Consider the following 113,327-nt stretch of genomic DNA (forward strand, 5'->3'; position numbering starts at 1 on the left):
GGCCGGGTTCCGGCCACGGCAAGACCTCGACGAGAGGCCAGAATGGCCAGAAGTCCAGGTCCGGTGCCCATATACATCCGGAATTCGAAGGCGGCCAGATGCCTTTGATAAGAAGGATCCCGAAGAGGGGCTTCACCAACAGGTTCAAGAAAAAATTCCTGATAGTGAACCTTTCGGACCTTAGTTCTTTCAAGGAGAATTCTATCGTAACTCCCGAAGAGCTGCTCAAGGAGGGCATCATCAAAAATACGAAGATCCCGGTAAAGATATTGGGCGGCGGAGAGATATCGAAGCCCCTGACCGTAAAAGCGAATTCGTTTTCGGCGGGCGCGGCCGAGAAGATACAAAAAGCTGGCGGAAAAGCAGAGATCGTTAAATAATGATCAAAGCGTTCGGCAATATATTAAAGATACCTGAGTTAAAAAAGAAGCTCCTCGTCACTGTGGCGCTTCTCGCCGTCTATTGCCTCGGCAGGTATATACCGACTCCGGGCATCGACGGGCACGCTCTTTCTCAATTTATAGAGCAGGAATCCAAGAGGTCGGGCGGGTCGCTGTTCGACATAATGGATCTTTTCACCGGGAACGCCATGTCCCAGATGACGATCTTCGCGTTCGGCATCATGCCTTATATATCGAGTTCCATCATAATGCAGCTTTTGACGTTCGCTTTCCCTTATTTTGAGAAACTCGCCAAGGAAGGCGGGGAGCACGGCCGAAGGATGATAACCCAGTATACGCGTTACGGGACTCTCGTGATCGGCGCCATACAGGCGTTGTTCACCAGTTTCTGGCTCGAGAACCTACATAACACTATCGGTATCCAGATAGTCCAGAACCCGGGCTGGGGTTTCCGCCTGGTGACCATCCTGACCCTGGTCAGCGGCACCGCTTTCATCATGTGGCTCGGCGAACAGATAACCGAATACGGCATCGGCAACGGCATGTCCATAATAATAACTGCGTCCATAATTTCGAGGATACCGACGGCGATGCATAACCTCACCACCCTCGTTGCCGCCGGCCAGTTGAGCGTATTTACCCTGATCCTCATGGCGGTGATGATCTTCGCGGTCATCATCGCGGTCATCATGATAACCCAGGCCCAGAGAAGGATCCCGGTGCAATACGCGAAACGGATAGTAGGAAGAAGGGTGATGGGCGGCCAGAGCACATATCTCCCGTTGAGGGTGAACCAGGCCGGTGTCATCCCGATAATCTTCGCCCAGTCGATCCTGCTGTTTCCCGCGACGATAGCGCAGTTTATACCCAACCAGACGATAAAGAGCATGCTGGCGTTTTTGCAGCACGGCGGTGTCGTCTACACGACATTCTACGCGGCATTGATCATATTCTTCACTTATTTTTACACGGCGGTAACGCTTAACCCGCGCGACCTGGCGGATAATATGAAAAAATACGGCGGTTTCGTACCGGGAGTAAGGCCGGGCAGGCCGACAGAGGATTATTTTAATTTTATTTTAAACCGCGTCACGTTGCCCGGAGCTATTTTCCTGGCGATAATAGCCGTAATCCCTGATTTCATCGGGAAATGGCTCCAGATACCGTACCTGGTGGCGAGCTTCTTCGGCGGCACCGCGCTCCTTATCATAGTCGGTGTTATGCTCGATACGATGAAGCAGATCGAGTCGTTCCTTTTGATGCGGCACTATGACGGTTTCATGAAGTCGGGCAGGTTGAAGTCGAGGGGCCGTTGAGACTCGTTCTCCTGGGCCCGCCCGGCGCCGGAAAAGGGACGCAGGCAAAGGTTCTTTCTAAGGAATATAAGATCCCGCATATCTCTACCGGGGATATCTTGCGCGAAGCCGTAAAGACTAAGACGCCGATAGGCTTGAAGGCGAAGGTCTATATGGACAAGGGAGAGCTCGTCCCCGACGATGTCGTGATAGAGATGGTCGCCCAGCGCGTCGCGAAACCGGATTGCGAGAAAGGTTTCATGCTCGATGGTTTCCCGAGGACAGCGGCGCAGGCAAAGGCCCTCGACGCCACGCTGGCGGAACTCAAACGGCCGGTCGACCTGGTCCTTTATTTCAAGACGTCGGTCGAAACGATAATACAGCGGCTCTCCGGAAGGAGGGTCTGCAGGATCTGCGGCGAGAATTACCACGTAAAGAATATACCCCCGAAGGTAGCCGGCAAATGCGATAAGGACGGCGGCGAGCTTTACCAGAGGGATGACGATAAGGAAGATACGATCTTAAACAGGATAAAGGTCTACGAAAACACCGTTCCTGAGATAATAGCTTATTATGAGAGCAAGAAGATACTAAGGACGGTATCCGGGGATTTCGACGTAGATGAAGCGCACGATTACCTGTCTAAGCTCTTTGTCAAAGAGAATCTAACATAGGGCAGGGCGGCAGATGATAATGCTAAGGTCCAGGGCCGAGGTCGAGAAGATCGAAGCGGCCTGCAGGATCGTCGCAGATACCCTGGAACATCTCGGTTCGAAGATAAAACCGGGTATGGCGACGGCAGAATTGGACATCCTTGCCGAAGAATATATTAAGGCGAGAGGGGCTGTTTCCGCCTTTAAGGGATATAAAGGATTTCCGGCGAATATATGCACGTCGGTGAATGAGACCGTGGTCCACGGCATCCCGGGGAAACAGACCTTGAAAGAAGGCGATATAATCGCCTTGGATATAGGCGTCAAATTAAACGGTTATTTCGGCGATGCCGCGATGACGTTCCCGGTAGGCGGGATCTCCGAAGAGGCGAGTAAACTCATCACCGTGACGGAAGAGTCCCTTTATAAGGGGATAGAGAATGCCCGTCCGGACAAAAGGCTCTGTGATATATCGAGCGCGGTCCAGGAACATGTCGAGAATAACGGGTTCTCGGTTGTGCGCGAATTCGTAGGGCACGGCATCGGCACGAAGATGCACGAGGATCCGCAGATCCCAAATTACGGCGCGCCGGGCACAGGGCCGAGGCTAAAGGCGGGGATGGTACTCGCGATAGAGCCGATGGTCAACACCGGGACACACAGGGTAGAGATATTGGAGGACGGGTGGACAGCCGTGACGAAAGACAGGAAGCTGTCGGCCCATTTTGAACACACGGTTTATATAGGCGATAACGGGCCGGAGATATTGACGGAATGGCGAAAGAAGAAGCTATAGAAGTAGAGGGCGTGGTGCTTGAGGCGCTGCCGAACGCGATGTTCCGCGTGGAGCTCGACAACGGCCACAAGGTGTTATCCCACGTCTCCGGCAAGATGAGGATGAACTTCATCCGCATCCTTCCGGGCGACAGGGTAAAGCTCGAGCTTTCGCCGTATGACTTAACCAGGGGCAGGATAACTTTCAGGGTGAAATAATATGAAAGTCCGTTCAAGCATAAAGAAGATATGCGAGAAGTGCAAGATAGTAAAAAGAAGGGGAATAATCTACGTGATCTGCGCTAACCCGAAACACAAGCAGCGCCAGGGTTAGGCCGATAATTTAGGAGGACGTAATGCCGAGGATTTTAGGTATCGATCTGCCGAAGGAAAAAAAGATAGAGTTCTCTCTCTGTTACCTCTACGGGATAGGCAGGGCGCTCTCGAGGAAGATCCTCAAGGAGGCGAACATCAATCCCGATGTGCGCGCCAAGGACCTTACCGACGAAGAGGTGTCGCGCATAACGACGATCCTGCAGAAGGAATATAAGGTCGAGGGAGACCTGAGGAGAGAGATCGCGCAGAATATAAAGAGGTTGATGGACATCGGCTCGTACAGGGGGATCAGGCACAAGAGGGGCCTGCCGACGCGCGGCCAAAGGACAAAGACTAACGCAAGGACAAGGAAAGGCCCGCGCAGGATGGCGGTCACCTTAAAGAAGAAAGAGACCAAGCCGGGAGCATAATATGGTAGAAGAGAAGAAGGAAGAAGAGCATAAGCCTAAGAAGAAAAAAACAAAGAAGAAGGTCGCCAAGAACATACCGAACGCGATAGCGCATATCCAGGCGACTTTCAATAATACGATCGTCACGATCTCCGATAAGTCGGGAAATACCATCTGCTGGGCGTCAAGCGGCGGAAGCGGCTTCGCGGGATCGAAGAAGTCGACGCCGTTCGCCGCGCAGGTGGCTGCGGAAGTTGCCGCAAAGAAAGCCATGGAACACGGCGTAAAGGAAGTCGAAGTCTACGTAAAAGGCCCCGGCGCCGGACGAGAATCCGCGATACGCGCGCTGCAAGCGACCGGCCTGGCGATATCGTTAATAAAAGATGTCACGCCTATTCCACACAACGGCTGCAGGCCGCCGAAGAGAAGGAGAGTATAGTAAATGGCGAAATACAAGGATGCCGTATGCAGGCTATGCAGGAGGGAGGGCTCCAAGCTTTTCCTCAAAGGCACGCGCTGCTATACGCCGAAATGCGGGATCTCCCGCCGCGAGTACGCGCCGGGCCAGCACGGCCAGGGCAGGATCAAGCTGTCCGATTACGGCCTTCAGCTGAGGGAGAAGCAGAAGCTCAAGAGGATCTACGGAGTCCTTGAGAAGCAGTTCAGGAATTACTTCAAGACGGCGAATAAATCTAAGGGCGTCACCGGTGAGATCCTGCTGCAATTACTTGAGAGAAGGTTCGATAACGCATTGTTCCGTTCAGGCCTCGCTAATTCCACCGCCGACGCGCGCCAAGTCATCGCGCACGGCCATGTGAAGATAAACGGCCGCAGGACCGACATACCTTCGTATTCGGTAAAGGTCGGAGATACAGTAAAGATAGAGAGCAAGGAAGGTATCGTAAAACATATAAAGAGCAACATCGAGCTTACGAAGGACAGGGGCATCCCTAAGTGGATGACGGTCGACGCAAACGGCCTTGAGGTAAAGATCGTCAAGCTCCCGTCCAGAGAAGATATCGGGTTCCCCATCCAAGAACAATTAATAGTCGAGTTGTATTCGAAGTAAGAGGAGAAAATAATATGGGTATTGCCTGGAAAGATTTTGAAATGCCAAAGAAGTTGGCTTGCGATGACGCGAGCTATTCGGATACCTACGGAAAGTTCACCGCAGAGCCCTTTGAGCGCGGCTACGGCACTACGCTCGGCAACGCTTTAAGGAGGGTGCTGCTTTCCTCGATAGAGGGAAGCGCGGTGACCTCTGTCAAGATAGATTCCGTCCACCACGAGTTTTCCAGCGTGCCCGGCGTCTCGGAAGATATACCGGAGATAATCCTGAATATAAAGAAACTCGTCCTGCGCTCCCATTCAAGGCAGCCCAAGGTCATCGAGATCAAGGCCGACAGCAAGGGCGACGTGAAGGCGAAGGACATAATCCATGACGAGACGATAGAGATACTTAATCCCGAACTGCATATCGCCACGCTGACGAAGAACGCCAAGTTCCACGTCGAGATGGAAGTAGGCAGGGGAAGGGGTTATTATCCGGCCGAGAAGAACAAGAGGGAAGGCCAGCCGATCGGGGTAATACCGGTCGACTCGATATTTACCCCTATCGTGAAGGTCAACTTTGAGGTGGAAAATACCCGCGTTGGCCAGATAACCGATTACGACAAGCTCATATTGGAGATATGGACCAACGGAAGCGTGACGCCGAAAGACGCGTTGCTATATTCGGCCCACATACTCGAGAAACACCTCGAGATATTCCTCGATTACGGGAAACTTCCGGAAGAGGAAGTCGAGGAAGAGATCAAGGTCGACGAAGAGCTCTATACGAAGCTCAGGATGCCTGTCTCGGAGCTCGAGCTTTCTGTGAGGAGCGCCAACTGCCTCAAGGAAGCGAAGATAAAGACGATCGGAGAACTCGTCCAGAAGAATGAGGCGGAGATGCTCAAGTACAGGAATTTCGGCAAGAAATCCCTGGCGGAGATAAAAGAGATCATAACCGGGATGGGTTTGGGCCTCGGCATGAAAGTCGATAAAAAGTTACTGAAGAAGGAATAACGGGTATACAACCATGCGCCATAAAAAACTGAACAAGAAATTCGACAGGAACAAGCCCGAAAGAGATTCGATGATGAATAATCTCGTGAAGGGGCTTTTCATCTACCAGAGCATCACAACCACGACCCAAAAGGCGAAAGAGGCGAGAAGGTTCGCCGAGAAGCTCATAACGACCGCCAAAAAGGACGATCTCAGCTCCCGGAGAAGGGCTTTCTCTGTTTTGAGGGACGAAACCCTTGTCGGGAAGCTATTTAAGGAGATCGCGCCGCTTTTTAAGGACAGGAAAGGCGGATATACCCGGATAATCCACCTTGGGAAGCGGAAGGGCGACAATGCCGAGCTTTCGATACTTGAATTGACGGAGAAGAAAGTCGTCGCTCCTAAGGTAAAGCATAAGAAAGAGAAACCGGCCGAGGCCAAACCGTCCGCGGCGGAAAAGACTCCCGCAAAAGGAACCGGTCCCCACGCTCCGGAAAAGCCTAAAGAAGCGGCGCACGAAAAGAATATCCCGCCTAAGAAAGAGGAGAAGGAGATACATAAAACGCCGACCCATAAGGCGCCGGCCGGCGGTTTTGTCGGGACTCTCCGCAAGTTCTTCAGGGGCAGGACCAAGTAATCCGCTAAGGCGGGTATATATTAAGAGGGGATAACCTTGAAGATCTCAAGACGTATTGAGAAAGTCAAAGAATCTCCTACGCTCGCCATCACCGCCAAAGCCAAGGAGATGAAGTTTAAGGGCGAAGACGTCGTAAGCTTCGGCGCCGGCGAACCGGATTTTGATACACCCTCCCATATCAAAGCCTCCGCGATAAAGGCCATCGAGGGCGGTTTCACTAAATATACCGCGTCTTCGGGGATCCCCGAGCTAAAAAAAGCTATCTGCGAGAAATTCCTGAACGACAGCGGCCTCTCCTATGAACCTTCCCAGATCGTAGTCTCGTGCGGCGCAAAACACTCTCTCTATAATATATTCCAGGCGATCTGCGACGAGGGGGATGAAGTGATCATCCCTTCGCCGTATTGGGTGAGCTATACCGAGATGGTAAAACTTGCCGGCGGGAGGCCTGTCATCCTGGACACGAAACAGAGCGACGGGTTTAAAGTTAAGCCCGACGCCCTGAAGAAGTCTATCACGAAAAAGACGGCCGCATTCGTCCTCAACAGCCCGTCCAATCCCACCGGATGCGTCTATAACAGGTCCGACGCCGAAGGCATAGCGGATATCCTGATCAATAATAAAATAACAGTGATCTCGGACGAGATATACGAGAAATTGATATACGACGGCGAGAAACATATCTCGTTCGCCTCTCTTAGTAAAGAAGCGTATGGCATCACTTTCACGGTGAACGGTATGTCCAAGTCTTATTCGATGACCGGCTGGCGCATCGGTTACCTGGCCGCGCCGACGAAAGAATTGTCGGCGGCCGTAGGCCGCCTTCAAGACCACTCGACCTCAAATCCCGTTTCGTTCGCGCAGAAGGCGGCGCTCGAGGCGTTAAAGGGCGACCAGAAGTGCGTCGCGGAGATGGTCGAGGAATTCAAAAAGAGGCGCGATTATATGGTCGACAGGATCAACCGGATGAAGAATATCAGCTGCGTAAAGCCTAAAGGCGCATTTTATGTCTTCTGCGACATATCGAAGACGAAGATGGGCTCTCTCGATTTCTCGAAAACGCTCCTCGAAGAGGCAAAGGTGGCGGTCATCCCGGGCGAGCCGTTCGGATGGGATACCCACATAAGGCTGAGTTTCGCGACCGGCCTCGACGATATCAAGAATGGCCTCGACAGGCTGGATAACTGGCTTAAGGCCAGGGAATAAAGGAGATATCTTGGGACACAAGATCACTTTCATACCCGGCGACGGCGTAGGGCCGGAACTCTCGGATGCGGCAAAGCGCTGCATAGAAGCGACCGGCGTCGATATCGAATGGGAGGCATTCGACGCGGGTATAGGCGTCATGGAGAAATACGGCACGCCGCTTCCCGAGCACGTCCTTGCTTCCATCAGGAAGAATAAGGTTGCCATCAAAGGGCCGATCACGACGCCTGTCGGCACCGGAATACGCAGCGTAAACGTTGAGCTCAGGAAAGCCCTGGAATTATACGCCTGCCTGCGACCGTGCAAATCATATAAAGGGGTAAGGAGCCGTTACGAAAAAGTCGATATAACCATAGTCCGTGAAAATACCGAGGACCTTTACGCGGGCGTGGAATTCGAACAGAAAACGCCTGACTGCAAAAAGATCATAGATGACATCAACTCCCTGTCGAAGAAGAAGATAAGGGAGGATTCCGCGATAAGCATAAAACCGATATCGAAGTTCGCCTCGGAACGGATAGTGAAATACGCTTTTGAATACGCGGTAAAGAACGGCAGGAAGAAGGTCACCTGCATACATAAAGCTAATATCATGAAGGCGACCGACGGGTTGTTCCTCGCGACAGCGAGGGAAGTCGCCGCTAAATACGCGGGAAAAGTGGAATTCGAGGACAGGATCGTCGATAACATCTGCATGCAGCTCGTCCAGAGGCCGGAGGAATATGATATTCTTGTCCTTCCCAACCTGTACGGCGACATAATATCGGACCTTTGCGCAGGGCTTGTCGGCGGGCTGGGTCTGGCCCCGGGCGCGAACATCGGCGATAATTGCGCGGTCTTTGAGGCGACGCACGGCAGCGCGCCTAAATATAAAGGCATGAACAAGGTTAATCCCACCGCTATGATCCTTTCCGGAGTGTTGATGCTGCGCCATATAGGCGAGAAGAATGCCGCCGAACGGCTGGAGAACGCCGTGAAGAAGGTGATCTCCGACGGAAAATTCGTCACTTACGACCTGAAGGCGGAACGCGGCGACCCGACCGCGGTCGGCACACGGCAGATGGCAGACGCGATAATAAAGGCGCTCTAACCCGCCGGAATATCTTCCCATGAAAAACTACGATATATGTATCATCGGCGCAGGGCCCGGCGGCACGGCCGCGGCGCTCGAGGCCTCATCCCTGGGAGCGGCGGTTGCGCTCATCGAAAGGGATGAGATCGGAGGCGTATGCCTGAACAGGGGCTGTATCCCGACAAAGGCCCGTTTAAAGTCCGTTTTTCTTTACGATGAATTCAAGCGTTCAGCCGAATTCGGAATAACGTCAAAAAATTTTGACTTCGACCTTTCTTCCATACGCCACCGCTCCTCCGATATAGTGGCCCGCCTGAAGGACCAGCTCGACCAATCGCTAAAGGCCAGGAGGGTGGATATAATAAAAGGCGAGGCGGTTTTTGAGGATAAAGGGACGGTAACGGCCGGCGGAGAAAAGATATCCGCGAGCACTTTTATTATAGCGACCGGATCCGCGCCGAAAGCGCTCAGGACGGCCAAGTCGGACAAAAAAAGGGTGTTCTATTCCGAAGAGATACTCGGCCTCGATAAGATGCCTGAGGATATCACGATAATCGGCGGCGGCGCCATAGGATGCGAATTCGCGTCTTTCTTCTCGGCCCTTGGCTCCAAAGTTACCATTATAGAGATGATGGAGCGGATATTGCCGAGGGAAGATAAGGACCTTTCGAACAGGCTTGAAGGCATATTTAAGAAAAAAGGCATAGAGGTGATAACCGGCGTTGCTTCGCCGGATATCGGAAAAATTTCCTCTAAAATTATTTTGATCTCAGTGGGCCGTTCGCCGAATACGGGCGGAATGGGATTGGAAAAATCCGGAATTGCCGTAAAAGACGGCCGCATAACCGTCGACAAATATTTAAGGACGACGGCGCATGATATTTTCGCCGTCGGCGATTGCATCGGAAGATATAACCTCGCGCACGCCGCGACGGCCGAGGGAAAGGCCGCCGCGCGAAACGCACTCGGGAAAGAGGCGGCGATGGATTACGGAATAATGCCCGTTTGCGTCTATTCGTTCCCGGAGGCCGCGAGCGTAGGCCTGAACCCAGATGAGGCGGGGAATAAAGGATATGAGGCGGTAACCGGCCGCGCTTTCTTCGCGGGATCGGGAAGGGCCCTTGCCCAGAGGGAAACGGAAGGTTTTGTAAAGTTGACGGCCGACAAAAAGACAGGCAAGATACTAGGGGCGCAGATTTTGGGCTATAACGCGTCGGAACTCATTGGCATAATAAGCGTCGCCATAAAGGGCGGGCTATCCCTAAGAGACCTGGCCGATGTCGTCCAACCGCATCCGGCTTTCTCCGAGGCGGTCCAGGAGGCTGCAGCAAATATATTGAGGCAGCCGAAATGATAGCCAAGCCCCGCTGGCTTAGAAGGGATATCGTATCCTCGCCGAAGATAGAAGAGACAAGAAAATTGCTCAGGGATTCTTCGGTCAACACCGTCTGCGAAAGCGCCAAATGCCCTAATTTATGCGAATGCTTCGGCAGGGGCACGGCGACTTTTATAATTCTCGGCGATACCTGCACGAGAGGGTGCAGATTCTGCGCGGTAAATGATGGGATCCCTTCTGCGCCTGACCCGGAAGAGCCTTCGAAAGTTTACGAGGCCGCCAGGAAATTAAACCTTAACTATATCGTCGTCACATCGGTCACAAGGGATGACCTCCCGGACGGGGGAGCGGCGCATTATGCCGCGACTGTCGGATACCTGCGCGAAAGATTAAGCGGCGTAAAGATAGAGGTCCTTGTCCCGGATTTCAAGGGGCGGGCGGAGCATATCGATAAGGTATGCGGAGCGGGGATAGATGTCTTCGCGCATAATCTCGATACGGTCAGGAGGCTCCATAAAGCCGTCAAGCCGAAAAGCGATTACGATCTTTCGCTTACCGTATTGGGGAAAGCCAGGGATATATCGCGCGGCGGCATACCTACCAAGAGCGGCCTCATGCTCGGCCTCGGCGAGACAGAGGATGAAGTGGTCTCAGCGATGAAGGACCTGCGATGGGCAGGGTGTGATATTATCACTCTCGGGCAATACCTGAAGCCGTCCCCGGGCAAGACAGAGGAACGTGAATTTATATCTCCAAAAATGTTTGAAAAATACGAGGAAATAGCGTATAATTTAGGCTTTACAAGGGTGAGCTCAGGACCGTTTGTCAGGAGTTCCTATCATTCAACCTGTTAAGTCAATTTTGGGTCAAGGAGGAGGATATGGCAAAAGTCATATTGCCTGAAGTCGGAGAAGGGGCCCGGGAAGCCACCATATCTTACTGGCATTTCGAGGAAGGAGACAGGATAGAGGAAGGCGAAGACCTTGTGGAGATCGCCACGGACAAGTCCGCTATCAACGTGCCGGCTCCGTGCTCCGGGGTACTGACCGAAGTCTATTTTGAAGAGGGTGATATTGTCGAGGTCGGAGAAGTGCTCGCCAATATCGAAGAGGAAGAAGCGCTTTTTGAAGAGGAGGAATAAGGTAAATTAGATGCACGAAGCTAACAGGCTTAAAAGATTACCGCTGTATCTTTTCACTATCCTTGACGAGCTGAAAGAGAAGGCTAAGGCCCAGGGTACCGAGGTCATTGACCTCGGCATGGGCAGTCCCGACCTGCCGCCGGCCCGCCATATAGTGGATGAATTATGCGAGCAGACCAAGCACGTCATCAACCACCGCTATTCGAGGCCTACAGGAGACGTCGAAAATGCCTTCAAGAAAGCGATAGCGGATTGGTACAAGAAAAAGTTCAACGTCGACCTCGACCCGAGGACGGAAGTCCTGCCGCTTATAGGGTCTAAGGAAGGCATCGCGAACTTATGCCTCACGTTCCTCAACAACGACGATATAGCTATAGTGCCGAGCCCGGGATATACCGTGCATTTCAACGGGCCGATCATGGCCGGCGGCATATTATACAGCTTGCCGATAAGCAAGGAGAACGGGTACAAGCCGGACTTAAAGAGCCTCGGCCGGGAGATAACCAGGATGGCCAAGATACTTTTCCTGAGCTATCCGCATAATCCCACCACAGCTGTCGCCGACCTGGCTTATCTTGAAAGCGTCGTCGATTGGGCCAAAGACAAGGATATAATAATAGCTTACGACAACGCCTATTCTGACTTTGTCTTTGAGGGGCCGCCTGCCCCGAGCATACTCCAGGTAAAAGGGGCTAAAGATAAATGCGTGGAGTTCCACACGCTGTCCAAGTCGTATAACATGGCGGGGTGGAGGATAGGCACGGTCGTCGGAAACTCCAATATCATACGCTCCCTTGAAAAGACAAAGAGCTACATAGACTTCGGCCTTTTCCGGCCGATACAATACGCCGCTATAAAGGCGTTGACCGGCCCTCAGGACTGCGTAAAGGAACTCGTTGCGACATATAAGAAGAGAAGGGATGTCTTTGTCGACGGGCTTAACAAGGCCGGCTGGGAGATCGACAAGCCGCAAGGGACTTTTTATGTCTGGGCCCACATCCCTCCCAAGTACAACGCTCTTACATCTATGGAATTTTGCGCGCTTCTGGTAGAGGAAGCGGGCGTCGTATCTTCCCCGGGGACGGGCTTCGGAGAATTCGGAGAAGGTTTCGTGAGGTTCGCCCTCGTGGAACCCGAAGACAAACTTAAGATAGCCGTCGACAGGATAAAGAAACTCCTGGAGAAGAAAGACTAAACGCATTCTTTAAGTTGCCATACGATACGCCCGCCAGGATAACGGCGGGCGTATTTCATTGGAGGCCTATGTCGGCGAAGAAAAGGGTCCTGTTGCTTTATATCTCGGTCAACTCCGGCCACCAGAGGGCCGCGCTGGCCATCGAGAAGGCGCTGCGGCTCCTGGCTCCCGAAGCGGAGATCCTTGCCGTAAACTCCTTCAATTACACGAACCCGCTCGTCGAGAAAGTCATAAACAGGACCTACCTGGGAGTGATAAAGAACAAGCCTGAAGTCTGGGAATACCTCTACGACAACCCGAAAGTCTTCCGGAGCCTGGGGAGATTGCGCGATTCCATACATAAGTTCAATTCCGGGAAACTGAAGATCCTCCTCGATGAGTTCAAGCCGGACGTCATCGCCTGCACCCAGGCGTTCCCTTGCGGGATGATCGCGGATTATAAGACGTCATTCGGGTTGAAAGTGCCGCTTATCGGCGTGCTCACCGACTGCTACCCGCATTCCTACTGGTTCTTCGATTCGGTCGATCATTATATCGTCAATTCCGAGGCGGCGACAAAAAGACTGATTGAACACGGCATCCCCAGGGAAAAGATAAAGGATTACGGCATCCCGATAGACCCGAAGTTTACCGAGAATGTCGATGACGAGGTCGTAAGGAAGAAACTCGGGCTTAATCCGGGATTGCCGACGGTCTTGATAATGGGCGGCAACCAGGGGCTCGGACCGCTCGCGGAACTCGTGAACGAGCTGAACAGGATCTCGTGCCCCCTCCAGCTGATCGTCGTGGCCGGAAGCAATAAGCGGCTTTTCGACTGGCTGGAGAGGAAGAAACGGTTGCTAAGGTTCAAGATGGTTGTCTACGGTTTCACCTCCGAAGTCACCGAGCTGATGTCGGTCTCGACTCTTATAGTGACGAAACCGGGCGGGCTTACGATATCCGAAGCCCTTTCGAAGGAACTGCCGATAATAATATTGAACCCGATACCGGGACAGGAGGCCAAGAATACCGAGTATCTGACAAGCGAGGGCGCCGCCGTTAAGGCGGACAGCGCCGCGGACGCGGCCCTTCTTACGGAGATGCTCCTGGTCAATAAGTCGAAGCTCGAACATATGCGCGGAAACGCCCGGCGGATAGCGAAACCGCGGTCATCAACCGACATAGCGAGGCTGATACTCGAATGCGCGAATTCCTGATATACAGGCTGGGGCAATTCCTGGCAATGGCCCTGCCGCTCAAGGCCGCATACTTCGTCGCGGCCTTTTTTGCCAGGCTGCAGTATGCCCTCTCGCGGAAAGACCGCCTTATAGTATACGGCAACCTGCGCGCCATATTCCCGGACGAGGAAGAGAAGGAGATCGCGCGGCTCGCGAAGGAAGTTTTCGTTAATTTCGCCAAATACCTGGCAGATTTTTTCCGGTTCGAGAAGGTCGATAAAAGATTCCTGGCCGAGAAGGTAAAGGTTATGGGCAGGGAGAACCTCGACGGAGCCCTTAAAATGGGCAAGGGCGTCATAGCGCTATCGGCCCATATCGGGAACTACGAATTGGGCGGCGCGGTGATATCCCTTTTAGGTTACCGGTTGAATGTCGTGGCGCTTGACCACGATAACAAGTTGATAAATGATTTTTTCATAGGGCAAAGGGCGCGTACGGGAGTACAAGTCATATCTGTCAAGTCGGTCCTGAGGAATTGTTTTGAAGCCCTGAAGAAGGGGGAGGTGCTGGCTTTGCTGGGAGACAGGGATTTTTCAAAACACGGCATCATAACCGGTTTCTTCGGGAAGAAGACATTGATCCCGAAGGGCCCGGCGGCTTTTTCCGTTAAAACAGGCGCCCCCATAGTGCCGGGTTTTTTATTCAGGATGCCGGATGATACCTTCGAGCTGAGATTTGATAAACCCATATCATACCGCGCCACGGGGGACCGCGAAGCGGATGAGAAGGAAGTCACCGGCCTTTGCGTAAAGGTCATCGAGGATTACATAAGAAGATACCCGTCCCAGTGGTATATGTTCAGGAGGTTCTGGCTGTGAGAGGTGAAATCCCGCCGCTGCGGGGCTGCGTAATAATTCCCGCGTTTAATGAGGAGATGCGTATCGGCCATATCGCGGGAGAGGTCAAGGCCAAGGGCCTCGATTGCATAGTGGTAGACGACGGCTCGGCCGATAAGACCAAGGAAGAGGCAAAGGAAGCAGGCGCCGATGTCATCTGCCATCCGAAGAACCTCGGCAAGGGCGTATCGCTGAGGGATGGTTTCAAGAAAGCCCTGGAAAAAGGCTGCGATTTTGTTATAACGATGGACGGCGACGGACAACACCACCCGGGCGAGCTGGAAGGTTTCGTCAGGGCAGCCGAAAAAAGCGGCGCGGCCGTTATCCTCGGGAACAGGATGGGAGATCCTAAAGGCATGCCGCTCAAGAGAAAGGTCACCAATTGGGTGATGTCGAGTTTCATTTCCCTGATCGCGGGCCAGAGAATGCCGGATACGCAGTGCGGCTACAGGCTCATAAAGGCGGAAGTCCTGAAAGCTGTGCCTCTTACTACAGATAAATACGAGATAGAGTCGGAGCTCCTGATAGGCGCCTCGAAGGCGGGGTTCAGGATCGCATCCATTCCCATAAAGTCCATCTATGGGGGAGAGAAGAGCCAGATACACCCGTTCGTAGATACCCTCCGTTTCTTATCCTTCATAATAAAAACGGCCTTCAAAAAATGAAAGAGCAGGACGACGACTTAATCTTCAGGAATGAAATGGTTGAAAGCCAGCTGATACCGCGCGGGATAATAGATGCGGCGGTCTTGGCTGCCATGAGGAAAGTTCCGCGCCACCTCTTTACATCCGGTAAAAGCCTCGAAAACTCCTATGCCGATTATCCTCTGCCTGTAGGCGAGGGCCAGACGATCTCCCAGCCCTATATGGTTGCCCTGATGACGCAATGCCTCGAGCTTAAAGACGGGGGAAAAGTGCTTGAGATAGGTACCGGCTCGGGTTACCAGGCGGCGATATTGCGTGAGATAGCCGCGGAAGTCTATTCGGTCGAGCGGTATGACACATTGGCGCAAAAGGCGCGGGAACTCCTGGACGGGCTCGGTTATAAGGATATAAAGATAAAAGTAGGCGACGGCACCGAAGGGTGGGACGAATTTGCCCCCTATGACGGGATAATCGTTACCGCCGGCGCGCCGTCGGTCCCCGCGCCTCTCGTAGAGCAGTTAGCCGAGGGAGGGATAATGGTGATCCCGGTCGGCGGGGCGTTCAGCCAGGAACTCTTGCTCATCAGGAAGAACCAGGGCGAGACCACGCAGGAAAGTATCTGCGGATGCACCTTCGTGCCGCTTGTGGGCAAATACGGGTGGCAGGAAGATTAAATTACTGTGACTCCCGGTCAATCGGCTCGCTCGGACCAAGGAAGCCCTGCTCAACCCACAAAACCTCCGCGCCGTATATTAAGCTCAAAACACACAAGCCGCTTCAAACTGTGGAAGCTGGCGGTGGTTTTTGTGCTTGAAGTAGGCGATTTGGGCGTTATAATGATACCAGAGTAGGACAGGAACCTATTAATCACGAATTCGTATATTATGTGTTCTCAAGAAAGGAATACGAAGATGAAAAAAAATTACGGTGACAGTATACTTAATTATCATCACACAAAAAGGGGGAGGGGAAATTTATAGTTGATATGACGACCAGGCAATCTGGCGAGCGAAGAGGCGGTTTATGCCGCAGTCCCGCCGTTGCGGGACGAGGAATAAAGAAAGCCCGAGCGAGCCGATTGACTGGTCGTCAGGTAGCTGGAGAATGAAACGTCCCATATACAGACAAATGGAGGGAAAAATGAAAAGTGTAATAATGGCGGTGTTAACGGTAATAGGCTGTTTGTTGTCGGGTAGCCTACTGGCAGGCGAGGTCTCTGCCGTAGCATCGGTCGATCTAAATCAGATACAGAATGAAGTCGGATACCAACGACTCGTATTTATGAACGCGAACGATGAGGTTAAGGCCGAGATGCTAAAGCTGCGGAAAACACTCGATCAAGCACTCATTGAGTGCGTAAGGGAAAATGACGATAGCAAGTTAGCGATCCTTCAAACTAAGATCCAGTCCATAAATAACAAGCTCAACGCAATACGAAATGCGATGAGCTACAGGAGCTCTGATCACAGGAGGGCACTGACAAGGTTTATTAAGAATCGATATTCCGGAAAATACGCGCTGGTCATCGACGCTCAAATGGGTAGAAATAACAGCCAGGTGATCATTTGGGATGCTCCAAGGATGACCGATCTAACCGATGAGATCATCCAAGAGCTGGATCGAGAATTACCCTAAAATAATTCTTGCATTTATAATTAGTTAGTGGTATTTTAGTGATGCTTTAAGCGCGGGAAGCCCGTGAAATACGGGCACGGCCCCGCCACTGTAACCCCGCACCTTACTGATAAGTAAGGTAGCGCCTTAGACTACCGGAAGAAGATTCTTTCGGAAAAGACCACTGTTAAAAACGGGAAGGTTTAGTTTAAGGTGCGGGGGAGTCAGGATATCGCGCTTAGGGTGGCCCAAAAAACGGGCTCAAATTCCTTCGAGGGTGAGGAGAATTTTTTTATTACCTCATTTCATCAAAAGGAATGAGGTTTTTTTATTTGCGAAGCAAACATCCCGGCAGATATTCCGCCGGGAAGATCGAGGGATCAAAAATGTCTGAATTGGTATTGGTCACCGGAGGCGTCCGGTCCGGCAAGTCTTCTTACGCGCAAACTATCGCCGCGGCATCAGGCGCGAAGGTCTTCTATATTGCGACAGCCGAAGCGCTGGATGCCGATATGAAGAAGAGGATAAACTCCCACAAAAGGTCCCGCTCCAAGTCCTGGGCCACCATAGAAGAGCCCATCCGTCTCGTTAAAGCGATCAATTCACTGCCCGCGGAGAATATTACAGTAATCCTTGATTGCCTGACCCTTTTCATATCAAATCTCATCCACAAAGGCCTGACTGACGCGAAGATATATTCTGAAATAAAGAAAATAATAATTGCCCTGCGGAAGAAGGCCGGGCTTTCCATAATAGTCACTAACGAAGTCGGAAGCGGCATCGTCCCCGAGAATAGGTTGTCCCGCAGGTTTAGGGACCTGCAGGGGCGAGTAAACCAGATAACTGCCAAGGAGGCGGACAGGGTATGTCTATTGGTGTCAGGAATACCGTTACAGATAAAGTAAAGATCGATGAGGTCGTAAAGGCGATCGAATCGGTAGATGCCGCCTTTTACGCCAAGGCGCAGGTGCGCCTTGATAACCTGACTAAACCGAAAGGCAGCCTTGGCCGGCTCGAGGAGATAGCCGCGCGCGTCGTCGCGATAACCGGGAACCTGAAACCCTCGGTAAAGAATAAAGTGATATTCACGATGGCCGGTGACCACGGGATATGCGAGGAAGGCGTCAGCGCCTATCCGCAGGAGGTCACCCCGCAGATGGTCTACAATTTCCTGAGGGGCGGCGCCGGGATAAATGTCCTTGCCAGGGACGCCGGGGCTGAAGTCATCGTCGTAGATATGGGAGTGAAGGGGAAGATAAAAGCGGATAAAGCGCCTAATTTTAAGGATAAAAAAGTAAACCACGGGACGAAGAATTTTGCCAAAGTCCCCGCGATGACAAGGGAAGAGGCCCTGAAGTCGATAACCGGCGGGATAGAAGCGTTCAATGAGGCCTATGCCGAAGAAAAGATCGAGCTCGCCGGCGTCGGGGATATGGGGATAGGGAACACCACTTCGTCGAGTGCGATAGTCGCCGCAGTCACAGGCGAAGATATCGCCCTGGTGACAGGCAGAGGGACAGGCATAGACGACACCTCTTACGCCCGTAAGATCGATGCCATAAAAAAGGGCCTGTTTTTGCATAAGCCCGACCCGAAAGACCCCATAGACATCCTTTCCAAGGTGGGCGGATTCGAGATAGGCGGGATAGCGGGCGTGATATTAGCCGCCGCATCGAAGAAGGTGCCTGTCGCGGTTGATGGGTTTATTGCTTCCTGCGGCGCCCTGATAGCGTTTGAGATCTGTCCGGCCGTAAAAGATTATATCTTCTTCGCGCACCAATCTGTTGAGGCGGGGCAGTTGGCCATTTTAAGGCGCATCGGCCAGAAGCCGTTACTGAACCTCGATATGCGGCTCGGAGAGGGGACAGGCGCGGCGCTCGCAATGGGCATAATCGAGGCGTCAGTGAAGGTATTGAACGAAATGGCGACATTCGGCGAAGCGGGAGTTTCGGAGGAGAAGTGAAACGATTCCTGGTTGCGGTGCAATTTTTAACGTCTATACCCGTAAAGGTAAAAGGCGAGATAACCGATAAAGACCTTGCCGGCTCGATGGCATATTTCCCGCTGGTCGGGCTTTTAGCAGGCGCCCTTCTCGCGCTGTCATATAATATCCTGATCCCGTTCTTGCCGCATGCGGCCGTATGCGCTTTCGTAATGATAATAAACGTCGTTATATCCGGCGGGCTCCACATAGACGGTTTCATAGATACTTTCGACGCGATAGCCAGCGGCGCCGGCAGGAAGAGGATGCTGGAGATAATGAAAGAAGGCAGGCCCGGAGCGGTCGGGCTCGCCTCTGTCGTACTTTTGTTTATCGCGGAATACTCGCTTCTTATCTCGCTTCCTGAGGGGGTGATCGAGGGGGCATTGATAGCGATGGCGGTTTTAAGCAGGACATCGTTCGTCGCTTCAAGCGCGCTCTATCCTTACGCGAGAGATACGGACGGCCTGGGAAAGAAATTCGCCGGGCGCCTGGAGAAGAGGAATATCGCGGTTGCGTTTCTCGCCGCGGCAATAGTCTTCTTCCTTATATTCAGGTTAAAAGCGTTCGTCTTTATACCCTCGGCCTGCTGCGTCATTTTGGCGTTTGACATTTATTTTTTCAGGAAATTCGGAGGGATAACAGGGGACACGATGGGCGCGCTGGGGGAGATAATGGAGATAACGGCTCTCGCGCTTGCCGTAGCATTGATATGAGAAAGATCATTATTGTGGCGTTTATGCTTCTTTTTATCTGCCGGCATGCCGCAGCGGGACAGGTTAGGATCATATCTATCGCGCCTGCCACTACTGAGATCGCCTGCGCCCTGGGCCTGGAGGATGATCTCGTCGCGGTCTCCACTTATTGCGATTATCCGCCGGAGGTTAAGAGCAAGGAGAAGATAGGCTCTTTCAGCGAACCTAATATAGAGAAGATACTCATCCTTAAGCCCGATATCATCCTCGCCACAGGCCTGGAACAGGCGCAGGCCGTAGGGAAATTGAAAACATTAGGGCTCCGGGTAATGGTATCAGACCCGAAGAATTTCCGGGAGTTGTATGATTCTATCCTCGCGATAGGCAAAGCGTGCGGGAAAGACACTGAGGCGGTTTCATTGATGAATAAAATGAAGAAGACCGTATCGGCCGTCTCTGCAAAAGTCGCCCCGGTAGAGCCGGATAAACGGCCGAAGGTGTATTTCGAGATATGGTACGACCCGATCATGACCGCGGGCAAAGGGTCCTTTATAGACGAGATGATAACGGTCGCCGGCGGGGTCAATATAACTTACGACGCGCCGAGGCCGTTCTCGCAGTTCAGTCCCGAATTGATCGTCAAACGCGACCCGGACGTGATAATACTGGGCTATATGGTAAAGGGAGAAGGCGCGGCAGAGTCTCTTTCGAAGAGGTTCGGCTGGGACAAGATAACGGCAGTAAGAAAGGGCAGGGTTTATGATGATATCGAGCCGGATATCCTGTTCAGGCCAGGGCCGCGGCTTGCGGATGCCGTCGTCCGATTGAACGAAAGGTTCTACAAGTAACCCATGGAAGTGCGCCAGGAGTCACAGACATCAAGAAAAAGGGGGCATAGGGCCTTTATTATCGCGGCCGCAATATTGGTCGCGGCCGCCGCGGTCTCGGTCTATTTCGGCGCGGCAAAGGTCGGTTTCCTCTCCGCGCTTACCGATATGGACAAGCGCATACTTGGCCTCAGGGCCGGAAGGATATTGCTCGCGTTGACCGTCGGCGGCGGGCTCTCGGTGGCAGGCGTGATATTGCAGGGGCTTATGCGCAATCCTTTATGCGAGCCGTATGTCCTCGGCATCTCGAGCGGCGCGGCGCTTGGCGCGGTAATCTCGACTATCTTATTGGGCATGCAGCATTTCCTGGGCTTAAGCGCCCTTCCTGTCTGGGCTTTCATGGGAGCGGTTGCCGCGTTCTTTATTGTATACAGGATATCAGAGGTCAACGGGAGGATACCGGTACAGAACCTCTTGTTGACCGGCGTCATAGTCGGAGCCGTGTTTTCGTCTGTCGTGATCTTCCTCGTATCGTTCTCGGAGAAGGAGTACCTGCACAGCGTAATATGGTGGCTGCTCGGCAATCTCCAGATATTCGATATGAACCTGCTTTTGTCGGTGATGATAATAGTTATCACGGCGGTCATCCTCGCGGCGCTTAATTCGAGGGAGCTTAACGCCATTTCGCTCGGGGAAGAGGAAGCTGCGCACCTCGGGGTCGATATCGAGAAGACGAAAAAACGATTGTTCATCATAGCGTCGGTCATAACCGGCGCCGCGGTATCCGCGGCAGGCATGATAGGTTTCGTCGGGCTGATAGTGCCCCATTTTGTCAGGTTAGTGATAGGCGCCAATCACAGGGCTGTCATACCCGTATCGTTCGTCGCCGGAGGCGCGTTCCTTATCTTCTGCGATCTTATCGCCAGGATGGTGATGCTCCCGGCCGAGGTGCCGGTAGGAGTAATAACGGCTTTATGCGGCGGGCCGTTCTTTTTGTACTTATTGAGGAAGAGGTCGAGGGCCAGATGACGATTCTTAAGGCCGAGTCGGTGACAGGCGGTTATGGCAGAGAGCCGGTTATAAAAGATATTTCCTTCTCAACCACAAGCGGCAGTTTCATCGGCATTATCGGCCCGAACGGCGCTGGGAAGACGACATTTTTGAGGATGTTAAGCCGCGTCCTGCATCCGGCAGCCGGCACGATAACCATCGACGGGAAAGACATATACAGGATGCCGATGAAGGAATTCGCGGCGTCTGTGGCGTTCGTCTCCTCAGAATCCGGCGTAATATTCCCGTTTACGTGCCTTGAAATAGTGATGATGGGCAGGTTCCCGTATCTCCATCCGCTAAAGGGCGAATCGGATAAAGACCTTGAGGCGGTCCGGCGCGCGATAGAGATGACCGACTGCTCCGGGCTCATATCCCGCCAGATAGACCAGATCAGCGCAGGAGAGAGGCAGAGGATATTCATCGCCAGGGCTCTTGCCCAGGAACCGCGCATGATATTTCTCGATGAGCCGACATCGCATCTCGACATATCGCACCAGGTCCAGATACTCGACCTGATAAAGGACTTGAGCGAGCGCGGGGGTATCACCATCGTCGCGGTCTTCCACGACCTCAACCTGGCGTCGGAATATTGCGACACGCTGATGCTTATGGACGGCGGACGCGTCGCCGCGATCGGCGAGCCGAAAGAAGTCATCAGTTATGAATTGATAGAGAAAGTATACAAGACAGTTGTTGTAGTTAGAGATAATCCCGTCAGCGGCAAGCCGTATGTCCTGCTCGCGCCGAGGATTAAAAGAAAGGGGGCCTGATCCAAGTATTGCATTGGGATTTATCGCACGCAGGCGCTTTGACTTAATAGGGAAGCCGAAAAAGGCGCGGTGCCTGCCGCTGTAGTCACGCCCTTTTCGTAAAAGAAAAGGAGATCCTTTTGGCAGTTTATTCCACTGTTCCGAGGCTTCGGAATGGGAAGGGGGCCAAAAGGGCGGGATAGCCAGAAGACCTACCGGCGTGCGCTGTCAAGTTCTTAGACTACCTCAGGGAGTTGAACGAGGTATTATTTAAAAGGAGTTTAAGATGGTGTATTTTTCAAGGATTATTTTGGTCGTATTGTCCACGTTTATGTTGATCCCGTCAGCCCGCTGCGAGGAAACAGCGAACGTCGAACTTGAAAAGATAGTGGTCACGCCGCTCGGCACAGAGCAGAGTTACGGCACGGTTTCCCGGAGCATGGATATCATAGATAAACACGACCTTTCAACGGTCCGTTATGAGAACGTCTCAGAGCCGGTCGGCAGGCTCACTTCGTCCCAATCCATAGATTACGGGTCGGAAGGCGCCCTCAAAACGATAAGGCTGCGCGGTTCCAGCGCCGAACAGGTGCTGATCATGATAGATTCCAGGCCGATCACCGACTCGAGGACAGGCCAGGCCGAACTCCACGCTATCCCGATCGATTCGGTCGAGAAGATAGAGGTCATTAAGGGGCCGGCCTCCGCGGTATACGGCTCGAGCGCGATAGGAGGCGTGGTCAATATAATAACAAAAAAGCCCTCTAAAAAGCCCAAAACCGTCATAGAATCGAGTTTCGGCAATAACCAGACCCTCCATGATTCGCTCTCGACATCCGCGACGATAAATGATTTCGGCTATTATTTTAATTATTCATACGATTCGACGCACGGCAGCAGGGACAATTCGGAATACCGCTCGCATAACTGGACGGCAAGGCTCGATTATAAGGCCGGGGAGGATAACAGGATATTTTTCAATACCGGTTATTTCCAGGATAAGGGCGGGGCGCCTGGTTCAATCTTCTTTCCGACGCTTGACAATTTCCAGCTCAATTACAAGAATTATTACGACCTAGGCTGGACGGCGAAATTATTCGAGGAGAGCGAGATAAGCCTTAGGGCCTACCAGAACAACGACAAACTCGTCTTCATAAATTCCACAAACCCGTTCTCCAGCGACGCCGCCAGCGCCCGCACGAGGGGCATGCTTGTCCAATATTCGCAGAAATTCTTCGATTGTTACAAGGTGATCGCGGGTTTCGACGGGAAGATGAACCGGGTGGACGCTACTCTCGTCGGGAAACACAAGAACATCGTCCGTTCGCCGTTCGTGCAGAACGAGTTCTCTATCGGGAAGGATCTCGAGGTGAATTTCGGTTTCAGGGATGACGATTATTCGAATTTCAAGGGGACGGTCTCGCCCAGCGCCGGCGCCGCGTATAAAATAGGCGAATACTCGAAGCTTAGGGTCAATTACGCGAAAGGGTTCCGCGCGCCGACTTTCAACGACCTCTATTGGCCGTTCGACGGGTTCACTCAGGGGAACCCCAACCTCAGGCCCGAGAAATCCTGGTCGTGGGAAGGGGGATTCGACCTCGGCTATAAGAGCGGCCTCCAATTGAGCGCGACATATTTCACCAATAAGTTGAAAGACCTGATAGACTGGGCGCCGGGCGACGATTTTGTCTGGAGGCCTTCCAATATCTCCTCGGCGAAGATAGATGGGGTCGAATTTAAGACCGTGGTACCTTTAACCAAGAGCCTGAAATTCGACTTCGGTTACAGTTACCTGAACGCGATGGACGTTGACCTCGACAGGTACCTTATATACAGGGCGAAGAACAAATTCGACATGGGCCTGATTCTGGAATACGACAAATGGGACGTGAGGTTTTACGGCGAGTCGCTCGGCAGGAGATATACCGATACCGCGAACACCGCTTTCCTGAAGAAGAATTTCGTCGCATACCTCGATGCCTCCTACAAGATAAACAATAATTTGACTACTTTCGTTTCTATTGATAATATATTCAACAGGAGTTACCAGTTGGCGCTTGGTTACCCGATGCCGGGTTTCGCGATAAACGGGGGTATAAGGGGTGAATTTTGATTACGCGGCGGAGAAGGACAACAAACTTTTAATAGCGCTGATATTCTCCGTCGTCATCCACATATTGTTATTGAGTAATTGGCCCTTCTACCGGAATTTCTTTACGGATAGGATGCGTTCCGGCGACGTCGAGGTGACATATGTTAAATCCAGGGAACAGCCGCCGGCCAAGCAACAGGAAGCGCCGTCAAGGAGGTCAGAGTCCCTGCCCGAGGTGTCGCCGCCGCAAAAACTAGTTTCCGCGGAGCTCCCGAAAGCGGCCCCGGAAGCGAAGAAGAGCGAAGCCAAGGTATTAAAAGGAGAACTTCCTGCCGCGCCCCCGAAAAAAAGCCCGGGGGCAGAGCAGTCCTCCAGGATCGTCATAAAACAACCGCTCGTGCCGAAGATCGAGACGACCACTTCTGTCGACGCTTCTGTTGAGGCGCGCGGGCTTAGCTTTATACCGCCTTCTTACTCGCAGGTCGTCAGGGACAGGATAATAGATAATATCGATACCAGGAAGACGGGAGGGGAGGGCGACGTATATGTGCGTTTTGTCATCACTTCTTCCGGAATGTTAAAAGAGATCGGCATAATCGATGAAAAATCCAGCGACGACGGGATCCTGAGAGCGGCCGCTTTCCAGGCGGTCAAGGATTCCTCGCCTTTTCCCGTTTTCCCGGAAAAGGTCCGGCTCTCGGAGGTGGTTTTCACCTGCCAGATAAGTTTTGCCCGCAAGTAACCCAATTTTTCTTGACAACATTATAACCGTCTGTTATATTGGAACTAACGAAAATCCACAAGAAAGGGATGATAACTAATGCCTATGGTAGAAGTCGGCCAAAATGAGCCTTTGGAAAAGGCCCTGAGGCGGCTTAAAAAGAAGATCGAAAGAGAAGGGATCTTAAAAGCTATAAGGGCGCGCAAACATTACGAGAAGCCAAGCGTCAAGAAGAAGAGAAAGCAGATGGAGGCGCTCAAGAATAAGAGAAAGAGATTCAGTTTTTAGGCTCTTTTAAGAGCGTGACATCATGAGAATTTTATATCTTTTCATACTGCTGTGTCTTATAGCCACAGCAGTTTTTATATTCCACCCGGGCGTCACTCCTCGGTACCAATACGAAGACTCGGTCCATAGTCATACCCTTGATAATGGGTTGACTGTCATAACCAAGAGCGCCCATAAGGTCCCTCTCGCCGCGGTCCGTCTTATCATAAAAGCCGGCTCGGCGACCGAAGGCAAATTTTCCGGGAGCGGAATATCCCATTTCGTCGAGCATATGCTCTTCAAGGGGACCGCCGGCCTGCCGGTCGGCGAGATAGAAAGACGCATAAAATCCTACGGCGGATATATAAACGCCCAGACCTCCCACGATACCACCGAAGTCCACCTCATCGTCAAGAGCGAATACCTGGATAAAGCGCTTTCGCTCCTGTCTGATTTCGTATTCAACGCTTCTTTCGACGAATCGGAGTTCGTAAAGGAGAAGGACGTGATCCTGAACGAGATAAGGATGGGCCGTGATGAACCGTCAAGAAGGGCCTCATACCTGTTATGGGAGTCCGCTTATCTCGTCCATCCATACAGGTATCCGGTCATCGGCTATGAGGACCTCTTAAGGCAGATAAGCAGGCAAGGCCTCGTTGAGTACCACGCGTCGAAATATACCCCGGACAATTGCGTCCTTTCCGTCGTCGGAGATATAGATGAAGCCGCCGCCCTCCGGGCGTGCGAAAATACTTTAGGTAGACTTCCGCGCAGGGCCGGCGTCGTACCGCTAAAGCCGGCCGAGCCCCTGCAGATGTCGGTCAGGAGGGCCGATGCGCAGGTAGAAGGGCTTAAGCTCTCCTACCTCCTGATAGCTTTTCACACCACAAGCCTCGCTGATAAAGACTTATATCCCATGGACCTTTTGGCCGCCGCTCTGGGGCAGGGGGAAAGCTCAAGGTTATATAACATTCTTGTCAAAGAGAAGAAACTGGCATACGCGGTGTCGTCGTCTAATTATACGCCTTTCGACCCGGGGCTGTTCGTAGTTTCCATGAGGCTTGAGGAGGGAAATATAGACGCCGCTTTGAAAGAGGTGCGCGCCGAAATAAAAAGGATAAAGGCTCATTCCCTGCGCGGCAGGGAACTGGAAAAGGTCAAAAGGTCGGTCCTGGCCGATTATATATACGGCAAGGAATCCATCGGGGCGCAAGCGAATGATTACGCCTCGGGTTACGCCTCTACCGGGGACTATAATTTTTCACGGAAATATATAGACGGCCTGGGCGCAGTGAAGCCGGCCGGGATCTCGAAGGCGGCGGCGAAATATTTGAATGATGAGAATATGACTGTTGTCACTCTCGTCCCGAAGAAGGGCGCGCCTGTCTTGGAACCGGCGGCGGGGACGCCGAAGAAAGAATTCGATGTCCGTAAAGTCGTGCTGCAAAACGGCGCGGTCGTGCTTTTTGACGTCGACCGTTCACTTCCTGTCGTTTCGATGAGCGTCGTTTTTAAGGGCGGCGTGAGGGCCGAAGACGAGAAGACGAACGGGATATCGCGCCTATTCTCCGACGTCCTGGTGAAAGGCACGTCGTCGCGTTCGGCCGAATGGCTCTCCGAGACGACCGAGTCGCGCGGAATTCTGTTCGGGGGTTTCAGCGGCAAGAATTCATTCGGCATATCGTTGAAATGCCTTAAAGAAGATTTCGGCCTTTCCCTTGGTATCGTCTCGGATATCCTGAAGAACGCGGCTTTCCCGGAAAAAGAGCTGAAGATATCGAAAGAGCAGCAACTCGCCGCTATAAGGTCGCGGGAGGACGATATCTTCGCCGTGGCCTCAAAGGAATTGATCAAGACGATATTCATATCCCATCCCTACGGGATGCCTGACTTGGGTGAAAAGGGACCGGTCTCGGCCCTGACCAGGGCAGACCTCATGGATTATTACAAACGTTATGTCGTTCCCGGGAACATGGTCGTTTCCGTATTCGGGGACATAGACGCGGCTACGCAGAAGAGGGTAGAAGAGGCATTTGGAAGCCTTAAAAAAACCGCCTTTAAGGATATAGTGACGATAAACGAGCAGGAACAGTTGGCGCCGCGCAAGGACGTAAAAGAGATGAATAAAGAGCAGGCGGTCCTCATGCTCGGCTACCCCGGCGTTGACGTCAAGAACCCGGACAGGTATGCCCTGGACGTGATAAATTCGATACTCAGCCGCGAAGGCGGAAGGCTTTATAGGGACATAAGGGAGAAGCTCGGACTCTCGTATACACTGGGTTCTTTCTCCGTATTCGGGCTCGATCCGGGTTACAACGCGTTTTATGTGGCGACCACCCCTAAAAATATCCCGGACGCCAGAAACATAATATTAGGCCATATCAGGTCCCTGAAGGCCGAGGGGCCGACCCAGGAGGAGATGGAGCTCGCGAAGAGCGACCTCCTTGGCGGGTATTTCCGGGGGATCGAGGTCAATTCCGACGTCGCCTTTAAGGCCGCGCTGGATGAGCTTTACGGCATAGGTTACGACGACATTTTCAAATATCCCGAAATGATAAAAGCGGTGGACGCGCAGGAAGTCATGCAGGTCGCGAAACGGTATTTTATCGATTCCAGGCTCAATGAAGTGATGATCCTGCCCGCAGCCGGACCGGCGAAAGCAAAAAGCCAGCCGTTAAGCGGGGCCGGAGGTAAGATAAGATGACCAGAAATCCTGCCGTAGCCGGTCAGTTCTACCCGGGCACAAAGGCGGGCCTCAGCGAAGAGATAGAAAAATACATAATCAGGGACGCCGGAAAGATAAAGGCGATCGGCGTCGTCTCTCCCCACGCGGGATATATGTATTCGGGAGCGGTTGCCGGGGCGACATTATCCTCTGTGGAATTGGCCGGGACGTGTGTTGTGATGGGCCCTAACCATACCGGCAGAGGAAGGCCTTTTTCTATAATGACCGAAGGCGTATGGAAGCTGCCTTCCGGGGATTGCGAGATAGATGAAATTCTCGCCAAGGCCATCCTGTCGAATTCAAGGCATCTGGAAGAAGATGAGGATGCCCACAGGGACGAGCATTCGGTAGAGGTCCAGATACCGTTTTTGCAGGCCCTTAAAGAGGATGTGAAGATAGTCCCTCTTGTGCTGGCCGATGCCGGGCTTGAGGTCTACAGGGATATCGGCAGGGCCGTCGCGGTATCGATAAAGAAGAGCGGCCGTCCGGCGACGGTCATCGCGAGCTCGGACATGACCCATTACGAGCCGCTCGAGGCCGCAAAAGAGAAAGACGGCAAGGCGATCGAGGCGATCATCGCCCTCGACGAAGAGGCGCTCGTCGGAGCGATAAGGAGATACCGCATCTCAATGTGCGGTTACGCCCCGGTCTGCGTCATGCTCGTGGCCGCGAAGGAGTTGGGCGCGAAGAAGGCCAAGCTCATCAAATACCAGACCAGCGGGGAAGCCTCCGGTGATTATGAAGCCGTCGTAGGCTACGGCGGGATAATCGTCTATTAACCGTTGAAGAGCGTTTAAAATAGGAGTAATATAGGCCGTTATGGAATCCCAGAACAAGATGGGCAGCGCAGGATCCGGATACGAACCGAGCTTCAGCATATTCCTGACCAGTCTCGGGATGCAAGCGATGATATTCCTCGGCGAGATGCCCAACCCGGTCAATAATGAGACCAAGGTAGAGCTCGAGCGGGCGAAATATATGATAGACACCATCGCGATGATAAAAGAAAAGACTCAGGGCAACCTCTCCGCCGAGGAGCAGAAACTTATAGACGATATACTCTACGGGTTAAGGCTTAAATACGCGGAGAAGAACAAGTGACGCTGACGGTCCTTATAATAATATTTTCGGCGATCGCTTTGGCGTCTATGGTGATATCCTTATATCTTTTTACGAAACTGCGCCATCTCCCCAAAGATATATCCGCCGGCGTGACCGGCGCGATGCAGGCCACTACCGGCGCGATAGGAGATATGAACAGGAGCCTTGGTGAGATCAAGACGAGAGGAGAACGGCTCGAGGAGTTCGGTAAGGCGATAAACGAAATAGGCAGCCTGCTCAAGCCGCCGCAGATGCGCGGTATGACCGGCGAGGTGCTCCTGGAGAAGATGCTCTCGGACATGCTTCCGTCCGGGAATTACCAGATGAAGTATTCATTCCGGTCCGGAGACCAGGTCGACGCGATCATAAAATTCCGCGAGTTCATCCTTCCAATCGATTCGAAGTTCCCGCTGGACAGCTTCAGGCGGATGCTCGAATGCGAATCCGAGGATGATAAGCGCAGGTGTTTCAGGGAATTCGTCCAGGCCGTCAAGAAGCAGGTGGATAATATAGCGAAAAAATATATTGCGCCGAATGAAAAGACATTCGAGTTCGCGCTCATGTATGTCCCGTCGGAGAGTGTCTATTATGAGGCGATAGTGCGGGACAAGCAATTCGGGGAAGAGACGTCGCTTCTCTCGTACGCGACCAAGAACAGGGTATATATAGTCTCGCCGTCAACTCTCTATCCGTATATCTCGACGATAGTCCACGGCCTGAAGGCGTTCAAGATAGAGGAGAACGCCAAGCAGATCCTCGAGAGGATAGGCTCGCTCAGGAAGGATTTCGAGGATTTTAAGACGGTATTCGATATAGTAGGCGCGCATTTGAGCGACGCCCATAAGAAGTATATGTCTGACGCGGCGCACAAATTAGCCAAGGTCGAAGCGGACCTCTCGTCGCTCGAGCTGAGGCATAATGATGAAAAATAAGTTATCCATCCTCCTCAGGGCGTCCGTAAGCCTGGTCCTGGTCGGTGTCCTGGTCTGGGTCTTCAGGAAAGATATACCCGGCATAGCGGCAGTTTTAAAGAGCGTGAACCCTTATTATTACCTGGCGGCGGTATTATTCAATATAGCCGCCGTGGTGGTGGTCTCGGAAAGGCTTCGCATAATCCTCGGCGTGCAAAAGCTCAAACTCAGCCTGGGAGAGGCGGTATATCTTAGTTTTATAGGGAACTTTTTCAACAATTTCCTTCCCACGTCGATAGGCGGGGACCTCGTCAAGGCCTATTACGCCACAAAGAAGAGCGATAGGAAGCTCGAATCTTTTTCCGCAGTCTTCTTCGACAGGTTCTTCGGCTTCTTGTCGATCGGGCTGCTGGCTTTTCTCGGCGTCCTGCTCATGAACGGACGCATCAAGGACCCCCAGGTATTCTGGGGCTGCCTGGTCTTTTCAGTGGTCGTGCTGGTGACGTTCGTCCTGTTCCTCAACAAGACTATAACCAAGGCCATATTCTCGAGGCTGCTGCATCTTCCCGCCTTCCAGAAAGATTCGAAATTGCGCAAATTATACAACGCCCTCAATGCCTATAAGGAGCATAAGTTCATAATCGCGAAAGTCATCCTGATATCCCTGGCGGCGCAAGTCCTCTCCGTGGTATTATTATATTGCATAGTCAGGGGAATCTCCCAGGACATAGCCTTCCTTAACCTTCTATTGGTGATGCCGCTCGTTTCGGTCGCCTCGATGATACCTTCGATAAACGGTCTGGGGGTAAGGGAAGGCGCCTTTGTCATCTTTTTGGGCGAGTTCATAAGCAAGGAGAGCGCGGCGGCGGTTTCAATATTGTTTTTAGGGATCATTCTGATAACGAGTTTTATAGGAGGGGTACTCTACCTTTTTTCAGGGAAGCTTTATAAAGTACCGATAAAGATAAAGGAGTTTGTTTGATGGACGAAAAACTTATTAAGATCCTCGCGTGCCCTAAGTGTAAGTCCGGCGTGGAATTCATGAATGATAAGATAATTTGCAAAAATCCCGAATGTGGGTTAAAATATCCTGTGAAAGACGGGATCCCTGTGATGCTGATCGAGGAGGCCGAAAAGCAAAGATGAAGAAAATACTCGTAATACATGGTCCTAACCTTGACCTGCTCGGACAACGCGAGCCCGGAGTATACGGGAAGGTCACGCTCAAGCAGATAGACGCGGAATTGCGGAAGATCGCGAAAGCCGAAAAGATTGCCCTCGAGGCGTTCCAGTCCAACCACGAAGGCGAGATAGTAGAGAAGATAGGGAAGGCGAAGGGTAAATTCGACTGCATACTCATAAATCCCGCCGCTTACACCCATACCTCGGTCGCGATAAGGGACGCGATCTCCGCGGTCTCGATACCTGTGGTGGAAGTCCACCTTTCGAACATCTACGCCCGGGAAGAGTTCCGGCATACCTCGCTTATATCCCCAGTCGCCGTAGGCCAGGTCAGCGGTTTCGGCCTCGACAGCTACAGGCTCGGCCTTAAAGCCGCGATAGAGATAGCCAAAAAAAAGAAATAGCAAGGACTCGACTTGACCCCATATCATAAGCGCCAAAAAAAGTTGTCCGCCATTTTGCGCCGACAGGGCATAGACTCGTTTTTTGTCAGCAAGCCGGAGAATGTCCGCTACATGAGCGGATACGGCGGCGACGATGCCTACCTTTTATTCGCAAAGTCCAAAAAGTACTTCATTACCGATTCGCGATACTATTTGCAGGCAAAAAAGGACGTGAAAAGTTTTAAGATAATCATCGCTAAAGTGCCGGTCTCCCGGCTCCTGGCGGAGATCTTGGCAAAGTCAAAGGCCGGGAAGACGGCTTTTGAAGCGGGGCAACTGCCTTATGCGGCCTATAAACGTATAGCCGGGAAACTGGCGGAGAAGGGTATAAGATTCCTGCCGCTCGAAGGCGCGGTAGAGGGATTAAGGCAGGTGAAAGACGCGCCGGAGATAGCCCTTATCAGGGATTCGATAGCCATACTTGAGAACGCGGTCCTGTATTTCGAGTCTATCCTGAAGCCGGGCCTAAGCGAGAATGACCTCGCTTCCAAGACAGAGTATTTCATCAGGGCCGCTAGCGGGGAATGGGCCTCTTTTGAGATAATAGTCGCCTCGGGCAAGAACAGCGCGTTCCCCCACGCCAGGCCGGGCGACCGTATAATAAAGCCTAACGATATGGTTTTATTGGACTTAGGTGTGAGCTACGAAGGCTACAAATCCGACTTGACACGGGTATTCTTTTTGGGTAAAATTAATACAAAGCAGAAGAAGATTTACGGCATAGTAAAAGAGGCGCAGAGACGCTCAGTCAAGGCTATCAAGCCCGGCGCGAAGATATCTGAGATAGATGGAATTGCGCGGGGCTTTATTAACGCTAAGGGATTCGGAAGCGGATTCGGCCATGCCCTTGGCCACGGCATAGGGCTTGAGGTCCACGAGAGCCCGTCCGTCTCCAGCAGGAACCACGCAAAGATCAAACCGGGAATGGTATTCACAATAGAGCCAGCCATCTACCTGCCCGATTGGGGCGGTATCCGGATAGAGGATATGGTACTGGTCACAAAGAAAGGGTGCGAGGTATTGACAGATGATATCGACAAGTGATATTAAAAACGGCTTAACGGTCAAAATAGACGGAGAACTTTTTCAAGTCATAGAGTTCCAGCACGTGAAACCCGGCAAGGGCGGAGCTTTTGTAAAAACGAAGCTGCGCAGCTTGTCTTCCGGAAATGTCCTGCCCAGGACGTTCCGTTCGGGTGATAAGCTCGAGGACGCGTTCATCGAATATAAAAAACTCCAGTTCAGCTACGTCGCCGGCGATGAGTACCACTTCATGGAAGAAAAGACCTTTGAGCAGTTCCAGATGACCTCCAAGCAGCTGGGCGACGTCACCCATTACCTGAAAGAGAACATGGTGGTCAACGCCTCTTTCTACGAAGGTAAGTTGATGAGCGTAGAAGCCCCCATGTTCGTCGAGCTGGCCGTAGTGGAAGCCGATCCCGGCCTCAAGGGCGATACGGCCAAGAGCGGCACAAAAGCGGTAAAACTCGAGACCGGATATTCCATACAAGTCCCGTTATTCGTAAATACAGGCGACATCCTTAAGATAGATACCCGCACAGGCGATTACGTCGAGAGAGCCAAATAAAAGCCCAAAGGGGGATAAGATGAACGTAAAAGAACTCAAAGAGATGATAGCCCTGATGAACGAGAACGGCCTGACCGAAATAGAGATCGAGAGGGAAGGCCAGAGGATCAGGCTGAAGAAAGGATTCTCCGGGGCGCCCGAAGTGACCCAGGAGGGAGTATTTATCCAGCCCCAGCAGGGCCCTATCCTGGCCGTGCCGCATAAAGAACCGGAACCTGTGAAATCAAACCTTATAGAGATAAAAGCTCCTATGGTCGGGACCTTCTACAGGGCGCCCGCGCCTGACGCGCCCGCGTTCGTCGAGGAAGGCAGCATGATAGAGCCCGGCCAGGTGATATGCATCGTCGAAGCGATGAAGCTCATGAATGAGATAAAGTCGGAAGTCAAAGGCAAGGTCGTCAATATCCTTGTCGAGAACGCGCAACCCGTTGAATTCGGCCACGTGCTCTTCCTTATCGAGCCCGCATAAAAAATGTTCTCAAAAATATTGATAGCCAACCGCGGAGAAGTCGCCCTGAGGATCATAAGGGCGTGCAAGGACATGGGGATAAAGTCCGTCGCCGTATATTCCGAGGCGGATAAAGACTCCCTCCATGTGAAATTTGCCGACGAGGCCATCTGCATAGGCGCCGCGGCGCCGGCAGGCAGCTACCTTAACATACCCAGCATTATAAGCGCCGCCGAGATATCCGATGTCGAGGCGATACATCCCGGATACGGGTTCCTTGCCGAGAACGCCCATTTCGCCGAAGTCTGCGAATCGTGCAATATTAAATTTATAGGCCCTACGCCTGAAGCCATGCGCCTCATGGGCGACAAGATGGCGGCAAAAGATACCATGAGGAAGGCCGGGCTTCCTATCATACCCGGCAGTTTGTCGGTAGTAAAAGAGAAGGAAGAGGCCCTCAGGGTCGCGCATAAATTGCAGTACCCGGTCATCGTAAAGGCGGCCGCAGGCGGCGGCGGGCGCGGGATGCGTATCGCGCACAACGACGTCAGGCTTGTCAGCGTCCTGATGACCTGCCAGACCGAGGCCGAGGCCGCGTTCGGTAATCCGGCGGTATATATCGAGAAGTATGTTCCCAACCCGAGGCACGTGGAGTTCCAGATAGTCGCGGACAAGTACGGCCACGTCGTACATCTCGGCGAGAGGGACTGCACGATACAAAGGCGCCACCAGAAACTGCTGGAGGAATCCCCTTCACCGGCGGTCGATCCCAAACTTAGGAAGAAGATGGGAGATGCCGCGGTAAAAGGCGCGAAGGCGGGGAATTACACGAATGTCGGCACGATAGAGTTCCTCCTGGATGAAAACGATAATTATTATTTCATGGAGATGAATACGAGGATCCAGGTCGAGCATCCGGTCACCGAGATGGTCACCGGAATAGACCTCGTAAAGGAGCAGATAAAGATCGCGGCCGGAGAGAGGCTGTCCTACAGCCAGGATGACATCAAATTCAGCGGCCACGCTATCGAATGCCGCATAAACGCAGAGGACGCGGACAATAACTTCATGCCATGCCCGGGTAAAGTCACGTTCTTCCATGCGCCGGGCGGGCCGGGCGTGCGCGTAGATTCGCACGTCTACCAGGGATATACGATACCGCCTTTTTACGATTCGATGATAGCCAAGCTTATAACTTACGGCAAGAACAGGTCCGAGGCTATACAGGTGATGCAGAGGGCCCTCTCGGAATTCACCATCGAGCCCATCAAGACGACGATAGATTTCCACAAGCGCCTCACCGCAGATCCCGCGTTCCTTCGCGGTGAGGTCACGACCGAATTCATAGAAAAGAAGATGTCAGAAAAGGAGGCCGCACAATGAAAATATTGAACAGGTTAACGATGATGTTTTTCCTAATAGTCTTTATCACGATCGGTCTCTTCCTTATTGCCGTATCCATAAGGTCTGTGGAGAGCGAACCGATAATGAACGCACTCGACTCGATCAACGCCTCTACGACTTTGCGGATCGGGGTGGGAGCGGTCGGTTTTCTTCTCATCGTGATATCATGGGCGAGCTACCAGTTTACGGTCGCGCGCATCCAGAGGCAGAAGAACATAGCGTTCAACAATCCCGACGGCCAGGTTTCCATCTCGCTTTCGGCGATAGAGGAGTTCATAAGGAAGATAGGTTCGTCCCTTCCCGAGGTCAAGGAGATGAAGTCGGATTGCATAGCGACCAAGAAGGGCATCGATATATCCACCAAGGTCATATTCTGGGCCGACGCGAACATCCCCGAGTCCACGGAAAAGATACAGGGCCTCGTGAAGGCGAAGATACAGGAGATGCTCGGCATAGACGAGCCGATCATAATAAAGATACACGTCACAAAGATAGCGACCCGTCCCGACGCCAAACCCGCGGCAAAAAAGGGCAAGGACAAGGATGATGTGAGCATTCCGTTCGGCGGGTTCGATTACAGGAACGAATAAAAAAGACAAAAGGAGGAAGCACCGGATGAAAAGGTTGGGAATACTTACCGGCGGCGGGGACTGTCCGGGTTTGAACCCCGTCATCAGGGCGGCGGTCAAGAAGGCTTATGCGGAAGGATATGAAGTCATAGGTTTTAAGAACGGCTGGAAAGGCCTCATAGAAGGGGATGTGATACCTCTGGACCTGCGTTCGGTATCCGGGATCCTCCCGAAAGGCGGCACGATATTAGGCACTTCAAGGACCAACCCCTACAAGCAGGAAGGAGCTGTCCAGAAAGTAAAAGATAATTTCAAAAAGTTCGAGCTCGACGCCCTGATAGCCATAGGCGGCGAGGACACTCTCGGCGTCGCAAATAAACTTGTGAAAGAAGGCCTGAAGGCTGTGGGCGTAGCGAAGACTATAGATAATGACCTCAACGAGACCGATTTTACGTTCGGTTTCGATACCGCGGTGAATATAGTAATGGAATGCATCGACAGGCTGCACACTACGGCGGAGAGCCACAACAGGATCATGATTGCTGAAGTCATGGGCCGCCATGCCGGCTGGATCGCGATGTACGCGGGTATCGCCGGGGGCGCGGACGTGATATTGATCCCTGAGATCCCGATCAATATCGACGATGTATGCGCTATAATCAAGAAACGCCACGAGCGCGGCAAGAATTTCTCGATCGTCGTAGTCGCGGAAGGCGCAAAGTTCGGGGATGAGGAGATACTCCAGACCGAGAAGCTCGATGAGTTCGGGCATGTAAGGCTGGGAGGGATCGGCCAGCGCCTCGGCGAATTAATAGAGAAGAAGACGGGTTTTGAGACGAGGGTTACCGTGCTCGGGCACATCCAGCGCGGCGGTTCTCCTACGGCGTTTGACAGGGTCCTGGGCACCAGGTTTGGCGTCAAGGCCGTTGAACTTATCATGCAGGGAAAATTCGGTTATATGGCCAGCCTCCAGGGAAACAAAATAAAGGAAGTCCCGATCGATAAAGCCGTCGGCACCTTAAAGACGGTCGACAAGGATTTCTACGATATGGCAAAGACATTCTTCGGTTGAAAATGAAAAAAAAGATAGAAAGCATACTGGAAGAGAGCATCTCCGTAAAGAAAGACCTCCTGGTGTCGCAGGCCGGCGCTATCGAAAAAGCCGCCGACGCTGTCATCAAGTCGCTGAAGTCCGGCGGCAAGGTCATAATCTTCGGCAACGGCGGAAGCGCCGCGGACAGCCAGCATATGGCGGCTGAACTCGTCGGGAAATTCCTGAAGGAGAGGAAGGGGGTCCCGGCGGTAGCCCTGACCACCAACACCTCGATAATTACGGCGATAGCCAACGACTATTCTTATGATGAGGTGTTTTCGCGCCAACTCGACGCGATCGCGGGAAACAACGATGTGGCGGTCGGGATCTCAACGAGCGGGAACGCGAAGAACGTCATCAAGGCGGTAGAACTCGCAAATAAAAAGGGCCTGGTTACGGTCGCGCTCACGGGACGCGACGGAGGCGGTCTGGCCAGGATAGCGAATATCCCAATAATAGTCCCTTCCGGGTCTACTCCGAGGATCCAGGAAGCCCACGTCACGGTTGTCCATATCCTCTGCCAGTTGGCAGAAGAGGCGTTGTTCTAATTTACCGGCGGGGTCCCATAATGACGGAAAAAAAGATAACCTCCTTTTCGAAGTTAAAGGCTCTTGCATCAAGACTTCGCGCAAAAGGCAAAAGGATCGTCTTTACGAACGGGTGTTTCGACATCCTGCACGCAGGGCACGTGAAATACCTTGAGAAGGCCAGGTCCCTCGGGGATGTCCTGGTCCTGGGGCTCAACAGTGATCGTTCGGTAAAAAAGATAAAAGGCCCGTCGCGCCCCATAATCCCCCAAAAAGACAGGGCCGCGGTCGTTGCTTCCCTCGGCTTTGTTGACTATGTGGTAATATTCGGCGATGCCACGCCCCTGAAACTCATAAAGGCGGTAAGGCCCTACGTGCTCGTTAAGGGAGCGGACTGGAAAGTAGGCAAGATCGTCGGCGCCGACCTCGTGAAGTCCTACGGAGGGAAAGTCGTCGCTATACCGCTGGTGAAGGGCAGGTCCACTACCGGGCTTATCCGCAGGATATTAAACACTGCGGATATCCGCGGTGCAAGAAGATCTTAATGAAAGAGAAGCTTTACAGGATAATTGACGCGAACCTCAACAGGTCGAGGGAAGGCTTAAGGGTCTGTGAGGAGATCGCGAGATTCGTGCTGGACGACGCGTCCCTCATGAGGGATCTCAAAGGCCTGCGCCACGGCATTTCAGGCTGCATCAAACTCTACCCGGTCAGACTGCGCGGAATTATATCGGCGCGCGATACCGATGGCGATGTAGGGCGGGGCAGGCAGGCGATCGAGAGGAAGAGAACCGGATGGAAGGAGATCTCGATAGCCAATATGGAGCGCGTCAAGGAATCCCTCCGCGTCCTGGAAGAATTCTCAAAGCTCATAGACGGAAAGATAGCCGACAGGTTCAAGAGGCTCAGGTTCAAGGCGTATAACGCCGAGAAGAGGCTCGTCTCGAGGTTTTGACCTTGCGTGATTTCAGGCTTTACGTGATCATAGATAAGAAGGCGGTCAAGGGCCGCGACCTGGCCTATGCGGCGAAGGAAGCGATAGCCGGAGGCGCGGACGTGATACAATTCCGCGACAAGGAATCTGACGCCGCGGATGTAGTCGAGGCCGGCCGCGCGATGCGTGAGGCGATAGGAAAAGACGAGGCCATATTCATCGTTAACGACAGCCCGGATATCGCGTTAGCCATCGATGCCGACGGCGTGCATCTCGGCCAGGAAGATATGCCGGTAATCGGCGCCCGCTCCATATTAGGCAGGGGCAAGATAATAGGCCTATCGACGCATTCGCTCGAACAGGCGCGCGCGGCGCAAAACAGCGGCGCGGATTATATAGGAGTGGGGCCGGTATTTTCTACGCCTACCAAGCCCGGATATAAAGCGGTCGGGCTCGATCTGATAGAACAAGTAAATAATATGAAAGGCCTTCCTTTTGTCGCTATCGGCGGTATCGACGAGACGAATATCGGCGAAGTTATAGCGGCCGGCGCATCAAGGGTTGCCGTAGTAAGGGCGGTATGCGGCGCGGAAGATATCAGGAAAGCGGCAAAAAGATTGAAGGATAAACTCACCAAAAGATGACCCAATTAGAGTCGGCAAAAAGAGGCAAGATCACGCCCGAGATGAGGCTGGTCGCGAAAGCGGAAGGCCTCGACTTGAAACTGCTCGTAAGGAAGATATCTTCAGGCAGGATCGTCATACCCTCCAATATCCTCAGGAAGAAGGGAAGGGTCTGCGGCATCGGCGAAGGGTTAAAGACCAAGATAAACGCCAATATCGGGACATCCCAGGGTTCTTCGAAGATATCGGCTGAGCTGAAGAAACTGAAGGTCGCGGTCGATAACGGCGCAGATGCCGTAATGGACCTTTCGACCGCGGGAGACCTGCGAGCTATCAGGAAGGCTATACTCAGGGCTTCGCCCGTGCCTGTAGGGACAGTCCCTATTTACGAAGCGGCTGTCGGCGCGGACCGCAGGAAGAGGCCTATCTATTCCATGACGGCGGATGAGATGTTCGCCGTGATTGAGGGTCAGGCGGGGGAAGGTGTGGATTTTTTTACTATCCATTGCGGCGTTACAAGGAAAGCGGTGGATTGCCTTAAGAGACAGGGCAGGGTGATAGGCGTCGTCAGCAGGGGCGGCGCCATAATGGTTGAATGGATGGCGCATAACCGCCGCGAGAATCCCTTTTATGAGGAGTTTGACAGGGTACTGGAGATCGCGCGCAAATACGACGTCACTTTAAGCCTGGGCGACGGAATGAGGCCGGGATGCCTTGCCGACGCCAGCGACAGGGCGCAGATACAGGAGTTAATGACCCTTGGCGAACTTTCCGTGAGGGCTAAACGGGCCGGCGTCCAGGTAATGATAGAAGGGCCCGGGCACGTCCCGATCAACCAGATCGAAGCAAATATCATGCTGGAGAAAGACCTTTGCCACGGCGCGCCGTTTTATGTCTTAGGCCCGTTGGTGACGGACATAGCGCCCGGCTACGACCATATAACATCGGCGATAGGCGGAGCGCTTGCGGCCGCCCACGGCGCTGATTTCATCTGCTACGTCACGCCTTCCGAACATCTCGGTCTGCCTTCGGTCGAAGACGTGAAGACAGGCGTCATCTCCGCCCGGATAGCCGCGCACGCGGCGGATGTAGCCAAGGGGGTAAAAGGCGCGCTCGATCGGGACATCGCCATATCTGCCGCCCGCAAGAAGAGGGATTGGAAGAAACAATTCGCCCTGGCCATCGACCCGTCGCGCGCGAAGGAATACAGGAACCGTTCCAAGCCGGCGGCGAAAGATGTCTGCACGATGTGCGGGCAATATTGTTCAATGAAAATATCGGAGGAATACCTGGGATAATGTCACTCTTGGTCGTAGGCTCAATAGCCTTGGATTCGATAAAGACCCCGTTCGGAAAGGTGGATGAGGCGCTCGGCGGTTCGGCAGTATATTTCTCCTGCGCCGCTACGTTCTTTAATTCGGCGCGGCTAGTCGGAGTGGTGGGCGCCGATTTCCCGAAAAAATATATTCAATTGCTGGAAAAGAGGGGCGTAGATGTCACGGGGCTCAAGATTGACGGGGGAAAGACCTTCCGGTGGAAAGGCGAATACGGGTTCGACCTCAACACTGCTCACACGATTTATACTTACCTTAACGTGTTCGCCGATTTCAAGCCGGAGATCCCCGCGGAATACCGGGACTCCGATAATGTCTTCCTGGCGAATATCGACCCTTCGTTACAACTGGATGTCCTGAAGCAGGTCGACGACCCGCGCCTTATCGCCTGCGATACGATGAACTACTGGATAGAGAACAAGCCGAAGGAGCTTAAAAAACTCCTGAAGCACGTCCATATATTTTTCGCTAATGACAAGGAAGCGCGCGAGTTTTCCGGCGAACTTAACCTCCTCAAGGCCGCAAGATATATATTTTCTTGCGGGCCGAAAATTGCTATAATAAAAAAAGGCGAACACGGCGTTCTTTGTATCTCAAAAGATTTCATCTTTTCCTATCCCGCGTATATCCTTGAAGACCCGTTCGACCCGACCGGCGCCGGCGATACCTTCGCCGGAGGGTTCATGGGTTATCTCAGTAAAGCGAAGAGGATCGACGAGACGGTGCTGCGCAAGGGATGTGCCTACGGGACCATCCTTGCCTCATTCGCGGTCGAGGATTTCAGCGTCAACCGGATATTGAAGTTGACGGAAAAAGATATACAGGGCAGATATAAGAAATTCAAGATGCTCATGCATCTAGCCGATTGATTATGTGGTATGCTGTAACGGTTTTTCTTCCGATTAGGAAAGGGGTTCTGTAAAGGGTAAAACAACGTTTTCCCCTTTACGACAAATTCGCCCAGATTGGGCGATACGAATTTGTCCAAGCGGGTGTAGTTCAGTTGGTAGAACGTCAGCTTCCCAAGCTGAATATCGTGGGTTCGAGTCCCATCACCCGCTCCATTTTTAGGATGGTGTATCATAAATGTCTTATTTTAGGGTTTTATTTATAACTATTCTTATCCTCTCCCTGGCGGGCTGCGCGGAGACCCCGGTCATTAAGCCGCCGAAAGAAGGCCTGCCAGTCCACGCTAAAGGCGGGACTTACCACAGGGTCGTAAAGGGTGAGACGCTTTGGAGGATAGCGAAGAATAACGGCGTAGACCTCGAGACACTTGTCGAGGCGAACGGCCTGGCGGACGCCGGGAATATAAAGGTCGGACAGGATATACTCATACCCGCTAAACCCGCACAACCCGTGTCGAATATCACGCCTATCCCCGTGTACTCAAAAGAGGATTTTATCTGGCCGGTCAAGGGCAAAGTCATCTCGTCGTTCGGACAGAAGAGAGGGTCGACGCCGAATAAAGGGGTAGATATCCAGGCGCGGGAAGGTACGGCGGTCATCGCCTCCAGGAGCGGCAGGGTCATATTCAGCGATGATAAAGTAAGGGGTTTCGGGAAGACTGTCATACTGGACCATGGCGACGGCATCCAGACGGTTTATTCGCATAATTCCGAGATACTTGTCAGGATAGGTGAAGATGTCAGGCAGGCGCAACCGGTGGCTAAAGTCGGCTCCGGGGGAAGGGGCAATTCCCCGTACCTGCATTTTGAGATAAGAAAGAGGCATAAGCCTCAGAACCCATTTTATTACTTGTCTTAAGCCAGGAAGGTTTTATCTATAATGTTATTGGGCCCCGCAACGGGAAATAATTTTTTCGGCAGAGACGATATACTCGCCCTGCTTAAGAAGCGCGCCGACGGCCTGCGTTTCGGTTACCGCCAGAATGTCGCCATCATAGGGCCTTCCTATTACGGGAAGACCTCGGTCATCTACCGTTTCATAAGCACCCTCCCTTTTAAGGACACGGTCCCGGTCTATATCGAGGTCAAAAACCAGGGGTTTCCCGCCTTCGCCGAAAAGTTCATCGCCGCCTTGCTTTTCAGGTATCTCGATTTCGCGGAGTTTAAGGCGTCCGGCACCGGCGGGCTCGTCTCTCTTGCCGCGGACAGGATGCCGAAGACCGCGAAGGCCGTGAAGGCTATCGAAACGCTGATAAAAGGAGGCAAGAACCTGAAGGCCTACCGCGCCCTGTTCGAACTTCCCGCTACGGCATATTCCGAGACCGGCCTGCGGCCGATAATCATACTGGATGAATTCCACCGGATCGCGGACCTCGGCATAGAAGACGCGTTTGCCGAGCTCGGGAAGTTCATCATGCTGCAGAAAGACACGATGTATATCGTATTATCTTCCCAGATTAACCAGGCCAAAAATATCCTCGCGGAAAAACTCTCCCTGTTATTCGGTAATTTCGAAATATACGAACTCGGGACCTTTGATATCCGGACGGCCTCGCAGTTTATAAGGGCGCGCATGGCCTGCGGGCCACTTCCGGACGAACTGGTGGATTTTCTCGTCGCGTTCAGCGACGGCCACCCGTTCTACCTCGATTCTATCCTGTTGAGCCTGCGGGGCCGGGGCGGTAATATTACCGCGGAAAAAGACACCGATACGCTTACGGCGATGTTCATCGAGATACTCTTTGATTCGAAAGGGATATTAAACCAGCATTTTTCGGGCGTGATGACCCAGCTCGACGGCATAGACAGGCATTCAGCGGCGGTCCTGCTGGCCATCTCCAACGGCGCGAAGAAAGTCCAGGCGATATCGCAGGCCTCCCGCGTCAGGACCACAGAGCTCTCAGCCCTGCTTGAGAAATTGATAGACGCAGGGTGGGTATCCAGGCAAGGGAAGTTTTACCTGATACGCGATAAGGTATTCGAATTGTGGCTCAGGAACGTCTACCAGATAAAGGAATACCTGCTCGACCCTTCTTACGAGCCCAAGATATCGATGTTCAGCGCCGAGGTAAAAGGGTTCATAGAGAATTTCGTGAATTCTTCCGCCAGGGATATCGACGACCTTGTCGCGGGGCTTTTCACCTCGTTCAACGGCGAATTCATGGAATTGGGAGGGAAGAGTTTCCGGCTGCCGTATTTCGGCAACACAGAGGCCCGGGCATCAAAAATAGAGGGCATTTCGTATTTGAGCCTATTTGCGGAAGGCTGTACCTGGGAACTGATAGTCGGCCGGCGCCCGGTCCGGGACAGCGATGTCATGGATTATCTCAGCCAATGCAAAGGCAGGAAAGGCGCGGTCAAGCGGAAGATCGTCCTCTCCCTGGCAGGTATAGGCGCGAACGCCAAACTTCTCGCAAAAGAAGCGAAATGCTGGATATGGGACCTGAAGGACCTGAATACCCTGCTCGACATGACCGGAAGGCAGAGGCTGGTCCTGCCGCAATGGGACGCTGAAGGGATAGCTGAATCGCAGAAAGATCATATTACAAACACGGAGAGCGCTTAACTGATATGAAGATACTGGTCTTGTCTGACACGCACATACCCAGGATGGCTAAAGATATCCCTAAGGCCGTCTATGAAGAAATAAAGAAGGCCGACCTGATACTGCACGCCGGAGATTTCGCGGAGATGAGTTTCCTGGAGAAATTAAGGAAGCTCAAAAAGACGGTTGCCGTATACGGGAACATGGATTCGAAGGAGTTGAGTTCCGCCCTGAAAGCGAAAGAGATTGTGGAAGCCGGCAGATTCAAGATAGGCCTTATCCACGGCTGGGGCACTCCGGACGGGTTGACCGACCGCATATTGGAAGAGTTCAAGGGCGATAAAGTGGATTGCATCGTCTTCGGCCATTCCCACCGGCCGATGAGTGAAATGATAAAAAAGGTGTTGTTCTTGAACCCCGGCAGCCCGACCGATAAGATATTCGCCCCGTACAATTCTTACGGGATAATTGAGGTAAACAGCAAGATAACCGCTAAGATAGTGAAACTTTGACGGAGGATTAATGGACAGGCTTTGGGCGCCGTGGAGGACCAAATACATCACTAAGGTGAACACGATGAAGGGCTGCATCTTCTGTTCCAAGCCCAAGACGGGAAAAGACAGGAAGAATTACATAGTAGCGCGTACCCGCCACAGCTTTTCCATCCTTAATCTCTACCCCTACAACAACGGCCATATGATGATCGTCCCTCTCAGGCACGTTGACAGCCTCACTAAACTTAATAAAGAAGAAACGGCGGACCTCATAAGCCTCCTTAACGCGACGCAAGAACTCCTTTCGAAGACGATGCGTCCCGACGGTTTCAATATCGGCGTCAATGTCGGGAGGGCGGCCGGCGCCGGCATAAAAGATCACGTCCATATCCATATAGTCCCGCGGTGGTTCGGGGACTCCAATTTCATGCCGGTTTCGGCTTCGACGAAAGTCATATCCGAATCTCTCGGCGCCTTGTATGACAGGCTGATAAAATGCTCACGCGTAAAGAAATAGAGGAGATAGAGTCGAAGACGCTCGCCCCTTACGCGATGAAGGCGAAGGATTCGAGGGGCAGGGAACATAAGGAAGAGGAACATCCTTATAGGACCTGCTACCAACGCGACAGGGACAGGGTGATACATTCGACCGCTTTCCGCCGCCTGGAATACAAGACGCAGGTCTTCGTAAACCACGAGGGCGATTATTACCGGACGAGGCTGACGCACACCCTCGAGGCAGCGCAGATAGCGGTCTCGATAGCGCGCACCCTAGGCCTGAACCCCGACCTGACCGAGGCGATCGCCCTGGCCCACGATATCGGCCACCCGCCTTTCGGGCATTCCGGGGAGCAGGAACTGCATGAATTGATGAAAGGCCACGGGGGATTCGACCACAACATACAGGGACTTCGCGTCGTGGACCTCCTCGAAGAGAGATACCCGGATTTTAAAGGCCTTAACCTTACATGGGAAGTCAGGGAAGGGATAAACAAGCATTCCACCCCGTATGACAGATCCGGCGGCCTTCCCCAGCTAGAACCCGAGAAATCGCCTACGCTTGAAGCCCAGATAGTAGACCTGGCCGATGAGATAGCATACGACAACCACGACATAGACGACGGATTGACCTCGGGCCTGATAAAGGAAGAAGAGATCCGCGATATACCTTTATGGAAGAAGATCTGCGAGGAGATCTCCAGGGCCCACCCGTCTATGAGCAACAGCATCAGGAAATACCAGATGGTTAGGTCGCTTATAAACACGGAAGTCACGGACCTCATAAATGAATCCGGAAAAAGGATCGAGGATTTCGGGATCGCCTCCGCCGAATCGGCAAGGTCGAGGCCGGAGAGGACTATCGCTTTTTCCAAAGGATTACTTGAAGAGAGGAAACCCCTCAAGAAATTCTTATATGATAATCTTTATATGCACAAGAGGGTAGTGAGGATGGCGGATAAATCGAAACGCTTTATCCGGGAGCTGTTCAATTATTATATCTCGAACCCCGGGCAGCTGCCAGGGGCCGCAGGCCGGGAGGCCGTGGACAGGTACAGGGTGGTCTGCGATTATATCGCGGGGATGACCGACAGGTACGCGCTTGACGAGTACATAAAACTATTTAACCCATACGAGAGGATGCAATGAGGCACCGACTTTTATACCTGATCATATTAGTGGCCATACTTTTCGTGGTCTTCTATTCGCCGCTCACCTCATACCTGCTCAAGGATTTCATAACCTTTAAGCTCGAAAAGGCCCTCGACATGAATGTCGTCTTCGGGTCGGTGCGCGTGAAGATGCCGGCCCAGCTCACGGTATCCGACATAAAAGCGATGGACAAGGACGGCCTGGCGTTCACCGCGGAGAGGGCGTACCTGCGCCTCGACCCCGCGAAGTTTTTTAAGGCAAAATTCGTCCTCAGCTGCGATTTCCAGAATGTCGTCTTGAAGTCGGGCCCTAAAGATTCCCTTAATAAGCTCCTCAAGCCCTTCGGGGTCCCGTCGCAGAATAACTACGCGTTTGACGGGATAACCGGCGTTATAACTACCAGTAAGGGATTTATCTCGATCACTGACCTGAAAGGCGCCGGGAAGGACTTCAAATTTTCGGGCAATTTCACCAGGTTCCAGGACAAAAAGATAGATTATGAACTCGATTTCGGCATAAATAACCGCCTTGTCGCGGCGGTTCAGGAACGGGAGAGATCGCTTCTTGGGGAAGAGGAGAAAGACGGATGGTATTCGATAAAACTCTCTCTTAAAGGAGATCCCCATAAGCCTTCCAGTATCTCATTCTCATCCGGAGGCATAAAATTTGAGGTAAAACCCGTAGATAAGCCGCTTCCAAAGTGATATCTATGTGGTATCAAAAATCGTTTGCTTTCAAATGGCCGTTATGATAAAATTAGTCTTCCTCGGAGTGATATAGATGCCGCCTTTAAATACCCAAAAACAACAGCAAGAGCTGTTTGATGAGTTTGTAGTAGTAAAGAAGACGAGGGGAAGGTTTTTCGGCGTATTGAACAAGTTCGATAAGCAGATCTTCCCGCAGTATCGTCTGGCTTTGTCTATTCGTTATGAGACGCTGTTCATAATCCTGATCGGCGTCGCTCTTGTGGCGGCTATCATCTTTTCTCTGGGAGTGGAAAGAGGAAGGAGCTTGAACAGCGCGGACGTGGAAGCCCCGGCCCCGGTCGAACCGGTTGTCGAGGCTCCGTCTGTAAAGCCGGCGCCGCTGCCGGTTGCCGAAGCGCCAAAGACGCTTCCGAAGGCCCCGGAGCCCGTTAAAACGGTTGCCGTCAAACCGGTTGTAAGCGCCGCGGCATCGGCCGCGGATAAGCCTTTTACGATACAAGTGGCTTCATACAAGGGCCGCGACGCTGCGGAAAAAGAGCTCTCACGGGTCAAGGCCACGGGTTATACCGGCGAGATAATAAAAAAGGGCAATTATTTCATTTTGTGCGTCGGTTCATTCGCCACGAAAGATGCGGCGAAACAGACGCTTGCAGCGATGGGAAAGAAGTATAAAGGGTGCCTGGTAAGAAAACGCTAAAATGCAAGGAGAGTGATTGATGTCGATCCATCCAAGTCTGCGTCCTTCCAAAGGGAAGGGCCATAGGTCGGTTTTTAAGAGGTTCGAACGTATAAAAATGCTGTCGGAAAAAGACAAGTGGAAGGAAGATCAGTCCGTATTCGGCCTTCCTAAGGTCAAGTCCGTGAAGATCAAGGTCAAAAAAGAGAAGGTCGAGAAAGTCGCGGCTGAAGGTGCCGTAGCGGCTCCAGGGTCGGCGGGAACGGCTCCGGCCGCAGGCGCGGCCCCCGCCGGCGCGAAACCGGCGGCAGCGGCTCCGGGCAAGAAGGAGCAGGCAAAATCGAAGGAAGGGAAGTGAAACTTTCTTTTTGTGCAAGGTTTTTTCTCTGCGCTGTAGCCTGCCTTGTTTTTCCTTTTAACCTTTCATACGCGTCGAAAGGATCGCTCGAAGGCGGGCCCTTTACCGGGACCGTCTCCGGTGACCGGGTGAATGTGAGGGCCGCCGACAGTATCTCTTCCGAGGTTGTTTGCCAGTTGAAAAAAGGGGAAGAGATAAACGTGCTGGGGCTTAAGGGCAAATGGTATAAGATAGAGCTCCCGAAGAAGGCGCTCGTCTATGTCACCAAGTCCAAGGTCTCAAAGAAAGACGGCCGGACGGTGATCTCGGAAGACAAGATCAACGTCAGGGCCGCGGGCACCGTTTCCTCATCCATCGTCTGCCGCCTGAATAAAGGCACGGCGGTCAAGATACGCAAGGAATACCTTGACTGGTATGAGATAGAGGCCCCCAAGGGTTCATGCGGGTGGGTATCCTCTGATTATGTCAATAGTGACGGAAACTCCGAAGTCCCGAAGCCCGCAGACCTGCCTGAAAAATTAGCCCAGCTTGACGCTTCATACGCGGCGGAGCTTAAGAAGCCCTTACGCGAGATAGAGCTCAAGTGGATCCTCGAGAGATACCAGAAATTCGCCGCCGAATACAAAGACACTCCCGAGGAGAAAGAAGCGCTGCTTAAGGCGGAAGGGATAAAATTAAAAATGGCCGAGATAGGGCATCTAAAGGCGAAAGAGGATTACGACGCCAAGATAAAAAATATCTCCACGCCGCGGCCCGGAGAGGCGCCAATGGTCTCGGGGCTGGTCGATAATGTGGGCAAGGTCCACGGACGCTTAAGCCAGTTTAAGATCGTCAAAGACGGCAAGTCCCTGGGCTATCTTACAAGCTCAAAGGTCGACCTTAACCGCTATATCCACCTTCCGGTGAACGTCTGGGGCATAAGGAAGGACGTGAACGGGACGGCGCTCTACGAGGCTGACGCGGTACAAATAATAGAGTAGAGATGGAATACGTAAAATTCGAAGATTTCAAAAAACTCAACATCAGAATAGCCAAGGTCCTGAAGGTGGAAGACCATCCTAACGCCGACAAACTGTATCTCATCACCGTATCGACAGGCGAGGCGGAAAAGACGGTAGTCGCGGGCATAAAACCTTTTTATAAAAAAGAAGAACTCGAAGGGAAGTCGGTCGTCATGATAGACAACCTCGAACCGGCGACTATACGCGGAGCCGTCTCGAACGGCATGATCCTCGCCACGAAGGACGGGGAATCGCTTGCCGTATTGATCCCCGAAAAACCCGTCAAAATAGGCAGCCCCGTTTCCTGATGGATAGTTTTTTAGCAAATTTTGCCGTAACCGTCCTGGATCTTGTTATAATAATCCCGATATTCCTGTTTGCCATGATAATCCATGAGATCGCCCACGGATGGGTAGCTTATAAGTTAGGCGACCCGACGGCGAAATTTTCCGGAAGATTGACCCTCAACCCCGTTTCTCATATCGACCCTATCGGCACTATATTATTACCGATCACCCTGATGATTATGGGATCGCCGGTCGTATTCGGATGGGCCAAGCCGGTCCCGATAAATTTCATGGGGCTTCGCAATCCGAAGAAAGATATCGCGTGGGTCGGCGCAGCCGGCCCTTTAGCTAATGTCATGTTAGCCTTTGCGCTTGTGGCGGCTTACCGGCTGTTCCCTTTTTTGCATGAGCCGTTATTAAAAGGCCTTATGTTTTACGCGATAAGCATAAACCTGATCCTGGCGGCGTTCAACCTTATACCGATCCCGCCCCTCGACGGTTCGAGGATCCTATTCAGCTTCCTGCCGCCGAGGATGGCGATGAGCTATATGAGCATAGAGCCGTACGGCTTTATGATACTCTTTGTAATGCTGTGGATGGGTTTTTTAAATTGGTTCGTTAATCCTATTTTATTTGCGCTCTCAAGGATCATAGGGTTTTAAATCTTAAAAAGGAAGGAGGTGCGTAATAACAATGGCAGACGAATTGACCGGAGTGGTAAAGTGGTTCTCGAACCAGAAGGGCTACGGTTTCATAACTCCGGATAACGGGGGTAAGGATGTCTTTGTCCATCATTCTGCGATAATCGGCGAAGGTTATAAGACTTTAGCCGAGGGGCAGAAGGTGAAATTCGAGATAGCGAACACCGAAAAAGGCGATCAGGCGTCCAACGTAACGAAGATCTAACTAAGCGGCTCCGTAATCATCAATCATAAGGTGATATCATGGCTTCAATACCGGTCCGCCTTGGCGAGCGCAGCTATATTATCGCCATCGAAAAGACTCTTGGAAAGCTGCCGCGGGAATTAAGAAGGCTTGATCCCGGGACAGACGCGGCAGTCATCACGAATGCGAAGGTCAAGTCCCTTTTCGGAAAGAAGGTCGGAGGTTCCCTTAAGGGGTCCGGCCTCAGGGTGAAATTCCTGGTTGTCCCCGATTCGGAAAAGGCCAAGTCGCTTAAAGAGGCGATGAGGCTTTTGGCGTCGCTTTCCAGGATGGACGGCAAAGGCAAGAGGCTGTGCGCCGTCGCGCTGGGAGGCGGAGTGGTGGGGGACCTCGGGGGTTTCGCGGCATCCGCGTATAAACGGGGGATACCGTATATCCAGGTCCCGACGACATTGCTTGCCCAAGTAGACTCATCGATCGGCGGAAAAGTAGCGGTGGACCTGCCCGAGGGCAAGAACCTAGTAGGCTCATTCTATCAACCCAAACTCGTATACAGCAATATATCTTTCCTCAGGGACCTTTCGGGCCGCGATTTCGCCTCAGGCATGGCCGAGGTCATCAAATACGCCGTCATAAAAGACAGGGCGCTCTTCGTTTATCTCGAACGCAACAGGCGGAAGATAATAAGGCGGGACGCCGGCACGCTCCTGGAAATAGTAAAGAGGTGCGCGAAGATAAAAGCCGGGATAGTATCGAAGGACGAAAAGGAAAAGAAGTCTATAAGGACAATTTTGAATTACGGCCATACGATAGGGCATGCCGTCGAGACGGCGCACGGATATTCCGGCGCCTATTCGCACGGCGAGGCGGTAGGATTGGGGATGATAGCCGCTGCGCGCATGTCGCAGAGATTGGGGATATTCCCGGCTGCGGGCGTCTCAAGGATAGAAAGGTTGATCGGCAGTTTCGGCCTCCCGGTAAACCTGGAGAAGACCGACACGGCAAAGATCATGGGTTCCCTGTCGCGCGATAAGAAATTCATCCGTGGAGTGAACAGGTTCGTCCTCCCGGTAAAAATAGGCAGGGTCGTAGTCAGGGAGGCGATCCCCGAACCGTTAATACGCGAAGAGATCAAAAAATTATACCGTTGAAACCCCTCCATGGCAGATAAATCAAGGTCATCCGAACTTAAAAAATTTGAACGGCGGATAAAGTATGTGTTCAGGAATAAGCGGCTCCTGGCGCAAGCGCTTGTACACCGTTCATACGCTTATGAGCATGCCGGAGGGAAGGGGTCCGATAACGAGAGGCTTGAGTTCCTCGGTGACGCGGTCCTCGGGTTAGTGATAAGCGGTACTATCTTCAAACGGTTCCCGGATTTTCTCGAGGGAGAGATGACCCGGATACGGTCGGCGCTCGTAAGCCGCCCGACGCTGGAAGGCCTGGCCAGGAAGCTCGGGCTCGGAGGGATGATCCTGCTCGGAAAAGGAGAAGCGGCGAGCGGCGGCGCCGAACAGTCGAGGAACCTTGTGGGCGCGTATGAGGCCGTGATAGGGTCCATCTATATCGACGGGGGCTTCAAAAAAGCCGGAAAATTCATCGAGGGCCAATTTAAGGCGGAATTGAAGAGGATCTCGGAAGGCGGCACCACTAAAGATTACAAATCTGTCCTCCAGGAATATACTTCGAAAGCCTACAAGGCCACCCCAAAATATATGGTCATATCCGAAGAAGGGCCCGAGCACAGGAAACATTTCGAGGTCGCGGTCCTCTTTGGCGGGATGGCGCGCGGAAGAGGGGAAGGGAAGAACAAAAAATCGGCGGAACAGGACGCCGCCTATAAAGCGCTTTTTAATGAGGGCTTGCTTGACAAAATGGCTGAGGAGAAGTAAAATCACATAACATGCAGATCAGACCGATACAATCCAGGGACCAGAAGCAGGTAAAGGAGTTGATCAGCGGCATACTCTCCAAAGAGTTCGAGTATGGGCATAACGCTTATCCTTACGGCGATCTCGATTCGATAGATAAGGTCTACGGCGGAAAGAGGGAGCAATTTTTCGTGATAGAGGATAACGCCGGCATAGCCGGGACCGTCGGGATCAAGGAGGAGTCGAAAAATACCGCCATCATAAGGCGGCTCTTTGTCAATCCTTCTTTCAGGAAGAAAGGATTCGGAGGCCTCCTTATAGACAGGGCCCTGGATTTTTGCAAAGAAAAAGGTTATCGCGAAGCGGTCTTCCACGCCGCGACAACTATGAAGAGCGCGATCAAATTGTGCAGGAGCAGGGGTTTCAAGGAGGACCAGAAGCTCGTCTCCGGCGGCATCGACATAATAAAATTTGTAGTCACTTTCTGAGGCCAAATTGTTCTGGAAAAAACCGGATAAAACGGATAAAAATGTAAAGAACCTCACGGAAAAAGATATCCAGAAGCAGCTTTACGGGAATTACCTCGATAAGGTGGAGGTGATGGATTCCTCTTTTATCGTAAAGGAAAATGAAGAGTCGCCGATACAGGAAAAACCCGACGCGAAAATGAAGAAGGAGCTTAATGCCGAACTGGAAGAATTAAAAGGCGAGTTCAAACGGCTTCAGGGCGAGGTCAACAGGCTTAAGAAAGACAAGGAATCGCTCGAGCGCCCGGAGATATGGTTCAAGCCGCCTTTCCTTAAGAGCAGGCAGTTGGTGGTGATCGGATCCATTGTGGTCCTCATCCTAGCGGCTTACGGATCATTCTTCGCCGTAAAATTATTCATATCGAAGGTCAGCCATAAAGAGCCTGTCCTTTCCGGAACCGCGGTCTCTAAAAAAGTGACCGTTCCTTCCAAAAATACCGCCGTAAAAAAATCCGTTAAAAAGGTAAAAGGGAAGAAACCTTAACCCTGCGTAAGGGTCAATCCAATTTCAGGACGAAACCCTGGCCTGTCACCTCATCCAGCATTTCGACGCTGCTATTATGGATCTTTACGATCCTGGCTCCTTTTATTGAGGCGCCTTCCTCCAGGATCTTATTCTCTATTATGGCGGCCGGTTTGCCCGCGCCATAGACTATCCCGCTGAGGGTCAGGCGGGGATTTGACAGTTTTGTTATGAAACTGCCGATGGGGGTAACTTCCTGTTTTGAGGGAGCGGGAGGGGGTACCGTAGAATATCCTTCAGCGGCCGGTCTGCCGTTTGCTTCCGGGGAAGACGGGAGAGATGCGATAACGTTGTTCGCTTCGGTTGTCCCGTTCTGCGTCCCGCCCTGCGGGAGCGTCAAAAATGCGACAAGGCCGACGATCACGATCGCCGCCGCGGCCATCAGCATTGTCCTCGAGAGGTTAAAACCGCCGCTGTCAGAGACCCCGGCTACCTCCTCGATCTTTTCTTCCAGGTTTTTGGCCGTAGTTCCGGCGGCAAGCGGCGGGGTATTCCCGGCCGCAGACGCCTTTTTTAAGGCTTCCAGTATTATGCTCATATTTTTACATACCCCTCGATCTCTTCAACGGAACGCTTTATCATGTCCAGAGTCATTGTCTTTGTCTCCATGGAGAATCCCAGAAGTAACACCCTGTCGCAGATGAGGTTTATCAGTCTCGGCACGCCTGAGGAGTATTCGTAGATCTCTCCCAGGGCATCCGGCTCGAATGTTAAGTTCCCGTCGGCGCCCGCGACCCGCAGGCGGTGGTAAATATAATCCCCCACTTCGGTCCTGTCCAGGGGAAGGATATGATACCTTACTGCGATCCTCTGCCTAAGCTGTTCCAACTCGGGGGAGTCGAGCTTTTCCTTCAGCTGCGGTTGGCCGACGAGGACTATCTGGATCAGTTTTTCCTTGTCGGTCTCGAGGTTGGAAAGGAGCCTTATCTGTTCCAATTGGGCCGCCTTGAGATTTTGCGCCTCATCGATGATAAGGACCACATTAGAGCCGGCTTTAAGTTCCGCGATCAGGAACTTGTTGAGCTCGGTAAGGAGGCTTATCTTGGTCTTTGGCTTTGCCGCGAGGCCCAGATCGGTGACTATGGCCAGTAAGAGCTGCATCTCCGGAAGGTTTGAGTTAAGGATAAAGGCGGTCTTCGTATTTTTGTCGAGCTGGCCCAAGAGGGCGCGGCAAAGGGTGGTCTTGCCTGTGCCGATCTCGCCGGTTATCTCAAGGAATCCCTTTCTTTCTTTTATGCCGTAGATGAGATGGTCGAAGGCTTCGCGGTGCTTCTTGCTGAAAAAAAGGAAATTAGGGTCGGCGGTTACGTTGAAAGGTCTTTCTTTTAGGCCAAAAAAACTTTCATACACGCGGAGAACCTCCAAAAAAACCCGAAAAAAAGGATTTCGTGATTTTCATTCTATCATCATAATATATGCTTGTCAAAGCAAAAATCCTGTTGTAATGCGCGCTTTTGAAGGTATAATACATTTGAGAGGGAACTAAAATGGGCTGGGGCGGAATCGATACCAGAAGAGGCGCGCGGGTCGTCTTCGAATGCGTGGTCATCGTCAAGAAAAAAGAGACCAGCCTTGTCTTCAGGACCCAGACCGAGAACATCTCTACCGGCGGGATCTGTGTCATACTCGAGAAAGGGTTATTGAGGAATACCCCGGTTGACGTAGAAATTTTTCTCGCCGATGACCCTGTCCCGTTAGCATGCGGCGGCAAAGTCGCATGGGTCATGCGGCGCAACGAATACGCAAAGAAGAAACCCTCGCAGTTTGATACGGGAATAGAGTTTACCGATATCACGGACGAGGATAAAGGGCGTATAAAGCGGATCATCGAGGAGTTGCTGGAATATTAGCTTGACTTTTGTTATTGAGGGGTAGATAATAATAACAATAACTGAAAAAGGAGGGCGAGAACTGATCTTAAAAACAAGATAGGGGGGTGAGGGGGATGAGTGAGAAACGGAAATTCATGCGTTTTGATGTAGCCGTTGAAGTGGAGTATATGGTTCCCGGAAATGGCGCCCCGATAGAAGGCATCTCCGTTACGCGCAACCTGAGCCGCGAAGGGATGCAGATCGCAGTAAACAGCAAACTCGTTCCGGGCACTGAATTAGAGATCAAGTTGAGGATCCCCGAGGATATGGCTCCTGTGTACGCGAAAGGAGACCTTGTCTGGGTGGAAAAATCAGAGATCAAGACCGAATCATCCGCCGGCGTGAAATTCTCCCAGATGTCGCCTTTTGACAGGAACCGCATACTGGACCACGTTTATAAAGAATGGGTGGAAGAGCAGATCGGCCAGAACGCAGCACAACCGCGGAACAAGTAAAATATAAACTTATGTCAAGGCCAAAGTCCGAAAGAAGAAAACATCCGCGTGTCGATGAGAAAGTGCCTCTAAAGATAAAAGATGAAGGCTTCGACACGATAAGCGTAACAAAAAATATCAGTTGTTCAGGCGTTTTTTGCCAGGTTGACGGTTATTTCCCGCTTTTATCAAAAGTCAAGATCGTGCTCCTGCTCCCTTCCGAAGAAAAATCAAAGGCGCATCCCATACATATAGAGGGCGTTGTCGTCCGTTCGGAACCGGTAAAATCCCCGTCGAATCCCAATTGCAGGAACATAGGCGTCTTCTTCAACAGGATAAAGAAACAGGATATGCTGAAGATAACCGGCTATATCAATTCCATCCTGGCCAAGAGGATGGTAATAATAAATTAAAACTTTGTTGTACGGAATCCTGCGGCCGATCGGGTGGTTGATCTGCAGGATTTTTTTCTGCCTGAAAGTCAAAGGCGTAGAGAATATCCCTGCCGAAGGCAAAGTCATAATAGCCGCCAATCACTCCAGCTACCTGGATCCCGTCGCGATCGCAGCCGTTGTCCCCAGGCAGATAAAATGGATAGTCCGGAAAGACGTCTATGATGTTTGGTGGCTGAGGCCTTTGTTCGCTTCGACAGGCATGATAAGGGAGAACGGTTCGGTCGGGAAGGCCATAGACCTGCTCGGGAAAGGCGAGGCTTTAGGAGTATTCCCGGAGGGGTCCAGGAGTTACGACGGAAGGCTCGGCGCGGGCAGGAGAGGCGCGGCCATTATGGCGTTAAGATCGGGCGCACCGGTCGTACCGTGCGCGGTCAAGGGCGCTTTCAAGGCCTATCCGCGCAATTCCGTATTGCCGAGGCCCTGTCCCGTAGAAATAATAATAGGAAAAGCTATCGAACCGGGTAGGATGGATGAGCCGGACGACCGGACGGTAGATTCTTTACTGGCAGGGATAATGACGGCGATCCAGTCGCTGATGGGGCAATAGTAGTATTGACTTTGCCTGCGGCCGTGATATAATTGTATCGGGAAAAGATATCTACCCTATGCGTGTTAGGATTGGCGCAATGATCAGCAAAGTCGTATAAGGGGTTTGGAGTTCGGGTACCTTTCGAGGTATTCGACAGGACCCCACCTTGAATAAAGGGTCAAGCGGCCAAGCCCTCACGGTAGGGTTGAGGACTTATTCACGGCCTAGGGTAAACCTAGGCCTTTTTTATGAATAGAAGGAGTTCAAATGAGGATAACCAAGGAGAAGGTCTACTTCCACGTGCCTTACAGGATACTCTTAAGCAGCCTCGACTGGATAGCGCAGATCGGGGTGAATTGCGAGATATACGCCAACGGAGAGGCCCTGGACGATTATACCGATGATGAGATAGATAAAATAAACGGCGTCTTTGAAAGCCGCGGGATAAAAAAAATAGTGCACGGCCCGTTCCTGGACCTTAATCCCGGAAGCACGGATCCCAAGATAAGGGACCTGACCTACGGACGTTTTATATCGGCGCTTGATTTTTGCGAGAAACTGAGGGCCAACCATATCGTATTGCACACCGGGCTCGACCCCATCTTTTACAAAGGCGCCTCGCGCTTTTTCCTCGACCTCAGCATCCCGGTCTGGAAGGAGGCGATGAAAGCCGCCGAATCAAGGAAGATAGTCATAGCCATAGAAAATTCCGTAGACCCGGATCCCGAAGTGGTTGTGGGGCTGCTGAAAGGGATCAACTCCCCGTCTGTGGAGGCGTGCTTTGACGCCGGCCATTATTACGCGTTCGGAAAGATGTCCCCGTTCGACGCCTTGAAATGGTACCCGGACGGGTCGATAGGCGAATTGCATCTTTCCGACAACAAAGGCGATTTCGATACCCATCTGCCGCTTGGGGACGGTGACCTGGATTTCAAGAGGCTGCTGATCGAGGCCTGGAAGAAAGGCAGGGAGCCGATCATAACTTCCGAGCCCCATTGCAAGGAACATATAGAAAGAAACCTCAAATACCTGCTTTCACTGGGCCTTTAGAAGAGAGGCTTGGCCTTTTGAATAGCGGTATGTTATAATAAAAAACGGAGGGATGAAGATGGCTAAAAAAGAGATCAAAGGCGATGTGGCGCTCTTCCCGTTGCCGGTCGTCCTTGTTACCTGCGTCGGAAAGAACGGCAAGCCGAATATCATAACTTTGGCGTGGGCCGGCGTCGTCTGCTCGGAACCGCCGATGGTCTCCATCTCTATAAGGCCTCACCGCCACTCCCACCCGCTGATAAAAGAAACGGGGGAATTTACGGTGAATATCCCCACTTCCGATATAATGAAAGAGACCGATATCTGCGGGATGGTTTCCGGGCGGGACACGGATAAGTTTGCCCTGACGAAGCTTACCCCGGAACCGGCCACGCACGTCAAGTCCCCGCTCATAAAAGAGTGCCCTGTAAACCTCGAATGCAAAGTGAAGAGCGCGATGCTTCTCGGAACGCACGAGGTGTTCCTGGCCGAGGTCGTCGCCGTCCACATAGACGAGTCGGTGATGACGGAGACGGGGAGGATCGATTACGCCAAGGCCAAACCTTTCTCGTATAATTGGGGCGAATACTGGAGCGTTAAAGAGAAAATAGGACACTACGGATGCTCGAAAAAATAATATTCCAAATCGACAGGATCTCCGAGAAGGCCAGCGTTATCTTTGATTTTTTCGGCGCGCGGACAAAGGCCCTCTTCTTCGGGCATTTCGGGACAAGGCTTACGTACAGGCGCGAGATGGTGGCCGCGCTAATGGTCCTGGCGGCCGTCCTTATCTTCTTCGCCCCCCGGGGCTGGCTTATCTGGCTGGGGATCGCGGCGATGATGGCCGGCATGTTCCTCTGGCTCATAATCATCTTCTCCTGGACCCTCGATCCGTTGATAGATTACAAGATACGCATCCATAAGATAAAAAGCTGGGGTGAGAGGCTGCTTAAATACCTGAGCGGCGAATTCAAGGATCTGGAGAACAGGCACCATATGGAGGCATACGCCTGGGGCAAACTCGCTTACTTCGAGGAGCTAAAGAGCGAGGTTGATAATTTCTCGAAGACCAACCTGCTCCAGAAGTTCCTGGGGAGGTTCTTTTCGACCTTCATGTTCCTGATACTCGGTTACGCCTTCATATATTACGGCCTCCATAAGATAACAAATTCAAGTTTCGTTTCGGCCGCGGAACTGGGCGGGTTCGGCCGTTTCGGCTCGATAGCGGATTTTATATATTACAGCGCGATCACTATCGCCACAGTCGGATACGGGGACATCTATCCGGTACATATCCTGGCAAAGTTCTTCGTCTTGACTGAAGTCCTCTACGGCGCGCTCCTGATCATCTTCCTGATAGCATCTTTTACCGCTATATCTATTCCTCTTACCTCGGAAAGGCAGAAGGCGCTGCTCGGCGAGATCGAGAAGGAGATAAAGAACATCGAAAAGGTCTTTGCCGATATCAAACAATTAAGCGGAGGCGACTGATGCCGCCTCTCTTTAATAAGGCCTTTGCCGTAATAGCGGCCTCTCTATTCCTGGCTCTTCCGTCCTCCGGACAGGCCGAAGGGGAGGGGGTCCCCGAAAAAGAATTGGAATTGGGAAATGTGATGGTGACCCTTTACGCCTTAGGAGGGAGCGCGGCCGGCCAAAAGACTTACGGGGAAGAGGTATATTTGGCAAAAGGCACACCCCGCCAGGCCCTGATCACACTTAAACAGATGCTGCTTGAAGGCAATAGGCCTTCCCGGGCATTTAAAATGAAGGACCAGATCGAGGTCATTGTTTTCAGGGGAGCCTTTTTAAAATTAAGTAAGATAGCCGTAAAGAAAGTAGTTTTAAAAGATTCAAGCATCGAGGTATATGCGGAATATAAGGACCTTCCCGGCACTGATATCGCTTCCCAGCCCGCGGCTATAATCCCCGTTGGACAGCTCCCCCCAGGCAAGTATACGGTTATTTTATTCGTAGATAATAACTTACGTAAAAAAACCGAGTTCAGCGTCTCCCGTTAGCCACCAGTCTAATAATTTGACTTTTGAAGACATTGGTGGCATAATTATAATGATTTAAAAACATGGGAGAAAAAGACATCCAGGACCAATTTTTTGATATTATTGAATTTCTTCCAGATGCAACCTTCGTCATAGATAGCAACCGAAAGGTCATCGCCTGGAACAAGGCCATTGAGGAGATGACGGGTGTTGCTAAGAGCGAAGTCATCGGCAAGGGAGATTATGCCTACGCCGTCCCTTTTTACGGGGACAGAAGGCCTGTCCTCGTCGATCTCATCTTCAAATCCAGCCGCGAGATCGAAAGTAAATACGATTATTTAAAACGTGAAGGTAACGTGCTGTACACCGAGGTTTTTTTGCCGTCCCTGAACCACGGCAAAGGGATCTTTGTCTGGGCCAAGGCCTCGCCGCTTTACGACAGGTCAGGCAATCTTACCGGCGCCATAGAATCTATCCGGGATATAACCGAACAAAAACTCGCCAAAGAGAACCTTGGGAAGCTCAATGAGGAGCTCACCAAATCCAACAGGATCTTCAAGCAGCTCGCCCTCAAGGATTCGCACACCGGCCTTTACAACCACCGTTATTTAGGCGAAGTCATCGAGGCCGAATTCTTCCGTGCCAAGAGATATGCTCACCCACTTTCGGCGATACTTACGGACATAGACTATTTTAAGTCTATAAACGACGTCTATGGCCACCAGTTCGGGGATGTTATACTTAAGCAATTCGCGCGGCAACTCAAGATGGCGGTCCGCCAGTATGACATAGTGGTGCGCACGGGAGGAGAGGAATTTGTGGTATTATCTCCCGCTACCGACAGGGCAGACGCCGTGGCTCTTGCCGAAAGGATCCTCGAAGTCATCAGCCTCTACGATTTCGGGGATGAGTCGCATAAAGTAAAACTCAAGATAAGCGTCGCAGTGGCGTCGTATCCCGAAGATAAGATATCAAAAGGGATGGACCTCATTGACCTGGCGGACCACATATTGGTCAAGGTCAAGGACTTCGGGGGGAACAGGGTCTATTCGTCATCCGACCTGAAGAGGCAGGATAAGGGCAGTTCTCCCGGCGAAACCGAAAAGATGGCCGATGTCAAGTCGCTGAAGAAGGAATTGGAGAAGTTGACCAGGCAGGCGAACCAGGGCCTGATAGAATCGATATTCGCTTTCGCCAAGACTATTGAACTCAAGGACCATTATACCGGCGAGCATGTAGAGAAGACCGTGCATTACGCTACCGAGGTCGCGCGCGAGCTCAACCTTCCAAATGATGAAGTGGACAAGATCAGGAAAGCTTCCATTTTACACGACCTCGGCAAGATAGGCATAAGCGAGAATATCCTCCTTAAAAAAGGGAAGTTGACGAAAAAGGAATTCGATGAGATAAGGAAGCACCCCCAGATCGCGGTGGACATATTAAGGCCCATCCAATCGCTCCAGGGCGTTATCCCCATGATATACTATCACCATGAGAGATGGGACGGCGGCGGATACCTGAACGGGCTGAAGGGCGATGAGATACCTATCGGGGCCCGGATAATCGCTGTCTCCGATGTCTACGAGGCGCTGACCTCTGACCGCCCCTACCGCAAGGCCTTTTCGAGAGATGAAGCGATAAAGATGGTGAGGGAGAGTTCCGGCACACAGTTCGACCCGAAGGTGGTGGACGCTTTCTTGAAGGTCCTCCAACAGGAAAAATAGCAGTTGGACAGAATAAAAAAGATACTTATCATTTCGTCGGACAAGAGCCTGAGGGAAGTCTTAAGCTTTTGTTTCGACGGCTGGGGTTATGAGGTATTCCTGCACGAATCCCCGCTTCACGAAGTCATGCCGATAAAGATGATATCTCCCGACGTCATAGTGGTGGATGTGCATTCCGCCAGCAAGGCGCACCTCGAGATATGCCGCCTTTTAAAAGACGATTTCGTTACCGCCTTTATCCCGGTCATAACCCTCATCAACAAGCGCCAGCTCAGGACGCAGCTGCTGAACCTGAAACAGGGCGTAGACGACTACCTGATCAAGCCGCCGGACCCGCTCGACCTGCGCGTGAGGGTGGAGATGGCGATGCGGAGGTCGCAATACGGTTTCTACGCCAGCCCGCTTACAGGCCTGCCCGGAGGGCGGATAATCGAAGAGGCGGTGCAGGAGAGGCTAAAAAAAGACATCTCTTTTTCTTTTGGATACCTCGATATAGACAGTTTTAAATATTTCAACGATGTCTACGGCTACCTAAAGGGCGACAGGGCCATAATGCAGACCGCGTACGTCCTTTATACGACTATCAAGAAATACGGCAACAGCGAGGATTTTATCGGCCACATAGGAGGGGATGATTTCATGTTCATAACCTCCATCGATAAATTTAAAGAGGTCTGCCACAACATGATCCTCGCTTTCGACAGGATCATACCTTTCCACTATTCCCCGGATGACAGGAAGCAGGGGTTCATCTACGCGAAAGACAGGACGCGCAAGATGGTAAAAGTGGACCTTATGAGCATATCGCTCGCCGTCGTCAACAGGGAAAGCCACTCGGAATTGCGCAGCATAATCCAGATAAACGAGAGATTGGCCGAGATCAAAGGCTTCCTTAAGGAGATATCCGGGAGCAAATTCATGGAGGACAGAAGGAACGGCAAGACCGGGGAATTCGTAGGGCCGCAGCTCTATAAGAAGCCGGACGTATCTTCGGATCCCTATGTGCCGCTCGGGACTATCCTCCTTGAGAAGAAACTCCTGACGCCGGACCAGCTTGACGAGGCCCTTAACCTCCACTGGAGGAGGGGTGTCCTCTTTGGCGAGATACTTAAGGAGCTCGGTTTTATTAAAGAAGAAGAGCTGCGTGAAGCCCTCAGGGAACAGTATAAAACGAAGCACCATCCCCGTCCGCCAAAAATTATTCTTGACAAATAAAATATAGATGGTAGAATTATACAAAATGATAAAGCGGCGATTTGAGGCGTATTGCTCCGCTTAATAAATGTGCTAAAAAGCAAACAAAGATTATTTGAGGCCCGTGCTTTTTAGCGCGGGTTTTTTGTTTTAATGGTTAGGTGAGCTAACCACAAGCGGGTTTCGAAAGGGGAAAATGAGCAAGATAGACAGCAAGTTGAAAGTGGAATCACTGGCTTTGCACGGCGGGCAGGAGCCCGACCCTACGACAGGCTCAAGGGCGGTCCCGATCTACCAGACAACCTCGTACCAGTTCAAGAGCACGCAACACGCCGCTGATCTTTTCGGGCTGAAAGAGTTCGGGAACATCTATACGAGACTCATGAATCCCACTACCGACGTCTTCGAGAAGAGGATGGCCCTGTTGGACGGCGGTGTGGGCGCGTTGGCCGTGGCTAGCGGACAGTCGGCTATAACGCTGGCGCTCCTTAATATAGTGCAGAACGGCGACGAGATAGTCTCCGCGGATAACCTTTACGGCGGCACCTATAATCTCTTCCATTACACGTTCAAGCGTTTTGGCATAGATGTCAAGTTCGTCAAGTCCAATGACCTGTCGGGTTTCCAGAAGGCGATAACCCCTAAGACGAAGGCGATATACGCGGAATCGGTCGGGAACCCGAAACTTGATGTCACGGACCTGGAAGAGCTCTCGAAGTTAGCGCATAAGAACGGGATACCGCTTGTCCTGGACAACACCGCAACACCTTACCTGCTCAGGCCGATAGATTTCGGCGTGGACATAGTCGTCTATTCGGCGACGAAATTCATCGGCGGGCACGGGACCTCGATCGGCGGCGTGATAGTCGATTCAGGCAAGTTCAACTGGACGAACGGAAAGTTCCCGCTCATCTCAGAACCGGACCCGAGCTACCACGGCATAAACTTTGTAGAGGCGCTAAAGCCGCTCGGCAATATAGCGTATATAATAAAAGCCAGGGTGACCATCCTGAGGGACCTCGGCCCGGCGATATCACCGTTCAATTCTTTCCTTTTGCTCCAGGGGCTTGAGACCCTGCATCTCAGGATGCCGCGCCATTCGGAGAACGCGCTGGCGGTCGCCCAATACTTAAAGAAGCACCCTAAAGTCGCATGGGTCAATTATCCCGGCTTGCCATCGAGTCCCGATTATGATAAGGCAAAGAAGTATCTCGGGAAAGGCGCGGGAGCGATAATAGGTTTCGGCGTAAAGGGAGGCCTTGAGTCCGGAAAGAAGTTCATCGAATCGCTTGAGCTGATATCGCATGTCGCGAATATCGGCGACGCCAAGAGCCTCGCGATACACCCGGCTACGACGACGCACCAGCAGCTCAGCGAAGAAGAGCGCCTTGCGACAGGCGTCACGCCCGATTTTATAAGGCTATCCATAGGCCTCGAGCATATAGATGATATCATCGCGGATATAGAACAGGCCCTGGGAAAAACCAAAGGTTGAGGTTAAAATGACAGTCGAGAACAGCGTAGGCACAGTAAAAATAAAATACTTCACTTTCGCGGAACCCCCGCGCGAACTGAAACTGGAGTCCGGCCAGGCCCTCGGCCCCATCACTTTGGCTTATGAGACCTATGGCACCCTGAACAGCCGGAAGAGCAACGCGATACTGATAGAGCACGCTCTCTCAGGCGACGCGCATGCCGCGGGTTTCCACGAAGGGGATAAGGACCCGGGCTGGTGGGATTCTATGATAGGTCCGGGCAAGGCCTTTGATACAACGAAATATTTCGTGATCTGTTCCAATGTCATCGGCGGATGCAAGGGGAGCACAGGCCCTTCTTCGGTCAACCCGAAGACGGGGAAGCCCTACGCGCTGGAATTCCCGCTGATAACGATATCCGATATGGTCCATGCCCAGAGCCATTTGATAGGCCATCTCGGCATAGACAAGCTGCTTTGCGTGGTAGGCGGCTCGATGGGCGGGATGCAGACACTCCAATGGGTCGCGTCTTACCCTGACAGGGTGCGCTCTGCCATACCCATTGCTTCGGCGCTGAAACATTCCCCGCAGCAGATAGCTTTTAACGAGGTCGGAAGGCAGGCGGTAATGGCTGACCCGGAGTGGAGGGAAGGGGACTATTACGGGCACGGCCAACCCGAGAGGGGCCTGGCAGTCGCGCGCATGGTCGGCCACATAACTTACATGAGCGACCAGTCGATGGAAGAGAAGTTCTCGCGCCGGCTTAAAGAGAAGAATTACAGCTTTACGTTCAAGACCGATTTCGAGGTAGAGGGTTATTTGAGATACAAGGGCGACGCCTTCGTGAAACGCTTTGACGCCAATTCATATCTCTATATAACCAAGGCCCTCGATTATTTCGATCTTTCTGACGGTAAGCTTATACGCCAGGGTAAGGCCGTAGATACCCGCTTCCTGGTCATTGCCTTTAAGTCGGACTGGCTCTACCCGTCTTACCAGCTGCAGGATATCGTGCGCCAGCTTAAGACGAGGCATGTCGACGCCACGTATTGCGAGGTCAAGTCGACTTACGGGCACGACGCGTTCCTTCTCGAGGTTGAGGAGGAGACGCATTTGATCAGGCACTTTCTTAAAAAAGTATACAAGGAAGGCGAATAAAATAAATGGCTGAAGAAATAAAGAGACCGGACTATAAGATAATATACGGGATCGTCGAACCCGGCTCGAGGGTATTGGACCTCGGCTGCGGCGAAGGGGACCTCCTTTGTCTCCTCTCGAAGGGAAAGGGGATAAAGGCGCAGGGGATAGAGTTGAGCGAAGACGCCATCTATAAATGCGTGGAGAAGGGATTAAGCGTATTCCACGGTGATATAGACAGCGGGCTCACCGAGTATCCGGATAAATCTTTCGACTATGTGATACTCAACCAGAGCATGCAGGAGGTTAGGAAGGTAGATTTCGTGATAAACGAGGCGCTGAGGGTGGGAAGGAACGTAATAGTAGGATTTCCCAACTTTGCCTACTGGAGGGCAAGGTTCCGGCTTTTCCTAAAAGGCAAGACGCCGGTTACCCCCTCGTTGCCATACAGGTGGTATAATACCCCTAACCTGCATTTCCTGAGCATAAGCGACTTTAAGGAGTTCTGCGCGGAAAAGGGGATCTCTATCATCAGCGAGCATTATCTGGCGAAGGGCGGGGCGGCCGATTTTTTCCCCAATCTTTTCGCCTTAAACGCCGTATTCGTGATAACCAAGTAGAAAAAAGAAAGGAGGGGGGCATGAAAAAGATACTTATCATAATTGCCGCAGTCCTCGTTGTCTTATTTCTCGCGAAAGACTTTATCGCCGGTTCGCTTTTGACCTTAGGGGTAAGTTCCTTTACTGACCTTTCAGCTAGCGTACAACACCTCAGCTTAGGCGTTTTCAAGAGCGCGGTCGATGTAAAAGGGTTTAAATTATACAATCCGCCGAAAGATTTCAGGGACAGGGTCATGGTGGATATGCCGGGTGTTTATATCAGCTACTATCCCGGCTCATTTCTGACCGGCACCAAACATCTCAAAGAAGTAAAACTCAATATCAAGGAGTTTGTGGTCGTAAAGAACGCGAACGGCAAGCTGAATCTCGATTGCTTAAAACCTATACAGGCGCAGACGGACCGAAAGAGAGGGGACAAGAACCGGGATAAGAAGTTTAAGATCGACGTCCTGGAGCTAAAGATAGACAAGGTCATATATAAAGATTATTCCCGGCCTGGCGAACCGGTGGTGAAAGAGTTCAATATAGGGGTTAATGAGCGTTACGCCAATATAACCGACCCGTATTCTTTCGCTTCTTTGGTCGTCTTCAAGGCCCTGGCCAATACCAGCATCGCGTCTCTCGCCCATTTTGACCTTAGCCCGTTGAAGAGCGCCGCCTCGGATGCGCTCGTTAACGCGACGAAGAATGCGGTCGGCGCGGCGAGCGAAGCAGTAAAGAAACTGTTGCCTTTCGGTAAATAAGAAATAGAGGGAAGATAAGCCCTCTCATGAGATTTTTGTTTTGACACTTAATTTGTAAAGAGTTATAATAAGTTTGTCATGAGAGTCGGTAAAACCCCTATTTGTTCGCAAATCAAGGAGCAAACGGCATTAAGTATAACAGCTTATTGTGCCTTGCTCCTTTTTGTTTTGAGCCAATCCGCTTATGCGCAGGACGGGGACGTCATATTGTGGGACGGGCTTGAAAGTAACAACAATTGGAGCATGAACACCGGCGGCAAAATGGCCGTTACCGCCGACCACAAGACAGAGGGGAACAGCAGCCTGGCGGTGAACGTTAACGGAGAGATCCCCGCGAGCGGCGTCATCATCAGGAAGACGAACGCCAATCTTAATGTTTCTTTCGCGAACCAGGTGATCCTGGATATCTATAACAGCGGAGACCCCTGTAAGATAGCGCTCGCTTTCGAGACAGGCAATTACCACGAAAGCGTTCCCAAGACCCTCAAAAGCGGGCTGAACAAGAATGTCACATTCGAGATCAGCTCAAGAGATTTCAAGGCCCCGTTTGATTATGTCACTACGGCAAATAACGTGATGTTCGTAGTGTATCCCGGCGACGGTTCGGTAGACCCGGTTTATCTCGATAATATCCGCGTAAAAAAATACGGCGGGCTCACATCGGTGCCTCCCGGGATTTCGCCCGCTATACAAGTTGCCGAGGCAGAAGAAACGGCTGTCGAAGCGGCCCCGGAATACACAGGCGCTTACAGCATATTAAACGGTTCGGTGCCCAACGAGAATACGGTGCCGGAACACAAGACCGCCGTCATATTCGGCCTGGGCCTCGCCGGTCTCCTTTTTTATCGAAAAAAATCCTAAAAACCCGCCCATTGCGGTATAATATGCGCATGCTTAGATCATTTTTTATTACGCTGGTTTTGCTTTTCCTGTTTTATTTTTCCCGAGTTTCCGCGGCTCCGGCATACGGCACCGATACCCCGGACAAAGGAAAGATCTCGATAGGATATCAAGCCAACCTTGTATTTAAACACAGCTTAAACGACTCCCACGGCAGGATCAGGAGCTACCAGCATTTTGTCGACCTGTCTTACGGTGTATTAGACTGGTTCGCGTTCGACGGCAAGCTTGGCGTCGGCGACGTCAGGCAGAGCGGGGGAGACAGGCCGGAGATCAATTACGGGACCGGTTTCGCCGGAGGATACGGGTTCAGGATCCTCCTCTGGAACAAGCCCTCGTATAAGGCCAGGGCCACTTTCGGCTTACATCATATAAGCGTCCATCCCACGGATGAGAATGTCGGCGGTAATTTGTACGAGACTTTCCTCGATGATTGGCAGCTCGACCTCCTCGCGTCCAAGAAATTCGGGAAGTTCGAGCCGTTCGTCGGCGGGAAAGCGTCACTGTTCGACCAGGGCTATCGCGTAAACCACGGCGACAGGAAAAGGATGCACCCGAGATATTACGGCGGCGTGATAGCCGGCTTCGGGTTCGACCTCAGGGAGGACTTGACCCTGAAGGTAGAAGGCCATTTCATAGACGAAGATTCGCTGAGCGCCGGCCTTTATTATAAATACTGAAAGAAGGGAAAAAGGATATGGATATCTTTGAAGCGTTCAAAAGCAGGATAAGCGTCAGGGAATACAGCGATAAACCCGTTGAAAAAGAGAAATTGGAGAAGATGGTAGATGCCGGCCGCCTGGCCCCGACCGCGAGGGGCGAACAGCCGTGGGAATTTGTAATCGTAACCAACAAGGAAAAGGTAAAGGAACTCGCGGATATCACCGACCACGGCAAATTCATGTCCGGGGCATCGGCGGCTATAGTCACGTTCTGCAAGGACACCAAGTATTACCTTGAGGACGGATGCGGCGCTACCGAAAACATCCTTCTCGCCGCCGCCGCCCAGGGAATAGCATCCTGCTGGATAGCCGGGGATAAGAAAGACTACGGGACAGAGATCGCGAAAGCCCTCAATGTCCCTGCAGATTTTAAATTGATAAGCATCATCTCGCTCGGATACCCTAAAGAAAAACCTCAACCTCACCAGAAGCGTCCGCTGAAAGAAGTCATGCACTGGGAGAAATTTTAAAAAACCCGTAAGGAGGCCGCGATGAAAAAGGTAAAAATCTACAGCACGCCCACCTGCCCGCATTGCATAAGGGCCAAAAAATTCCTGGAAGAAAATAATGTCCCGTTTGAGAATTTTGACGTCGGCGCGGACCAGCAGAAATCCGAGGAGATGGTCAAGCTCTCCGGCCAGATGGGCGTCCCGGTCCTGGACATCGAGGGCAAGATAATAGTCGGCTTCGATAAAGAAGAAATAAAAAAAGAATTGGGGATATGAGCGTCTATGACCTTATAATCATAGGCGCGGGCCCGGCGGGCATCACCGCGGCCGTTTACGCGGCGCGCAAAAAGATGAGCATCCTGGTCATAAGCCCTGATATCGGCGGCCAGGCCGCCTGGAGCGGCGACATCGAGAATTATACCGGCTACCAGTTCATAAGCGGGCCTGACCTTGCCTCGAAATTCGAAGAGCATATGCGCAAGTATAACATCGCGCTCAAGGAAGGTGAGATGGCCATCGACCTTAAAAAACTGGTGGATACATCGTTGGTAAAGACCGACAAGGGCGAGTACAGGGCCAAGGCCGTAATAGTCGCTTCCGGCAAGAAGTCCCGCGAACTGAGGGTGCCGGGAGAGAAGGAGTTCAAGAACAGGGGGCTGACCTATTGCGCCACCTGCGACGGCCCGTTATTTTCCGGGAAGGATGTGGCCATTATCGGAGGCGGAAACTCAGCCCTTGACGCCGCCCTGCAAATGGTAAAGATAGCGAAAAAAATATACGTCATAAATAATACTCCGCGGCTCGGGGGAGACCCTGTGATGCGCGAAAAGGTCGAAAAAGACCCTATCGTCACGGTCTTTAACGAGAGCCGCGTAACCGCTGTTTTGGGCGACAAATTTGTAAATGCCGTAAAGATAGCTGTCAGCGGCGAGGAACGCACCGTAAGCGTCCAGGGGATCTTTGTAGAGATAGGCCTGATCCCAAACACCGATTTCGCCAAAGACCTGGCCAAGAACGAGGTTGGCGAGATCAAGGTCAATAGCCGCAACGAGACGAACATCCAGGGCATCTTTGCTGCAGGCGACGTCACCGACGTCCCGGAGAAGCAGATAATCATTGCCGCAGGTGAGGGCTCCAAGGCCTGCCTGAGCGCGTTCAGGTATTTGTCGGAACACTGAGGAGGAATGAACCTATGAAAGTTATTGCTTTATCCGTTCTTTTATTGTGTGTGCTTGTGATGCCCTGCAGGGCGGCGCTTGCCGCGGACCTTATGGTTGCAAGTTTTGAGAATAACGGCCGCACCGACATCGGCACCGACATCGGCACGTGGGATTACAATCCTGCCGACCCTAATCAGAGCTGTTCCATTGAGGTAGTACCCATGAAGGACGTATTGGGCAAAGCAGGGGTCGAGACCCATGTCCTGAAGATATCATATAGCGTGGCGTCGTCTATGCCGGCGTTCAACGGCATCTATATCAAGCTCAACAACGCGGACCTCAGTTCTTACGACGAGATGAGCATGCTGATCAAAGGCGACAACGAAAGGGGATTTACGACCCAATTCAAGGTCGAGATGAAAAATAACAAGGGCGAGCGCGTGGTATACCTTGTCAAAGACATAACCCTCGGCTGGCAAAAGATAGTAATACCGATGCAGGAACTAAAGGCGCTTGGCTCGATATCCGATTGGTCGAAGATGAAAGAGCTCGTCTTCACGTTCGACGACATAACCGCGGATGTCAGGAAGGGCGCCATTTACGTTGACGATATAATGTTCTCGGAGAAAGAACAATCCCAATAGGAAGGGGACAAAGATGCGCTCGAAGAAGATAATCCTATTATTACTTTTGGCGGCGGGGCTTTTGATGCCGGGCCCTGTCTTTTGCGAAGAGATGCAGGTCAGTGTCCTCAAGATAGATGATTTCGACGGCAAAGTGATGTTCAATTTGCTGGGCGGTAAGACGCAGGGCTATGAGGAAGCCGGGATCAAGTGCATACCGTCGTTTACCGATGACCCCAAAGAAAGGTACGGCGACAAAGGCGCGTCGCTCAAGCTTGATTTTGACGTGACCAAGAGAGGGAGTTTCGCTTTTTACTGGACTATGCTGACCGTCAAGAAGAATATCGAAGTCGAAGGCAGGAATGTCGAGGTAATATCATTTGCGGCCCTGCGCGGCCACGATTTCCTGGAATTCCAATTCAAGGACCCGAAGGGGGGAGCCGACTTCACGATAGAGGTGCATGAGGATGCCGACAGCGACGGCGTGTATATGATGGGGGTAGACAGGTCATCTATGGTGAATGCCGATCCGTATATTGACAGGACCGCCGCCGGAAAATGGCAGAAGATATCGATACCGCTTATCAAATTTGCGAACATCAAGGACTGGGACCGCATCCTTGAGATAGTCTTCGTCTTCAAGAGCGGATACGGGATACCCAAGGGGACGGTTTATCTGGACGACCTGGAATTGGTAAAATATCCGAAGGAAGAGCCTTCGCAATAGGGCCCCGGAGATCTCAAAAGGAGTGGAGATGAAAAAAACACTTTTTATTCTTGTTTTAAGCGTCGCCTTGTTTTCTCAGGTTGCCGGCATCAACGCGGAAGAACAAAGGACTTACATGAGCCCTTATTTCAATTTCGCGATAAATTATCCTTCTTCCTGGCAAGCCAGGGAATTAAGCGGTATGGTATTCTTTTTGTCTCCGCGCGAGGGTAACTCGGACGGTTTTACAGAAAACGTCGGTGTCACTATCGAAGACCTGGCTAAGAATCCGATGAGTTTGGATGAGTATGAGACGATTTCGCTTAAGAATGCCCCAAGCATAATACCGGCTTTTAAATTGATAGAAAAGAACAACGCTAAAATAGACGGCAAGAATGCTTATTTTATGGTTTATACTGGCAGCGCACAGACTAGAAGCCTTAAATATAAGTCATACACGTTTATCACGGATTCAAAGGCGTTCACCTTGACTTATTCAGCCGAAAAGAAGAATTATGATAAATACCTGAAACGGGCTGAACTCATAATGAGATCCATTAAAATAACGCATTAATATAGGGGACGCGTCAAAAGGGGAAGGTCAGGAAAGGGGATAAGGCGTGATAAAGAGATGCAAAAAATGCAGGGTCCCGCTGGAAGGGTTTATGTATATATGGGTAGCGGCCAGGATCTTCAAGATCAAGCCCTCCGAAAAGGACCCGGAATTGTGTAATAAGTGCGAAGACATCACAAACATCCCGGTCCGGATCACAAGCGCATTTAGAGACCTGGTGGTATTGATCGTCGTCACCGTCATCGTATTGGTCATCTCGTATTTTTTTAGCGTATTCGAGTTTATCGTAAGCCTGTTCAATAAATATCCCCATTTGATAACTTATGTAGACGAGATCATAACATTCCTTTTGACCTTAAGCATCGGCTTCGCGATCTTCTCCTGGCGCAGATGGCGGGAAGTCAAAAAAGAGGCCGCTGAATGCATAAGACTGCAGGAAGAGCTTGTCAAGGCTGCCGATACAAAGGCGGAAACAGAGAAGATCATCAGCAAACAGCTTCACAGCGAGATCGAGCTGCGCAAGCAAAAGCGTTAAAATAATCATAGTGGCAAGGGAGGGCTGCAAGGCCTGCCTGAGCGCGTTCAGATACCTCTCCGAACACTGACTCGCCGTTTTCCCTTGACAAGGATATTTAAATAACATAGTATGAAACCATAAGACAATTAATCGGGTCAGAAATATTAATTTATTTCTGAAGGAGAAGTCAATTTGGATGGTCGGGCCGCCATCTGTGAAAAAACAGATGGCGGTTTTTGTTTTATAAGGATGAATTAAAACGGGAGGCGTAGATCATGGACTGGCAGAACGTCCCTAATCCCGATGAGATAATCGGCATGGGAAGGAAAAGACTGGTTGATTTTTGGAAATTTTTGCGATGGTTCATCGTGATATTCATCATTCTTATCGGCATAAAAGGGGTTGTTTACTCTATCGGCCCGGATGAGGTAGGCGTGATCCAGAGATTCGGCAAGTATATCGGCTTAAGCTCGCCCGGACTGCATGTAAAATTGCCTTTCGAGATAGACAAGGTGACCCCGGTTAAGGTGAAGAAGGTCTTTAAAGAGGAGTTCGGCTTTAGGACCGTAAAACCGGGAACAAGGACCGACTATAGAAGCGGAGGCAACAAAGACCAGTCCCTGATGCTTACCGGGGATTTGAATATCCTGGACGTGCGCTGGATAATCCAATTCAAGATAAAAGACCCCGTTAAGCTGATCTTTGCCACCCGCAACCCTATGGATAACATCGACGATATTTCCGAAGTGGTGATGCGGCGTTTTGTCGGCGATTATACGGTCGACGAAGTGCTTACCACAAAGCGTGAGGAGATAGACGATCTCGCGCAGCAGGAGATCCAGAAGATCCTGGATAATTACAACGTGGGGGTCCAGATAGTCACGGTAAAACTGCTGGATGTTAATCCTCCCGAGAAGGTAAAACCGGCTTTCAACGAGGTAAACGAGGCAAAACAGGAAAAGGAAAAGATGATCAACCAGGCGTGGGAGGCCTACAACAAGGTCATCCCCAAGGCCAGGGGCCAGGCGGAGAAGACCATCCGCGAAGCGGAAGGTTACGCTACGGATAAGACAAACAGGGCAAAGGGCGAATCGGAACGGTTCCTGATAACATTAAAGGAATATAACAATGCCCCGGAGATAACCAGGAAGAGGCTATACTTAGAGACCTTAACGGAAGTCCTCCCTAAGGCAAGAGAAAAATATATAATTGATCCAGAGCAGAGGTCGATTCTTCCTATGCTCGACATGAAAAACAAGGAGGGCCAACGATAATGAAGAAACTGAGTTCCATTATCGCTTTATCTGTAGGAGTATTGGTCCTGGTGATCGCCGCTTTTGCCACCGGGGCTGTATATATTGTCGATGAAGTGCACCAGGTGGTGATCACGCAATTCGGCAAACCCATAGGAAACCCGATCACCTCCTCGGGGCTGCATCTTAAGAGGCCTTTTATCCAGACTGCCCATTATTTTGACAAGAGGCTGCTTGATTGGGACGGGGACCCGAACCAGATCCCGACCAGAGATAAGAAGTATATCTGGGTGGATACGACCGCGCGATGGAGGATCGTGGATTCCCTGAAATTCCTGCAGTCGGTGGGTAATGAGATCGGCGCCCAGGGCAGGTTGGACGATATCATCAATTCTGCGACCAGGGACGTGGTTACCAGCCATCTTTTGGTCGAGGCCGTAAGGGATTCAAACCGCATCCTGGAGACAAAGATCGAAGGAGAAGACCTGATAGTCACGGATGAGGCGCTGGAAAGGATAAGTGTCGGCAGGGAACTGCTGGAGAAGGCTATCCTGGACAAGGCGAAGGTCCTCGCCCCGCAGTACGGCATAGAGATAGACGATGTGCGCATTAAACGCATAAACTATGTCGAGGACGTGCGCAATAAGGTCTATGACCGCATGATCGCCGAGAGAAAACGCGCCGCCGAGAAATACCGCTCCGAAGGCCAGGGAAAATCCGCGGAGATCGAAGGGCAGGTGGCCAAAGAGTTAAAGGAGATCTCTTCGGAGGCATACAGGAAAGCCCAGCTTGTAATAGGTAAAGCCGATGCCGAAGCCGTCAGCATCTACGGCAAGGCCTACAGCCAGGATCCCGGTTTTTATTCATTTCTGAAGACGCTCGAGACGTATAAGGAGACCATCGACGGGAATTCAACGGTGATCCTGACCACCGACAGCGATTATTATAAGTACCTTAAAACCCTTGACGAGAAGTAACATCCAGTCCCGAAGGAAGACTAATCCTTTCCATAGGAATAGGCACGCAATCACAACCCTCTGCAATTATAATAGTTGCAGAGGGTTTTTGTTTGGAGTAGAATAAATCCTGACGGAGTGTCCCAAAGTGACACGTCCCCAAAATCCCGCAATAGCAGAAAATTAAGCAAAAAAGCAAATATTTCCTCTTGTAATAATGTCAATTAATGGTACATTAGAGTATCTTCGATACGTGACGATAATATGAAAAAATCAACTATTATAATAATCGCGATCCTGCTAACGTTCCCTGCGGCGGCAAGCGCCAATCTGCTGGTCAACCCGGGATTTGAGACGGGTAATTTCAGCGGATGGGCTCCTTACGCTTTCGGCTCTGAGAATGTATCAAGCGCAAACCCTTACACGGGCCAGTATGAGGCAAGAATAACTAACTACGGATGGATAACCCAAACCGTCAATTTAACGCCGAATGCCACCTACAAGCTGTCTTCATACCTGTATATGCCGCAAGACGGCGGTGACGCGTCGATCTCCATAACTTTTTATAACTCTACCGGCACGACTTCCTTCCAGCAGGAGCGTTCCTGGCAGCGGATCCCGGGAGACCAGCAATACGATAAGATAGAAACGGACTGGCTGGTTGCCCCCAGTTATACCGCTTATGCCAAAGTGCGCTGCTCAGTCGCTTCAGCCGGCAGCTATATTGACTTCGATGACGTCAGCTTGGATGTTGTGCCGGAACCGAGCTCGCTGGTTCTTCTGTTTACCGGCCTTACAGGATTATTCGGTTTACTGACCCGCCCCAAAGGTGTATGATATTCCCGTACTCCAATTAACTGGAGGAAGGGGATGCCTTTTCTGCTGATTTTATTATTGGTTCCTTTAGTCATCTTAATAGCCGGCTTAATATTATTCATTAAGCCGGCTTCTTGCATTAAATGGCAGATTAAATTCTACAGCAAGATCAACTGGCGAATGGAACCCATCAATATGGAAATGGAGATCAGGAATACGAAGATCATGGGATTATTCCTGATTGGCGCGGCTATAGCAACGGTCATCTATCCATTAATTAGGGGAAATAAATGAAAAAGATCATTTTGATAACGTTAATTTTATTATTTTCATTTACAGGCCCTTTGATTCCTGCAAAGGAAGAGAATCTCGCTGATTCTACGCCTCCTTCCGCACCCGTAATCAATACTGATAAGAGAACAAAATCACTAGATATGATCGTTGCGCACTGGAAAAGCGAAGACCCTGAATCAGGGATAGCCGAGTATCAGTACGCAATAGGGACGGTCCCGGAAGGCACCGATGTTCTATACTGGACCTCAAACGGGCCGAACGAAGATTGTTATGTCTATCAGGTAAGATTGGAGAAAAATAAAAATTACTATATCTCTGTGGTCGCAAAAAATAAAGCGGGCTTAAAAAGCAAAGTAGCCACAGCCGGTCCGATAAAAGCTGCAAAAGAAGTATATATATCGGTTGAATGGCCAAGGTTTAATTCAATTATAAGGAATAATGAAACAAGGATAAGTGGCACTGCCGAAGGTGTTGATACTGTAAATATTAACGGCAGGGAATTCGCAGTTAATGATGACGAGTCATTTAAAGGCCCGACTTTAGTAGCACCCGGTTATGCCGCAAGAAAAGGGATCGATGCAAAAGACCCGAATTATATTATTATGAATTTTCCCGGGAAGACAGATATTAAAGTATCCGCCGAAGGAGAGGAATCGTTTACAACGTGTTACTATTATCAAGCTTATTTGAAGAGTTCTACAACTTCGGAGAGTTATGCTTATTCTGATGAGTTCCAATCCTGGAATATGGATGCCTTGGCAAAATCACCGTTTGCCGATTGGAAAGACTATCAATATCCATCAAGGATCAGGACTAAGAAAAATATGTCGGAAGCCTGGACGCCCTGGCAATATTGCGATTACTACTTTAAGTGGTGGAGATATTATCATAGCGCAATATCATATCCCGGGAAACCGGGCAGATGCACTTCCTCAATGACGATTCATACACTACCGGCCAAAAAAGGAGAGATTGAGCCGATGATATTGCTATTCCAAGAGTGCATGATATCACCTTATGACTTTAAAGGAAGGCGTCCTGATATTTCAGAATATAAGATGAATGGCAGACAATTGAAGTGGTTTTACGGTGATGCAAATAAATTGCCCAACTGCGCTTATATCATCCTGGATAAGTATGTTCCGGATACCGATATCGAGCTTAAGGTCGAAGCTCCTGTTTTGAAGACCGATACTAAAGGGAATCCAACCGAATTACAGACATTTGCGTGCCGGTTCATAGATGTATTTGAAATGGAACTCGTACGCGAAACCCCGTTTAACAGCGGAAATTATAGCGTTGTGCAGACTATACCGATTTTCACCCCGGATACAGGAGAAGGGCGAGGGTTGCCTTTGGGCGTGATTAACATGCCTTTTTTAAAGCTTAACCTTGATAAGGAATTATCTGATTCGCAGGTTGACCACTTAAATGCTGAATTGAGAATAGCTGACAAAGTCACGAAATATACCTTAACGGAAACGTCACCCAATTCGCAGGTGTTTACGGACGAATCTAAGGACTTCGTTATCAAATTTGAGCCTTTAGTAAAAACTAGCCCAAGCGAACAAGATGATATTGTATGTTTTTTAACCTCAAAGAAAAATAACATAAATGACCAGGTTTTCAATCTTAGAGAAACCGCCTCGGATTCACTATGTTTTGAGGACGTAAAAGTGTTCATTACGGTCTGGTTTAAAGGAGAATTAAGCGACCAGCAAAAAGATATGATGACAATCCAATTCACGAAAGGCATGATGGCTGGCGACCAGGAGCTTACGGAAACGGGCGAAAACTCGTTGGAATTTACGAACAAAGACGGCGATCTTACGGTGCGGCTTAACAACTATAAGGGTAAATTTAGTGGTGCGCTTGATGTGACTGCCCCGAACAAGGGCTATATGGACCTAAAAAGCCCAAGGCTTATTCTTGAGAGAGTCGACCCATCAAAATACTGTTTTACAAATGAAAATTTCGGCAACGGCACTAATGTTACCCAAGAAGATCCCGGAATATCCGGCGAGGGTATATTCAGGGCCAGGATAAGAGGATTGCACGATCTCAATAAATATTCTTTAAATCGGCTGGTAATCGTGATTACAGTTGATGGAGTTTCAAAGAGTTTAAAATTAACAAAACACACGGATGGATCGTACATTACCGGAAATCTGCTATTAGTTCTGAAAGATCAAAAGGGGGAAAGGGACTATAAAGGAGTAACCGTATTCCACACAGATGGCAAAAAGGGTGTAGGGGCTATTTCAACAAAATTTATGGAAGTAAACGAATAAAGTCTAATAAGCCAAAGTCTGATTTCATATGCCCGCGCAGAGAAGACATACGACAAGTCGATCGATAATTACCTGCGTAACAGAAAAAGATAGAATAATATGAAAATATTAAAGATACTTCTATTTTTAGTTTTAATGTTTATTGGGGTTTATTTCTTAATAATCAGTATCGAGGGTTTTATACCCATTTTGACCAGGCATGTTGATACAAATGGAAATGATTTAATTATACTGCTGACGATTTGTACTTTTTTCGCGGCAATGTGTCTGATAGGTTCTATTGGAAAATTATTCTTCAGAAAATGGGCCCGCTTCCTAGTAATTGTTGATGTCGCGTTTAATATCGCGATTGCATTTTTTCTTTCCGGATTTACTGTAATAATTCAAACTGGAGTGGATACTGCCTACAGCGATTCTGTCGGCATCATTAGATACTGGGGTTTTCCAATTCATTATTGTTCGAAGGCTCCTGGTTTAGCTTGGGCTGAGTATGATCCTATGCGGTTTTTATTGAATTCATTTGTTTGGTTCATCTTTCTTATGGCGTTTTGGTTTTATCGGAGAAAAATAGGACAGAAATCTAAAGAAGCAAGGCCTGAATGAGGATCTGGGATATAGCGCCAAGAAAATTATGCCGCAACCATCTCCTGGGCGAGCACAGGGAACTTCACGCCATCTGGTCTGTCCTGACACGCAAAAAGAAAGGGTATTCCCGTCATCCGGAGACCTTAAGGTGGAAGGGCAGGTTAAAGGCGCTGTATTCAAGGCACAATAAGCTCATAGCGGAGTTTAAAAGGCGGGGTTACAGGCATTACAGCCCTCTTGATTCGAGGCTGGCAATAGGGAAGGGGAGGCAAACGCAATTCGTCAATTCGGTCAGTGAACAGGCTCAAATTTTAGGAAGGAAACACTGCGGCTGTAAGATATAAAAGGGGACAGTTCATAATGAAAAAAGTTAATGGTTTTTTAGTATTTATTACGATTATATTGTTAATTTTCCCTTCTAAAGTATCATTTTCTGTTACTGAGGAACAAATAAAAACTTATGCTCCGAAATGCATAGAAGTGTTGAAAAGCGAAACAACTTCTGCTGAAGAAAAAAAGGAAGCAGCCACAAAACTTCGGTACTATGTAGATAAATCTATAACGAAGCAACTAATAGAGCTTTTGAAAGCCAAGGATCCCATGTCAAGATATACAGCAGTACGATATTTGGACCTCACAAAGGATCCTTTAGCTATACCCGCATTAGTGGATACATTAAAGGATAAAGACGATGGAGTTAGGCGACTTGCAGCATCGGCATTACAAGGTTACTCGGGCAAAGAAGAAAATGCCCCGGCGTTTAATTCAAAGATGATTTTACGAATAACTCAATCATTACATGATCAAGATGCCAAGGTGAGAAGGTCGGTCCTATTGATATTAGCGTCTCTGAAAGATCAGTCGGCGGTTCCGTCTGCTGTAAAGGCTTTGGGTGACCCGGAACCTGAGGTAAGAAAGGAAGCTGTTAATATATTGATAAAGTTAGATGTCTACAAGGCAGCTCCCTATCTTATGAGGGTTCTGAAAGATAAAAATGAGGATGTGCAACGAGCCGCTATATGCGGTTTAATATGTTCCAAGAACACTTCTATTGTACCCAATCTCATAGACTTAACAAAGGATCAAGATGCTAACATAAGAAGACAGGCTATATTTTGCTTACAATTTCTGAATGATAAAAGAGCTATACCTGTTTTTATTAAATCTTTGGACGATCAAGATAAAGAAGTGAGGCGACGGGCGGTGTATGCTTTAGGCGCAAAGGGATTTGAAGGAACAGAGGTGATCGATGGTTTAATCAAAGCATTGGGCGATGAATCTGATGAGGTCCGTGAAGCAGCCGCTTTTGGTTTAGGGCATAAAGAGGGAGCTAAAAAAGCCATCCCCGTACTTATGGATGCTTACAAAAAAGGATCTAACAGATCAAGGATATCAAGCAGTAGCACACTTATTAAGCTATGTGACAAAACTGATATTCCCTTTTTTGTCGGGCTTCTCAAAAGCGACAATCCTCATCTTAAATCTCAGACATGTTACATATTGGAAAATATCGGCGATAAATCAGCAATTGCTCCTTTGCTCGAGGTTTATAAAAAAGATGCCGATGAAAATGTTAAATTAAGCGCTTTTCACGCTCTCATAACAATTGATGATTTTCCAGAAATGCGTCCTATCTGTTTAGAGGCATTAAAAATGTCTAAGCCTCAGTTTAAATGTTATGCATTATATGGGCTAATGAAATTGAAAGACGAGTCTGTATATGATGATGTTATTAAGTATTCAAAAGATGAAAATAGAGAAGTTCGTAAAGCAGCCATTGTATTTATTGGCTCGTCAACAAATAAAAATGCGTTGAAAGATATTGAACCCTTCTTGGAAGATGCGGATTTGGATGTTAGGGAAGAAACTGTTGTTTTAATTGTAAAGAAATTGGGCAAAGAATCGATCCCTATATTGGAGCGCCATGTGGATCGAACAAGCGATTCCTCTGACCCTGTAAAGGTCACCCTGAATGCTTTGAAAGCTGGGAAAGAGCCCGACGCTGCGATAATAGAAATGTTTTATACTTTTCATGAATAAAAAGTAAGGTAAATAGAGGTCGCGTCGAAAGGTAGCAATGAAAAAGGTAATCACCTACGTAGCGCTCACATTCCTTCTTAGCTCCGCCGGCTATTACCTGATAATCAATAGTAAAGCTTTAGGCCTGAGCCCGGCTTTGCTGATGTTATACCTTATGTGGTGTCCCGGGATCTCGGGCATGGCCACCTCGCTCATATATGAAAAGAGCCTCTCCGGCATCGGCTGGAAACCGGGCAAACTGCGCTGGCTGGGATTGGGGTATCTCCTGCCTATCTGCTACGCGGCCGCCGCTTATGGGATCATCTGGCTCTCCGGCTTCGGTGGCGTCAACCATGATTACCGTATTAACGCGTTTATACTCATCGTGTTGGGCCCGGCAATAAGCGTGGTGTATGCGGCAGGGGAGGAGATAGGCTGGCGCGGGTCACGATAACCGCGATGACCTTCGCTATCGGATGGCTAAGGCTGAAATCAGGCAGTGTCTGGCCGGCGATCCTGATGCACGCAAGCCATAACTTTTACATCCAGTGGTTATTCGACCCGCTTACGACCGAAACAGGCCCGATGTCCAACTATATGATCGGCGAATCCGGTATCGTTTTAACAGTGATTTTTATCGGGCTGGCGTTGGTTTTTTGGAGTCAAAGAGGGCGGCTTCCGAACTTCGAAAATAGAACCGGAGTTGTGCAATAAACGTGAAAGGAATCTTGATTAGAAAATGAAGTGGGATATAGCTCAAAAGAAGGTCAGCTCATTTCTTAGAAGCGGCTATGATGAACTAAAAAAGCAAAAAGTGGTAAATATCAATCATTCTTTTCCTACCAAACCCGGAACTTACATATTTATAAAAGAACGTAAAATCATATACGCAGGTGAAGCTTCTGAATTAAAAAGAAGAATGTACAGACACAAAAAAAGAACAGAGGTAAGTACTTTAAGAAAATCTATTGGTTTCGTCGTTTTTAAACAAGCAAAATCAGGAATGTTTAGCAAACAAATCGAAAATAGGATAAATAACTATATTGCAAATCTTAAAATTAAATATATAGAAGTTCAATATGGTAGAAAAGAATTGGAAGAGTATATTATTAATATAGAAAAACCAATTCACAACAAAGTATTTAAAGGACCGAGATCTGTTTAATTGGTACCACCCTAATTTTGTGCGTTGAAAGAACAGGGGTCATAAAATAATCATAACCCTTTGCATTTATAACTGTTGCAGGGGGTTTTTGTTAGGAGTAAAATAAGATTAGTAGCGTGCTCCTAGGCTGAGTACCTCCATAGGCACACTAATAAGGTGTAGATTTTTTGTCTTAGTAGTATAAGGAATCCCAAATAAATGATTTATTCAATAAAAATTAAAAATTTTAAAAGCATAGGCAAAGAAGAACAAGTTTTAGATAATTTAGGTTCAGTCAATGTTTTTATAGGAGAGAATAATTCTGGTAAGACTGCAGGATTGGAAATTCTTTGGATTTTTGGAGAAATATTATTGGAGAATTTAGAAACAACCGGACGCATTAATTCTATCGGGTCTCTCATAGATCAAGAGTCATCTTTCCCAGCCGGCGATATTTTGGATAAAATTAAGACCATATCATCTAATATTGATAAAATGACTGATTTTGTTCATCAAAATGAAGGTAATATCGAATTAGAAATTGTATTTAATGCAAACGACTCATTTCGTGAGCATGTTAAAGATTTATCAACGTCGAAGCGTAATCTTCAAGAAGAAAGGGTGCTAGAAGAAAAGCTAATAAGAGACGTAAAAGATATAGATTTATTAAAATTAAGGTTTATTTTAGATTTTAATCGACATGTTTTTAGAATAATTCAGGTTGGATGGGGAAATATAAATTTAGTATGCATTGAAAATAATACTTTAAAATATGTAAGTTTGGATGATTATTTAGCAGATTCGCACTTTCTAATTGAAAATGCGAATCTAAATCGTAATAATAGATTTTTTAATAATGTAATTGTTCCTCAAATACGTGAATTTCTTTCTTATCTTCGACGCACCTATTACATTCATTCAAAAAGAAAAATAGACGAGATTATAAAGGTAGATGATGGACGTCAAGGAATAAAAGGTTCAAATCTTAAAAAAATAATGTTTGACTTATTTCATGACGGGGACCAGCGACGTAGAGAAAAATACTTTAAAATATTAGAAGTATTTAAAAAAATTGCAGGTAAACAGATTAGAAGGGATCCTTATAAAGATAGTAGAAAAGTGGATTTAGTATTTGAAGAGGGGAATATAAGCGTAAATATTGATAATTCAGGCTATGGCTATAATCATCTATTAAATCTTGTATATAATATTATTATTAGCGATGCGAATACGATTTTAATTGATGAACCAGAAATTTCGCTTCATCCTCAGGCACAGCTGAGATTTATTGAATTTATTAAAGAAGTCGCAAATAAAGAAAAGAAGCAATTTTTTATTTCGACTCACTCGCCATATTTCATCAGTTTAGAAGCAATAGATAAAGTATTTAAATTTACAAAATCTGATACAATAACTCACGTTACAAGAATCAACAATGAAAAGACTGTACAAGCAATAAAAGACAAGAAGGAGGGTATTTTTAATTTTAGACATAGAGAATTATTTTTCATGAATAAAGTAATATTTGTTGAGGGGAGTGAGGACCTAGTTGCTTTGCCGCAGTATTTTACTGAGAGCCTATCCATTTCTAGAGAATGCCTGTATCAATTAGGGGGAATTAATGATGAGAAAATAGCTCTCTTCTCGTCATTTTGTAACGACCTAGGTATAAAATATGCTTTTATATTAGATTTTGATTATCTTAGAAAGGATACAAACAAGAAGAGGTTTATCCAGGCGCTAAAAAAGATTGAAGAAAAACCCAAATCTACAAATCGGCTTTTAACGTTACTCGATAAAAATGGACTTAAAGGTAAAAATAAAGAAATGGTAAAAGATATTTGGTTAAAAGATTGGGCTAGTTATTGGAATAAAAAAACGTTGCAAAATCTTTTGAAAAAATACAAGGCCAATGGAATATTTATTATGCCATTTTACGATGTTAAAATATTAAAAGAAACAACGGCTACAGATTTCGCTTTTGAGGCTAATAAAATTATTAGTGAAGTTAATGAATACCTTTTGTAGCTATTTTTATTATAGAGAATTCGAAATAACTAAAAATAAAATAGGGGAAGTGTCCAAAGGGATAGGAAATAATGCACAAAATTATCGGACAAAAAGCATATCAACCGAATAATTAAATAAAGGGGGTAACATGGATCTAATCTCTTGCTTGGAAGATAAAAGAATAAATGCGACAAATCTTGCCTTTGAGATCTCAATAGGAAACTATCTTGAGATTGCGTCCTCTATTTTAGACAGTAACATATTTCAGCGCAGACGGGTAAAATCCTCATCAACAATTTATGCGCTTTTAAAAGACGATTTAAAGTTGGGGTGCGTTATTCCTCCTCTTGTCCTGGCGTTTGAGGAAGAAATTGATGCCGGCGATTTTGTTAAAGAAGCTAAAGCAAAACCAGAATTTTTGGTGAATTTTATGAAAAAGAATATCAAGCATCTTTTGATTTTAGATGGTCTACAGCGCACCTATACTCTATTAGAATTACGCGATGAATTGATGAAACAATTCGATGAGGAATTATTAAAAAAAATCCTTAATAGTAATATAAGAATAGAATTATACATTAGCGTAAATCGTATTGGCATCCTTTACCGAATGTTAACTTTGAATACAGGGCAAACTCCAATGAGCTTACGGCATCAAATAGAGATTCTTTATTCTGATTATTTGAATGCTGAAGTGGCAGGACTAAGGTTGATATCCGAAGTTGAGGAGCAAAGAGCAACTCATCTTACTGATTATAAATTTAGAGATGTTATGGACGGATTTAATTCGTATCTGGAACGTAACGAGTTGCCAATTGATAAATTTGAGCTTCTGGAAAATATTAAAGGGTTAGAAAAACTAGCGAAGGAAAATCAAAACCAAGATATCTTTCGTGGATTTTTACTGTCATTCCATGTATTTCTCATGAAGATGGTTAGTATTGGTGATAATTGGAAGCTTAACCCAGAAGTAGCAAAAAGTTTTGGAGGCAATCCATTTGGAGTTGATGTTGAATCAATTTTTAAGAAAAATCAAACGTTATCTGCTTTTGGGGCCGCGGTAGGTAGATTGAAGGATTTCGATGTTATTGATAATTTTGAGTCCTTAAATCCTATCATCGCCAATATAAAATTTCAGACCAATCCAGACGAAGGGTATAACAAGCTTCTTAAGGTACTTGATGACATTCGCTTAAAATCTAAGAAAATTGGTAATGCTCAACGTATGTATTTTCAATACTTCTTTCGTGAATTATTTAATAGCAATACAGATTCTTATGGCGTAATAGAAGCAGCTGTTGATAATGCTTATCAGAAATACTTAAGCCAAATTTAATCATGACATTAACAATAGGAGATATGGAAGGGGAAAAAGTTAATTTAGGATTACCAAACTTTTTGCCTGGTGAAAAAGTTTTTTCTCTAGAGTTTAATGGAGAAGCAATAAATGTGCCATATTTATTGCAGGTGGAGGAACCATATTCCGCCGATGCGTTTGAAATGCATTTGTTTATTAATGCTGCAACACATGAAAATGATATTTTTCGTGTTTATGAAGTGGAAAGTGGCGAAATAATCGGATGGTTGTTTCCTGTTCAGGCGCTTCTTTCAGTTGAGCACGATTATGCCAACGATGAATATTTTCTACCTTGTGCTTTTGCTGCTTTTCAAAAGTTATTACAGGGCGAAGGCTTACCCGCAAAAACCCCGATTTTAAAAACGGAACAACTATCAATTTTAGATTTTTATAATGACAGCGATATCGTTTTATTATTAGCAAAAAATCAAATTAGTAAAATAAAAGATTTTAATATCAAATTTTATCTGCCAGATCTTTTTAAGTATGGTTATCGGTATAAAGATAAAATAGAAACTGTGAATAAACGAGTCAGTAAATTTTATGAAGAGTTAGATAAAAATATCAAACTACGTAAGATGTCAAGCAGGCTAATTGCTAATACGTATATATATGACTTATTTACTGATATATTAGATGATAACGATGTCATTCATGCGTTTTTATCTCTGTATCAAGTTATTGAAATAGTTATATTTGACATTTTTAAAGATGAACTGGCGAAGTGTCTAGATGATTACTCTAATCTTTCTGAAAATGACTATGGAGGCTTTTTCGATATAGGAGACAAGTTAAATTCTATCAAATCAGAAAAGAATCGAGTTGCAAATTTATTTAATTATACAAACGACACGTTGGAATTACGAGATCTATGCAATAATCTCTTGCAGCAATTAAGTTTAAAAACTGAAGACAACGCAGCGAAAGCGCTTTATTCTGTTAGGAGTAACTTGGTTCATGCATATCGATTATTTTCTAAGCCGCAAAAGATAATTTTAGAGGAAGTGGTAGAAGAATTTATTGGTGTTATCATCGATCTTGTTATTTGTTATAAAAAGGACATAAAATAAAAAGCGTGTTTAAAATGGACAGGTTGTAAGTAACGCGCCTCAAGGTCCTAAATAATCCCGCCTAAAAATCTTGACACCCACACAAATGTGTGGTATATTCCTGCCTATGAAACCCCAAGTAGAATTGACCGCCAAGCAAGAGAAAGTCCTGAAATTTATCCGTGAGAGAGTGGGGGAGAACCTGCCTCCGACCATAAGGGAGATAGCAGGGGAGATGGGTTTTGCTTCCACAGGAACGGTTAGGGACTATCTTAAGGCGCTCCAAAGAAAAGGTTATCTCAAACGTGAAAACAACAAGTCCCGGGGCATAGCGTTAATAGGCAGTATCGCGGCCGGGGAGCCGAAATTGGCCTATGAAGATACCGAGGGCTATGTCGAGATCGCCCGGGAGAACACCTTTGCCTTGAAGGTCAAAGGTGAGAGCATGATAGACGCGGGCATTATGGACGGCGACATAGCAGTTATCAGGAAACAGAAGACGGCCGACAACGGCGACATCATCGCCGCCTTACTGGATAATAACGAAGTCACCTTAAAAAGATTGAAGACCGGCGCCGGCAAACCGTTCCTGGAGGCGGCGAACAGGAAGTATCCTCCGATACGTAAAGATTTCACCATCATAGGAAAGCTCGTCAACATTGTAAGAAAGTATTAAGCGATGCCTATATCAGGCTTCAACCCCAAAGCGCGGTGGGACCGCCACATTCCCGAGACCGAAGACAGTGTCGACCCCGGGATACTGGACGAAAAGATAGAAGTCCTGGTGTATTTTAAGGGCTTCGGGATCTACCCGCGCGCGTTCATCCGCAACAACAAGGTCCACAGGATAAGAAAGATAACCTATAACTGGCAGGAACGCCGCGGCCGGGAGGTCATCAATTTCTTTTCGGTGGATACCGGGACCTGCCTGTACCAGATATCATTTAATAACACGACCTACCGCTGGCAGATAGATAGGATAATCGAATGACAGGGACTGTCCCCACATGGGGACGGCCCCTGTCATGACACATGATCCTGCACATAGACATGGACGCGTTCTTCGCGTCCATTGAACAGGCGGCCAATCCGCGGCTCAAAGGCAGGCCCCTGATAGTGGGCACGCGCGAGAACAAGCGCCACACGGTCGTTTGCGCGGCCAGTTATGAGGCCAAGGCCTTAGGCATCGGCTCAGGGATGCCTTCTGAGGAGGCCTTCAAGATATGCCCGGAACTTAATTTTGTGCCCGCGGAACAGGGAAAATATATCTGGACCTCGGGCCGGATACTGGAGCTTATCAAAGGATACGGGTTTGAGACAGTTTATGTTTCGATAGATGAATTTCAGGTAGACGTGGGGAACCGTCCGCCTAGCGGCGGACTGTTATTAGCAAGAGATATACAGCGAAAAATACATGAAAATTTTAGTATAACAGCCTCTGTAGGCATAGCCAAAAATTGCCTCCTTGCCAAACTCGCTTCAAAGTTAAATAAGCCCAATGGCGTGGCCGCCCTGGACGAAGCAAATTTAGCCGAAATCTTGGCCAAAACACCGGTCGAAAAATTGTGCGGGGTGGGGGAGAGCACTAAAAAAGTCTTTTGGGATTTGGGAGTAAAAACTTGCCTTGATCTCTACGCTAAATCTCCTGATTTTTTGGAGAAAAATTTAGGCAAAAATGGGCTTAATTTATACGCGTCTTTGCATGCGGAAGAATCGCTCAAACCGGTGTCCGAGCCGCGGGATGACGAGCCCAAATCTATGGGCCATTCATATACGCTGCCCAGATCCACAGCAAATGTTACATTTATTAACGCATGGATACGGCTTCTGAGCGATATGGTCGCGGAGCGCCTGCGCAATGCCGGCCTTGCCGCGGCCACAGTGCACCTGTGGCTCAATGGCCCTGAGATAGGCAACTTCGGGTGCCAAAAGACCTTCCCGGAAGCCATAGATGACGGCTATGAGATATACCGGCGTTGCCTTAAGATAATGGCCAAATTAGGGCCAAAAACGCCCAAAATAAGGGCTCTCGGAGTGACAGGCGGCAATCTTACCCATACCAGGTATCCGCCGTTATTTGAGGCGCAGAGGAGCCGAGAATCGCTTCTTGGGGCGATGGACCTCATCAATGGCCGCTTCGGGGACGGCTCGATTTATCCCGCCGTAATTACACTTACCAGGAAAATGCCTTAAGCACAAGGGAGTTGTCCACAGCTTATTCCGTGTGCTCACGTACTTAACATAAGATATATTATAGGACGTTGAGCTTGAGAGCAAACGGGGCTAAAAAGACGCTGGATTTTGGCTTTTAAGGTAAAGATTTATCGGGGATTTGTGTTTCAGGATCTCTTTTTCGACAGTATCTTTGACATCTGCCGGTGGATCTTTCCGTTTGATGCCAGTATTTCTTTTAGGTAATGGCCATAAGGTTTACCCGAAAATGTGGTCACCTCTCCCCCTGCTTCTTTGACTATGAGCCAGGCGGCGGCCGTGTCCCAGGGGTTCAGACCTAATTCCCAGTACCCGTCAAGCCTGCCGCAGGCCACATTGCAAAGGTCAAGGCTCGCGCTGCCGGCCCTCCTTACTGCCTGTGAAACTATGAGGAAACTCCTGAAATGCCTTAGATTTGTCTCCATGGTTTTGCCCAAATTATAGGAAAAACCGGTCATCAAAAGGCTCTTTTTAAGGTCTTTTTGGGCGCTTACTTTTATGGGTTTGCCGTTCAGGAAGGCGCCCCGGCCGCGTTCGGCGAAGAAAAGCTCGCGGCGTTCGGGGTCATATACTATGCCAAGTATAGGTTTTTTGTCTTTTTCAAGGGCTACTGAAATGGAATAAAAAGGAAAACCGTGGGCGAAATTCGTGGTCCCGTCAATGGGGTCTATTACCCATTTAAGGTCGGAACCCGCCCTTATTTCCCCGATCTCTTCGGACAAAAATCCTATCTCCGGGAATGCCTTGCGCAAAGAACGTATAAGCAAGCCCTCAACCTCGCGATCGACATTCGTCACGAGGTTTATCGAACCCTTGAAGGCAATGCTCTTGATCTTCCTGCTGTTTTCTTTGAGGTATTTCCCGGCTTTAAGGACTATCCGGCAGGCGTCTTTACTGAAGCTATTATTCATCGAATTTGCCCGCGCCCGGACGCTGGTTACTTCTTCGGGCCCCTATGGGGTTTACCGGACATACGTTTCTTTCTTCTTTTGGTCCTGAGCCCTCTTGGTACTGCCATCGTTGCCTCCTTTTTTATTTACAGACAGGTGTTTGTCTATGTATTCCATAAGCATATTCTGGTGTTTCTTTTCGGTTTCCAGGAACTCAATGCCGACCAGAAAAGTCCGCTTGCCGTCTTTATCGAGGCGCTCAATGCCGTTACAACCCTCGCACCAGGCGACCTTTCCCCTTAATTTTATGGTCTCTTTTGAGTTTGGTACCGAGATTTCCATATCGATCAGCGAGTCTTTCGGCAGTATCTCGTATACCAAAATGGAAATACCCGACTTGCTTATGTTTTTCGTGTTGGTCATGAAATCAGATCTCGAGGCAGGGATGAGGTTGTATTTAAGGTCGAGTTCGGTATCGAAACGTTCGCATCTCCTTCTCTCCTTCTCTCCCGCGCAGTATTCCTCGACCTTCCCGCGCGTGGCGTATTTCTCGTTTATTTTCCTATCTTCCCTGGACGAGAGGATATAGATCACGAAAAAGACGACCGCCGTTAAAACGCAAACTAGTATGATGTTCATTTGATTTAGAGTATATACGTTATTTTATTACCTGTCAATGGATTGCGGCTATACGGTCCAGGCCTGGGATTCGTAATCCGGCCCCGGGAGCGTTATTTCTATCTCCCCGGACTCCGGGCAGCGTTCTATCACGGTGCCGGCGGCCTCGACCGTAACCGTCAGCTTTAGCAGGTCTCCCGGCCCGGCCTTGATGTCATTGAACTTTACGGCCAATTCCAGTATCTTATCATAGGCGACGGCGGCGTCTCTTTTTACCTCTGCCCATGTCCCGTCTTTCGATTTTTCGGATATTGTATATTGTGGATCCTTGCTGTTGCGCAAAAGCGGCGCGGAAACCTTTATCCCTTTTTCCTGGAACAAGAGGTTAAGGCCGTATTCTTCCTTATTTTCGTTCTCCCGGTCCGGGGGAATATCAAACCGTAAATAAAGGGCCTCCGAATCGAAACCGAAATATATCTGTTTTATTATCGTTTCCGACTGGTGCATAGTGCCGCCGCGCTTGCTGGTATCGATCAGGCCCGCGTTTATCCATTCGAAATAGTTCGTGTCCATTCCGTCTATCACGGGTTTTGTGAAACCGTAAGGCTCCCTTACGATCTTCGCCTTCTTTGTCCTTATCGGCAAGGATAGGTACTCGGGAGGTTCTTTGCCTATCAGGGTGTAGACATTCGCGAGGTGCGACCTGAAGAGCCGGTCAAATTCCTCATCGTTGGCCGAGGAATTGTCATCACCGTACCACCAGTTCCAGTCGCTTCCCTCGGCTATGTAGATCTCTTTCCATGCCTTCCTGAGGGTATCGGGGTCAGGCTGCTGCTTCTCGTAGTCCTTAAGTACGCTCCTGGTCTCTGAGAGATATTCCCACGCTTTATTCTTTTCCTCATGTCCTATCCATATACAGAAGTTAGCGTTTATCCATGAACCCGGATGGAGCCTGTTAAGCTTATCCTGAACCGGGAACTCGTCCAGGTATTCCGATACCGTTACGAACTTTAAAGCCGGGTCGTTCGAAGCGTTCCTGTATAAACAGTTAAGGAAGTCGCCGCCGTCGTTAGGATAAAACTCCCACGCGTTCTCTCCGTCAAGGATTATAGGGACAAGATACGGGACTTTGGATTTCGGGAGCCTCCCCTTGATCGCGCGCAGGCGGTTTAGCAGGTCTCCCGCGGCATTTTCCGCGCTCCAGCTCTGGTATACGAAGCCTATGGAATCCGATAAGGCCCTGTCCCTGAATATAAGCGATAATCCGCCCTGCTTTCTTTCAAGCATATACGGCCTGTAGAGGGCTTCCTGCGTTTTTTCCCTCCCGAGCGACCTGAAAAGTATCTCTTCGTCCGTAGCGGCCCATTTAAGCCCCGCGTCTATTATAAGGTCTGCGGCCTGTTCGCTTACCGACCCTTCTGAAGGCCACATGCCCCTCGGCGGCCTTCCGAACTTCTCCGTATAGAATTTTACCGCCATATCTAACTGTGCCTTGGCGTCTTCCGGATGGCGGAAATTTATCTTGGGCAGCCTGATCTCCGGATAGGATATCTTTGCCGTGTCGGAATCGCACAGTAAAGGCAGTATCGGGTGGAAGAACGGTGAAACGGACACCTCTATGCTGCCCTTCTCTTGCATATCCTTGTAGGTAGGTATTATCTCCTGCATGATCCCTAGCTGTTTTTTCATGACCAACTTCTTGTCTTCCTCGGAAAAGTATTTCCCTTTCCCGGCAAGTTCCTTGAGTTGGGGGTCTTTTTCCCTGAAGACAGGGTCTATCCAGGCAAGGTTAAAAAGCAGCTGGAGATCGGTGAAATCCTGCGGAGTGAAGCGCTTGATCGCGGCTAGGGCATCTTCAGGGGAAAAGTGCCTTCCCCTTTTTACCAGCAGGTCGTAATATCTCGGGAAGCGTTTTATCATCGTGTCCCAATTCGCCATAAAAAAATTGCGCAGGATAAAAAGTTTTTCCTGTTCGGTAAGATCGGCAGGTTTCTTCAGGGTGAGTTCATATGACCTGTCTTTTTTCGAGCCGGGATCAAGCATATCCTCTATCTGTTCGATAAGGGACGGGACGAGATTAAAGGTCTGGTGGATATACGGGAAACCCTGCAGGATCTTTACCATGTCCAGATAATCCTTGACGGCATGGAGCCGGACCCACGGCATTACCGTCTCGCCGGTAACGAGGTTCCTATAGAAAGGCTGGTGCATGTGCCAGACAACGGCTATATATAGAGGAGAATCAGACATGAAGGTCCTTTATTATATCCCAACAAGCGCGCTTGTTGGGATTACTCGCTTCGCGGATAAAAAAACCCCCTGGGGATTTCGCCCCAGGGGGTTTTCCATCTAACTGATGTTAGAAGGTTACTTTCACACCGCCAGTCACGATCACAGCAGGGGTCGTGCTCTTGGTGAAACCATCACTGTTGTTGTCATAGAACGTCTCCGGAACGAACACGGCGCCAGTCAGATCAAACTGGACATCTTCCGTGTAATCGTACAGGATCGTCGTATCGACCTCATCACCGAGGTTTCTGCTTCTTCCGTCGACCGGTTTCTTCTCGGTCCAGAAGTGCAGCCATCTCGCCTTGATCGAGAGATCGTCCATCGGTTTCAATCCGCCATCGATATACATCGTTATCGCGTCGGTCGAACCTGACGGATCTTTCATGTCTAGCGTCTGGTAGATGTTACCACCGACGTTGTTGAACGCAGCCTGCTGACCGGCCATGTAACCGCGGATCATGGACAGGGAGTTGCCCCTGAACATCGGATCCCATGCGGTCCACTTGCCGCTGTTGCCGGCGTTCTGGCCTGAAAGAATTTCGACGCCTAAGCCTAAATTAGGTTTGTAGGCGACTTCTTTCCAGGTATAGTTACCATAGGCATTGATCGCCCAGGCTAACTTGCCTCTGTTGATAGAGCCGTTGTCGGTGCCTTTGCCCCACGGACCTTCAGAGTCCTTGAGCTGGCCCCACTGTAACGCGCCTTCACCGGAAAGTACGAGGTTCTCGATCGGATCGATATCACCCCTCATACCGAATACATGTGTTTCTTCCTTCTCGTATACCCTGGCTCCTACGCCCGGAACGGACTGGTCCAATATGAAACCGCCGAACGCGCCGCCGGTCGCTAAGTAATCGACAGGATCAATCAATCCCATGTCGTCGTTCAAGCCGGGATTATACTTGAAGAAATAGTAGGCTTCGGCTTTCGCATTGTACTGGTCGAACTTGTATGCGACATTGGCTCCGGCCAACTCTTCATCGACTCTCGCGGTTCCGCTCTGGCTGATCTTCGAGTAGATAGCATCAACCGTCCACGGATCCAGGTCTAAGGTCGCGCGTATAGCGTCATAGTATGTAGCATCGCTAAACTGCAAACCGTTAGCACCGCCCGGGAAGTAGAAGTTGTTTCCGCCACCCAGGTTAAACCGGTCAGGCGCCAAGTCCACACCAGGAAGAGCGAACGTGCCCTGCGGATCCCTGTAGATACCAGGACCGACTATGAAACCGTTACCGAATCTCAGGTCCTGACGTCCGATCTTTAATGTCAACGGCTGATAGAAGAACTCCTTCAATGTGACGAAGGCCTTGTTCACACTAACAGCGTCCCTGGCGATGAGGTTATCTCCCCATTTAGCCTGGTTCGATAAGACGATCGAAGCCGAGACGTTATCGGTCAGGTCTGAATCCACTCCGACCTTTATGGTCTGGAGAACGAAGGATTCCGAGTCTTCGTTTATGGAGTTGCCCGAACCTGTCATCTGGCCGGGGTCAACCACAGGCGAAAAGCGCCTTGCGGTGCTTTCTTCGCTCTTTGACGCGAGGTCAAAGTTGGACATGTAGATAGCCTGTTCCTCTATGGAACCGCTAACTTTAATGTTCTGTACCGCAGCGAACGTAGGAGCCGCTATCGCGACTACTATCGCAGCTACGAAGAGAACTTTCATTAACTTCATTTTCGAATCTCCTTGGTTAAGTTATATTACGAAACAGGTTTAAAAAACAAACCCACGTATTTTCCATTTATATTGCTTATCATCATGATTTTGATAGCTTCCGGCGTTTTAAGTTCATCCCTCCTCTCTCGCCATGTCTGAAACCATCCATGATGGTAGAGCCTAACTTTGTGCTTAAATTAACATAATAGGGGGTGTTTGTCAAGCATTTTTTGCTGTTTTTAGGGTATTTTTTAATGAACCATCGGCGGGGGCATATGGCGTTCAGGACGCCCCCGTAAACTTCTATTTTCTTTCCATCTCCACGGAACGTTGGATCACTATCTTGAGCTTGGAAGATTCGGCGCCGCTTATGAGCGCCGCCGCTTCGTCGACAGACATACCGGATACGGATTTCCCGTCGATCGAGACGATCTTGTCCTTCGACTTTATGCCGGAAAGATCGGCCGGTTCACCCACTATGACGCTGTTGATCAGGAGGTCGTTGCCTGCGGCATCCAGGAATATCCCCACCCCGACGAAAGAATGTTTCTGGTAGTCGATCTTTTTCCTGGTAAGTTCGCATTCCCTCTGTATGAGGAAAACAAAAGCGGCATTATCGCCCTTAGAAAGGTAGTCGGTTATCTCTTCAAGGGATTTTCCGCCGGCGGCCATATCATTGATCTGTATTATTTCGTCTTTCGGTCTTAACCCAACGGCTTCCGCTTTTCCGCCGGAGGCGACATTGGACAGGGCGACCGTGCCGTTTGAAACGTCGATCGTAAAGCCGAACCCGCTTTTGACCTTGTCCTTCTTTTTAGCCTCTTCCATTTCCCTCTGTTCCAGCTCTCTCCTTTTCTTTGCCTCAGCTTTACCCTTGATCTTTTCCGCTTTTGCGAGCGCGTCTTTAGCTGGCTGGTAATCCGCGTTCGCCCGGAGGGCTTTATTGTATTGTTCTATGGCGGCATCTAAATTATTTGCAGCGAGGTACTGGTTCCCGAGGTTGACGAAGTTCTCCTCCGCGGGTATTTTTTTTATTTCCGCCACCATGTCCTTGTTGATCTTCATCGTGCCGATCTTGATCCTTACGTTGTAGTAGTCATTTCCCTCTTCGGTAATGACCCCTTCCATCTTCCTGCCGTCATTTAAGATGATAGTATCGGCGCAGGCAGTTGGCCTAATACAGACTCCCAAGACAGAGACAGCAAATATAAAGACAAGAATCATTCGCATTTTAACCCCCTTTCTTCTATTCCCCGAAGATGCCTCGGCAGCCGTCTTCGGACCATGATCAAATCCTATTATAGTGATATCATCCGGAATTCGCAACTCCTTTTCCGGGATATCATTTTGGCGCAGCTTCCTTAAGACGAACTCGGGGTGGCCGTCAAGCGTTTACTTTAAGGGGGATTTCGGTTTTTCGGATTTCGGGCCTACGGAGATGGTAATCGTGGATTTGGTCCTGCTGCCTTCTATTACAACGATGCAGTTTTGTCCGGGTTTTTCGAAACTCATCTGTTTCAGCCCGAATTCTATTGTGTTAATTGGCTGCCAATTGTAAGCGGGCATATGCTGTTTGTAGAACTGCATGACAGATTCCTGCCCGGCCTTGCCCTCGTATCTCAGGACGCCTGCCCGTACGGACTCGGTCTGGAATATGAACGATTCTTTGGGGAGTTGTGAAAAGCCCGCAGGTACGGGAATATCGTCAAATCTCAGTAGCGGGGAAACGGCAAGATTTTTTTCAACGGCGGGTGATCCCTGTCCGGTCGTAGCGCAGCCGCCGGCAGACAGGGTGACCAGTGGAATGAGAAAAAAATAGATCGCGACGCGAAAACAGGGTCTTTTCATCTTTTCCCATAGTAAGAGAGGGACAGAATTTCTTCCATCCCTCTATTTATTATAATGTCCTATAGGAACTCTATTAACTGATGTTAATTCGTCGGCTGTCCGATGAATTCTGGGTTCAACCAGGTTTTTTCATACGGAGGAATCGGGAACGTTACGGTGTCAAAAAGACCAGAGGCCGTCCTGACAACGCCCTTGACCGTTCCTTTTATGCCGCCAACTATGACACCGAATACCGGATTGCTCTCCTTTATCGACTTATCCATCGCGATAGGGATCTCAACCCAACCTGTCGCAAAGTTGGCTAAACCTCTGCGCAGTTTGCTTCCGGCGTTAGCGGCATAGCTCGGTACTGCCATTCCGATCAGCAATGATATAACAAAGAGTACCGTCACCATTTTCCATACGTTGTTCTTGAACATGATTTTTTGTGTCACCTCCTCTCGGTTAACATCATTGAGCAAAATATAGCATAGTAGTAATTTTTTGTCAATAAAAAAATTATAAATTGGCTAAAAGTGACAAAGAATTGACGAAAATCGCCTTTATTTGCCCGGCCGAAAGCCCGCATCCCGTAAGTATATTTTCCGCCATGTCTTCCGTGATCAGGTCTTCCGGATCGTGTGAGTCGGTATTTAAGACGAGCTTTGCCCTCGCCTGCGCGGCGACGCGGGCGACATGCCCGTTCGTGAGCGAATGGCCGTTTTTCGCCGTTATCTCAAGATATATGCCGCGTTTCGCGGCGGTCCTGGCGTCTTTTAACGTTATGAGGCCGGGATGGGCGAGTATGTCTATGTCGCATTCCAATGCCTCAGCATTGGTCCCGGGTATGACCGGCTCGACTATCGTCTCTCCGTGGACTAAAATTAATTTTATGCCGTTGGCGCGCGCGTATGTCACGAGTCCCCGCAGGTCTTTGGGCGGGACATGGGTGAGCTCTATCCCCGGGACCACTTTTATCTTCGATGATGTAAGGACCTTGGCCGCCTTGACTATCCTCGGTACGAGAAAATCGATATTGGAGGCGTCGGCGTGGTCGGCCAGGCCAATGCCCTTATAGCCGGCAGCGTAAGCCCTCCTCACAAGTTCCGACGGCAGGAGCGACCCGTCGCTTAACAATGTATGCGTGTGGAAGTCTATCATAAAAGGGACCTTTCGTTATCGTCCTTGGTATATCTGGTGGGCCTGAGAGGACTCGAACCTCCCGCACGCGGTTTAGGAAACCGCTGCTCTATCCAGATGAGCTACAGGCCCGGAATCAAAATTCTATCAGCGAGAAGACCTGCCTGTCCTTAAGGCGTTCGCGGCCTTTAAGGAATGTCAATTCGATGAGAAAAGCGACTTCGACTATCTTGGCCCCCATCTTTTCGATGAGGCCGGATACGGCGCTCATCGTGCCGCCTGTTGCCAGCAAGTCGTCAATCAGCAAAACATTGTCACCGGGGTTTATCGCGTCCTTGTGTATCTCAAGCGAATCGGTCCCGTATTCCAATTCGTACTCTACCCTGTGTGTCTCATGCGGCAATTTGCCTTTTTTCCGGACGGGGACGAGGCCTGCGCCGAGCCTGTAAGCTATGGCGCTGCCGAATATGAAACCCCTCGCCTCTATCGAGACGACTTTGTCTATCTTCTTTCCCTTATATCTTTCAACGAGGCAGTCAATCGCACCCTGGAATTTCCTGCCGTCTTTGAGGAGAGTGGTGATATCCTTGAATATTATACCCTTCTTCGGGAAGTCGGGTATATCGCGGATCGACTTTTTCAGTTCTTCAACGATCTTGGGATCATTCATTATTGCATCTCCTGGGTCGTCATGTTCTTCCTGAGTTTCCTTAATGCCGCCTCTTCTATCTGCCTTACCCTCTCCCGCGTTATCTTGAATTTGTCCGCCACCTCTTCGAGCGTATGCGGGGCGTCGTCTTTAAGGCCGAACCGCATGTTTAGGATCTCCTGCTCCCTCTTGTTCATCTTTTTGAAGAGGTCGGTGATCTTCTCTTGGCGGAGGAAGTTGGACATCTCATCGCTGGCTGAGGACGCCTTAGTGTCCTCGATAAGGTCCATCATCGTCCCGCTGTCGTCCTCGCCTACCGGTGACTCGAGCGAAGTAGGCTGCGTCATTACGGTCTCGAGCTCCTGCGCCTTCCTTACGGGTATCTGCATCGACTTCGCTATCTCGGCGGTCGTAGGTTTCCTTCCCAGTTTCTGGGAAAGCTTTTCGATGGTCTTCTTCCACCTCGACGTCAACTCCATCATGTAGACCGGGATCCTGACCGTCTTTCCCTGGTTTGCGACCGCGCGGAGGATGTATTGTTTTATCCACCATGCGGCGTAAGTCGAGAAACGGAACCCCTTCTTGTGGTTGAATTTTTTTACGGCCTTCATCAGGCCGAGGTTGCCTTCTTCTATAAGGTCCAGCAGCGGAACACCGAAGTAGCTGTATTTCTTGGCTATGCTGACGACAAGACGGAGGTTCGATTGTATCATCCTCTTCTCCGCCTTGACGTCGCCTTTTTTAGCCAGTTTAGATAACTCTATCTCTTCTTCGGCGGTCAAAAGCGCTATCTTCTCTATATCCTTGAGATACGCCTTGATCGGTTCCATGGCCGGTCCTTATTTTTCCTTAAGTACAGCCTGTGCCGCGGCAAGCCTTGCGATAGGCACGCGGAACGGCGAGCAGCTCACGTAGTCCATCCCTACCCTGTGGCAGAACTCCACTGAACGCGGGTCTCCGCCGTGTTCGCCGCAGATGCCGACCTCGAGGTCCTTGCGGCCTTTCCTGCCCCGTTCGATGCCTATCTTGATTATTTCTCCGATGCCTTCCTGGTCGATCGTCTGGAACGGGTCGTCCGGGAGTATACCCTTCTTCAGGTAATCCGGGAGGAACCCGCCGATGTCATCGCGCGAGAAACCGAAGCCCATCTGTGTCATGTCGTTGGTCCCGAACGAGAAGAACTGGGCTACAGTCGCGAGCTTGTCTGCGACTATCGCGGCCCTCGGTATCTCTATCATCGTCCCGAACATGCACTTTATGGCCTTGAGGTTATATTTCGAGACAACCTCGTCGTATACCTTCTTATATATTGCCATCTGGTCGTTGAGCTCTTTGACGTCGCATACGACCGGTATCATTATCTCAGGATAGGGCTTCTTGCCTTCCTTTATAAGCTCGGCGGCAGATTCGAATATCGCGCGGATCTGCATCTCGCTAACCTCGGGATAGGTCACCCCTAAACGGACGCCGCGATGGCCCATCATCGGGTTCGACTCATGCAGGTTCTCGGCGCGCTTTGAAAGCTCGTCCATGGATATGTTCAAGTCCTTGGCGAGCTGTTCGAGCTTTTCTTTTTCGCGCGGCACGAACTCGTGCAGCGGCGGGTCGAGCAGCCTGATGACGACAGGGTAGCCGTCCATCGCCTCGATCGTGCCCTTGATGTCCTTCTTGACGTACGGGAAGAGCTCATTTATCGCTTTCTTCCTCTCATCCAGGGTCTTCGAGACTATCATCTTCCTTAATAAGAAGAGAGGCTCGTCAGAACCCTTTCCGTAGAACATATGCTCTGTCCTGAAGAGGCCGATGCCCTCTGCGCCGAACTGGCGCGCCCTTGTAGCGTCATCCGGTGTATCGGCATTGGTCCTGACCCCAAGCTTCTTTATGGTGTCGCAGACCTTGAGGAAATCGTTGAGCAATTGGTTTTCCGAGGAAGCGTCCATCATCGGCAGCTTACCTTCGTAGACGTTGCCTTTTGTGCCGTTCAAGGTTATCCAATCGCCTTCCTTAAGGGTCTTGCCTTCGGCCCTCATCTCTTTTTTATCGTAATCGACGTGCAGCGCACCGCATCCTACGACGCAGCATTTGCCCCATCCGCGCGCGACAAGCGCCGCGTGCGAAGTCATGCCGCCGCGCGCCGTAAGTATGGCCTCCGCAGCCCTCATGCCTTCGACGTCCTCGGGATTGGTCTCCTCGCGGACGAGGATGACTTTCTTTCCCTGCTTCCTCCATTCTACTGCGTCATGCGCGGAAAACACTATCTGGCCGCACGCGCCGCCCGGCCCGGCCGGAAGGCCTTTTGCCATGGGCTTGTGCGCCAATTCGACTTTCGGGTCGATGATAGGATGCAAAAGCTCATCGAGCTGCGCCGGTGTCACGCGCATCACCGCGGTCTGCTTATCTATCAATTTTTCCTTGAGCATATCGACAGCCATGCGGACAGCGGCCGGGCCGTTGCGTTTACCGGAACGGCACTGGAGCATGAAAAGCCTGTCCTTCTCTATCGTGAACTCGATGTCCTGCATGTCATGGTAATGTTTTTCGAGGCGCTTGCGGAAATCGACAAGCTCCTTGTATATCTTAGGCATCACCTCTTCGAGCGTCTTCAGGGACTTGTTATGTTCCGATTTCGAATACCCGTTTATCGGGCCGGGCGTGCGGATACCCGCGACGACATCTTCGCCCTGCGCGTTAATAAGGTATTCCCCGTAGAAACCGTTCTCGCCGTTTCCGGGATTACGGGTGAAGGCGACGCCCGTAGCAGAATCCTCACCCATGTTGCCGAAGACCATCGTCTGGACGTTTACGGCCGTGCCCCATTCATCGGGTATCCCCTCGATGCGGCGGTAGCTGATCGCGCGCTTGCCGTTCCATGAAGCGAATACAGCGCCGATCCCGCCCCACATCTGTTCCATCGGGTCGTCCGGGAATTCCTTCTTCAAGACTTCCTTTATCTTTGCCTTGTACTGGTTGCAGATCACCTTGAGGTCGTCGGCGGTCATATCTGTATCGCTGGAATATCCTTTTTCCCTCTTTAATTTGTCCATTATCCTTTCGAGCTGCTTGCGGATACCCATGTCATCCGCCGGCTCGATGCCCGCGGCTTTTTCCATTACGACGTCCGAATACATTGTTATTAACCTGCGGTACGCGTCGTATACAAAACGGGTATTCCCGCCGCTCTGCTTGATGAGGCCGGGGATAGTCTTCTCGGTGAGGCCGACGTTCAATACCGTCTCCATCATGCCGGGCATCGATTTGCGCGCGCCGGAACGGACCGAGACCAATAGAGGATTCGCCGGGTCGCCGAACTTCCTGCCCATCAATTTTTCGACCTGCGCCAGCGCCTTGTTGACCTGGTCTTTAAGCGCCGCGGGATACGTCCTCTTGTTATCGTAATAATATGTGCAGACTTCGGTGGTTATTGTGAACCCCGGAGGGACAGGCAGTTTTAAGTCCCTATGGCCCGCCATCTCCGCAAGGTTGGCGCCTTTGCCACCCAGGAGATTTTTCATGCTTTCGTTGCCGTCGGCTTTGCCGCCGCCGAAAGAATAAACGTATTTTTTACTGCCCTTTGACTTTGTTGCCATTGCTTTACAACCCCCTTTTCTTAGTTGCCTACCTTAGCTTTTCTTCCAAATAGTTATTTAAATTATCTATAGGAACCCGTTCCTGCTGCATCGTATCCCTTTGGCGCACCGTCACCTGTTTATCTTCCAGCGATTGCACGTCCACGGTCACGCAGTAAAGCGTGCCTACTTCGTCCTGCCTGCGGTAAAGCTTGCCGATCGCGCCTGTATCGTCGTATATCGCGACCATGCTCTTCTTGAGGTCCTTCGTGATCCTTTTTGCCAGCTCCACAATTTCCGGCCGGTTCCTTAAAAGCGGGAATACCGCAACCTTTACAGGAGCCAGGTCTTTATCCAGTTTTAAGACTACCCGCATATCATCTTTGACCTTCTCTTCGTTATAGGCATCCACCAGTAACGCCAGGACGCTCCTGTCTACTCCGCCGGAAGGTTCGATGATATAGGGATAGAATTTTTCTTTTGTCGCAGCGTCAAAATATTGGAGCTCCTGGCCGCTTGCCTTGCTGTGCTGCTTCAGGTCGAAATCCGTGCGGTTAGCAACGCCCTCCAGTTCGCTCCAGCCGAAAGGAAAATTATATTCTATATCGGTGCAGGCCTTGGCGTAATGAGCCAGCTCTTCCTTGCCGTGGGGACGCAGGCGTAAATTGTCTTTCTTGATGCCTAAGCCGAGGTACCAGTTAAAACGCGCCTCGACCCATTCATCCAGTTTTTTATCCGCTTCTTCGGGCCGGACAAAATATTCTATCTCCATCTGTTCGAACTCGCGCGTGCGGAAAGTGAAGTTGCCGGGCGTTATCTCGTTGCGGAACGCCTTGCCGATCTGCGCCAGGCCGAAAGGCAGTTTCGGATGCCTTGTGTCCAGGATATTCATGAAATTCACGAACATCCCCTGCGCTGTCTCGGGCCGGAGATATATGGCGTTCGCCGAGTCTTCCACCACGCCCTGGTATGTCTTGAACATCAGGTTGAACGGCCGTGCCTCGGTCAATTCGCCGCCGCATTCCGGGCATTTTCTGCTCTCTTTAAGGTCCTCGGCCTTAAACCTTTTCTTGCACGACTTACAGTCGCTCTTCATGTCAAAGAAATTCTCTACGTGGCCTGAAGCCTGCCAAACCCTGGGATTCATGAGGATCGCCGCGTCCATTCCGTATACGTCATCCCGTCCGTGAACGACGGACTTCCACCAGGAGCGCTTAAGGTTATTCTTCAGCTCGGCGCCGTAGGGGCCGTAGTCCCAGGTATTGCTCAAGCCGCCGTAGATCTCGGATGATTGGAAGATGAAACCCCGGCGCTTGCATAGCGAAACGACTTTGTCCATCAGGTTTTCGTTCATGGTTTTTTTAATTTAAGCATAGGTTAAGTAAAGTATCACAGATCGGATAAAATATCAAGTAGTTCCCGGACTTTACTCCCGTTTATTCAGCCTTTTTATTTCGTTAAGGAATTTTTTTGACCTTAGCGGCCTATCGAGGTGCGACGCCAGGAGCTTTTCCACAAGCGAACCGAGCTCCTGCTCTATCGACTTCGATATCCTGAACTTCAACAGCGAATCCCACGCCGCGTTCTTAAGCCGGTTGAAGGTCTGGGCTGTCCCCGGCGATACCTTGATCCCGCCGACGTTGCTGCCTTCGGCGGCCGGGCCGAAACCCAAAAGCGTCAGCAGGCGGATCTCGAATACGCGGGTTATCTTCGTCGGCTCAGATCCCTTTGACAACAGCCTCAGCGAGTTAAGGAGCAGCCCGTATATATCGCCGTTCTTTTCGGCCGGCTCGGTCAGCTCATCGACCAACTCGACCAGATACGTCGCGTGCGCTATCGCACCCAGGCTTTTGCGTATGCCGAAGAACCCGTCTTCCAGGTCGCACTGGGTTATGTTCTGGAATTCGCTCTTCGTTTTTTCATAGAACACTATCTTGTTCAGGGTGAATAATTCGGCGAAACTCCCGTATTTCGACCTGTCGCCGCGGATCCCCTTAAGGATCCCTTTTATCTTTCCGAAATCTTTGGAATAAAAAGTCGCTAATATGCTGGTCTCTCTGAGGTCCCGCCTGTTCAGGACGATGGCCTCAGTTGTCTGTATCGCCATCCTTCTTCTTTATTTTGACCCTTTCGGGCAGCGGGACGATTCCTCCCGAGATGACCAGTTTAAGCCCTTCCTCCACGCTCATGTCCAGCTTTATCATCTCCTTTTCCGGCACAAGAAGTAAAAATCCCGAAGTAGGATTAGGCGAGGTTGGGACAAAGACGTTTGTTACCCTTGTCACGGTCTTGTCCTGGAGCTCTCCCTTGCCTTCATATGTCACGAACCCTATGGCGTAGATGCCCGGCCTGGGGAACGCGACAAGCACGACCCTGGTAAATATGCTCTTCGACTGGCCGAGGATGGCATGGCTCATCTCTTTTATGGCGCCGTAGATCTTGCCTATCATTGGCAGTTGGGAGATATTTTTTTCCCAAAAAGAGAAGAACTTCCTTAAAAATAAGATCCTGGTGCCGAAGCCTATGAGTGAAATTATGACGACAAGAAAGACAAGAGTAAGGACCTTCGCTATGTATTCGAGGATAGTGCTGTCAAGGATGAACGGCCGCAGGAAGTCCGCTATGGGCTCAAGCAGGAAATAGTTGGTTTTAACAACAGCGAATTTTACCAGCCAGATGGTTATTAAGGCCGGAAGTATTACCGCGACGCCCGTGATAAAATTCTTTCTGATGCTTGTGAACATATCAGCCCCTGTATAAAAGTTCGAATATCAGAAGCGTGGCGAGTATGCCGACCACAGATCCGGCTATCGCCTCCCATACCGTATGCAGCCCTTTCCTTACCCTCGATATGGCCAACAGTATCGCCATCAGGAAGGCAAGCGCGGAGGCCACGCCGTTGAGGGTAAGCAGTGTTATCACGGTAAAGACAGAGAAACCGAGCGCCGAATGGCCGCTGGGCCAGCCGCCCCTTAGCGGCGTCCCCCTCCTCAAAAGTATCTTGATTATTATCACCAGGGAAATTACCGCGACGAGCGCGATGAAAGTGATGTGCCAGGGCGATTGCCTTATGCGGGAGATGCCCTCAGAGAGGTCTATTAGTTTTACCGTCTTGAAGAAGATCAAGTATCCGACTATGACAGCGTAAACGGACGTGACGAAGACGCACCCTGCCGCGATATCCTTCGCCAGCTTGGCCATATGGTGGAATTCCTTGGTGAACATATCTACGGCCAGTTCGAGGGCAGTATTGAACATCTCGGCTACGATCACCAGGGTGACCGCGCTTAAAAGCAGGATGAATTCCACGGGCGGCAGTCCCGCGACCAGGCCGAGTATTATGACCGCCGCGCCTATCACAAAATGGATGCGCATGTTCCGTTGGGTCTTGAGCGTATGCTTAAGCCCCTCTATCGCGTAATTGAAAGACTCTGTAAGGCCGCGTTTTTTCATAATCCCCGGAGGATCCTTCCTTCCGCTCTTCTCATCTCTTTCCTTTTCGACGAAGAGGTATCGTCGTATCCGGAGAGATGGAGTATCCCGTGCACGATGTATAATCTCAATTCTTCCGCCGCCGTGGACCCGAAACGCCTGGAATTTTTTGCGGCCGTTTGCGCCGATATGGCGATATCCCCGCTCTCGAAGGCTATCACGTCGGTGCTCTTATCCCTCTTCCTGTATTTTTTATTCAACCTTCTTATTCCCGCGTCATCCGTAAAGAGTATGCAGATACGGTCCCTGTTTCCCCCGGCCATCGACAATATCTTTTCAGCGCACTTTACGGCTGCCTTTTTAGGGAACGGCAGCTTTACGCCTTCGGTCAATACGGCAACGCGGCCCGGCTTAGGCACCCCTTATTCCTTGCCGTTCGGGTACTGGACCCTGGTGTGGTATACGCCTGTCAGGACCTTGGTGAAGGTGACCGCTATTATATTCAGGTCCTTTAAGGTAAGGTCGCACTCGTCCAGCTGGCCGTCGATGAATTTATTGTTTATTATCCTGCGGACAAGTTCCTCGAGGTTCGCCGGGGTCGGGTTTTGAAGGGTGCGCGACGCGGCCTCGACCGAGTCCGCCAAATGGACTATCGCGGTCTCCTTGGTCTGGGGTTTCGGGCCGGGATAGCGGAACCCCTCTTCCTCAAGCTTGTTGAGGTCCTCAACCGATTCCAAAGCCCTCTGGTAGAAATAATATATGAGCCCGGTCCCGTGATGCTGTTCGATGAAATCCATCAGGGCGCTGTTCAGGCCGGCCTTCTTCGCCTTTTCGAGGCCGTCTTTCACGTGGTTTATTATTATGAGGCTCGACATCGTCGGCGCGAGCTTGTCGTGCTGGCTTTCGGTTATGGGCTGGTTCTCGGCGAAATATTCGGACTTCTCCACTTTTCCGATATCGTGGTAGTAAGACCCGACCCTTGCCAGGAGGCCGTTCGCGCCTATCGCGTCGCAGGCAGACTCGGCGAGGTTTCCCACTATCAGGCTGTGGTGGTAGGTGCCCGGCGCCTTGAGTATCAGTTCCTTTAGCAGCGGGTTATTCGGGTCGGCCAATTCTAGCAGGGAGATGTTCGTCGTCATCTTGAATAGCGATTCGAATATATGGAGCGTGCCCACGATGATTATCCCGACCGCGATGCCGTTCATCAGGAACATGGACGCGTCCTTGAATATTACGCTGCTTTCGAGGTTATTAAGTATGCCGAGGCCGATGACGCAGACGGCGTTAGTGACGCCCACGACCATGCCGGCCTTGAAGAGCTCAGATCTTTTCCTTACCGCCCTTACCGTGTATATGCCTACCACGCTGCCGGCGATGAATACCAGCGTCGAATCGAACCTTTCGCCGCCCACCAGCCCGGCGAGTATGCTCAATGCCATGGCGATGATTATGGCCGGCCTCACGCCCAACAAAAGGCCGATCAATATCGGCACTATCGCGACCGGCACGAAATACGCGGGGCCGTTCGAAAGGGAGATGGCCTTGCCTATCGCCGTGATCACTACGGCCATGGCCGCCATAAGTACGAGATGCCTGTTGTTTGAGTAGATCGAGGGTTCGTAATATTTTAAATAAAGGCCTGTTATGATGACAAGTATGATCACGATGAAAAAGATGCCGAGTATCGACAGCGCGAACCTTTGTTCGGATACCGAGGCCGCGCGCAGGGCCTCGAATTTCGCGAGATGGAACGGCGTTATCCTCTCTCCCCTGTTGGCTATCAGCTCGCCTTGGACGACATCTACGGATTTTTCCTGGGCAGGCACACCGGTTATAGCTTCCTCGCGCCGTCTGGAGGTTTCGACCGCATTCGATTTCAGATTGGCGGATACTGTTGCCGAGATGATAGCCCTCATAACGGATTTAAGTTTATTGTCGGCCAGGGTTGAGTCGGCGAACAAAGGCTGTGAGGGATTCTGGAAGTCGGAGGCGGCCTTAAGGTTCTTGACCTCGGCGCCATATTCTGTTTTTCCGGAAATGTTCCTGACCGTTATGGAGGGCTTGTCCTGTTTTTTCAGGTTTTCTTTATCTTCGGCCGGGATGACGCCCTGCGAAAAGATAACCTCCAGCTGGCCAAGGATAGGCGCCTCCGCCTTTTCGGATTCCGGGGAAGCCAGCAGCGCCTTGAAGTCGTTATCTGAAAGTTCGATCTTGCTAGCGGACTTGAGCTTTGCGATCCGGTCCTCAGGTCCGGCATCTCCCGCCGCTTTCAGCTCTTTGAGCGCGGAGAAGAGGGCCTTGATATTTTGCGCGGACTTATCGTATACGGCCGGGTCGATGTCGTAGACATCTTTTACGGAGAGCGCCGCCTCATTTTTAAGCCTCGCGGTCTTTTCCGCATCTAATCCGGCATTGAACGAGAAATCGACCGGGGCGTATATATTCCTGTCCGCGACCTTGCCTACCTGCGGCTGGCCGCCGTAAGGGGTCTTGCCTATGTATATGACCGATACGAGCGCCACGCAGGTCGCGGCTGCAATAAGCCACCTCACCGTTATCTCACGCGGCATAGGTTCAGGTCTTTTGAATATATCCATGCTATGCACCTTATTTGACGTTAAATTTCTCGTACGCCTTTATGATGTCCTGCACCAGTTCGTGGCGGACGACATCGTCGCCTGTAAAATATGTGAACTTTATTCCCTCGATCTCTTTCAGGACTTCCTGTGCCTGCAGGAGACCGACCGCCTTCCCTCCGGGCAGGTCGCTCTGCGTGAGGTCGCCGGTTATTACCGTCTTCGAATCGAAACCGAGCCTTGTCAGGAACATCTTCATCTGTTCGGCGGTCGCATTCTGCGCTTCGTCGAGGATCACAAAAGAGTCGTTGAGGGTCCGGCCGCGCATGAACGCGAGCGGCGCCACCTCTATCACTCCTCTGCCCAGGAAACGCTCTACCTTGTCGAGGTCCATCATCTCGTAAAGCGCATCATATAAGGGACGGAGGTACGGAGACACCTTCTCTTCTATATCGCCCGGGAGGAAACCGAGGCTTTCCCCCGCCTCTACCGCGGGCCTGGTCAGGACTATGCGGCTTACGTGGCCGAGCTTTAACGCGTTGATAGCCATGGCCATCGCCAGGTATGTCTTGCCGGTGCCGGCAGGGCCGATCCCGAAGACGATGTCGAATTGCCTTATAGCGTCGACATAATTCTTCTGCCCTGCCGTCTTCGGCGTCACAAATTGCTTTTTCGACATTATCTCTATCTTGTCGAGATAGATGGAGTGGAGGTCGAGGACCGTGTTATCGCGCAGCGCCTTTACCGCGTAAAGGATCTCATGCTGGTGGATAGGCCGGCCCATCCTGATTATGTCCAGGAGTTGTCCGAACAGCCTCGAGGCCTTTTCGACGTTCTTGCCTTCGCCGCCTATGGTCAGGTTCTCGCCCCGGGCAGTGATCTTGACCTCGAATTCCCCTTCGATCGCCTTGAGGTTTTCGTCATGCCGGCCGAAAAGGACGCGGGCCTCCTCGTCGCTTAAGAGCTTAAAGGTCTTGTCCATATGCCCTTATTTTGTATATTCATTCCCTTCTGTTTCCGCGCCGACGTTTGTCTTTGGGACTTTGATCGTCATTCCGGGACGGATCTTATCGGGTGACTTAAGGACGTCTTTGTTGATGTCGTAAAGCTTTTTCCACTTCTTGGTAGTCCCGTATAGCTTCTGCGATATCTTCTGCAGCGTCTCGCCCTTTTGGACCTTATAATTGACCAGTTCTTCTTTCTTCTCTATTGAGGTGATAGGTCCTTCATCGGGCTCTGTCCCGAAATTCGTTGCAGGTTCCGGGGCCGGCGCGGATGTTTCCATTGCTTTTTTCGGCGCCCTGTTCTCCCTCTCTATTGCCGGCGTCTCTACCTGGACTTCTATATAGGTCTTTGTGGGTTTCCTCTCGCCTACAGCAGGCGCGGTTCCCATTAGATATCCCTGGTTACCCGCTGAACTTGACAGTTCCTGGTCGACCCTCTCCCTCGTAACCATCTTTGTCGTGACCGAGCATCCGGTCAACGCCGTGATCATGACCGCCAAAGCCAAAAACACAAATAACTTCTTCATTCCCCTCCTCCTTTATTTTTTGAGGTTTAGCTCCTTCGCTTAGTGGACTGCGAAGGGCTATCCTTTAGGATTAATCCCAGCTCCTTCAATTGTTTTTCCGATACGTCTGAAGGCGCGCCGGTCATGAAACAGACTGCCTTCTGTGTCTTCGGGAACGCTATCACATCCCTGATGCTTTCAGAGCCGGTCATCATGGCTATCAGCCTGTCGAGGCCGGGAGCTATGCCGCCGTGGGGCGGTGCGCCGTACGAAAAGGCCTCGAGAAGGAAACCGAACCTCGCCTTTATTTCCTCTTCGCTAAGGCCTATCGCCTTGAATATCTTCAACTGGGTCTCCCTGTTGTGTATCCTTATCGAGCCCGAGCTTATCTCGGTGCCGTTCAATACCAAGTCATACGCCTTAGCCCTGACTTTTTCCGGATGCGTATCAATGATCCCGATGTCCTCATCATACGGCGCCGTAAAAGGATGGTGTTCCGCTTCCCATCGCTTCTCCTCGTCGTTATATTTAAACCACGGGAATTCCACGACCCAGAGGAAATCGAATTTATTTTTATCTATCGGGCCGTATTTTTTCGCGAGCGCCGTCCTGAGGTGAGCGAGGACGTCATTTACGGTCTCCTTCTTGTCGGCGACAGCCAGGATCAGATCGCCTTTCGCGGCGTCCATTTTCTTTAACATCGCCTTCACGCGCCCCTCATCGAAAAATTTCGCGATCGGGCAATCGACGGCTCCCTCCCCTGCCTTGAAATATGCGAGCCCCTTCGCCCCGAACTTAATAGCCAGCTCTGTAAGCCCGTCTATCTCGCTCCTTGAGATGTCCGCCTTGCCTTTTAAATTCAGCGCCTTTATTATCCCGCCTCCGGCGGTGACTTTTTCAAAGGTCTGGAATTGGCTGCCCTTTAATGTATCCGTGAGGTCCGAGAGTTCCATGCCGAACCTGGTATCCGGCTTATCGGTGCCGAACCTCTCTATCGACTCGCTGTGCTTTATCCTCGGGAACGGCGTCTTTAGCTCTACGCCTATCCCTTCTTTGAATATAGCCTTTATGAGTCGTTCGGTCAGGCCGAGGATGTCATCGACATCCACAAAAGACATCTCGATATCGAGCTGGGTGAACTCGGGCTGCCTGTCGGCCCTGAGGTCCTCGTCCCTGAAACATTTCGCGATCTGGAAATACCTGTCCATCCCCGCGACCATTAGGATCTGCTTGAATAATTGCGGCGACTGCGGCAGGGCGAAGAATTTCCCTTGGCTTAGCCTGCTAGGCACAAGGTAGTCCCTGGCGCCTTCCGGGGTGGATTTCGTCAATATCGGCGTCTCAACCTCGATAAATCCCTCCGATTCGAGAAAGTTCCTTGTTGCGTGGCAGACCTTGTGCCGTATTATCAGCTTATCGCGCGAGGACTTGCGCCTTAGGTCGACGAACCTATATGTGAACCTCATCTCCTCGGATATCTGCCCCTCGTCATCTATCTCGAACGGCGGGGTCTGCGCGGTGTTTAGTATCGTAAGTTTGGAAACGGCTATCTCGATCTCCCCGGTCTTTAATTTGGGATTCTCGGTGCCTTTTGGACGGCTCGCGACTTCTCCCTCGACCATTATGACGTATTCGCCGCGCAAAGATTCGGCCGCGTCGTGGAGTTCCTTTGATTTAGAGGGATTGAATACGATCTGGGTCAGGCCGTACCTGTCGCGCAGGTCAATGAAGATAAGGCCGCCGTGATCGCGCCTCCTGTGCACCCAACCGGCCAGGGTGACTTTATCACCGAGGTTTTTGGCTGTCAATTCACCGCAGGTGTGCGTCCTGTACATTTATTTGATGAATATCCTTTCCATTTCCGAGGCGAAGCTGCGTTCCGGTACCGCGGTCTGTTCCTTGGTCGACATGTTCCTTAAAGTTATCGTGTGGTTCTTTATCTCGTCCTCGCCTATGATAGCGACATATTTCGCGCCGAGCCTGTCCGCCGACCGCATCTGCGCCTTCAGCGATTTGCCTTCAAAGTCCGCTTCCGCCGAGATGCCCTGCCCGCGCAAGGACATGGCGAGGGAGAATCCTAATTTATATGCCTCTTCCCCCATCGTGGCGATGTAAATATTCAAGCCCCCGTCAAGTTCCGGGATATCCTGGAGGGACATGACGGACCGTTCCATCCCGATAGCGAAACCACAGGCGCCTTTCGGCTGCCCGCCGAGGTCTGAGACAAGGTTGTCATACCTGCCGCCTGCGCCGATGGCGTCCTGGGCGCCGAGTTTTTTATGGACCACCTCAAAGGTCGTTTTGGTGTAATAGTCGAGGCCCCTTACCAGATACGGCTCTAAATTGTAATTAATCTTAAGGCCATCGAGCGCCTTCTTTACCGTCTCGAAATGCGTGCGGCAATCGGGACAGAGGTATTCCCCGGTCCCTTTGAATATCTTTTTTATCTCGCTCCTGCAGGCATCATTCTTGCAATCGAGGACGCGCAGGATATTTTTTTCGTAACGGGCCTTGCAGTCATCGCAAAGGTTATTTATGCGGCTCCCGAGCGCCTGACGCAGCCCGTTAGAGAGGGCTTCCTTGTCCTTAACGCAGCCCAGGGAGTTTATCTTGATCTCGTAGTTCCTGATATTGAAAGAATCCAGCAATGAGGCCAGCAGGGCTATCACTTCCGCATCGAGGTAAGGACTGTATGAACCTATCGCCTCAACGCCTATCTGGTGGAATTGGCGCATCCTTCCGGCCTGCGGCCTTTCTGCCCTGAACATCGGGCCCATATAGAAAAGCTTAGCGAACCCCATCTCGTTCTCAAGATTGTTCTCGAGATACGCCCTTACCACCGAAGCCGTAGCCTCGGGTCTCAGCGTAATGGAACGCTCGCCCCTGTCGAGGAAGGTGAACATCTGTTTCTCGACGATATCCGTCCCCTGTCCCAGCGATCTCACGAACAGGGCAGACTCTTCTATTACAGGCGTGCGGACCTCGCTGTAGCCGAAATGATAGAAGACGGCCCTGGCCTTCTCCTCCAGGATCGTCCATAATCTCGCATCTTTTGGCAGGAGATCTTTAGTCCCCCGCAATGCTTTTAATTGTTCTTTCATAAGGGGTATTTAAGGTAGGTTTATTTAACCTTTTGTTTCATTATGAGCCCCGGCTTGAATACCGCAACCTTCTTTGGCGGAACAGGTACGGTGACGCCGGTCCGCGGATTCCTGCCTGTCCTCCCGCGGCGGGATTTGACCTTGAATATCCCGAAATTCCTCAGTTCAACGGTTTCGGCGTTCGCCAGGGCACCTACAATGATGTCGAGGGTGCGCTGGACCACAAGCTTTACGTCCACTTGTTTAAGGCCGGATTCGTTGGCTATTTGCAGCACTATCTCCTTCTTTGTCATGCTTTCCTCCTGACGTAAATTATTATATCCATTATAGTTAGTAAATTATCATTTTTGGCTGGGTTTGTCAAGTCTTAAACGAGACGACTCCGTCCCCTAGGAGGCCTTCTATCTCCATGGTGAGGGAATCCGAAGGCTCTACCTTCAGTTTTTCCTCCACGGATATCTCAAACCGCTTTCCGTCGGACATCTTGAAATGGAGGTATACCGGGGCGGTGCCGGGATGGGATTCAAGGACAGACTTCAGTTTTGTCAGGGCCTGTTCGTTTATGCCCGTATCCAGGTTTATGATAAGTGCTTGTGTGTATTTCTTTTGCAGCTCTTCCAGGGGCATTATGTCGTTAGCCATTATCTTCGGCCGGTCTTCCCTGAGGCTGACCTTGCCTTTGACGCAGACTATGGCGTCCTTCCTGATAAATCTCTCGGTATTCGCGAAAGTCTTCGGGAATACGAGGACTTCCGTCTCCCCGGTGAGGTCCTCGATGCTCATTATTGCCATTTTTTCGCTCTTTGCCTTGGTGATGGTGAACTTAAGCTTCGAGATTATCCCGCCCACGTTCACCTCCTCATCCGGCCTCCTCTTTCCCAGGTCTTTTACCTGGCAGGTGGAGTAAGCCCTGATGAGTTTCTCGTATTTCGCGAGCGGGTGGCCGGTTATATAGAAACCCAGCATCTCCTTTTCGAAAGCCAGAAGTTGGCTCTCGTGCCATTCGGGTATCTTCGGGATCTCGTGGTGCTGCCTGCCGGGACGGCCTTTAACATGGGCGCCGAATTCCTCGAAGAACGTCGATTGCCCGCTCAGGCGCTCCTTGTGCGAGTTCGCGCCGCACTCAAGGCAGTCATCGACCTGTGTAAAGAGCTGGGACCTGTGCAATTTGAATTCGTCGAACGCCCCGCATTTAATGAGGCTTTCGAGGACCTTCCTGTTGGTGAGCCTCAGGTCGACGCGTTCGCAGAAATCGTAGAGGTCCTTGAAATTCCCGCCGTTGTTCCTGGCTGTGACTATCGAATCGATAGCCCCCTGTCCCACGTTCTTTACCGCGCCCAGCCCGAACCTTATGCCGTCGCCGGCGACCGTGAATTTTGAGAAGCTCTCGTTTATGCTCGGCGGGAGTATCCGTATCCCCATCTTTTCCGACTCGTCTATGTAGAAGGCGACCTTGTCGATATTGTCGTGCTCCGAGGTCATCAACGCGGTCATGAATTCGACCGGGTAATTCGCCTTGAGATAGGCGGTCCGGTAAGAGATGAGCGCGTAAGCCGTCGAGTGCGACTTGTTAAAACCGTAACCCGCGAAATATTCGATGAAGTTGAATATCTTCTCGGCGGTCCTCTTGTCGATGCCTTTCTTAGTCGAACCCTCGAGGAACTTGGATTTCGCCTGCTCCATCTCCTCGGGGATCTTCTTTCCCATCGCGCGCCGGAGAGAATCGGCCTGTGACATCGTGAACCCGGCGAGGTCCGAGGCGATGCGCATGACCTGTTCCTGGTATACTATCGTGCCGTATGTCTCCTTGAGGATCGGCTCGAGGAGTATATGGTCGTATTTTATCGCCGCGAGGCCGTGTTTCCTTTTTATGAAATCCTCTACCATGCCCGTGCCTATGGGCCCCGGCCGGTAAAGCGCCAGTATGGCTATTATATCCTCGAAATTCGTGGGCTTGAGCTTCCTGAGGATGTCGCGCATCCCCGAGCTCTCAAGCTGGAAGATGCCGAGCGACTCCGCGTTCGAGAGTAGCTCGTACGTCTTGGGGTCGTCGAGCGGCATGTTGTTGAAATCGATCGTGACGCCCTTGGTCCTCTTGATTATCTTCACGGTCTCGTCGATGACCGTTAGCGTTCGCAGCCCGAGGAAGTCCATCTTCAGCAGGCCTATTTTTTCGAGCGACTTCATCTCGAAGCCGGTCGATATCTGGCCTTCATTCGCCTTGAACAGCGGTATATAGTCGGTCAGCGGCCGGTCCGATATCACTACGCCGGCGGCATGCGTAGACGCGTGGCGGGTCAGCCCCTCGAGTTCCGTGGATACCTCGATCAGCTGCCGTATCTGCGGGTCGCTCTTGTAGAGGTTGCGCAGTTCGGGTTCGAGTTTCAGCGCCCGCTCAAGGGTTATGTCCAATTCCTGCGGGACGAGTTTAGCTATCCGGTCGACATCGCCGTAGCTTATGCCCATGACCCGGCCGACGTCCCTTATGACGGCGCGCGCCTGCATCGTCCCGAAAGTTATGACCTGCGCCACGTTCTCCTTGGAATATTTCTGCGTGACGTAATCGATGACCTCGCTCCTTCTCTCGTAGCAGAAGTCTATATCTATATCCGGCAGGCTCACGCGGTCCGGGTTAAGGAAACGCTCGAAGATAAGGTCGTATTTTATCGGGTCGAGGTCGGTTATCCCGAGGGAATAGCTGACGACGCTTCCCGCCGCGGAACCCCTTCCCGGGCCT

129 protein-coding genes, 2 tRNA genes, 1 pseudogene and 2 riboswitches (2 of these 134 cut by a window edge) are annotated in these 113,327 nt (G+C 50.4%); of the genes and pseudogenes, 106 read left to right on the forward strand and 26 right to left on the reverse strand.

Annotated elements, in window-relative coordinates:
* From rplO to PHO67_00970, 67 genes are all read left to right on the forward strand, one after another.
* Positions 1-380, forward strand: partial view of a 50S ribosomal protein L15 gene (gene rplO, locus PHO67_00640; protein MDD5545654.1) — the 3' portion only. Its footprint begins 64 nt before the window's first position; 380 of the gene's 444 nt are visible here — the last part of the coding sequence; the start codon falls outside the window, past its left edge; the stop codon is at positions 378-380.
* Positions 380-1,717 (forward strand): preprotein translocase subunit SecY, encoded by a 1,338-nt coding sequence (gene secY / locus PHO67_00645; protein ID MDD5545655.1) that lies wholly within the window; start codon positions 380-382, stop codon positions 1,715-1,717. Before rplO ends, secY begins: the two co-directional genes overlap by 1 nt.
* On the forward strand, positions 1,714-2,370 hold the full coding sequence (locus PHO67_00650) for an adenylate kinase (GenBank protein ID MDD5545656.1): 657 nt from the start codon (positions 1,714-1,716) through the stop codon (positions 2,368-2,370). Before secY ends, PHO67_00650 begins: the two co-directional genes overlap by 4 nt.
* Positions 2,371-2,383: 13 nt before the next feature.
* Positions 2,384-3,145, forward strand: a complete 762-nt coding sequence (gene map, locus PHO67_00655; GenBank protein MDD5545657.1) for a type I methionyl aminopeptidase — start codon at positions 2,384-2,386, stop codon at positions 3,143-3,145.
* Entirely contained in the window at positions 3,124-3,342 is a 219-nt protein-coding gene (gene infA / locus PHO67_00660; GenBank protein ID MDD5545658.1) for a translation initiation factor IF-1, read from the forward strand. The genes map and infA overlap by 22 nt, the downstream gene beginning before the upstream one ends.
* A 1-nt stretch (position 3,343) precedes the next feature.
* The gene (gene rpmJ, locus PHO67_00665) at positions 3,344-3,457 is read left to right on the forward strand and encodes a 50S ribosomal protein L36 (protein ID MDD5545659.1); all 114 of its coding nucleotides are present in this window, start codon (positions 3,344-3,346) and stop codon (positions 3,455-3,457) included.
* A 22-nt stretch (positions 3,458-3,479) separates the two neighbouring features.
* Complete coding sequence (gene rpsM, locus PHO67_00670; protein MDD5545660.1) at positions 3,480-3,869, forward strand: 30S ribosomal protein S13; 390 nt, start codon at positions 3,480-3,482, stop codon at positions 3,867-3,869.
* Position 3,870: 1 nt separating this feature from the next.
* The gene (rpsK, locus tag PHO67_00675; protein ID MDD5545661.1) at positions 3,871-4,287 is read left to right on the forward strand and encodes a 30S ribosomal protein S11; all 417 of its coding nucleotides are present in this window, start codon (positions 3,871-3,873) and stop codon (positions 4,285-4,287) included.
* 3 nt (positions 4,288-4,290) lie between these two features.
* Positions 4,291-4,917, forward strand: coding sequence for a 30S ribosomal protein S4 (rpsD, locus tag PHO67_00680; protein MDD5545662.1), 627 nt, complete (start codon positions 4,291-4,293; stop codon positions 4,915-4,917).
* 14 nt (positions 4,918-4,931) lie between these two features.
* Positions 4,932-5,915, forward strand: a complete 984-nt coding sequence (locus PHO67_00685; GenBank protein ID MDD5545663.1) for a DNA-directed RNA polymerase subunit alpha — start codon at positions 4,932-4,934, stop codon at positions 5,913-5,915.
* Positions 5,916-5,928: 13 nt separating this feature from the next.
* The gene (rplQ, locus tag PHO67_00690; protein MDD5545664.1) at positions 5,929-6,531 is read left to right on the forward strand and encodes a 50S ribosomal protein L17; all 603 of its coding nucleotides are present in this window, start codon (positions 5,929-5,931) and stop codon (positions 6,529-6,531) included.
* Positions 6,532-6,567: 36 nt separating this feature from the next.
* On the forward strand, positions 6,568-7,737 hold the full coding sequence (locus PHO67_00695) for a pyridoxal phosphate-dependent aminotransferase (protein MDD5545665.1): 1,170 nt from the start codon (positions 6,568-6,570) through the stop codon (positions 7,735-7,737).
* Positions 7,738-7,747: 10 nt separating this feature from the next.
* Positions 7,748-8,827 (forward strand): isocitrate/isopropylmalate dehydrogenase family protein, encoded by a 1,080-nt coding sequence (locus PHO67_00700; protein MDD5545666.1) that lies wholly within the window; start codon positions 7,748-7,750, stop codon positions 8,825-8,827.
* Positions 8,828-8,846: 19 nt separating this feature from the next.
* The gene (gene lpdA / locus PHO67_00705) at positions 8,847-10,163 is read left to right on the forward strand and encodes a dihydrolipoyl dehydrogenase (GenBank protein MDD5545667.1); all 1,317 of its coding nucleotides are present in this window, start codon (positions 8,847-8,849) and stop codon (positions 10,161-10,163) included.
* Positions 10,160-10,999, forward strand: coding sequence for a lipoyl synthase (lipA, locus tag PHO67_00710; GenBank protein ID MDD5545668.1), 840 nt, complete (start codon positions 10,160-10,162; stop codon positions 10,997-10,999). Before lpdA ends, lipA begins: the two co-directional genes overlap by 4 nt.
* A gap of 26 nt (positions 11,000-11,025) precedes the next feature.
* Positions 11,026-11,286, forward strand: a complete 261-nt coding sequence (locus tag PHO67_00715) for a biotin/lipoyl-binding protein (protein ID MDD5545669.1) — start codon at positions 11,026-11,028, stop codon at positions 11,284-11,286.
* Positions 11,287-11,296: 10 nt separating this feature from the next.
* A complete protein-coding gene (locus PHO67_00720) occupies positions 11,297-12,481 on the forward strand; it encodes an aminotransferase class I/II-fold pyridoxal phosphate-dependent enzyme (protein ID MDD5545670.1) in 1,185 nt (394 codons plus the stop codon).
* A 68-nt stretch (positions 12,482-12,549) separates the two neighbouring features.
* Positions 12,550-13,677: a glycosyltransferase gene (locus PHO67_00725; GenBank protein ID MDD5545671.1), complete on the forward strand. Its 1,128-nt coding sequence runs from the start codon at positions 12,550-12,552 to the stop codon at positions 13,675-13,677.
* Positions 13,662-14,516, forward strand: coding sequence for a lysophospholipid acyltransferase family protein (locus tag PHO67_00730; GenBank protein MDD5545672.1), 855 nt, complete (start codon positions 13,662-13,664; stop codon positions 14,514-14,516). The genes PHO67_00725 and PHO67_00730 overlap by 16 nt, the downstream gene beginning before the upstream one ends.
* On the forward strand, positions 14,513-15,199 hold the full coding sequence (locus PHO67_00735) for a glycosyltransferase family 2 protein (protein MDD5545673.1): 687 nt from the start codon (positions 14,513-14,515) through the stop codon (positions 15,197-15,199). Before PHO67_00730 ends, PHO67_00735 begins: the two co-directional genes overlap by 4 nt.
* Positions 15,196-15,852, forward strand: a complete 657-nt coding sequence (locus PHO67_00740; protein MDD5545674.1) for a protein-L-isoaspartate(D-aspartate) O-methyltransferase — start codon at positions 15,196-15,198, stop codon at positions 15,850-15,852. The genes PHO67_00735 and PHO67_00740 overlap by 4 nt, the downstream gene beginning before the upstream one ends.
* 466 nt (positions 15,853-16,318) lie before the next feature.
* Positions 16,319-16,813: a hypothetical protein gene (locus tag PHO67_00745; protein MDD5545675.1), complete on the forward strand. Its 495-nt coding sequence runs from the start codon at positions 16,319-16,321 to the stop codon at positions 16,811-16,813.
* Positions 16,814-16,817: 4 nt separating this feature from the next.
* A riboswitch (cobalamin riboswitch) is annotated at positions 16,818-17,049 on the forward strand.
* A 129-nt stretch (positions 17,050-17,178) separates the two neighbouring features.
* Positions 17,179-17,697, forward strand: a complete 519-nt coding sequence (gene cobU / locus PHO67_00750; GenBank protein MDD5545676.1) for a bifunctional adenosylcobinamide kinase/adenosylcobinamide-phosphate guanylyltransferase — start codon at positions 17,179-17,181, stop codon at positions 17,695-17,697.
* The gene (cobT, locus tag PHO67_00755) at positions 17,658-18,755 is read left to right on the forward strand and encodes a nicotinate-nucleotide--dimethylbenzimidazole phosphoribosyltransferase (GenBank protein MDD5545677.1); all 1,098 of its coding nucleotides are present in this window, start codon (positions 17,658-17,660) and stop codon (positions 18,753-18,755) included. The genes cobU and cobT overlap by 40 nt, the downstream gene beginning before the upstream one ends.
* Positions 18,752-19,489, forward strand: coding sequence for an adenosylcobinamide-GDP ribazoletransferase (cobS, locus tag PHO67_00760; protein MDD5545678.1), 738 nt, complete (start codon positions 18,752-18,754; stop codon positions 19,487-19,489). Before cobT ends, cobS begins: the two co-directional genes overlap by 4 nt.
* Positions 19,486-20,316, forward strand: coding sequence for a cobalamin-binding protein (locus PHO67_00765; protein MDD5545679.1), 831 nt, complete (start codon positions 19,486-19,488; stop codon positions 20,314-20,316). Before cobS ends, PHO67_00765 begins: the two co-directional genes overlap by 4 nt.
* Before the next feature lie 3 nt (positions 20,317-20,319).
* The gene (locus tag PHO67_00770; GenBank protein MDD5545680.1) at positions 20,320-21,324 is read left to right on the forward strand and encodes an iron ABC transporter permease; all 1,005 of its coding nucleotides are present in this window, start codon (positions 20,320-20,322) and stop codon (positions 21,322-21,324) included.
* A complete protein-coding gene (locus PHO67_00775) occupies positions 21,321-22,118 on the forward strand; it encodes an ABC transporter ATP-binding protein (GenBank protein ID MDD5545681.1) in 798 nt (265 codons plus the stop codon). Before PHO67_00770 ends, PHO67_00775 begins: the two co-directional genes overlap by 4 nt.
* A gap of 14 nt (positions 22,119-22,132) precedes the next feature.
* A riboswitch (cobalamin riboswitch) is annotated at positions 22,133-22,332 on the forward strand.
* A gap of 51 nt (positions 22,333-22,383) precedes the next feature.
* Positions 22,384-24,210, forward strand: coding sequence for a TonB-dependent receptor (locus tag PHO67_00780; protein ID MDD5545682.1), 1,827 nt, complete (start codon positions 22,384-22,386; stop codon positions 24,208-24,210).
* The gene (locus PHO67_00785) at positions 24,200-24,931 is read left to right on the forward strand and encodes an energy transducer TonB (GenBank protein MDD5545683.1); all 732 of its coding nucleotides are present in this window, start codon (positions 24,200-24,202) and stop codon (positions 24,929-24,931) included. The genes PHO67_00780 and PHO67_00785 overlap by 11 nt, the downstream gene beginning before the upstream one ends.
* A gap of 78 nt (positions 24,932-25,009) precedes the next feature.
* Entirely contained in the window at positions 25,010-25,198 is a 189-nt protein-coding gene (gene rpsU, locus PHO67_00790; protein MDD5545684.1) for a 30S ribosomal protein S21, read from the forward strand.
* 22 nt (positions 25,199-25,220) lie between these two features.
* Positions 25,221-27,881 carry a pitrilysin family protein gene (locus tag PHO67_00795; protein MDD5545685.1) on the forward strand — a complete coding sequence of 887 codons (2,661 nt, stop codon included), beginning with the start codon at positions 25,221-25,223 and terminating at the stop codon, positions 27,879-27,881.
* Entirely contained in the window at positions 27,878-28,681 is an 804-nt protein-coding gene (gene amrB, locus PHO67_00800) for an AmmeMemoRadiSam system protein B (protein MDD5545686.1), read from the forward strand. The genes PHO67_00795 and amrB overlap by 4 nt, the downstream gene beginning before the upstream one ends.
* Before the next feature lie 40 nt (positions 28,682-28,721).
* A complete protein-coding gene (locus PHO67_00805) occupies positions 28,722-29,003 on the forward strand; it encodes a DUF1844 domain-containing protein (GenBank protein ID MDD5545687.1) in 282 nt (93 codons plus the stop codon).
* A complete protein-coding gene (locus PHO67_00810) occupies positions 29,000-29,935 on the forward strand; it encodes a DNA recombination protein RmuC (protein ID MDD5545688.1) in 936 nt (311 codons plus the stop codon). The genes PHO67_00805 and PHO67_00810 overlap by 4 nt, the downstream gene beginning before the upstream one ends.
* The gene (locus PHO67_00815) at positions 29,922-30,896 is read left to right on the forward strand and encodes a lysylphosphatidylglycerol synthase transmembrane domain-containing protein (GenBank protein ID MDD5545689.1); all 975 of its coding nucleotides are present in this window, start codon (positions 29,922-29,924) and stop codon (positions 30,894-30,896) included. The genes PHO67_00810 and PHO67_00815 overlap by 14 nt, the downstream gene beginning before the upstream one ends.
* Positions 30,896-31,060, forward strand: coding sequence for a Trm112 family protein (locus tag PHO67_00820; GenBank protein MDD5545690.1), 165 nt, complete (start codon positions 30,896-30,898; stop codon positions 31,058-31,060). Before PHO67_00815 ends, PHO67_00820 begins: the two co-directional genes overlap by 1 nt.
* Positions 31,057-31,500: a type II 3-dehydroquinate dehydratase gene (gene aroQ / locus PHO67_00825; protein MDD5545691.1), complete on the forward strand. Its 444-nt coding sequence runs from the start codon at positions 31,057-31,059 to the stop codon at positions 31,498-31,500. Before PHO67_00820 ends, aroQ begins: the two co-directional genes overlap by 4 nt.
* Before the next feature lie 42 nt (positions 31,501-31,542).
* Entirely contained in the window at positions 31,543-32,583 is a 1,041-nt protein-coding gene (locus PHO67_00830) for a Xaa-Pro peptidase family protein (GenBank protein ID MDD5545692.1), read from the forward strand.
* Positions 32,567-33,127, forward strand: coding sequence for an elongation factor P (gene efp, locus PHO67_00835; protein ID MDD5545693.1), 561 nt, complete (start codon positions 32,567-32,569; stop codon positions 33,125-33,127). The genes PHO67_00830 and efp overlap by 17 nt, the downstream gene beginning before the upstream one ends.
* A gap of 19 nt (positions 33,128-33,146) precedes the next feature.
* The gene (gene accB, locus PHO67_00840) at positions 33,147-33,596 is read left to right on the forward strand and encodes an acetyl-CoA carboxylase biotin carboxyl carrier protein (protein ID MDD5545694.1); all 450 of its coding nucleotides are present in this window, start codon (positions 33,147-33,149) and stop codon (positions 33,594-33,596) included.
* A 3-nt stretch (positions 33,597-33,599) separates the two neighbouring features.
* Positions 33,600-34,958 carry an acetyl-CoA carboxylase biotin carboxylase subunit gene (gene accC / locus PHO67_00845; protein ID MDD5545695.1) on the forward strand — a complete coding sequence of 453 codons (1,359 nt, stop codon included), beginning with the start codon at positions 33,600-33,602 and terminating at the stop codon, positions 34,956-34,958.
* Complete coding sequence (gene amaP / locus PHO67_00850) at positions 34,955-35,569, forward strand: alkaline shock response membrane anchor protein AmaP (GenBank protein ID MDD5545696.1); 615 nt, start codon at positions 34,955-34,957, stop codon at positions 35,567-35,569. The genes accC and amaP overlap by 4 nt, the downstream gene beginning before the upstream one ends.
* A 25-nt stretch (positions 35,570-35,594) precedes the next feature.
* The gene (locus PHO67_00855) at positions 35,595-36,620 is read left to right on the forward strand and encodes an ATP-dependent 6-phosphofructokinase (protein ID MDD5545697.1); all 1,026 of its coding nucleotides are present in this window, start codon (positions 35,595-35,597) and stop codon (positions 36,618-36,620) included.
* A 2-nt stretch (positions 36,621-36,622) separates the two neighbouring features.
* Positions 36,623-37,189, forward strand: a complete 567-nt coding sequence (locus PHO67_00860; protein MDD5545698.1) for a D-sedoheptulose 7-phosphate isomerase — start codon at positions 36,623-36,625, stop codon at positions 37,187-37,189.
* A gap of 20 nt (positions 37,190-37,209) precedes the next feature.
* Positions 37,210-37,713 (forward strand): D-glycero-beta-D-manno-heptose 1-phosphate adenylyltransferase, encoded by a 504-nt coding sequence (rfaE2, locus tag PHO67_00865; protein MDD5545699.1) that lies wholly within the window; start codon positions 37,210-37,212, stop codon positions 37,711-37,713.
* Positions 37,713-38,123: a thiamine-phosphate pyrophosphorylase gene (locus tag PHO67_00870; protein ID MDD5545700.1), complete on the forward strand. Its 411-nt coding sequence runs from the start codon at positions 37,713-37,715 to the stop codon at positions 38,121-38,123. Before rfaE2 ends, PHO67_00870 begins: the two co-directional genes overlap by 1 nt.
* On the forward strand, positions 38,120-38,746 hold the full coding sequence (thiE, locus tag PHO67_00875) for a thiamine phosphate synthase (protein MDD5545701.1): 627 nt from the start codon (positions 38,120-38,122) through the stop codon (positions 38,744-38,746). The genes PHO67_00870 and thiE overlap by 4 nt, the downstream gene beginning before the upstream one ends.
* On the forward strand, positions 38,743-40,023 hold the full coding sequence (gene thiC / locus PHO67_00880; protein MDD5545702.1) for a phosphomethylpyrimidine synthase ThiC: 1,281 nt from the start codon (positions 38,743-38,745) through the stop codon (positions 40,021-40,023). The genes thiE and thiC overlap by 4 nt, the downstream gene beginning before the upstream one ends.
* Positions 40,023-40,928, forward strand: coding sequence for a PfkB family carbohydrate kinase (locus PHO67_00885; GenBank protein ID MDD5545703.1), 906 nt, complete (start codon positions 40,023-40,025; stop codon positions 40,926-40,928). The genes thiC and PHO67_00885 overlap by 1 nt, the downstream gene beginning before the upstream one ends.
* 119 nt (positions 40,929-41,047) lie before the next feature.
* Positions 41,048-41,123: transfer RNA gene (locus PHO67_00890), tRNA-Gly, on the forward strand.
* A 22-nt stretch (positions 41,124-41,145) separates the two neighbouring features.
* The gene (locus PHO67_00895) at positions 41,146-41,826 is read left to right on the forward strand and encodes a LysM peptidoglycan-binding domain-containing M23 family metallopeptidase (protein MDD5545704.1); all 681 of its coding nucleotides are present in this window, start codon (positions 41,146-41,148) and stop codon (positions 41,824-41,826) included.
* A 21-nt stretch (positions 41,827-41,847) separates the two neighbouring features.
* On the forward strand, positions 41,848-43,533 hold the full coding sequence (locus PHO67_00900) for a hypothetical protein (GenBank protein MDD5545705.1): 1,686 nt from the start codon (positions 41,848-41,850) through the stop codon (positions 43,531-43,533).
* Positions 43,534-43,538: 5 nt separating this feature from the next.
* The gene (locus PHO67_00905) at positions 43,539-44,024 is read left to right on the forward strand and encodes a metallophosphoesterase family protein (protein MDD5545706.1); all 486 of its coding nucleotides are present in this window, start codon (positions 43,539-43,541) and stop codon (positions 44,022-44,024) included.
* Between the two features lie 10 nt (positions 44,025-44,034).
* Entirely contained in the window at positions 44,035-44,523 is a 489-nt protein-coding gene (locus PHO67_00910; GenBank protein ID MDD5545707.1) for an HIT domain-containing protein, read from the forward strand.
* Positions 44,502-45,653 (forward strand): deoxyguanosinetriphosphate triphosphohydrolase, encoded by a 1,152-nt coding sequence (locus tag PHO67_00915; protein MDD5545708.1) that lies wholly within the window; start codon positions 44,502-44,504, stop codon positions 45,651-45,653. The genes PHO67_00910 and PHO67_00915 overlap by 22 nt, the downstream gene beginning before the upstream one ends.
* Positions 45,650-46,360: a hypothetical protein gene (locus PHO67_00920; GenBank protein ID MDD5545709.1), complete on the forward strand. Its 711-nt coding sequence runs from the start codon at positions 45,650-45,652 to the stop codon at positions 46,358-46,360. The genes PHO67_00915 and PHO67_00920 overlap by 4 nt, the downstream gene beginning before the upstream one ends.
* 76 nt (positions 46,361-46,436) lie before the next feature.
* A complete protein-coding gene (locus PHO67_00925) occupies positions 46,437-47,060 on the forward strand; it encodes an SPOR domain-containing protein (protein ID MDD5545710.1) in 624 nt (207 codons plus the stop codon).
* A 19-nt stretch (positions 47,061-47,079) separates the two neighbouring features.
* Positions 47,080-47,397, forward strand: coding sequence for a small basic protein (locus PHO67_00930; protein ID MDD5545711.1), 318 nt, complete (start codon positions 47,080-47,082; stop codon positions 47,395-47,397).
* Positions 47,394-48,377, forward strand: coding sequence for an SH3 domain-containing protein (locus tag PHO67_00935; GenBank protein ID MDD5545712.1), 984 nt, complete (start codon positions 47,394-47,396; stop codon positions 48,375-48,377). The genes PHO67_00930 and PHO67_00935 overlap by 4 nt, the downstream gene beginning before the upstream one ends.
* A 2-nt stretch (positions 48,378-48,379) precedes the next feature.
* Positions 48,380-48,706: a hypothetical protein gene (locus PHO67_00940; GenBank protein MDD5545713.1), complete on the forward strand. Its 327-nt coding sequence runs from the start codon at positions 48,380-48,382 to the stop codon at positions 48,704-48,706.
* Positions 48,706-49,347 carry a site-2 protease family protein gene (locus tag PHO67_00945; protein ID MDD5545714.1) on the forward strand — a complete coding sequence of 214 codons (642 nt, stop codon included), beginning with the start codon at positions 48,706-48,708 and terminating at the stop codon, positions 49,345-49,347. Before PHO67_00940 ends, PHO67_00945 begins: the two co-directional genes overlap by 1 nt.
* 31 nt (positions 49,348-49,378) lie before the next feature.
* Entirely contained in the window at positions 49,379-49,591 is a 213-nt protein-coding gene (locus tag PHO67_00950) for a cold shock domain-containing protein (GenBank protein MDD5545715.1), read from the forward strand.
* Between the two features lie 38 nt (positions 49,592-49,629).
* On the forward strand, positions 49,630-50,721 hold the full coding sequence (gene aroB, locus PHO67_00955; protein MDD5545716.1) for a 3-dehydroquinate synthase: 1,092 nt from the start codon (positions 49,630-49,632) through the stop codon (positions 50,719-50,721).
* Between the two features lie 9 nt (positions 50,722-50,730).
* A complete protein-coding gene (gene rnc, locus PHO67_00960) occupies positions 50,731-51,462 on the forward strand; it encodes a ribonuclease III (GenBank protein ID MDD5545717.1) in 732 nt (243 codons plus the stop codon).
* A gap of 11 nt (positions 51,463-51,473) precedes the next feature.
* The gene (locus PHO67_00965) at positions 51,474-51,929 is read left to right on the forward strand and encodes a GNAT family N-acetyltransferase (protein MDD5545718.1); all 456 of its coding nucleotides are present in this window, start codon (positions 51,474-51,476) and stop codon (positions 51,927-51,929) included.
* Between the two features lie 7 nt (positions 51,930-51,936).
* Complete coding sequence (locus PHO67_00970; GenBank protein ID MDD5545719.1) at positions 51,937-52,452, forward strand: hypothetical protein; 516 nt, start codon at positions 51,937-51,939, stop codon at positions 52,450-52,452.
* A 13-nt stretch (positions 52,453-52,465) separates the two neighbouring features.
* Here the strand turns inward: PHO67_00970 and PHO67_00975 are convergent, their stop codons facing one another.
* Positions 52,466-53,029 (reverse strand): hypothetical protein, encoded by a 564-nt coding sequence (locus tag PHO67_00975; GenBank protein MDD5545720.1) that lies wholly within the window; start codon positions 53,027-53,029, stop codon positions 52,466-52,468.
* Positions 53,026-53,841: an AAA family ATPase gene (locus PHO67_00980; GenBank protein MDD5545721.1), complete on the reverse strand. Its 816-nt coding sequence runs from the start codon at positions 53,839-53,841 to the stop codon at positions 53,026-53,028. Before PHO67_00980 ends, PHO67_00975 begins: the two co-directional genes overlap by 4 nt.
* Before the next feature lie 137 nt (positions 53,842-53,978).
* Between PHO67_00980 and PHO67_00985 the strand changes: the two genes are divergently transcribed.
* From PHO67_00985 to PHO67_01175, 39 genes are all read left to right on the forward strand, one after another.
* Entirely contained in the window at positions 53,979-54,341 is a 363-nt protein-coding gene (locus PHO67_00985; protein MDD5545722.1) for a PilZ domain-containing protein, read from the forward strand.
* A gap of 95 nt (positions 54,342-54,436) precedes the next feature.
* A complete protein-coding gene (locus PHO67_00990) occupies positions 54,437-54,817 on the forward strand; it encodes a PilZ domain-containing protein (protein ID MDD5545723.1) in 381 nt (126 codons plus the stop codon).
* A gap of 11 nt (positions 54,818-54,828) precedes the next feature.
* Positions 54,829-55,209 carry a PilZ domain-containing protein gene (locus PHO67_00995; GenBank protein ID MDD5545724.1) on the forward strand — a complete coding sequence of 127 codons (381 nt, stop codon included), beginning with the start codon at positions 54,829-54,831 and terminating at the stop codon, positions 55,207-55,209.
* A gap of 37 nt (positions 55,210-55,246) precedes the next feature.
* Complete coding sequence (locus PHO67_01000; protein ID MDD5545725.1) at positions 55,247-55,798, forward strand: lysophospholipid acyltransferase family protein; 552 nt, start codon at positions 55,247-55,249, stop codon at positions 55,796-55,798.
* 249 nt (positions 55,799-56,047) lie between these two features.
* On the forward strand, positions 56,048-56,830 hold the full coding sequence (locus PHO67_01005; GenBank protein ID MDD5545726.1) for a sugar phosphate isomerase/epimerase: 783 nt from the start codon (positions 56,048-56,050) through the stop codon (positions 56,828-56,830).
* 58 nt (positions 56,831-56,888) lie between these two features.
* Complete coding sequence (locus tag PHO67_01010) at positions 56,889-57,446, forward strand: flavin reductase family protein (protein ID MDD5545727.1); 558 nt, start codon at positions 56,889-56,891, stop codon at positions 57,444-57,446.
* Complete coding sequence (locus tag PHO67_01015) at positions 57,431-58,300, forward strand: potassium channel family protein (GenBank protein MDD5545728.1); 870 nt, start codon at positions 57,431-57,433, stop codon at positions 58,298-58,300. The genes PHO67_01010 and PHO67_01015 overlap by 16 nt, the downstream gene beginning before the upstream one ends.
* On the forward strand, positions 58,300-58,827 hold the full coding sequence (locus PHO67_01020) for a hypothetical protein (protein ID MDD5545729.1): 528 nt from the start codon (positions 58,300-58,302) through the stop codon (positions 58,825-58,827). The genes PHO67_01015 and PHO67_01020 overlap by 1 nt, the downstream gene beginning before the upstream one ends.
* Positions 58,828-58,889: 62 nt before the next feature.
* Positions 58,890-60,530: a diguanylate cyclase gene (locus PHO67_01025; GenBank protein MDD5545730.1), complete on the forward strand. Its 1,641-nt coding sequence runs from the start codon at positions 58,890-58,892 to the stop codon at positions 60,528-60,530.
* Positions 60,531-60,533: 3 nt separating this feature from the next.
* Complete coding sequence (locus PHO67_01030; protein MDD5545731.1) at positions 60,534-61,745, forward strand: diguanylate cyclase; 1,212 nt, start codon at positions 60,534-60,536, stop codon at positions 61,743-61,745.
* A 175-nt stretch (positions 61,746-61,920) separates the two neighbouring features.
* A complete protein-coding gene (locus PHO67_01035; protein ID MDD5545732.1) occupies positions 61,921-63,219 on the forward strand; it encodes an O-acetylhomoserine aminocarboxypropyltransferase/cysteine synthase in 1,299 nt (432 codons plus the stop codon).
* Positions 63,220-63,226: 7 nt separating this feature from the next.
* Positions 63,227-64,357, forward strand: a complete 1,131-nt coding sequence (locus PHO67_01040; protein ID MDD5545733.1) for a homoserine O-acetyltransferase — start codon at positions 63,227-63,229, stop codon at positions 64,355-64,357.
* 5 nt (positions 64,358-64,362) lie between these two features.
* Positions 64,363-64,956 (forward strand): methionine biosynthesis protein MetW, encoded by a 594-nt coding sequence (metW, locus tag PHO67_01045; GenBank protein ID MDD5545734.1) that lies wholly within the window; start codon positions 64,363-64,365, stop codon positions 64,954-64,956.
* 20 nt (positions 64,957-64,976) lie between these two features.
* Positions 64,977-65,699 (forward strand): hypothetical protein, encoded by a 723-nt coding sequence (locus tag PHO67_01050; GenBank protein MDD5545735.1) that lies wholly within the window; start codon positions 64,977-64,979, stop codon positions 65,697-65,699.
* A 243-nt stretch (positions 65,700-65,942) separates the two neighbouring features.
* A complete protein-coding gene (locus PHO67_01055; protein ID MDD5545736.1) occupies positions 65,943-66,560 on the forward strand; it encodes a hypothetical protein in 618 nt (205 codons plus the stop codon).
* 29 nt (positions 66,561-66,589) lie between these two features.
* Complete coding sequence (locus PHO67_01060; GenBank protein MDD5545737.1) at positions 66,590-67,279, forward strand: hypothetical protein; 690 nt, start codon at positions 66,590-66,592, stop codon at positions 67,277-67,279.
* A gap of 17 nt (positions 67,280-67,296) precedes the next feature.
* Positions 67,297-67,791, forward strand: coding sequence for a nitroreductase family protein (locus PHO67_01065; protein ID MDD5545738.1), 495 nt, complete (start codon positions 67,297-67,299; stop codon positions 67,789-67,791).
* Positions 67,792-67,812: 21 nt separating this feature from the next.
* On the forward strand, positions 67,813-68,046 hold the full coding sequence (locus tag PHO67_01070; GenBank protein ID MDD5545739.1) for a glutaredoxin domain-containing protein: 234 nt from the start codon (positions 67,813-67,815) through the stop codon (positions 68,044-68,046).
* The gene (locus PHO67_01075) at positions 68,043-68,948 is read left to right on the forward strand and encodes an FAD-dependent oxidoreductase (protein ID MDD5545740.1); all 906 of its coding nucleotides are present in this window, start codon (positions 68,043-68,045) and stop codon (positions 68,946-68,948) included. The genes PHO67_01070 and PHO67_01075 overlap by 4 nt, the downstream gene beginning before the upstream one ends.
* Before the next feature lie 14 nt (positions 68,949-68,962).
* Positions 68,963-69,574, forward strand: coding sequence for a carbohydrate binding domain-containing protein (locus PHO67_01080; protein MDD5545741.1), 612 nt, complete (start codon positions 68,963-68,965; stop codon positions 69,572-69,574).
* Positions 69,575-69,587: 13 nt separating this feature from the next.
* Positions 69,588-70,280 (forward strand): hypothetical protein, encoded by a 693-nt coding sequence (locus PHO67_01085; GenBank protein MDD5545742.1) that lies wholly within the window; start codon positions 69,588-69,590, stop codon positions 70,278-70,280.
* Positions 70,281-70,308: 28 nt separating this feature from the next.
* The gene (locus tag PHO67_01090) at positions 70,309-70,833 is read left to right on the forward strand and encodes a PsbP-related protein (GenBank protein MDD5545743.1); all 525 of its coding nucleotides are present in this window, start codon (positions 70,309-70,311) and stop codon (positions 70,831-70,833) included.
* A 46-nt stretch (positions 70,834-70,879) separates the two neighbouring features.
* The gene (locus tag PHO67_01095; protein ID MDD5545744.1) at positions 70,880-71,368 is read left to right on the forward strand and encodes a hypothetical protein; all 489 of its coding nucleotides are present in this window, start codon (positions 70,880-70,882) and stop codon (positions 71,366-71,368) included.
* A gap of 257 nt (positions 71,369-71,625) precedes the next feature.
* Complete coding sequence (gene hflK, locus PHO67_01100) at positions 71,626-72,624, forward strand: FtsH protease activity modulator HflK (protein ID MDD5545745.1); 999 nt, start codon at positions 71,626-71,628, stop codon at positions 72,622-72,624.
* Positions 72,624-73,580 (forward strand): protease modulator HflC, encoded by a 957-nt coding sequence (gene hflC, locus PHO67_01105; protein MDD5545746.1) that lies wholly within the window; start codon positions 72,624-72,626, stop codon positions 73,578-73,580. The genes hflK and hflC overlap by 1 nt, the downstream gene beginning before the upstream one ends.
* A 243-nt stretch (positions 73,581-73,823) precedes the next feature.
* Positions 73,824-74,396, forward strand: coding sequence for a carbohydrate binding domain-containing protein (locus PHO67_01110; protein MDD5545747.1), 573 nt, complete (start codon positions 73,824-73,826; stop codon positions 74,394-74,396).
* A gap of 269 nt (positions 74,397-74,665) precedes the next feature.
* The gene (locus PHO67_01115) at positions 74,666-76,960 is read left to right on the forward strand and encodes a hypothetical protein (protein ID MDD5545748.1); all 2,295 of its coding nucleotides are present in this window, start codon (positions 74,666-74,668) and stop codon (positions 76,958-76,960) included.
* A gap of 99 nt (positions 76,961-77,059) precedes the next feature.
* Positions 77,060-77,563 (forward strand): hypothetical protein, encoded by a 504-nt coding sequence (locus PHO67_01120; protein MDD5545749.1) that lies wholly within the window; start codon positions 77,060-77,062, stop codon positions 77,561-77,563.
* Entirely contained in the window at positions 77,560-77,889 is a 330-nt protein-coding gene (locus tag PHO67_01125; protein ID MDD5545750.1) for a pyrimidine dimer DNA glycosylase/endonuclease V, read from the forward strand. The genes PHO67_01120 and PHO67_01125 overlap by 4 nt, the downstream gene beginning before the upstream one ends.
* 16 nt (positions 77,890-77,905) lie before the next feature.
* Positions 77,906-79,585, forward strand: a complete 1,680-nt coding sequence (locus PHO67_01130) for a HEAT repeat domain-containing protein (protein ID MDD5545751.1) — start codon at positions 77,906-77,908, stop codon at positions 79,583-79,585.
* Between the two features lie 37 nt (positions 79,586-79,622).
* Positions 79,623-80,018 (forward strand): hypothetical protein, encoded by a 396-nt coding sequence (locus tag PHO67_01135; GenBank protein MDD5545752.1) that lies wholly within the window; start codon positions 79,623-79,625, stop codon positions 80,016-80,018.
* Positions 80,019-80,023: 5 nt separating this feature from the next.
* Positions 80,024-80,278 (forward strand): CPBP family intramembrane metalloprotease, encoded by a 255-nt coding sequence (locus tag PHO67_01140; GenBank protein ID MDD5545753.1) that lies wholly within the window; start codon positions 80,024-80,026, stop codon positions 80,276-80,278.
* A gap of 25 nt (positions 80,279-80,303) precedes the next feature.
* Positions 80,304-80,729: a GIY-YIG nuclease family protein gene (locus PHO67_01145; GenBank protein ID MDD5545754.1), complete on the forward strand. Its 426-nt coding sequence runs from the start codon at positions 80,304-80,306 to the stop codon at positions 80,727-80,729.
* A gap of 198 nt (positions 80,730-80,927) precedes the next feature.
* The gene (locus tag PHO67_01150) at positions 80,928-82,736 is read left to right on the forward strand and encodes an AAA family ATPase (protein MDD5545755.1); all 1,809 of its coding nucleotides are present in this window, start codon (positions 80,928-80,930) and stop codon (positions 82,734-82,736) included.
* 130 nt (positions 82,737-82,866) lie between these two features.
* Entirely contained in the window at positions 82,867-84,054 is a 1,188-nt protein-coding gene (locus tag PHO67_01155; GenBank protein MDD5545756.1) for a hypothetical protein, read from the forward strand.
* A gap of 23 nt (positions 84,055-84,077) precedes the next feature.
* Positions 84,078-85,145, forward strand: coding sequence for a hypothetical protein (locus PHO67_01160; GenBank protein ID MDD5545757.1), 1,068 nt, complete (start codon positions 84,078-84,080; stop codon positions 85,143-85,145).
* A gap of 106 nt (positions 85,146-85,251) precedes the next feature.
* Positions 85,252-85,800, forward strand: coding sequence for a transcriptional repressor LexA (gene lexA, locus PHO67_01165; protein ID MDD5545758.1), 549 nt, complete (start codon positions 85,252-85,254; stop codon positions 85,798-85,800).
* A 3-nt stretch (positions 85,801-85,803) separates the two neighbouring features.
* Positions 85,804-86,115 (forward strand): hypothetical protein, encoded by a 312-nt coding sequence (locus PHO67_01170; protein MDD5545759.1) that lies wholly within the window; start codon positions 85,804-85,806, stop codon positions 86,113-86,115.
* Positions 86,116-86,156: 41 nt separating this feature from the next.
* Positions 86,157-87,317 (forward strand): DNA polymerase IV, encoded by a 1,161-nt coding sequence (locus PHO67_01175; protein MDD5545760.1) that lies wholly within the window; start codon positions 86,157-86,159, stop codon positions 87,315-87,317.
* 146 nt (positions 87,318-87,463) lie between these two features.
* Here the strand turns inward: PHO67_01175 and PHO67_01180 are convergent, their stop codons facing one another.
* From PHO67_01180 to PHO67_01295, 24 genes and pseudogenes are all read right to left on the reverse strand, one after another.
* Complete coding sequence (locus PHO67_01180) at positions 87,464-88,246, reverse strand: inositol monophosphatase family protein (protein MDD5545761.1); 783 nt, start codon at positions 88,244-88,246, stop codon at positions 87,464-87,466.
* A gap of 51 nt (positions 88,247-88,297) precedes the next feature.
* Positions 88,298-88,864, reverse strand: coding sequence for a PilZ domain-containing protein (locus tag PHO67_01185; GenBank protein MDD5545762.1), 567 nt, complete (start codon positions 88,862-88,864; stop codon positions 88,298-88,300).
* Positions 88,865-88,912: 48 nt separating this feature from the next.
* On the reverse strand, positions 88,913-91,093 hold the full coding sequence (locus PHO67_01190) for a glycoside hydrolase family 57 protein (GenBank protein ID MDD5545763.1): 2,181 nt from the start codon (positions 91,091-91,093) through the stop codon (positions 88,913-88,915).
* 109 nt (positions 91,094-91,202) lie between these two features.
* A complete protein-coding gene (locus PHO67_01195; protein MDD5545764.1) occupies positions 91,203-92,807 on the reverse strand; it encodes an alginate export family protein in 1,605 nt (534 codons plus the stop codon).
* 285 nt (positions 92,808-93,092) lie between these two features.
* Positions 93,093-94,019: a PDZ domain-containing protein gene (locus tag PHO67_01200; GenBank protein ID MDD5545765.1), complete on the reverse strand. Its 927-nt coding sequence runs from the start codon at positions 94,017-94,019 to the stop codon at positions 93,093-93,095.
* A 162-nt stretch (positions 94,020-94,181) separates the two neighbouring features.
* Complete coding sequence (locus tag PHO67_01205) at positions 94,182-94,637, reverse strand: hypothetical protein (protein ID MDD5545766.1); 456 nt, start codon at positions 94,635-94,637, stop codon at positions 94,182-94,184.
* Between the two features lie 83 nt (positions 94,638-94,720).
* Positions 94,721-95,056 (reverse strand): exosortase system-associated protein, TIGR04073 family, encoded by a 336-nt coding sequence (locus PHO67_01210; GenBank protein MDD5545767.1) that lies wholly within the window; start codon positions 95,054-95,056, stop codon positions 94,721-94,723.
* Between the two features lie 79 nt (positions 95,057-95,135).
* The gene (locus PHO67_01215) at positions 95,136-95,777 is read right to left on the reverse strand and encodes a histidinol phosphate phosphatase domain-containing protein (protein MDD5545768.1); all 642 of its coding nucleotides are present in this window, start codon (positions 95,775-95,777) and stop codon (positions 95,136-95,138) included.
* A 34-nt stretch (positions 95,778-95,811) separates the two neighbouring features.
* Positions 95,812-95,888, reverse strand: a tRNA-Arg gene (locus tag PHO67_01220).
* Positions 95,889-95,892: 4 nt separating this feature from the next.
* Positions 95,893-96,426: an adenine phosphoribosyltransferase gene (locus tag PHO67_01225; GenBank protein ID MDD5545769.1), complete on the reverse strand. Its 534-nt coding sequence runs from the start codon at positions 96,424-96,426 to the stop codon at positions 95,893-95,895.
* Complete coding sequence (locus tag PHO67_01230) at positions 96,426-97,235, reverse strand: sigma-70 family RNA polymerase sigma factor (protein ID MDD5545770.1); 810 nt, start codon at positions 97,233-97,235, stop codon at positions 96,426-96,428. The genes PHO67_01225 and PHO67_01230 overlap by 1 nt, the downstream gene beginning before the upstream one ends.
* A gap of 9 nt (positions 97,236-97,244) precedes the next feature.
* A complete protein-coding gene (gene ppdK / locus PHO67_01235; protein MDD5545771.1) occupies positions 97,245-99,992 on the reverse strand; it encodes a pyruvate, phosphate dikinase in 2,748 nt (915 codons plus the stop codon).
* Positions 99,993-100,020: 28 nt separating this feature from the next.
* Positions 100,021-101,310, reverse strand: a complete 1,290-nt coding sequence (locus PHO67_01240) for a glycine--tRNA ligase (GenBank protein MDD5545772.1) — start codon at positions 101,308-101,310, stop codon at positions 100,021-100,023.
* 87 nt (positions 101,311-101,397) lie between these two features.
* Positions 101,398-102,078 (reverse strand): DNA repair protein RecO, encoded by a 681-nt coding sequence (recO, locus tag PHO67_01245; GenBank protein ID MDD5545773.1) that lies wholly within the window; start codon positions 102,076-102,078, stop codon positions 101,398-101,400.
* Positions 102,059-102,715: a DUF502 domain-containing protein gene (locus PHO67_01250; protein MDD5545774.1), complete on the reverse strand. Its 657-nt coding sequence runs from the start codon at positions 102,713-102,715 to the stop codon at positions 102,059-102,061. Before PHO67_01250 ends, recO begins: the two co-directional genes overlap by 20 nt.
* Before the next feature lies 1 nt (position 102,716).
* The gene (locus PHO67_01255) at positions 102,717-103,424 is read right to left on the reverse strand and encodes a diacylglycerol kinase (protein MDD5545775.1); all 708 of its coding nucleotides are present in this window, start codon (positions 103,422-103,424) and stop codon (positions 102,717-102,719) included.
* Positions 103,421-103,822, reverse strand: coding sequence for an rRNA maturation RNase YbeY (ybeY, locus tag PHO67_01260; GenBank protein ID MDD5545776.1), 402 nt, complete (start codon positions 103,820-103,822; stop codon positions 103,421-103,423). Before ybeY ends, PHO67_01255 begins: the two co-directional genes overlap by 4 nt.
* Before the next feature lie 3 nt (positions 103,823-103,825).
* Complete coding sequence (locus PHO67_01265; GenBank protein ID MDD5545777.1) at positions 103,826-106,000, reverse strand: HDIG domain-containing protein; 2,175 nt, start codon at positions 105,998-106,000, stop codon at positions 103,826-103,828.
* 10 nt (positions 106,001-106,010) lie between these two features.
* On the reverse strand, positions 106,011-106,961 hold the full coding sequence (locus tag PHO67_01270) for a PhoH family protein (GenBank protein MDD5545778.1): 951 nt from the start codon (positions 106,959-106,961) through the stop codon (positions 106,011-106,013).
* A 6-nt stretch (positions 106,962-106,967) separates the two neighbouring features.
* Positions 106,968-107,510 (reverse strand): LysM peptidoglycan-binding domain-containing protein, encoded by a 543-nt coding sequence (locus PHO67_01275; GenBank protein MDD5545779.1) that lies wholly within the window; start codon positions 107,508-107,510, stop codon positions 106,968-106,970.
* Between the two features lie 26 nt (positions 107,511-107,536).
* The gene (gene aspS / locus PHO67_01280) at positions 107,537-109,324 is read right to left on the reverse strand and encodes an aspartate--tRNA ligase (protein ID MDD5545780.1); all 1,788 of its coding nucleotides are present in this window, start codon (positions 109,322-109,324) and stop codon (positions 107,537-107,539) included.
* Positions 109,325-110,590, reverse strand: coding sequence for a histidine--tRNA ligase (gene hisS / locus PHO67_01285; GenBank protein ID MDD5545781.1), 1,266 nt, complete (start codon positions 110,588-110,590; stop codon positions 109,325-109,327).
* Between the two features lie 20 nt (positions 110,591-110,610).
* Positions 110,611-110,898 (reverse strand): annotated as a pseudogene (locus PHO67_01290) (integration host factor subunit beta).
* 52 nt (positions 110,899-110,950) lie between these two features.
* Positions 110,951-113,327 carry the 3' portion of a DNA polymerase III subunit alpha gene (locus tag PHO67_01295; GenBank protein MDD5545782.1) on the reverse strand. It continues 1,070 nt past the right edge of the window, so 2,377 of the gene's 3,447 nt are visible here — the last part of the coding sequence; its start codon lies off the right edge, out of view; its stop codon occupies positions 110,951-110,953.

This window comes from Candidatus Omnitrophota bacterium, from assembly GCA_028716565.1.
GTDB lineage: Bacteria > Omnitrophota > Gorgyraeia > Pluralincolimonadales > Pluralincolimonadaceae > Pluralincolimonas.

Bases quoted from the DNA above. Each gene is read 5' to 3' on its own strand.
- secY (MDD5545655.1), top strand. From the start codon at position 380: ATGATCAAAGCGTTCGGCAATATATTAAAGATACCTGAGTTAAAAAAG.
- map (MDD5545657.1), top strand. From the start codon at position 2,384: ATGATAATGCTAAGGTCCAGGGCCGAGGTCGAGAAGATCGAAGCGGCC.
- infA (MDD5545658.1), top strand. From the start codon at position 3,124: ATGGCGAAAGAAGAAGCTATAGAAGTAGAGGGCGTGGTGCTTGAGGCG.
- rpmJ (MDD5545659.1), top strand. From the start codon at position 3,344: ATGAAAGTCCGTTCAAGCATAAAGAAGATATGCGAGAAGTGCAAGATA.
- rpsM (MDD5545660.1), top strand. From the start codon at position 3,480: ATGCCGAGGATTTTAGGTATCGATCTGCCGAAGGAAAAAAAGATAGAG.
- rpsK (MDD5545661.1), top strand. From the start codon at position 3,871: ATGGTAGAAGAGAAGAAGGAAGAAGAGCATAAGCCTAAGAAGAAAAAA.
- rpsD (MDD5545662.1), top strand. From the start codon at position 4,291: ATGGCGAAATACAAGGATGCCGTATGCAGGCTATGCAGGAGGGAGGGC.
- PHO67_00685 (MDD5545663.1), top strand. From the start codon at position 4,932: ATGGGTATTGCCTGGAAAGATTTTGAAATGCCAAAGAAGTTGGCTTGC.
- rplQ (MDD5545664.1), top strand. From the start codon at position 5,929: ATGCGCCATAAAAAACTGAACAAGAAATTCGACAGGAACAAGCCCGAA.
- lpdA (MDD5545667.1), top strand. From the start codon at position 8,847: ATGAAAAACTACGATATATGTATCATCGGCGCAGGGCCCGGCGGCACG.
- lipA (MDD5545668.1), top strand. From the start codon at position 10,160: ATGATAGCCAAGCCCCGCTGGCTTAGAAGGGATATCGTATCCTCGCCG.
- PHO67_00715 (MDD5545669.1), top strand. From the start codon at position 11,026: ATGGCAAAAGTCATATTGCCTGAAGTCGGAGAAGGGGCCCGGGAAGCC.
- PHO67_00720 (MDD5545670.1), top strand. From the start codon at position 11,297: ATGCACGAAGCTAACAGGCTTAAAAGATTACCGCTGTATCTTTTCACT.
- PHO67_00725 (MDD5545671.1), top strand. From the start codon at position 12,550: ATGTCGGCGAAGAAAAGGGTCCTGTTGCTTTATATCTCGGTCAACTCC.
- PHO67_00730 (MDD5545672.1), top strand. From the start codon at position 13,662: ATGCGCGAATTCCTGATATACAGGCTGGGGCAATTCCTGGCAATGGCC.
- PHO67_00740 (MDD5545674.1), top strand. From the start codon at position 15,196: ATGAAAGAGCAGGACGACGACTTAATCTTCAGGAATGAAATGGTTGAA.
- PHO67_00745 (MDD5545675.1), top strand. From the start codon at position 16,319: ATGAAAAGTGTAATAATGGCGGTGTTAACGGTAATAGGCTGTTTGTTG.
- cobU (MDD5545676.1), top strand. From the start codon at position 17,179: ATGTCTGAATTGGTATTGGTCACCGGAGGCGTCCGGTCCGGCAAGTCT.
- cobT (MDD5545677.1), top strand. From the start codon at position 17,658: ATGTCTATTGGTGTCAGGAATACCGTTACAGATAAAGTAAAGATCGAT.
- PHO67_00765 (MDD5545679.1), top strand. From the start codon at position 19,486: ATGAGAAAGATCATTATTGTGGCGTTTATGCTTCTTTTTATCTGCCGG.
- PHO67_00770 (MDD5545680.1), top strand. From the start codon at position 20,320: ATGGAAGTGCGCCAGGAGTCACAGACATCAAGAAAAAGGGGGCATAGG.
- PHO67_00775 (MDD5545681.1), top strand. From the start codon at position 21,321: ATGACGATTCTTAAGGCCGAGTCGGTGACAGGCGGTTATGGCAGAGAG.
- PHO67_00780 (MDD5545682.1), top strand. From the start codon at position 22,384: ATGGTGTATTTTTCAAGGATTATTTTGGTCGTATTGTCCACGTTTATG.
- rpsU (MDD5545684.1), top strand. From the start codon at position 25,010: ATGCCTATGGTAGAAGTCGGCCAAAATGAGCCTTTGGAAAAGGCCCTG.
- PHO67_00795 (MDD5545685.1), top strand. From the start codon at position 25,221: ATGAGAATTTTATATCTTTTCATACTGCTGTGTCTTATAGCCACAGCA.
- amrB (MDD5545686.1), top strand. From the start codon at position 27,878: ATGACCAGAAATCCTGCCGTAGCCGGTCAGTTCTACCCGGGCACAAAG.
- PHO67_00805 (MDD5545687.1), top strand. From the start codon at position 28,722: ATGGAATCCCAGAACAAGATGGGCAGCGCAGGATCCGGATACGAACCG.
- PHO67_00815 (MDD5545689.1), top strand. From the start codon at position 29,922: ATGATGAAAAATAAGTTATCCATCCTCCTCAGGGCGTCCGTAAGCCTG.
- PHO67_00820 (MDD5545690.1), top strand. From the start codon at position 30,896: ATGGACGAAAAACTTATTAAGATCCTCGCGTGCCCTAAGTGTAAGTCC.
- aroQ (MDD5545691.1), top strand. From the start codon at position 31,057: ATGAAGAAAATACTCGTAATACATGGTCCTAACCTTGACCTGCTCGGA.
- efp (MDD5545693.1), top strand. From the start codon at position 32,567: ATGATATCGACAAGTGATATTAAAAACGGCTTAACGGTCAAAATAGAC.
- accB (MDD5545694.1), top strand. From the start codon at position 33,147: ATGAACGTAAAAGAACTCAAAGAGATGATAGCCCTGATGAACGAGAAC.
- accC (MDD5545695.1), top strand. From the start codon at position 33,600: ATGTTCTCAAAAATATTGATAGCCAACCGCGGAGAAGTCGCCCTGAGG.
- amaP (MDD5545696.1), top strand. From the start codon at position 34,955: ATGAAAATATTGAACAGGTTAACGATGATGTTTTTCCTAATAGTCTTT.
- PHO67_00855 (MDD5545697.1), top strand. From the start codon at position 35,595: ATGAAAAGGTTGGGAATACTTACCGGCGGCGGGGACTGTCCGGGTTTG.
- PHO67_00860 (MDD5545698.1), top strand. From the start codon at position 36,623: ATGAAAAAAAAGATAGAAAGCATACTGGAAGAGAGCATCTCCGTAAAG.
- rfaE2 (MDD5545699.1), top strand. From the start codon at position 37,210: ATGACGGAAAAAAAGATAACCTCCTTTTCGAAGTTAAAGGCTCTTGCA.
- PHO67_00870 (MDD5545700.1), top strand. From the start codon at position 37,713: ATGAAAGAGAAGCTTTACAGGATAATTGACGCGAACCTCAACAGGTCG.
- thiC (MDD5545702.1), top strand. From the start codon at position 38,743: ATGACCCAATTAGAGTCGGCAAAAAGAGGCAAGATCACGCCCGAGATG.
- PHO67_00885 (MDD5545703.1), top strand. From the start codon at position 40,023: ATGTCACTCTTGGTCGTAGGCTCAATAGCCTTGGATTCGATAAAGACC.
- PHO67_00895 (MDD5545704.1), top strand. From the start codon at position 41,146: ATGTCTTATTTTAGGGTTTTATTTATAACTATTCTTATCCTCTCCCTG.
- PHO67_00900 (MDD5545705.1), top strand. From the start codon at position 41,848: ATGTTATTGGGCCCCGCAACGGGAAATAATTTTTTCGGCAGAGACGAT.
- PHO67_00905 (MDD5545706.1), top strand. From the start codon at position 43,539: ATGAAGATACTGGTCTTGTCTGACACGCACATACCCAGGATGGCTAAA.
- PHO67_00910 (MDD5545707.1), top strand. From the start codon at position 44,035: ATGGACAGGCTTTGGGCGCCGTGGAGGACCAAATACATCACTAAGGTG.
- PHO67_00915 (MDD5545708.1), top strand. From the start codon at position 44,502: ATGCTCACGCGTAAAGAAATAGAGGAGATAGAGTCGAAGACGCTCGCC.
- PHO67_00920 (MDD5545709.1), top strand. From the start codon at position 45,650: ATGAGGCACCGACTTTTATACCTGATCATATTAGTGGCCATACTTTTC.
- PHO67_00925 (MDD5545710.1), top strand. From the start codon at position 46,437: ATGCCGCCTTTAAATACCCAAAAACAACAGCAAGAGCTGTTTGATGAG.
- PHO67_00930 (MDD5545711.1), top strand. From the start codon at position 47,080: ATGTCGATCCATCCAAGTCTGCGTCCTTCCAAAGGGAAGGGCCATAGG.
- PHO67_00940 (MDD5545713.1), top strand. From the start codon at position 48,380: ATGGAATACGTAAAATTCGAAGATTTCAAAAAACTCAACATCAGAATA.
- PHO67_00945 (MDD5545714.1), top strand. From the start codon at position 48,706: ATGGATAGTTTTTTAGCAAATTTTGCCGTAACCGTCCTGGATCTTGTT.
- PHO67_00950 (MDD5545715.1), top strand. From the start codon at position 49,379: ATGGCAGACGAATTGACCGGAGTGGTAAAGTGGTTCTCGAACCAGAAG.
- aroB (MDD5545716.1), top strand. From the start codon at position 49,630: ATGGCTTCAATACCGGTCCGCCTTGGCGAGCGCAGCTATATTATCGCC.
- rnc (MDD5545717.1), top strand. From the start codon at position 50,731: ATGGCAGATAAATCAAGGTCATCCGAACTTAAAAAATTTGAACGGCGG.
- PHO67_00965 (MDD5545718.1), top strand. From the start codon at position 51,474: ATGCAGATCAGACCGATACAATCCAGGGACCAGAAGCAGGTAAAGGAG.
- PHO67_00975 (MDD5545720.1), bottom strand. From the start codon at position 53,029: ATGAGCATAATACTGGAAGCCTTAAAAAAGGCGTCTGCGGCCGGGAAT.
- PHO67_00985 (MDD5545722.1), top strand. From the start codon at position 53,979: ATGGGCTGGGGCGGAATCGATACCAGAAGAGGCGCGCGGGTCGTCTTC.
- PHO67_00990 (MDD5545723.1), top strand. From the start codon at position 54,437: ATGAGTGAGAAACGGAAATTCATGCGTTTTGATGTAGCCGTTGAAGTG.
- PHO67_00995 (MDD5545724.1), top strand. From the start codon at position 54,829: ATGTCAAGGCCAAAGTCCGAAAGAAGAAAACATCCGCGTGTCGATGAG.
- PHO67_01005 (MDD5545726.1), top strand. From the start codon at position 56,048: ATGAGGATAACCAAGGAGAAGGTCTACTTCCACGTGCCTTACAGGATA.
- PHO67_01010 (MDD5545727.1), top strand. From the start codon at position 56,889: ATGGCTAAAAAAGAGATCAAAGGCGATGTGGCGCTCTTCCCGTTGCCG.
- PHO67_01015 (MDD5545728.1), top strand. From the start codon at position 57,431: ATGCTCGAAAAAATAATATTCCAAATCGACAGGATCTCCGAGAAGGCC.
- PHO67_01020 (MDD5545729.1), top strand. From the start codon at position 58,300: ATGCCGCCTCTCTTTAATAAGGCCTTTGCCGTAATAGCGGCCTCTCTA.
- PHO67_01025 (MDD5545730.1), top strand. From the start codon at position 58,890: ATGGGAGAAAAAGACATCCAGGACCAATTTTTTGATATTATTGAATTT.
- PHO67_01035 (MDD5545732.1), top strand. From the start codon at position 61,921: ATGAGCAAGATAGACAGCAAGTTGAAAGTGGAATCACTGGCTTTGCAC.
- PHO67_01040 (MDD5545733.1), top strand. From the start codon at position 63,227: ATGACAGTCGAGAACAGCGTAGGCACAGTAAAAATAAAATACTTCACT.
- metW (MDD5545734.1), top strand. From the start codon at position 64,363: ATGGCTGAAGAAATAAAGAGACCGGACTATAAGATAATATACGGGATC.
- PHO67_01050 (MDD5545735.1), top strand. From the start codon at position 64,977: ATGAAAAAGATACTTATCATAATTGCCGCAGTCCTCGTTGTCTTATTT.
- PHO67_01055 (MDD5545736.1), top strand. From the start codon at position 65,943: ATGAACACCGGCGGCAAAATGGCCGTTACCGCCGACCACAAGACAGAG.
- PHO67_01060 (MDD5545737.1), top strand. From the start codon at position 66,590: ATGCTTAGATCATTTTTTATTACGCTGGTTTTGCTTTTCCTGTTTTAT.
- PHO67_01065 (MDD5545738.1), top strand. From the start codon at position 67,297: ATGGATATCTTTGAAGCGTTCAAAAGCAGGATAAGCGTCAGGGAATAC.
- PHO67_01070 (MDD5545739.1), top strand. From the start codon at position 67,813: ATGAAAAAGGTAAAAATCTACAGCACGCCCACCTGCCCGCATTGCATA.
- PHO67_01075 (MDD5545740.1), top strand. From the start codon at position 68,043: ATGAGCGTCTATGACCTTATAATCATAGGCGCGGGCCCGGCGGGCATC.
- PHO67_01080 (MDD5545741.1), top strand. From the start codon at position 68,963: ATGAAAGTTATTGCTTTATCCGTTCTTTTATTGTGTGTGCTTGTGATG.
- PHO67_01085 (MDD5545742.1), top strand. From the start codon at position 69,588: ATGCGCTCGAAGAAGATAATCCTATTATTACTTTTGGCGGCGGGGCTT.
- PHO67_01090 (MDD5545743.1), top strand. From the start codon at position 70,309: ATGAAAAAAACACTTTTTATTCTTGTTTTAAGCGTCGCCTTGTTTTCT.
- hflK (MDD5545745.1), top strand. From the start codon at position 71,626: ATGGACTGGCAGAACGTCCCTAATCCCGATGAGATAATCGGCATGGGA.
- hflC (MDD5545746.1), top strand. From the start codon at position 72,624: ATGAAGAAACTGAGTTCCATTATCGCTTTATCTGTAGGAGTATTGGTC.
- PHO67_01110 (MDD5545747.1), top strand. From the start codon at position 73,824: ATGAAAAAATCAACTATTATAATAATCGCGATCCTGCTAACGTTCCCT.
- PHO67_01115 (MDD5545748.1), top strand. From the start codon at position 74,666: ATGAAAAAGATCATTTTGATAACGTTAATTTTATTATTTTCATTTACA.
- PHO67_01120 (MDD5545749.1), top strand. From the start codon at position 77,060: ATGAAAATATTAAAGATACTTCTATTTTTAGTTTTAATGTTTATTGGG.
- PHO67_01125 (MDD5545750.1), top strand. From the start codon at position 77,560: ATGAGGATCTGGGATATAGCGCCAAGAAAATTATGCCGCAACCATCTC.
- PHO67_01130 (MDD5545751.1), top strand. From the start codon at position 77,906: ATGAAAAAAGTTAATGGTTTTTTAGTATTTATTACGATTATATTGTTA.
- PHO67_01135 (MDD5545752.1), top strand. From the start codon at position 79,623: ATGAAAAAGGTAATCACCTACGTAGCGCTCACATTCCTTCTTAGCTCC.
- PHO67_01140 (MDD5545753.1), top strand. From the start codon at position 80,024: ATGACCTTCGCTATCGGATGGCTAAGGCTGAAATCAGGCAGTGTCTGG.
- PHO67_01145 (MDD5545754.1), top strand. From the start codon at position 80,304: ATGAAGTGGGATATAGCTCAAAAGAAGGTCAGCTCATTTCTTAGAAGC.
- PHO67_01150 (MDD5545755.1), top strand. From the start codon at position 80,928: ATGATTTATTCAATAAAAATTAAAAATTTTAAAAGCATAGGCAAAGAA.
- PHO67_01155 (MDD5545756.1), top strand. From the start codon at position 82,867: ATGGATCTAATCTCTTGCTTGGAAGATAAAAGAATAAATGCGACAAAT.
- PHO67_01160 (MDD5545757.1), top strand. From the start codon at position 84,078: ATGGAAGGGGAAAAAGTTAATTTAGGATTACCAAACTTTTTGCCTGGT.
- lexA (MDD5545758.1), top strand. From the start codon at position 85,252: ATGAAACCCCAAGTAGAATTGACCGCCAAGCAAGAGAAAGTCCTGAAA.
- PHO67_01170 (MDD5545759.1), top strand. From the start codon at position 85,804: ATGCCTATATCAGGCTTCAACCCCAAAGCGCGGTGGGACCGCCACATT.
- PHO67_01175 (MDD5545760.1), top strand. From the start codon at position 86,157: ATGATCCTGCACATAGACATGGACGCGTTCTTCGCGTCCATTGAACAG.
- PHO67_01180 (MDD5545761.1), bottom strand. From the start codon at position 88,246: ATGAATAATAGCTTCAGTAAAGACGCCTGCCGGATAGTCCTTAAAGCC.
- PHO67_01185 (MDD5545762.1), bottom strand. From the start codon at position 88,864: ATGAACATCATACTAGTTTGCGTTTTAACGGCGGTCGTCTTTTTCGTG.
- PHO67_01190 (MDD5545763.1), bottom strand. From the start codon at position 91,093: ATGTCTGATTCTCCTCTATATATAGCCGTTGTCTGGCACATGCACCAG.
- PHO67_01195 (MDD5545764.1), bottom strand. From the start codon at position 92,807: ATGAAGTTAATGAAAGTTCTCTTCGTAGCTGCGATAGTAGTCGCGATA.
- PHO67_01200 (MDD5545765.1), bottom strand. From the start codon at position 94,019: ATGCGAATGATTCTTGTCTTTATATTTGCTGTCTCTGTCTTGGGAGTC.
- PHO67_01205 (MDD5545766.1), bottom strand. From the start codon at position 94,637: ATGAAAAGACCCTGTTTTCGCGTCGCGATCTATTTTTTTCTCATTCCA.
- PHO67_01210 (MDD5545767.1), bottom strand. From the start codon at position 95,056: ATGTTCAAGAACAACGTATGGAAAATGGTGACGGTACTCTTTGTTATA.
- PHO67_01215 (MDD5545768.1), bottom strand. From the start codon at position 95,777: ATGATAGACTTCCACACGCATACATTGTTAAGCGACGGGTCGCTCCTG.
- PHO67_01225 (MDD5545769.1), bottom strand. From the start codon at position 96,426: ATGAATGATCCCAAGATCGTTGAAGAACTGAAAAAGTCGATCCGCGAT.
- PHO67_01230 (MDD5545770.1), bottom strand. From the start codon at position 97,235: ATGGAACCGATCAAGGCGTATCTCAAGGATATAGAGAAGATAGCGCTT.
- ppdK (MDD5545771.1), bottom strand. From the start codon at position 99,992: ATGGCAACAAAGTCAAAGGGCAGTAAAAAATACGTTTATTCTTTCGGC.
- PHO67_01240 (MDD5545772.1), bottom strand. From the start codon at position 101,310: ATGGACAAAGTCGTTTCGCTATGCAAGCGCCGGGGTTTCATCTTCCAA.
- recO (MDD5545773.1), bottom strand. From the start codon at position 102,078: ATGGCGATACAGACAACTGAGGCCATCGTCCTGAACAGGCGGGACCTC.
- PHO67_01250 (MDD5545774.1), bottom strand. From the start codon at position 102,715: ATGTTCACAAGCATCAGAAAGAATTTTATCACGGGCGTCGCGGTAATA.
- PHO67_01255 (MDD5545775.1), bottom strand. From the start codon at position 103,424: ATGAAAAAACGCGGCCTTACAGAGTCTTTCAATTACGCGATAGAGGGG.
- PHO67_01265 (MDD5545777.1), bottom strand. From the start codon at position 106,000: ATGGATATATTCAAAAGACCTGAACCTATGCCGCGTGAGATAACGGTG.
- PHO67_01270 (MDD5545778.1), bottom strand. From the start codon at position 106,961: ATGGACAAGACCTTTAAGCTCTTAAGCGACGAGGAGGCCCGCGTCCTT.
- PHO67_01275 (MDD5545779.1), bottom strand. From the start codon at position 107,510: ATGAAGAAGTTATTTGTGTTTTTGGCTTTGGCGGTCATGATCACGGCG.
- aspS (MDD5545780.1), bottom strand. From the start codon at position 109,324: ATGTACAGGACGCACACCTGCGGTGAATTGACAGCCAAAAACCTCGGT.
- hisS (MDD5545781.1), bottom strand. From the start codon at position 110,590: ATGAAAGAACAATTAAAAGCATTGCGGGGGACTAAAGATCTCCTGCCA.